Origin of the sequence: Spirosoma liriopis (genome assembly GCF_023196085.1) — a bacterium.
Taxonomy (GTDB): Bacteria; Bacteroidota; Bacteroidia; order Cytophagales; family Spirosomataceae; genus Spirosoma; species Spirosoma oryzicola.
In genome coordinates this window covers 57,672-173,014 of sequence record NZ_JALPRF010000008.1, presented here as the reverse complement: position 1 = coordinate 173,014, position 115,343 = coordinate 57,672, and the positions used below count along the sequence as shown (strand labels likewise).

The 115,343-nt window shown below is 50.2% G+C and carries 89 protein-coding genes (2 of these 89 cut by a window edge); 36 read left to right on the top strand and 53 right to left on the bottom strand.

Features of this window, described 5'->3' with window-relative positions; genetic code table 11:
* Positions 1-667, bottom strand: the 5' portion of a protein-coding gene (locus tag M0L20_RS26700; protein ID WP_248480266.1) for a BCCT family transporter. The gene continues 1,352 nt to the left of window position 1, outside the view; only the first 667 of its 2,019 coding nucleotides appear in the window; its start codon is at positions 665-667; its stop codon lies off the left edge, out of view.
* A gap of 395 nt (positions 668-1,062) precedes the next feature.
* On the opposite strand from M0L20_RS26700, the gene nhaD reads away from it, so the two are divergent.
* The 10 genes from nhaD (at position 1,063) to M0L20_RS26650 (ending at position 18,048) form a co-directional block, all read left to right on the top strand.
* Complete coding sequence (gene nhaD / locus M0L20_RS26695; RefSeq protein ID WP_232563530.1) at positions 1,063-2,358, top strand: sodium:proton antiporter NhaD; 1,296 nt, start codon at positions 1,063-1,065, stop codon at positions 2,356-2,358.
* Positions 2,359-2,659: 301 nt separating this feature from the next.
* The gene (locus M0L20_RS26690; RefSeq protein ID WP_232563529.1) at positions 2,660-3,331 is read left to right on the top strand and encodes a response regulator transcription factor; all 672 of its coding nucleotides are present in this window, start codon (positions 2,660-2,662) and stop codon (positions 3,329-3,331) included.
* 9 nt (positions 3,332-3,340) lie between these two features.
* Entirely contained in the window at positions 3,341-4,738 is a 1,398-nt protein-coding gene (locus M0L20_RS26685; RefSeq protein ID WP_232563528.1) for a HAMP domain-containing sensor histidine kinase, read from the top strand.
* A gap of 209 nt (positions 4,739-4,947) precedes the next feature.
* Positions 4,948-6,348: a TolC family protein gene (locus M0L20_RS26680; protein WP_248480265.1), complete on the top strand. Its 1,401-nt coding sequence runs from the start codon at positions 4,948-4,950 to the stop codon at positions 6,346-6,348.
* A gap of 3 nt (positions 6,349-6,351) precedes the next feature.
* Positions 6,352-9,624, top strand: a complete 3,273-nt coding sequence (locus M0L20_RS26675; RefSeq protein WP_248480264.1) for an efflux RND transporter permease subunit — start codon at positions 6,352-6,354, stop codon at positions 9,622-9,624.
* An 11-nt stretch (positions 9,625-9,635) separates the two neighbouring features.
* Complete coding sequence (locus M0L20_RS26670; protein WP_248480263.1) at positions 9,636-10,766, top strand: efflux RND transporter periplasmic adaptor subunit; 1,131 nt, start codon at positions 9,636-9,638, stop codon at positions 10,764-10,766.
* Between the two features lie 56 nt (positions 10,767-10,822).
* The gene (locus M0L20_RS26665) at positions 10,823-12,130 is read left to right on the top strand and encodes a TolC family protein (protein ID WP_248480262.1); all 1,308 of its coding nucleotides are present in this window, start codon (positions 10,823-10,825) and stop codon (positions 12,128-12,130) included.
* A 6-nt stretch (positions 12,131-12,136) separates the two neighbouring features.
* The gene (locus tag M0L20_RS26660; RefSeq protein WP_248480261.1) at positions 12,137-13,234 is read left to right on the top strand and encodes an efflux RND transporter periplasmic adaptor subunit; all 1,098 of its coding nucleotides are present in this window, start codon (positions 12,137-12,139) and stop codon (positions 13,232-13,234) included.
* Between the two features lie 108 nt (positions 13,235-13,342).
* Positions 13,343-16,486 carry an efflux RND transporter permease subunit gene (locus M0L20_RS26655; protein ID WP_248480260.1) on the top strand — a complete coding sequence of 1,048 codons (3,144 nt, stop codon included), beginning with the start codon at positions 13,343-13,345 and terminating at the stop codon, positions 16,484-16,486.
* A gap of 11 nt (positions 16,487-16,497) precedes the next feature.
* On the top strand, positions 16,498-18,048 hold the full coding sequence (locus M0L20_RS26650; protein ID WP_248480258.1) for a capsule assembly Wzi family protein: 1,551 nt from the start codon (positions 16,498-16,500) through the stop codon (positions 18,046-18,048).
* A gap of 263 nt (positions 18,049-18,311) precedes the next feature.
* Here M0L20_RS26650 and M0L20_RS26645 read toward each other — a convergent pair whose 3' ends face one another.
* Positions 18,312-19,715 (bottom strand): S8 family peptidase, encoded by a 1,404-nt coding sequence (locus tag M0L20_RS26645; RefSeq protein WP_248480256.1) that lies wholly within the window; start codon positions 19,713-19,715, stop codon positions 18,312-18,314.
* Between the two features lie 1,131 nt (positions 19,716-20,846).
* Positions 20,847-21,728, bottom strand: coding sequence for an AraC family transcriptional regulator (locus M0L20_RS26640; protein ID WP_232563501.1), 882 nt, complete (start codon positions 21,726-21,728; stop codon positions 20,847-20,849).
* Positions 21,729-21,865: 137 nt separating this feature from the next.
* Here M0L20_RS26640 and fucP point away from each other — a divergent pair, with 137 nt between their 5' ends.
* From fucP to M0L20_RS26610, 6 genes are all read left to right on the top strand, one after another.
* Positions 21,866-23,119, top strand: coding sequence for an L-fucose:H+ symporter permease (gene fucP, locus M0L20_RS26635; RefSeq protein WP_248480291.1), 1,254 nt, complete (start codon positions 21,866-21,868; stop codon positions 23,117-23,119).
* Between the two features lie 69 nt (positions 23,120-23,188).
* The gene (locus M0L20_RS26630) at positions 23,189-23,980 is read left to right on the top strand and encodes an L-fucose dehydrogenase (RefSeq protein WP_248480254.1); all 792 of its coding nucleotides are present in this window, start codon (positions 23,189-23,191) and stop codon (positions 23,978-23,980) included.
* A gap of 4 nt (positions 23,981-23,984) precedes the next feature.
* Positions 23,985-25,001 carry a zinc-binding alcohol dehydrogenase family protein gene (locus M0L20_RS26625; protein WP_248480253.1) on the top strand — a complete coding sequence of 339 codons (1,017 nt, stop codon included), beginning with the start codon at positions 23,985-23,987 and terminating at the stop codon, positions 24,999-25,001.
* Positions 25,002-25,218: 217 nt separating this feature from the next.
* Entirely contained in the window at positions 25,219-26,877 is a 1,659-nt protein-coding gene (locus M0L20_RS26620; RefSeq protein ID WP_248480251.1) for an alpha-L-fucosidase, read from the top strand.
* A gap of 51 nt (positions 26,878-26,928) precedes the next feature.
* On the top strand, positions 26,929-28,518 hold the full coding sequence (locus tag M0L20_RS26615) for a glycoside hydrolase family 43 protein (RefSeq protein ID WP_248480249.1): 1,590 nt from the start codon (positions 26,929-26,931) through the stop codon (positions 28,516-28,518).
* 413 nt (positions 28,519-28,931) lie between these two features.
* Positions 28,932-31,280, top strand: a complete 2,349-nt coding sequence (locus M0L20_RS26610; RefSeq protein WP_248480247.1) for a TonB-dependent receptor — start codon at positions 28,932-28,934, stop codon at positions 31,278-31,280.
* A gap of 435 nt (positions 31,281-31,715) precedes the next feature.
* On the opposite strand, the gene M0L20_RS26605 is transcribed toward M0L20_RS26610, so the two are convergent.
* Together M0L20_RS26605 and M0L20_RS26600 are read right to left on the bottom strand one after the other, a co-directional pair.
* Complete coding sequence (locus tag M0L20_RS26605) at positions 31,716-31,934, bottom strand: hypothetical protein (protein WP_248480246.1); 219 nt, start codon at positions 31,932-31,934, stop codon at positions 31,716-31,718.
* Between the two features lie 24 nt (positions 31,935-31,958).
* Entirely contained in the window at positions 31,959-32,270 is a 312-nt protein-coding gene (locus tag M0L20_RS26600; RefSeq protein WP_248480245.1) for a serine hydrolase, read from the bottom strand.
* A 58-nt stretch (positions 32,271-32,328) separates the two neighbouring features.
* Here M0L20_RS26600 and M0L20_RS30425 point away from each other — a divergent pair, with 58 nt between their 5' ends.
* Positions 32,329-32,478: a DUF4377 domain-containing protein gene (locus tag M0L20_RS30425; RefSeq protein WP_354004293.1), complete on the top strand. Its 150-nt coding sequence runs from the start codon at positions 32,329-32,331 to the stop codon at positions 32,476-32,478.
* Between the two features lie 537 nt (positions 32,479-33,015).
* Here the strand turns inward: M0L20_RS30425 and M0L20_RS26595 are convergent.
* From M0L20_RS26595 to M0L20_RS26575, 5 genes are all read right to left on the bottom strand, one after another.
* Entirely contained in the window at positions 33,016-34,638 is a 1,623-nt protein-coding gene (locus M0L20_RS26595) for a glycoside hydrolase family 43 protein (RefSeq protein WP_248480244.1), read from the bottom strand.
* Positions 34,639-34,756: 118 nt separating this feature from the next.
* Positions 34,757-36,280: a tagaturonate reductase gene (locus tag M0L20_RS26590; RefSeq protein WP_354004292.1), complete on the bottom strand. Its 1,524-nt coding sequence runs from the start codon at positions 36,278-36,280 to the stop codon at positions 34,757-34,759.
* Between the two features lie 135 nt (positions 36,281-36,415).
* Positions 36,416-38,890: a glycoside hydrolase family 95 protein gene (locus M0L20_RS26585; RefSeq protein WP_248480243.1), complete on the bottom strand. Its 2,475-nt coding sequence runs from the start codon at positions 38,888-38,890 to the stop codon at positions 36,416-36,418.
* A gap of 133 nt (positions 38,891-39,023) precedes the next feature.
* Positions 39,024-40,565, bottom strand: a complete 1,542-nt coding sequence (locus M0L20_RS26580) for a RagB/SusD family nutrient uptake outer membrane protein (protein ID WP_248480242.1) — start codon at positions 40,563-40,565, stop codon at positions 39,024-39,026.
* A gap of 13 nt (positions 40,566-40,578) precedes the next feature.
* Positions 40,579-43,728 carry a SusC/RagA family TonB-linked outer membrane protein gene (locus M0L20_RS26575; RefSeq protein ID WP_248480241.1) on the bottom strand — a complete coding sequence of 1,050 codons (3,150 nt, stop codon included), beginning with the start codon at positions 43,726-43,728 and terminating at the stop codon, positions 40,579-40,581.
* 1,127 nt (positions 43,729-44,855) lie between these two features.
* On the opposite strand from M0L20_RS26575, the gene M0L20_RS26570 reads away from it, so the two are divergent.
* Positions 44,856-45,335, top strand: a complete 480-nt coding sequence (locus M0L20_RS26570) for a hypothetical protein (RefSeq protein ID WP_248480240.1) — start codon at positions 44,856-44,858, stop codon at positions 45,333-45,335.
* A gap of 235 nt (positions 45,336-45,570) precedes the next feature.
* On the opposite strand, the gene M0L20_RS26565 is transcribed toward M0L20_RS26570, so the two are convergent.
* Positions 45,571-47,154, bottom strand: a complete 1,584-nt coding sequence (locus M0L20_RS26565; RefSeq protein WP_248480238.1) for a glycoside hydrolase — start codon at positions 47,152-47,154, stop codon at positions 45,571-45,573.
* Between the two features lie 885 nt (positions 47,155-48,039).
* A complete protein-coding gene (locus M0L20_RS26560; protein WP_248480236.1) occupies positions 48,040-48,252 on the bottom strand; it encodes a hypothetical protein in 213 nt (70 codons plus the stop codon).
* A gap of 570 nt (positions 48,253-48,822) precedes the next feature.
* Between M0L20_RS26560 and katG the strand changes: the two genes are divergently transcribed.
* A complete protein-coding gene (gene katG, locus M0L20_RS26555) occupies positions 48,823-51,120 on the top strand; it encodes a catalase/peroxidase HPI (protein WP_248480234.1) in 2,298 nt (765 codons plus the stop codon).
* Between the two features lie 87 nt (positions 51,121-51,207).
* On the opposite strand, the gene fbp is transcribed toward katG, so the two are convergent.
* From fbp to M0L20_RS26500, 11 genes are all read right to left on the bottom strand, one after another.
* Positions 51,208-52,218 (bottom strand): class 1 fructose-bisphosphatase, encoded by a 1,011-nt coding sequence (gene fbp / locus M0L20_RS26550; RefSeq protein WP_248480233.1) that lies wholly within the window; start codon positions 52,216-52,218, stop codon positions 51,208-51,210.
* Between the two features lie 135 nt (positions 52,219-52,353).
* Positions 52,354-53,958, bottom strand: coding sequence for a phosphoenolpyruvate carboxykinase (ATP) (gene pckA / locus M0L20_RS26545; protein ID WP_248480232.1), 1,605 nt, complete (start codon positions 53,956-53,958; stop codon positions 52,354-52,356).
* Positions 53,959-54,010: 52 nt separating this feature from the next.
* Positions 54,011-55,270, bottom strand: coding sequence for a cation:dicarboxylate symporter family transporter (locus M0L20_RS26540; RefSeq protein WP_248480231.1), 1,260 nt, complete (start codon positions 55,268-55,270; stop codon positions 54,011-54,013).
* Positions 55,271-55,482: 212 nt separating this feature from the next.
* Positions 55,483-56,445: an AEC family transporter gene (locus tag M0L20_RS26535; RefSeq protein WP_248480230.1), complete on the bottom strand. Its 963-nt coding sequence runs from the start codon at positions 56,443-56,445 to the stop codon at positions 55,483-55,485.
* A 70-nt stretch (positions 56,446-56,515) separates the two neighbouring features.
* The gene (locus M0L20_RS26530) at positions 56,516-59,488 is read right to left on the bottom strand and encodes a TonB-dependent receptor (RefSeq protein WP_248480229.1); all 2,973 of its coding nucleotides are present in this window, start codon (positions 59,486-59,488) and stop codon (positions 56,516-56,518) included.
* Positions 59,489-59,740: 252 nt separating this feature from the next.
* A complete protein-coding gene (locus tag M0L20_RS26525) occupies positions 59,741-60,769 on the bottom strand; it encodes a FecR family protein (protein ID WP_248480228.1) in 1,029 nt (342 codons plus the stop codon).
* Positions 60,770-61,000: 231 nt separating this feature from the next.
* Positions 61,001-61,594, bottom strand: a complete 594-nt coding sequence (locus M0L20_RS26520; protein WP_248480227.1) for an RNA polymerase sigma factor — start codon at positions 61,592-61,594, stop codon at positions 61,001-61,003.
* Between the two features lie 266 nt (positions 61,595-61,860).
* Complete coding sequence (locus M0L20_RS26515) at positions 61,861-62,616, bottom strand: hypothetical protein (RefSeq protein WP_248480225.1); 756 nt, start codon at positions 62,614-62,616, stop codon at positions 61,861-61,863.
* Positions 62,617-63,103: 487 nt separating this feature from the next.
* The gene (locus tag M0L20_RS26510) at positions 63,104-63,805 is read right to left on the bottom strand and encodes an SDR family NAD(P)-dependent oxidoreductase (protein ID WP_232563549.1); all 702 of its coding nucleotides are present in this window, start codon (positions 63,803-63,805) and stop codon (positions 63,104-63,106) included.
* Between the two features lie 101 nt (positions 63,806-63,906).
* Positions 63,907-64,530 (bottom strand): hypothetical protein, encoded by a 624-nt coding sequence (locus M0L20_RS26505; protein WP_248480224.1) that lies wholly within the window; start codon positions 64,528-64,530, stop codon positions 63,907-63,909.
* Positions 64,531-64,717: 187 nt separating this feature from the next.
* Positions 64,718-66,109 carry a TlpA family protein disulfide reductase gene (locus tag M0L20_RS26500; RefSeq protein ID WP_248480222.1) on the bottom strand — a complete coding sequence of 464 codons (1,392 nt, stop codon included), beginning with the start codon at positions 66,107-66,109 and terminating at the stop codon, positions 64,718-64,720.
* Positions 66,110-66,498: 389 nt separating this feature from the next.
* Here M0L20_RS26500 and M0L20_RS26495 point away from each other — a divergent pair, with 389 nt between their 5' ends.
* Both M0L20_RS26495 and M0L20_RS26490 read left to right on the top strand, forming a co-directional pair.
* Entirely contained in the window at positions 66,499-67,089 is a 591-nt protein-coding gene (locus M0L20_RS26495) for a Crp/Fnr family transcriptional regulator (RefSeq protein ID WP_248480220.1), read from the top strand.
* A 75-nt stretch (positions 67,090-67,164) separates the two neighbouring features.
* A complete protein-coding gene (locus tag M0L20_RS26490) occupies positions 67,165-67,617 on the top strand; it encodes a nuclear transport factor 2 family protein (RefSeq protein ID WP_248480218.1) in 453 nt (150 codons plus the stop codon).
* A 287-nt stretch (positions 67,618-67,904) separates the two neighbouring features.
* Here M0L20_RS26490 and M0L20_RS26485 read toward each other — a convergent pair whose 3' ends face one another.
* The 5 genes from M0L20_RS26485 to M0L20_RS26465 all read right to left on the bottom strand — a co-directional run bounded on the left by M0L20_RS26485 (position 67,905) and on the right by M0L20_RS26465 (position 73,364).
* The gene (locus tag M0L20_RS26485; RefSeq protein ID WP_248480216.1) at positions 67,905-68,615 is read right to left on the bottom strand and encodes a hypothetical protein; all 711 of its coding nucleotides are present in this window, start codon (positions 68,613-68,615) and stop codon (positions 67,905-67,907) included.
* A gap of 422 nt (positions 68,616-69,037) precedes the next feature.
* Positions 69,038-70,297 (bottom strand): arsenic transporter, encoded by a 1,260-nt coding sequence (locus M0L20_RS26480; RefSeq protein WP_232563543.1) that lies wholly within the window; start codon positions 70,295-70,297, stop codon positions 69,038-69,040.
* A gap of 20 nt (positions 70,298-70,317) precedes the next feature.
* Complete coding sequence (locus M0L20_RS26475) at positions 70,318-71,442, bottom strand: metallophosphoesterase family protein (protein WP_248480214.1); 1,125 nt, start codon at positions 71,440-71,442, stop codon at positions 70,318-70,320.
* 45 nt (positions 71,443-71,487) lie between these two features.
* Positions 71,488-71,934 carry a DMT family transporter gene (locus M0L20_RS26470; protein ID WP_232563541.1) on the bottom strand — a complete coding sequence of 149 codons (447 nt, stop codon included), beginning with the start codon at positions 71,932-71,934 and terminating at the stop codon, positions 71,488-71,490.
* A gap of 917 nt (positions 71,935-72,851) precedes the next feature.
* On the bottom strand, positions 72,852-73,364 hold the full coding sequence (locus tag M0L20_RS26465) for a DinB family protein (RefSeq protein ID WP_248480212.1): 513 nt from the start codon (positions 73,362-73,364) through the stop codon (positions 72,852-72,854).
* Between the two features lie 698 nt (positions 73,365-74,062).
* On the opposite strand from M0L20_RS26465, the gene ccsA reads away from it, so the two are divergent.
* The 4 genes from ccsA (at position 74,063) to M0L20_RS26445 (ending at position 78,782) form a co-directional block, all read left to right on the top strand.
* Positions 74,063-74,812 (top strand): cytochrome c biogenesis protein CcsA, encoded by a 750-nt coding sequence (ccsA, locus tag M0L20_RS26460; RefSeq protein ID WP_494338094.1) that lies wholly within the window; start codon positions 74,063-74,065, stop codon positions 74,810-74,812.
* Positions 74,813-74,832: 20 nt separating this feature from the next.
* A complete protein-coding gene (locus M0L20_RS30235; protein WP_262924034.1) occupies positions 74,833-74,979 on the top strand; it encodes a CcmD family protein in 147 nt (48 codons plus the stop codon).
* A 223-nt stretch (positions 74,980-75,202) separates the two neighbouring features.
* Entirely contained in the window at positions 75,203-77,596 is a 2,394-nt protein-coding gene (locus tag M0L20_RS26450; protein WP_248480208.1) for an ABC transporter permease, read from the top strand.
* 148 nt (positions 77,597-77,744) lie between these two features.
* Positions 77,745-78,782 (top strand): S66 family peptidase, encoded by a 1,038-nt coding sequence (locus M0L20_RS26445; protein WP_248480206.1) that lies wholly within the window; start codon positions 77,745-77,747, stop codon positions 78,780-78,782.
* A 127-nt stretch (positions 78,783-78,909) separates the two neighbouring features.
* On the opposite strand, the gene M0L20_RS26440 is transcribed toward M0L20_RS26445, so the two are convergent.
* The 3 genes from M0L20_RS26440 to M0L20_RS26430 are packed head-to-tail and all read right to left on the bottom strand — an operon-like array spanning position 78,910 to position 80,385.
* Positions 78,910-79,227, bottom strand: a complete 318-nt coding sequence (locus M0L20_RS26440) for a DUF3817 domain-containing protein (protein ID WP_232563629.1) — start codon at positions 79,225-79,227, stop codon at positions 78,910-78,912.
* 59 nt (positions 79,228-79,286) lie between these two features.
* Positions 79,287-79,751, bottom strand: a complete 465-nt coding sequence (locus M0L20_RS26435) for a hypothetical protein (RefSeq protein WP_248480205.1) — start codon at positions 79,749-79,751, stop codon at positions 79,287-79,289.
* Between the two features lie 46 nt (positions 79,752-79,797).
* Positions 79,798-80,385 carry a TetR family transcriptional regulator gene (locus M0L20_RS26430; protein ID WP_248480203.1) on the bottom strand — a complete coding sequence of 196 codons (588 nt, stop codon included), beginning with the start codon at positions 80,383-80,385 and terminating at the stop codon, positions 79,798-79,800.
* A gap of 224 nt (positions 80,386-80,609) precedes the next feature.
* Here M0L20_RS26430 and M0L20_RS26425 point away from each other — a divergent pair, with 224 nt between their 5' ends.
* A complete protein-coding gene (locus M0L20_RS26425; RefSeq protein ID WP_248480202.1) occupies positions 80,610-81,683 on the top strand; it encodes a flavin monoamine oxidase family protein in 1,074 nt (357 codons plus the stop codon).
* 80 nt (positions 81,684-81,763) lie between these two features.
* On the top strand, positions 81,764-82,660 hold the full coding sequence (gene bla, locus M0L20_RS26420; RefSeq protein WP_248480201.1) for a class A beta-lactamase, subclass A2: 897 nt from the start codon (positions 81,764-81,766) through the stop codon (positions 82,658-82,660).
* Between the two features lie 49 nt (positions 82,661-82,709).
* On the opposite strand, the gene M0L20_RS26415 is transcribed toward bla, so the two are convergent.
* From M0L20_RS26415 to M0L20_RS26400, 4 genes are all read right to left on the bottom strand, one after another.
* A complete protein-coding gene (locus tag M0L20_RS26415; RefSeq protein ID WP_248480200.1) occupies positions 82,710-84,020 on the bottom strand; it encodes a TlpA family protein disulfide reductase in 1,311 nt (436 codons plus the stop codon).
* 52 nt (positions 84,021-84,072) lie between these two features.
* Positions 84,073-84,990, bottom strand: coding sequence for a Gfo/Idh/MocA family protein (locus M0L20_RS26410; RefSeq protein WP_248480199.1), 918 nt, complete (start codon positions 84,988-84,990; stop codon positions 84,073-84,075).
* A gap of 107 nt (positions 84,991-85,097) precedes the next feature.
* Positions 85,098-85,865 (bottom strand): TIGR03915 family putative DNA repair protein, encoded by a 768-nt coding sequence (locus M0L20_RS26405; protein ID WP_248480198.1) that lies wholly within the window; start codon positions 85,863-85,865, stop codon positions 85,098-85,100.
* Between the two features lie 4 nt (positions 85,866-85,869).
* On the bottom strand, positions 85,870-87,129 hold the full coding sequence (locus M0L20_RS26400; protein WP_262924033.1) for a putative DNA modification/repair radical SAM protein: 1,260 nt from the start codon (positions 87,127-87,129) through the stop codon (positions 85,870-85,872).
* A 144-nt stretch (positions 87,130-87,273) separates the two neighbouring features.
* Here M0L20_RS26400 and M0L20_RS26395 point away from each other — a divergent pair, with 144 nt between their 5' ends.
* The gene (locus tag M0L20_RS26395; RefSeq protein ID WP_248480197.1) at positions 87,274-87,621 is read left to right on the top strand and encodes a nuclear transport factor 2 family protein; all 348 of its coding nucleotides are present in this window, start codon (positions 87,274-87,276) and stop codon (positions 87,619-87,621) included.
* Between the two features lie 143 nt (positions 87,622-87,764).
* Here M0L20_RS26395 and M0L20_RS26390 read toward each other — a convergent pair whose 3' ends face one another.
* Together M0L20_RS26390 and M0L20_RS26385 are read right to left on the bottom strand one after the other, a co-directional pair.
* Complete coding sequence (locus M0L20_RS26390) at positions 87,765-89,243, bottom strand: M48 family metalloprotease (protein WP_248480196.1); 1,479 nt, start codon at positions 89,241-89,243, stop codon at positions 87,765-87,767.
* Positions 89,244-89,451: 208 nt separating this feature from the next.
* Positions 89,452-89,784 carry a hypothetical protein gene (locus tag M0L20_RS26385; protein WP_232563619.1) on the bottom strand — a complete coding sequence of 111 codons (333 nt, stop codon included), beginning with the start codon at positions 89,782-89,784 and terminating at the stop codon, positions 89,452-89,454.
* Between the two features lie 271 nt (positions 89,785-90,055).
* Here M0L20_RS26385 and M0L20_RS26380 point away from each other — a divergent pair, with 271 nt between their 5' ends.
* Positions 90,056-90,487 carry an Xre family toxin-antitoxin system antitoxin gene (locus M0L20_RS26380; protein WP_232563618.1) on the top strand — a complete coding sequence of 144 codons (432 nt, stop codon included), beginning with the start codon at positions 90,056-90,058 and terminating at the stop codon, positions 90,485-90,487.
* 3 nt (positions 90,488-90,490) lie between these two features.
* The gene (locus M0L20_RS26375; protein WP_248480195.1) at positions 90,491-90,943 is read left to right on the top strand and encodes an RES family NAD+ phosphorylase; all 453 of its coding nucleotides are present in this window, start codon (positions 90,491-90,493) and stop codon (positions 90,941-90,943) included.
* Positions 90,944-90,976: 33 nt separating this feature from the next.
* On the opposite strand, the gene M0L20_RS26370 is transcribed toward M0L20_RS26375, so the two are convergent.
* On the bottom strand, positions 90,977-91,237 hold the full coding sequence (locus M0L20_RS26370) for a hypothetical protein (protein WP_248480193.1): 261 nt from the start codon (positions 91,235-91,237) through the stop codon (positions 90,977-90,979).
* 389 nt (positions 91,238-91,626) lie between these two features.
* Here M0L20_RS26370 and M0L20_RS26365 point away from each other — a divergent pair, with 389 nt between their 5' ends.
* The 3 genes from M0L20_RS26365 to M0L20_RS26355 all read left to right on the top strand — a co-directional run bounded on the left by M0L20_RS26365 (position 91,627) and on the right by M0L20_RS26355 (position 94,130).
* Positions 91,627-92,190: a Crp/Fnr family transcriptional regulator gene (locus tag M0L20_RS26365; RefSeq protein ID WP_232563615.1), complete on the top strand. Its 564-nt coding sequence runs from the start codon at positions 91,627-91,629 to the stop codon at positions 92,188-92,190.
* Between the two features lie 72 nt (positions 92,191-92,262).
* Entirely contained in the window at positions 92,263-93,198 is a 936-nt protein-coding gene (locus M0L20_RS26360; protein WP_248480191.1) for an alpha/beta fold hydrolase, read from the top strand.
* Positions 93,199-93,233: 35 nt separating this feature from the next.
* Positions 93,234-94,130 carry an NmrA family NAD(P)-binding protein gene (locus tag M0L20_RS26355; protein ID WP_248480190.1) on the top strand — a complete coding sequence of 299 codons (897 nt, stop codon included), beginning with the start codon at positions 93,234-93,236 and terminating at the stop codon, positions 94,128-94,130.
* Between the two features lie 24 nt (positions 94,131-94,154).
* Here the strand turns inward: M0L20_RS26355 and M0L20_RS26350 are convergent, their stop codons facing one another.
* A complete protein-coding gene (locus M0L20_RS26350; protein WP_248480189.1) occupies positions 94,155-94,565 on the bottom strand; it encodes a hypothetical protein in 411 nt (136 codons plus the stop codon).
* Positions 94,502-94,963, bottom strand: a complete 462-nt coding sequence (locus M0L20_RS26345; protein WP_248480188.1) for a hypothetical protein — start codon at positions 94,961-94,963, stop codon at positions 94,502-94,504. Before M0L20_RS26345 ends, M0L20_RS26350 begins: the two co-directional genes overlap by 64 nt.
* A 213-nt stretch (positions 94,964-95,176) precedes the next feature.
* Here M0L20_RS26345 and M0L20_RS26340 point away from each other — a divergent pair, with 213 nt between their 5' ends.
* A complete protein-coding gene (locus M0L20_RS26340; RefSeq protein ID WP_248480187.1) occupies positions 95,177-95,635 on the top strand; it encodes a hypothetical protein in 459 nt (152 codons plus the stop codon).
* A gap of 69 nt (positions 95,636-95,704) precedes the next feature.
* Here the strand turns inward: M0L20_RS26340 and M0L20_RS26335 are convergent, their stop codons facing one another.
* Complete coding sequence (locus M0L20_RS26335) at positions 95,705-96,277, bottom strand: class I SAM-dependent methyltransferase (RefSeq protein ID WP_248480186.1); 573 nt, start codon at positions 96,275-96,277, stop codon at positions 95,705-95,707.
* Between the two features lie 264 nt (positions 96,278-96,541).
* Positions 96,542-97,387 carry a glycosyltransferase family 2 protein gene (locus tag M0L20_RS26330; RefSeq protein WP_248480185.1) on the bottom strand — a complete coding sequence of 282 codons (846 nt, stop codon included), beginning with the start codon at positions 97,385-97,387 and terminating at the stop codon, positions 96,542-96,544.
* A 579-nt stretch (positions 97,388-97,966) separates the two neighbouring features.
* On the opposite strand from M0L20_RS26330, the gene M0L20_RS26325 reads away from it, so the two are divergent.
* The gene (locus tag M0L20_RS26325; RefSeq protein WP_248480183.1) at positions 97,967-99,037 is read left to right on the top strand and encodes a helix-turn-helix domain-containing protein; all 1,071 of its coding nucleotides are present in this window, start codon (positions 97,967-97,969) and stop codon (positions 99,035-99,037) included.
* A 26-nt stretch (positions 99,038-99,063) separates the two neighbouring features.
* A complete protein-coding gene (locus tag M0L20_RS26320; protein ID WP_248480181.1) occupies positions 99,064-100,560 on the top strand; it encodes a serine hydrolase domain-containing protein in 1,497 nt (498 codons plus the stop codon).
* 772 nt (positions 100,561-101,332) lie between these two features.
* Here the strand turns inward: M0L20_RS26320 and M0L20_RS26315 are convergent.
* The 11 genes from M0L20_RS26315 to M0L20_RS26265 all read right to left on the bottom strand — a co-directional run.
* Positions 101,333-102,394, bottom strand: coding sequence for an endo-1,4-beta-xylanase (locus M0L20_RS26315; protein WP_248480179.1), 1,062 nt, complete (start codon positions 102,392-102,394; stop codon positions 101,333-101,335).
* Positions 102,395-102,537: 143 nt separating this feature from the next.
* On the bottom strand, positions 102,538-103,608 hold the full coding sequence (locus M0L20_RS26310; RefSeq protein WP_248480177.1) for a glycoside hydrolase family 43 protein: 1,071 nt from the start codon (positions 103,606-103,608) through the stop codon (positions 102,538-102,540).
* 144 nt (positions 103,609-103,752) lie between these two features.
* Positions 103,753-104,868, bottom strand: a complete 1,116-nt coding sequence (locus M0L20_RS26305) for an endo-1,4-beta-xylanase (RefSeq protein WP_248480176.1) — start codon at positions 104,866-104,868, stop codon at positions 103,753-103,755.
* A gap of 156 nt (positions 104,869-105,024) precedes the next feature.
* Positions 105,025-106,965, bottom strand: coding sequence for an alpha/beta hydrolase-fold protein (locus M0L20_RS26300; RefSeq protein WP_435531847.1), 1,941 nt, complete (start codon positions 106,963-106,965; stop codon positions 105,025-105,027).
* A gap of 180 nt (positions 106,966-107,145) precedes the next feature.
* Positions 107,146-108,261, bottom strand: coding sequence for an alpha/beta hydrolase-fold protein (locus M0L20_RS26295; RefSeq protein ID WP_248480174.1), 1,116 nt, complete (start codon positions 108,259-108,261; stop codon positions 107,146-107,148).
* Between the two features lie 218 nt (positions 108,262-108,479).
* Positions 108,480-109,556 carry an esterase gene (locus M0L20_RS26290; protein WP_248480172.1) on the bottom strand — a complete coding sequence of 359 codons (1,077 nt, stop codon included), beginning with the start codon at positions 109,554-109,556 and terminating at the stop codon, positions 108,480-108,482.
* Positions 109,557-109,709: 153 nt separating this feature from the next.
* Positions 109,710-110,888 (bottom strand): esterase, encoded by a 1,179-nt coding sequence (locus tag M0L20_RS26285; protein WP_248480287.1) that lies wholly within the window; start codon positions 110,886-110,888, stop codon positions 109,710-109,712.
* Positions 110,889-111,052: 164 nt separating this feature from the next.
* Positions 111,053-112,621, bottom strand: coding sequence for a carboxylesterase/lipase family protein (locus M0L20_RS26280; RefSeq protein ID WP_248480171.1), 1,569 nt, complete (start codon positions 112,619-112,621; stop codon positions 111,053-111,055).
* Positions 112,622-112,645: 24 nt separating this feature from the next.
* Entirely contained in the window at positions 112,646-113,470 is an 825-nt protein-coding gene (locus tag M0L20_RS26275; RefSeq protein ID WP_248480170.1) for an alpha/beta hydrolase, read from the bottom strand.
* A 251-nt stretch (positions 113,471-113,721) separates the two neighbouring features.
* The gene (locus tag M0L20_RS26270) at positions 113,722-114,573 is read right to left on the bottom strand and encodes a sialate O-acetylesterase (RefSeq protein WP_248480169.1); all 852 of its coding nucleotides are present in this window, start codon (positions 114,571-114,573) and stop codon (positions 113,722-113,724) included.
* 30 nt (positions 114,574-114,603) lie between these two features.
* A protein-coding gene (locus M0L20_RS26265) for a glycoside hydrolase family 43 protein (RefSeq protein WP_248480168.1) crosses the window boundary here: on the bottom strand, positions 114,604-115,343 show its end. Its footprint extends 841 nt past the window's final position; the window shows 740 of its 1,581 coding nt (coding positions 842-1,581); its start codon lies off the right edge, out of view; its stop codon occupies positions 114,604-114,606.

Sequence of the window (115,343 nt, the reverse complement as noted above, 5' to 3'; positions counted from 1 at the left end):
CCACAAGCCCGGCATTAAGTTGTACAACGCCAAAACCCAACGTCGTTGTAATGCCGAAAAAAGTACTGCACAAGGCAAAACAGTCAATGATGTCGCCCGCCCTACCGTTTATTTTGTTTTTCAGAACTGGATACAAGCAACTGCGCAGCGATAGGGGTAGCTTATAGCGGTAAGTAAAGTAGGCTAACGATAAACCTACCACGCCATAGATTGCCCATGCATGAATTCCCCAATGGAAAAACGTATACAACTGAGCATCTTTGGCCCGCCGAATATCATCGAATGCCCCAAAGGTTGGGTCCGAAAAATGGGCGATAGGCTCGGCAACACTGAAGTACATCAGACCAATTCCCATTCCGGCTGCAAAAAGCATCGATATCCACGAAAAAAACGAGTACTCTGGCTCAGAATCATTGTCGCCCAGGGTAATCGAACCGTATTTACTAAAAACCAGGGCCAGAAGAAAAAATACAAATAGGGTTACTGACCAGATATATACCCAGTTTAGATTAGTAAAGATCCACTGCTGAACTTGTCCTAGGAGAGTAGCCGTCAACTCAGGGAAGAAGCTGGAAATAAATGTAACGGAGAGTATAAAAAGTAAACTAGGTACAACAATTCCTTTTTTAAATGTGGTCTGTGCCGATACTTGTTTTAGCCTGTTCATAAATCAGTTGTCGATTTCATCCATCAGCGATAACGTACACTTGCCGCTCCATGTTCTGACGTGTTTGGTCCCTTAAGCTCTCTTCTTTTAAGGTATTCCGTTAGTGGCTTTATGCAGTTGGGCTCTGTGAGAAGCAGTTCTCTTTATGACTAACACGAATCAGTTTCCTGTAGTTATAAAGGCCGCTGAGTATAATGAATGACCATTCATATATCGGCTACTTGTAGGGGCCTTTGATAAATGTTTAAAGCACACTAATGTTTTTCTAATCGTACTCCAAGCTCGCTCTAACCTTAATTGCCTAATTTGGCCGTTTAATCAAAATCCTTTGAGGAGGATAGGGTCTTTTCTCGCTCAGAAGAAAAGTACTTTACTGACGTTTTTATCTGCCTACTATGCTTACGACGCTGGTTATTCTGTTTTTGCTCGGTTATGCCCTCATCACCGTAGAACATTCGATTCGTATCAATAAAACCGCAACCGCCCTCATTACCGGCGTCCTTTGCTGGACGGTGTATAGTCTCACCCTATCTGACCCGGAACCGGCTTTGGAAGCCTTGGGCCATCATCTGGCCGAGATTGCCCAAATTCTCTTCTTTCTGCTGGGGGCCATGACCATCGTCGAGCTGATCGACATTCACGGGGGCTTTACTATCATTACCGACCGCGTCGCTACCCGCAACCCCCGCGTCTTGTTGTGGCTCATTGGCGGCTTGACGTTCATCTTATCGGCCCTGCTGGATAACCTGGCGTCGGCGCTGGTGATGGTCTCGGTAACCCGTAACCTGGTTCGGCAGGCTGAGCAACGAAAGCTAATTGCCGGTATGATCATCATTGCCGCTAATGCCGGCGGAGCCTGGTCACCCATTGGCGACGTAACGACAACGATGCTTTGGATTGGTGGACAAGTGACAACCGTCAACATCATGAGCCAACTCTTCTTGCCCAGTCTGGTTTGTCTGTTAGTACCTTTGCTGTATCTGAGCTTTACCCTGAAGTCTGAATCCCCAGACCGGGAGTCTAAAGGGCACAAGTATACCAGCCGCCCCTACATTGATCCCACTGCCCGGCGTGATCGACGCGTGATGTTTGCCGCCGGTTTGTCAGCCATCGTTATGGTGCCCATCTTTAAATCCATTACTCATCTCCCCCCCTATATGGCGATGCTCTTGGCGTTGGGCTTTGTGTGGGTGGTTTCGGAACTGATTCATGCCGATAAAGACGAGCAGGAGCGGCAGCGCTTTTCGGTAGCTCATGCGCTGAGCAAAATTGATGTGCCGAGCATTTTGTTTTTTCTGGGCATTCTGCTGGCAGTTGGCAGTCTGGAATCGGTTGGAATCTTAGAGCAGGTAGCCACTTCCCTAAATGAATCAGTGGGTAACTTAGATGTGATTGTGGGCATTATCGGTGTTGCCTCGGCAATTGTTGACAATGTGCCCATTGTGGCCGCTGCGATGGGCATGTATGATCTAGGGGCTTATCCTGCTGATCATAAATTATGGGAGTTTCTGGCCTACTGTGCAGGAACGGGGGGCAGCTTGTTGGTGATTGGCTCAGCCGCAGGCGTGGCCGTTATGGGCATGGAGCGGTTAGAGTTCGGGTGGTATCTACGGCGAATCAGTGGTCCAGCGTTACTAGGTTATTTAGGTGGTGCGCTAACTTATTTGGCTGTGTATGCGGTGAGCCACTAAAGCACAAGATGAAGGAACACTGTTGATCCAACCCATCGTTAGGCAAATCCTAGGTAAGACTTTTGATATTTTTCTCTACCCGTTTATTACAAACCTTGAGAACTATTTTCCTAACCTTAAAACAATTTAGTGAAGCTTAGCGGAAATAGTTTGAACACAGATTTATTGCAGATGTGTACTAACATGCTTGATCAACTTTAGTTGTTTGATGGGACGATCAGTCAGGCTTTACAAAGCTTGCAACAAGTCCTCACTTAATATTAAGTCGTACATTTAGTCTGTATCCAATCCATACGTTCATATGAAAGTACTGTTAGTAGAAGATGAAGAGCGGTTGGCTTTGTTTGTGCAGAAAGGATTGGAAGCTGAATCGTACCGGGTTGATGTTGCCTACGATGGCTACGTGGGTAAACAGCTCTTCACGCACAATGAATATGATGCTGTAGTACTGGACATAAACCTGCCTCAAATTAATGGTATCGAACTTTGTCGCCAATTTAAGGCCGATAACTCGTCGATGCCTATTCTGATGCTAACGGCGCTGGATAGCCTGGACGATAAAATGAACGGATTCAATGCCGGAGCCGATGATTATCTGTCTAAACCCTTCGAGTTTATTGAGCTTCTGGCCCGGCTACGTGCCATTACGAAACGATACAATATCAGCAATCAGTCGCTGCTGCGATTAGCGGATCTGGAATTAAATCTGAACACGAAAATCGTAACGCGGCACGGCCAACGAATTGATTTAACGACCAAAGAATACGCGTTGCTCGAATACCTGATGGCCCACCGGGGAAAGATCATTTCTCGCACTGAATTAGCCGAAAAAGTCTGGGACCTTTCCTTCTACACAAGTACGAATGTCATCGATGTGTACGTGAGCTACCTTCGTAAAAAAATAGATCGCGATTTCTCGCCTAAACTGTTGCATACGGTTGTCGGTATGGGCTATGTACTTCGCGAAAACTAACCGTACGCCATGCTGATTCGTAACAAACTGACGCTTGTTTTTATCCTGCTTGTTATTACGATTCAGCTGGCGTTTTCGACGTTTATCTACCTTTTTTATTCGATCTACCGCGAACGGGCCTTTTACGTGCGTCTCCAGGCAAAAGCGCAGCTATACGGCCGTATTATTCTGGAACGGAAGGCGTTGCGTAACCCACTCAATAGCTTACAAGCCATCGATTTTGCAACAATTACCGGAGAGCATACCAGCCTTTTTGATTCCACAGGCACGATTCTCTTCACGAACCAGAGCAAAGACTACCAGCAAAAGGAAACGAGTTTACTGGCTACGCTCAGCCAGAAAAAATCCGTTCAGTTCAATATCGAAAATGAGAAAGGGATTGGCATTACGTATACGTATGAGAATCAGCCTTATTCGATTTTTGTGACCGGCATTAATCGGCTCGGTGATACCAGTGACCAATACTTGCGGGTGCTGCTGCTAATCGCTAACCTGGGCGGTGGGGTGCTGATTATGGGCGCTGGCTGGTATTTTTCGGGCCGATTTTTACAGCCCATCGCACGCATGGTAGCCGATGTAAACCAGCAATCCGATTCGCAATTAACCATACGGCTTGATGAAGGAAACAAGCGGGACGAACTGGCGCAACTGGCGATGACATTCAATGAGATGCTCACCCGCTTGCAGACCAATGTTGAGAATCAGCGGAGCTTTATTTCTCATGCGTCCCACGAGCTTCGTACGCCCCTGACAAACATGCTCGGCACGCTCCAGACGTCGCTTAGCTACGATAAAGTACCGGACCAATGGCGCAGGAGTATGGAGTTAGCCGTGCTGGATAGTAAGCGCATCATCGAACTAACCAATGGGCTGCTGAGCCTATCGAAATCCGAGAATGTAGCCGTTGCCCGTCAGCCCATCCGGCTAGACGAGTGCATCGAAAAGGCGATGGCGCAAACCAAAGCCAAATACCCTGATACAGCCCTGTATTTTCAGTTTGGAACTCTGTCAGACTCCGACTATTTCGAGATCCTGGGTCATGAGCCGTTGCTAACCACCGTATTGACCAACCTCCTCGATAACGCCTGCAAATACTCGCAGCAACCCGTCTGGATTGAACTGAGTACTGAACAGGCGAAGGGACAATACGTCATTACCATTACCGACCAGGGACGAGGTATTCCGGCTGAGGACCTGCCTTATCTGTTTGAGCCACTGTATCGGGGCCGCAACGTAGGCAAAACCGAAGGATACGGCGTCGGTATGGCCGTGGCCAAGCGGCTTATTGCGTTTCACAAAGGTACCATCAACGTTCAGTCGGTACTGGATCAGGGAACGACCATCACCGTCCGGCTGCCCATCTACTCCGACACCGCTACGCCGTCGGAGCCCGCTACGATTTCATAAGATCTAATGCCGTTCTCAGACGGTTCTAATCTCGCGACAGCATCTTTGTGGAGTCAACATTACTTGTTCTCCCAATGCATGATACCCACACACGTTCTCTTTCTCAGTCCAACCCGACAAGCGGATCAGCACGTCCGTGTCTACTGATAATGAGTTTGTTGTGGTTCTGTTTCTCAAAAAACGATGCTAGGCGGAATCCACCTAAAATCATGGTAGTTAATCACGTTAAACGAATTATATATGGTATCGTAGGGCTGATCGGAACCTGCGGTCAGGTGCAGGCGCAGGAGCCGGTTGCACAACGGCTAACCTTGCCGCAGGCAATGGAACTGACGCAGCAGAACTATCCATCCATCAAAGCCAAACAGGCCCAGCAGGAAGCCGCCAACTACCAGGCCGAAGCTGTCCGTAACCAGCGGCTGCCCGAGGTGCAGTTTCAGGATCAGCACACCTTCGCCAGTTTCAACAACCTGGCCGGTGCGTACTTCCCAAATGAAGGGTCGGTGATTCCGGTTTCGGGGGCGGCCCGTCCCGCCAGCTGGCAGGGCGTTTGGGGCAGCTTTACCAGCCTGCTGGTCAACTGGCGCGTATTTAATTTCGGGCGTCTGCAAGCCAACGAAACCGTGGCCCGGCGGGGGCAGCAAGCGAGTCAGGCCGATACCGAGAATGAGATCTTTCAGCAGCAGGTCCGGGTGGCCGACGCGTACCTGAACTGGCTGGTACTGCACCGGGTTGTGGCCGTTCAGCAGGCTAATCTCGCGCGTACGCAACAGTTTGAACAGGCCGTCACCACGCGGGCAGCCGCTGGCCTGCGACCCGGTGTCGATTCATCGGTGGCACGGGCCGAATCGGCGAAAGCGCGGCTGCTGTTGCTCGAAAGTCGTCAGAATGAACAGACGCAACTGCTGCAACTTCACGAGATGATGGGCGTTCGAAGCGGTGTCTACCAACCGGATACGTCGTTCTACAGCCGTCAGCCTCAACTGGCCCTCGAATCGGCTAATGCTGGCGAAGCGCCATCGCTGCGGTTCTTACAGGCACAGGCTGAGCAGTCGGTGGCGCAGGCTGAAGCCATTCGAAAGTCCTACTGGCCATCCATTTCCGTGCTGGGTTCGTTCGGGGGACGTGGTTCGGGCATCGATAACCTAACGGGTGAGGTTAGCGGCAACTTCGGTCAGGGGATACCGTATCGAATTGGCAATTACCTGGTCGGCGTGTCAACCCGCTGGAATCTGTCGGCGCTACCCCGCATTCGCAACGAAACTCGGGCGGAGCAACTCAGGGGTGATGTGTTCCGACAGCAGTACCGACAGGAGCAGCTGCGCCTGAGTCGCCAGTCTGAAACGGCTGATCTCCGCACCGCCTATGCGCGGCAGCAACTGCTCGAAGCGCCGGTGCAAACCACGGCCGCCCGGAATGCCTACACGCAGGCGACGACACGCTACCAGACTGGACTGGGTACGTTGGTCGAAGTCGCGCAGTCATTTGTGCTCGTGAACCGGGCAGAGGTAGACGAGGCCGTCGCCAACAACAACCTGTGGCGATCGCTCCTGCTGAAAGCCGCTGCCCGGGGCGACCTGTCTGTTTTTCTGAATCAACTTACTCACTGATCTATGCATGGTTTAATCAAAGCAGCCTTACGCCATCCGATTGCCGTCGTGGTGGGGATGCTGGCTATCGTTATCTTTTCTACCTTATCGATTCGAAAGATTTCCGTCGATATTTTCCCCGAGCTGGATTTGCCCACCATTTACGTCATTCAGCCGTACGGGGGCATGGCGCCGGACCAGCTGGATGGGTTCGTCGCAGCCCAGTACCAGAACCTGTTTCAATACGTAACGGGCGTCCGCAACATTGAAATCAAAAGCACGCAGGGCCTGGCCTTGCTGAAGCTGTCTTTTTATCCGGGAACGAACATGGGGCAGGCGGCCTCGGAAGTGACGACCAACGCCAACCGGGCCAGAGCGTACATGCCCGATGGCACCGTACCGCCCCAGATCGTTCGGTTTGATGCCAGCTCGGTGCCCGTTGGTCAGCTGGTTTTCAACTCGTCGACACACTCGCTAAACGAAATTCAGGATTATGCCGCGTCGCGCATCCGGCCTATGTTCTCCACGATTCCGGGGGTTGCATCTCCGCCACCCTTCGGCGGTAACCAGCGAACGGTGGTGGTGCGGGTTGACCCCAGTCTACTGCGGAGTTATAATCTGACGCCCGATGATGTTGTCGACGCGATTTCGGACAGCAATCAGCCTTCGGCGTCTGGTAATGTGCGCATTGGCAAGCTGGCGTATATGTCCCCCGTTAATTCACTTATTCAGAACGTCAGTGATTTTCTGGACGTACCGATCCGGAAAGGAAACGGACCGAACGTGTACGTCCGCGACGTAGGTACGGTGGCCGATGGTGCCGACATTACCGTTAGCTACGCTCTGGTCAACGGGAAGCGGGCCATCTATATTCCGGTGGTTAAGAAAGCCGATGCGTCAACGCTGGACGTGGTCAAGAACGTACGAAACACGCTGCCCGCTTTACAGGCTGCCGTTCCGGAGGATGTGAAGCTGTCGTACGAATTCGACCAGTCAGTGTACGTCGTCGAAGCGGTCAAAAACCTGATCAGCGAAGGGATTCTGGGCGCGGTGCTGACGGGCCTGATGGTTTACCTGTTTCTGCGCGATCTGCGGAGTGTGCTGATCGTTGTCGTAACCATTCCGCTGGCGATTTTATCGGCGGTGCTGATGCTGGACCTGTGGGGGCAAACCATCAATACGATGACCCTGTCGGGGCTGGCCCTGGCGATTGGCGTGCTGGTTGACGAAGCTACCGTGACTATTGAAAACATCCACCAACATCTAGAAACGGGGAAGGCGAAAGGCCGCGCCATCTGGGATGCCTGTAAGGAAATTGCCTTGCCGAAGCTGCTGATCCTGCTTTGTATTCTGGCCGTTTTTGCGCCGTCGTTCCTGATGGAAGGCATTCCCAAGTCCATGTTTTTGCCGCTGTCGCTCGCCGTTGGCTTTGCGATGATTGCGTCCTTCCTGCTGTCGCAGACGCTTGTGCCGGTACTGGCAAACTGGCTGATGAAGAGCCACAAAGGTCACGCTGCCGCCGATCAAGCTCATGAGGATGAGGTCCCTGAAGTCGAAAAAATTCGTCTGGAAAACCAGCAGATTCAGTCGGACGCCATACTGGTGGATCAGTATGGACCCGATACCCAAAAGGTGGGTGGTTTTGAGAAATTTCGGGTGCGCTATACCCGGCTTGTGGAGCGGATTCAGCCGTATCGAAAAGTAACGGTGCTGGCTTATTTGGGCATCAGCCTGGGGCTGGTCGTCTTCGGTTTCAGTCGGTTAGGCACGGACATTCTACCCAAAGCCAATACGACGCAGTTTCAAATGCGCTTGCGGGAGCCCGACGGGACCCGGCTAGAGGTAACCGAACGGGCAACCCGTCAGGCACTCAAACTTATCAACGAGATTGTCGGGCCGGAGCATGTGCGAATTACGTCGGCTTACGTGGGTACGGTTCCGTCCAGCTACGGTACCAGTTCTATTTTCGTGTACACCAGCGGGTTCCACGAAGCCATTATTCAGGTGGCGCTTCACGAAGATTACCACGTCAACAATGAGCAACTAAAAGAGAAAATCCGGGCGCGGGTCGCTCGGGAGATGCCTGATACGAAAATCTCGTTTGAGCCAATCGAGCTGACCGAAAAAATCATGAGCCAGGGGGCGTCGACACCCATTGAAGTAACCGTCGGGGCTAAAAACATCGGCCAGGCGCATCAATTCGCGAAAAAGGTGGAGAAGGAGCTACAGGCCATTCCGTACCTGCGCGACGTTCAGATTGCCCAGCCGCTGGCCGTGCCCACCCTGTCGATGAAGGTCGATCGGGTGCGGGCTGCCAAGCTCAACATGACGGCGGAAGAGGTGTCTCAATCGATGGTAGCGGCTACTTCGTCGAGCCGGTTTACGGAGCGCAACTTATGGATCGACCCTAAATCCGGTCTGGGGTATCAGGTGCAGGTCACCATCCCGGAGTACCTGATGAACAGCGTCTCTGCGGTCGAGAATATTCCCATCAAGTACGAAAACGGCAACCGGCATATTCTGGCTGATGTGGCTTCGGTGAGCACACGACTCACTCCGGGCGAGATCGATCGGGAAGGTCCCAATCGACTGGTTACCGTGACCGCCAATATTGTGGGTAAAGATCTGGGAACCGCCGGAGCAGCCGTTCGGAAGGCTGTCGACAAGGCCGGCGAACCGCCCCGGGGCGTTGTGGTCAAAACCAAGGGGCAGATTCAGCTGCTGGCCGATACGCTGAGCAGTCTCCAGACCGGTTTGGCCATTGCTATCGTAGTCATATTTCTCCTGCTGGCTGCCAATTTCGAGTCGTTCAAATTGTCACTGGTGGTGTTGTCAACCGTCCCCGCCGTGCTGGCTGGCTCACTGCTGATGCTGCTTGCCTGCGGTGCAACGCTGAACCTGCAATCGTACATGGGCATGATCATGTCGGTGGGTGTGTCGGTGTCGAATGCGCTGCTGCTGGTGACGAATGCCGAACAGGTTCGCCTGGTGAACGGCAATGCCAGTTGGGCCGCCCGAATGGCGGCTAATACCCGACTTCGCCCCATTCTGATGACAGCCATTGCCATGATCGCTGGTATGATCCCCATGGCATCCGGGGTCGGCGAAGGGGGCGATCAGGTAGCTCCGCTGGGGCAGGCCGTTATTGGCGGACTCCTTTTTTCAACCGTGGCCGCGCTAATGATCCTGCCAAACACCTTTGCCTGGGTGCAGGGGAAATCGTCACTCGAATCTACGTCGCTCGACCCCGACGACGAAAACAGTCAATATTATCACCAGGAACACGCCTTGTTGTAGGCATTCGAACTATGAAACCACGCACCATCCATACTAGTCTCTTTCTGTTGCTTGTAATGAGCCTGATGGCTTGTTCACACGATGAAGAGAACCAGGAGAAAAAAGACGAATCAGCCGCACTGCCGCCAACCTATACGCTGGCTACCGTTCGGGCTGTGAACAACTCTCGCGACCTGACGCTACCCGCCGATTTGAAGCCGTATTACGCGACCCGCATCTTCCCCAAAGTGAAAAGCTTTGTGCAGAAGGTAGCTGTCGACCGGGGTTCGCGGGTGCGAAAAGGGCAGTTGCTGGCCGTTCTGGAAGCCCCCGAACTGACGGCTCAACTGGCCGAAGCGCAAACAAAAATTACGCTGGCCAACAGCTCCCTCACCAATGATAAGGCGCTTCTGAACCGCTTGTTGAAAGCCTCCCAAACGGCGGGGGTGGTGGCGGCCTCCGAGATCGATCTGGCCCGGAGCCGGGTAGCAGCCGATAGTTCATTGCTGGCTGCTGCCCAGGCAAACGTTAAAGTAGCCCGTCAGATGACAACCTATCTTCGTCTGGTCGCTCCGTTCGATGGCACGATTACCGAGCGGAACGTATCGGCGGGGGATCTGGTCGGACCCGACGGCAATACCGCCAACGCCGTGCCGCTGTTTGTGCTGGAAGACAACAGCCGGTTGCGTCTTACCCTGGCCGTACCGGAGCTATACGCCGATGCCGTACGGGATGCCGTGGGGATCACGTTTTCGGTGCCCGCGCTGCCGGGGCAGACCTTCACGGCCAAACTGGCCCGAACGTCGGAAAGCCTGCAGGAAAACGTCCGGGCGCTGATTACGGAATTTGACGTGCCAAACGCAAACCGGAAGCTCAGCGCGGGTATGTACGCCGACGTTACGTTGCCGCTACACCGCCGGGTGGCAACGCTGGTTGTGCCCGCAACGGCAGTCGTCAATTCAACCGAGCAGGTGTTTGTGGTCGCTGTCCGCGATGGGAAAGCCCACCGGGTAAGCGTGCGGAAAGGGCTGGATCTGGGCGATGAAACCGAAGTGTTCGGTTCGCTACGGGCTGGTGATCAGGTCGTGCTGGCCGCTTCCGACGAAACGCAGGATGGCGATATCATCAAGTCCGGTTCGGCGCTATCGGCCCATGTCAAGTAACGAAGCAACGGTTCAGGGTGAATCGATTCGTATAAGCTAGGTTTTTTCTTCTCGTTATGTTTTTCTCTCGTCGCTCAATCTATCTACTCTGGGTTGGCTGCTGCTCACTATTGCCTGTGTGGGGAGCCGCCCAGCCCGTTTCCGACACGCTACGGGTTAGCCTGCCTCAACTGGAAGAACGGTTTCTGAATCGTAATTTCCAGCTGCTGGCGCAGCGTTATCAGATCAGCGCGGCCGAAGCCGAGGTTATTCAGGCGGGTTTGCGCACGAATCCAAACCTGGAGGTAGCCACCAACCTGTATAATCCCAACACGGGGAAGGTGCTGCCCCTGTCGACACCGCCAGTCTCCGACATCAACAACGATGTCTACAACAGCGGTTATTACGCGGCTGAACTTCAGCAGCTTATTCGGTTGGCGGGAAAACGAACCAAACTCGTGGCGCTGGCCGAAAGTAACCGCGAGTTGGCGTCTATCACCTTCCGCGACATCCTCCGAACGCTGCGGTATCAACTCTATACGTCCTATGCGAACCTGCATTACGACCTGGAAGCGATCCGGCTGCTGCGTGGCGAAGAAGAGCGGCAGGGACGCCTGATCGAATCGTTTCGACTGGCGCTGAAAACGGGGGGCGTTTCCCGCTACGAGCTAACGCGCCTGGAAGTAGATCGGCGGGAACTGCGCACCAATATTGCCACGTATCGCAGCCAGATTGCCGAAGAGCAAACGACGTTGCGAGTGCTGTTGCGGCAAACGACCCCTGAATTCATTCTGCCCATTCAGGTTCCTGACGCAGTCCCGGCCCTGCCAACCGTCGAACTGTCGATTGATTCGGCGCTGGTCAACCGGCCGGATGCCGCCCTGGCGCGGGAGCAAATCAACAACGCCGAACGGCGACTGAATCTGGAACAGGCCAACCGCACCCCTGACCTGACGGCGGGAGTGGCCTACGAGCGGTACGGAAACACCTACGTGAACTTCACGGCCATTAAGCTGAGCATGGACCTGCCGTTTTTTAACCGGAATCAGGGCGGTATTAAAGTCGCCAAACTGGGCATAAAAAGTGCGCAGGCTGGGCTCGACAATCAGGAAAGCGTTGTCCGCAACGAAGTCATCGAAGCATATGAGAAGCTGACACTCTATTACGAGCAGAACGCTACGTTGCCCCCCGACTACCTGAGTCAGTTGCAGGACATATCCGTCGAAGCGACAAAGGCCTACAACAACCGGGTCATCAGTCTGCTCGACTATCTGGATAAGATCCGTACGCATCAGTCGGGTATCCTCAACTACATCGCCTTGCAGAACAACATTTTCCAGGCGCAGCAGCAACTCAACTTTACGACGAACACCCGTTTTTTCTAACAAGCTATGAAATCCCTAAACGCCTTACTACTTACTGTTTTCGCGGGCAGTGCGCTGCTTTCGGGCTGCCAGAAGCGGGAGCATAGTGCCCCAACGTCGGCGGCCGATTCGACCAGTAGCTATTTAATCGACACGGTCCGAAGTATGCCGCCCCAGCAGCAATTGACGCTCAACGGGTCGGTCACGTTCGACCGGGACGATGTGATTCAGGTGTTTCCGCTGGTCAGTGGGAACGTCGAAAAAATCAATGCGCCCTTGGGTGCTTACGTGCAGAAAGGGCAGGCGTTGGCGACGATTCGGTCGGGCGATATTTCAACCTACGTCAACGATTACCAGGCCGATAAGGCGGATCTTGAAGTAGCCCTGCAAAGCGAAAAGAATGTGACGGCGCAGTACAAAGCCGGGTTTGCCTCGGAAACCGATTACCTGACGGCGCGCAGTGCGGTCAAAAAAGCGGAAGAAGAACTCAGCAAGTCGGCCAATATTCTGCGGGTCTACGGCGGCAGCAGCAGCTCGGGCAACCCGTATTTCACTGTAAAAGCGCCCATCGCGGGCTACGTTGTGCAGCGGGACGTCAACGCCGGGCAGGACCTACGCTCCGACAGTCAGAATCCCTTGTTTACCATTTCCAGTCTGAAACAGGTCTGGGTGATGGCGAATGTGTACGAGCAGGATATTCCGCTCGTTCGGCAGGGACAGCCGGTAACGGTTCAATTGTTAGCCTATCCGGACAAGGTATTCAAGGGCACCATTGATAACGTGAGCAGCGTGCTGGACGAGCAGGCCCGCGTGCTGAAAGTCAGGGTTGTGCTGGCGAATCCAAACGGGCTGCTCAAACCCGACATGTTTGCCACCGTCCATGCGCAGCTGAACAGTACCCCCAACGCCCAATCGCAGCTGGCCGTACCTCAAAAAGCCATCGTCTTCGACCGGGATCAGTACTACGTGGTTGTTCAGACCGCTCCGAATCAATACGCTGTTCGGGAAGTGGCCATCAGTCAGAATACAACCCGCTACGCATTCGTTACCGGCGGTGAATTAAAAGCCGGTGATCAGGTAGTGACGGAAGGTAGCCTGCTCATTTATAACGACTTAATGGGCTAAACTAATTTTGAATGAGTGAATGAGTGAATGAGCGAATATGGCTGGCGCAAGCTACTCTGCCGGATGGTATTCGCTCATTCACTCATTCACTCAATCATTCATTAAACTATGAATAGCTTCATCCGCAGGATTATCACGTTTGCGCTAACCAACCGGTTTGCTGTTTTTTTTGGTGTTTTTCTCATTGCCGTCTGGGGGGTGATCTCGTTTCTGAATACGCCCGTCGAGACGTTTCCCGATGTGACCAACACCAACACCATTGTCATTACGCAGTGGCCGGGTCGGTCGGCCGAAGAGGTCGAACGGTTCGTTACGGTTCCGCTCGAAACCGAGCTAAATTCCATTCCCCGTAAAACGACCCTGCGTTCGGTGTCGCTGTTCGGGCTGTCGGTCGTGACGATGATCTTCGAGGATGGGGTCGATAATTTTACCGCCCAGACCAACGTCTCAAACCGGGTTGCGGGCGTGACCCTGCCCGAGGGAGCCGAAGCCGAAGTGCAGCCACCCTACGGCCCCACCGGTGAGATTTACCGGTTTACGCTGGAAAGCAAAACAAAGGACGTAACCGAACTAAAAACCATTCAGGACTGGGTCATCGACCGGCAGATCAAGAGTGTTCCGGGTATTGCCGACGTGGTGAGTTTCGGCGGAAAAGTAAAGACCATCGAGGTCAGTCTGAATCCAACCTTGCTGACGAATTACGGCTTTTCGGCGCTCGATGTTGACGAGGCTATTCAGCAAAGCAACGTCAACGTAGGCGGGGATATTATCAAAAAAGGCAATCAGGCGCTGGTCGTTCGCGGCATTGGTTTGCTGACCAAGCCGGAAGACGTCGCGGGTATTATCATCGACAACGTCAACGGGGTACCCATCAAAGTGCGGGATGTAGCGACGGTCAAGGAAGGGTTTCAGCCCCGGCTGGGCATCGTCGGGCGCGACAAACAGGACGACGTGGTGGAGTGCATCGTAGTCATGCGGAAAGGCGAAAACCCCAACGAGGTTATCCCGGCCCTGAAAGCAAAAATTGAGGATCTCAACACGCGCATTCTGCCGAAAGATGTCAAAATCAAGACGTTCTACGACCGAACGACTCTCAACAATTATACGCTCCATACGGTCGGTGAAAACGTAGTCGTGGGGATTGTCCTGGTTACGTTTATCCTGCTGATTTTCCTGGCTGACTGGCGGACTACGCTGACCGTTGCCATTGTAATTCCCCTGGCGCTGTTGTTCGCCTTTATCTGTCTCCGACTGCGGGGTATGACGGCTAACCTGCTGAGTATCGGGGCGCTGGATTTTGGGATCATCATCGACGGGGCCGTAGTGATGGTCGAGGGGCTATTTGTGATGCTGGCCCACCGGGCCGAAAAACTGGGTATGACCAAATTCAACGGGCGGGCTAAACTCAGCTGGATCGCGCATACGGCGACCGAAATGGGGAAATCCATTTTTACGTCCAAGATCATTATCATCACGGCGCTGCTGCCCATTTTCACCTTCCAGAAAGTGGAGGGTAAGTTGTTTAGTCCGCTGGCGTGGACCATGGGTTTTGCGCTGCTGGGATCGTTGGTCATTACCCTCACGCTGATTCCGCTGCTTTGCAGCCTGCTGCTCAGGAAGAACGTAAAGGAACGGCGCAACCCACTCGTCGAAGGCCTAACCAAGATTTACCGACCTGCCTTGCAATGGGCCATTCGCAAGCCACGCACCATTATTGGCATCGCATTAAGTAGCCTTGTCTTCTCGCTGTACGTATTCAGCGTGCACATAGGGTCGGAATTTTTACCCCAGCTCAACGAAGGGTCCATCTACGTACGGGCTAGTCTGCCGTATTCCGTATCGCTAGACGAGAGCTATTCGTACACCCGAAAGCTACGGGCCATCTTCAACGAGTTTCCGGAGGTGCGGGGCGTTATCTCGCAGACCGGCCGACCCAACGACGGGACCGACCCAACGGGGTTCTTCAACAATGAGTTCTTTGTGGATTTGTACCCAAGGGAGGAATGGACCCGGTCGATTACCAAGGAGGAGCTGGTCGAGCAAATGCAGCAGAAGCTGACCCGGTTCAAAGGCATTTCCTTTAACTTCTCCCAGCCCATTTCAGACAACGTGGAAGAAGCCGTTTCGGGCGTGAAGGGGTCAATGGCCATAAAAATTATTGGCGACGATCTGACCACGCTGGACAAGCAGGCTACCGAAACCTTCAACGTCATGAAGCAGATTCGGGGCGTCAGTGACCTGGGTGTCTTCCGTAACCTGGGGCAACCCGAGTTTCGCATTACGCTTGACCCGCAAAAACTGGCTTTGTACAACGTACCCACGCGGGATGCGCAATCGGTGATTGAAACAGCGGTCGGTGGAAAAACCGTAACGCAATTTTACGAGGGTGAGCGGAAGTTTGATATCAAAGTTCGCTATGATGAGCGGTTCCGATATACGCCCGAACAGATCGAGAATTTGCTGATCCCGTCGCGTTCGGGCAGTAAAATTCCGCTCAAAGAGCTAGCCTTCATCGGAACCCATACGGGGCCAGCCTTTGTGTATCGCGAGGGAAACTCCCGCTTTATCGCGATTAAGTTTTCCGTCCGTGGCCGCGATCTGGGAAGTACCATTGCCGAAGCCCAGGAGAAAGTGGCTCAGACGGTCAAGCTACCCGACGGGTACCAGATCCGTTGGGCGGGCGAATTCGAAAACCAGACGCGGGCCGAACGGCAACTGGCGATTGTTGTGCCCATCAGTATCACCATCATATTCCTGATTCTGCTGTTCACCTTCAGCAGTGCCATCGATGCGGCCGTTATCATTCTCAATGTACCCTTTGCCCTTATTGGCGGTATACTAGCCCTGTGGCTGACTGGTTTCAATTTCAGCATCTCGGCCGGGGTGGGGTTCATTGCCTTATTTGGCGTCTCCGTGCAGGATGGGGTCATTCTGGTGAATCGGTTCAAAGAAAACCTGCGGAATAAGATGCCTATGCTCGAAGCCGTGCGGGAGGGGGCGCTCTCGCGCGTCAGGCCCGTCGTCATGACCGCTCTGATGGCTTCGCTGGGTCTGCTGCCAGCCGCCCTATCCACGGGCATTGGTTCCGAAACGCAGAAGCCGCTGGCCATCGTCGTTATCGGCGGACTCATTACCTGCACCATTCTTTCGCTGCTAATCCTGCCCGTTGTCTACAACCTGATTTACAGACACATCGACAGGCAACGGATGAAAAAAGAAAAGGCCAGACTCACCTCAGACATAACGGTATAAAACACGGAAAAATGCTCAGATTCCAATTTTCGGTAACCACGTTTTGTCTGACGGCCGGGTTAGCCTGCTCTACTGGCGAATTACTGAAAGCACAACCTGTTGCTGGCAACGAAACACCTGTCAACGGCTTTATCGAAACGGGGGGCTTCGTCGTGAATGGAGCTATGCCGTTCTGGTTTCGGGCGAATCAGTCCGGCATAGTACCGCTATCCGGGTCAACAGGGCAGTTGCGAATGGGCTTGTACCGAGACAACTACCGCGTTGATCGTAGGGATAGTTTGATAAGGCCAAAAAACATTGACTGGGGGTATGGCTTTGAAGTGGTAGGCAACACTGGGCAGCAAAATCAGCTGATACTACCCGAAGGCTACCTGGGTGTACGCTGGAAACAGTTTGAAATTTACGCGGGCCGCCGACGGGGGATGGTTGGTCTGGTCGATACGTTGCTTACGTCAGGGTCGTATGCCTGGTCGGGTAACGCCTTACCCATACCCAAAATCCAGATTGGCACCATTGGCTATGTTCCTATTGGCCTCACAAAGGGTTTCGTAGCGATCAACGCCTTTTTCAATCATGGCTGGTTCTCTTCGGGATTTGTCAGAAACAGTTACCTGCACCAGAAGGCAATCTACGTCCGTCTCGGAAAGCCTACCGCTAAGGTAAACCTGTATTTCGGAGGAAACCAGGAAGTTCAATGGGGTGGATTTGCGCCAAGTTTAGTGGGAGTGCCTGGCTTGTCGGACAATATGGACGGGCGTTTTGCGTCGGATTTAGACGCTTTTTACCGAGTCATTACGGCCACATCTGGCACCGGCTACGTTCCTCCGCAGGGTGTCATCTCGATAGATCAGGGGAATCGAATCGGTAACCACCTGGGGTCATTTGACGGCGGTATTGAATTAAAAATGAAAGGATACAAGGTGTTCGCGTATCGGCAGAATCTGTACGAGACCGGGGCACTGTTTTATTTGACGAACATCACTGATGGCTTACATGGCATTCGCATTCAACGGTCGCAACCAAATCGGCGTCCATTTTCAGTTGATCGCTTCCTTCTAGAGTTCTTCAATTCAAAAAGTCAGGGCGGTCCAGAGTTTGTGATTGATGACCCGCAACGACGAGGACGAAACAACTACTTTAATCACTCACAATACCAGGACGGTTGGACGTACCAGGGCCGTACTATTGGAACGCCATTCCTAACCGCAAGGGGAGAAGCTAATCCTTCTTTGCCCCAAAATTACCCAATCACGAATAACCGGGTATCGCTGTGGCACATGGGCCTCGCGGGGAAAATAGGGCAGCAAGTAAACTGGCTAACAAAGCTGTCATACAGCCAGAACTACGGGACTTATGACTTTCCCTATCCAGCCGGTACGAATCAATTGTCGGTTCTGTTGATGCTCAACGCTTCCGTACAACTCCCTGTCTTGAAAAGCTGTCAACTTAATTCGTCGTTCGGATTGGATACGGGTAACCTGCTACCCAATTCGTACGGGTGTTACTTCGGCGTCCGAAAAGCTCTCTTCGACGACGTTAATTATCGTACAAGAAAAAAATAGCATTACAAATTGAACTAGGTTTCGCTTCGAACTTATATGCTGCTAACTGCAATTGACAGCTATCAAAAATAAGCATCTCATAAAATGCTCCCGATTGAGATGAAAGCATATTTCGGTGTGAGCAGCTTAAATGGAAGATACTATGACATTCTTACCCCAAACTTGCCGCTAACCCCTGATAACGGCTTACGGCGACCGATTAACTGATACCAAAAAGGTGCCGGTGTAAACACCGGCACCTTTTTGGCACATGCATCTCGTGGTTAGAATGAACTCACCCGCAGCCGGTCGCCGGTTACGGTCTTGCCCGACAGTGAATTGGTAGCAATTCCAGCGTTTAGAATCGCTGACTTGATCTGTGAAGCCGTAGCCGATGGATTGATTGATTTGTACAAAGCGATCGCTCCTGTTACGTGTGGCGTCGCCATCGACGTACCGCTGTAGGCACCGTAGGCTGGTGTTGTTCCGGTGTACGGCAACGTCGACTGGATATTTGATCCGGGTGCGCCAATGTCAACCGTTTGCGCGCCGTAGTTCGAGAAGCCCGACAGAGCACCCGACGACGTGATTGATGCAACGGCGATTACATTGGCATTCGTATAGTTGGATGGGTAGTTTGGCGTAGCGTCGTTATTATCGCCCACGCCATCACTACCGCCGTTACCAGCAGCAGCCACGAACAGGATACCTGCGTTGTTAGCCCGACCAATCGCGCTTTGCAGCGACTGTGAGTAGCCACCACCGCCCCACGAATTGTTACTAGCTACGATGTTTAGTCCGTGACGTGTTTTCAGGTCGGTCAGGTAGTCGATGGCTTTGATAGCCGCCGTTGTCGATCCACCACCGGAACCCAAGAACTTTAGCGAAATCATTTTTACGTTCCAGCAGACACCCGCTACACCCGCACCATTGCCGCCACGGGCACCGATCGTACCGGCAACGTGCGTACCATGGTCGTCACCCGTACCATCGTATACGCTGGCGTCGTTGGCGGCAAAGTCCCAACCATTTACGTCGTCGATGTAGCCGTTACCGTCATCATCAACACCGTTTACTGTTTCGTATGGATTTACCCAGGCGTTGGCGCTCAGATCAGCATGTGTCGTCATGTACCCTTCATCGATAATGCCGACGATAACCGAGCTCGATCCGGTTTTGTTGTTTGCCCAGGCTGTTCCGGCTGCGCTGCCAAACTGGTTGGTAGGAGATGTAGACGGACCGTACATACCCCACAGCGAGCCGTTGGTATACAAGGGGTCATTAGACGTAGCCTGGTGGGTATAAATGAAGTTGGGCTCGGCAAATTCCACGCCCGGCACGCCATTCAGCAGGGTCAGCACCTGCGCGATTTCTCTGCTTGTTTTTACCCGCAGAATGCCGTCACTGATACCAGCATCCTGCATTGTTTTAGTCAAAATCGTTTCGGCAACGGTACCACCAATCAGGTTAAGGATAGGCAGGCGGCCAACGGCGCTCAACCCGTTGGAGAACTTGATCAGCACTTCCCCCGGCACGTATTGCTCACCAGTTGCCAGACGCGCACCCGCCATTGTGTTCACCGGCGTTGGCGTTTCGATATCAAGGTCAGACTTACAATTGCTAACAAGGAAGCCTGTTGCCAGCACAGCCATTGCCATGCCCAAACGATTCATTACAGATTTCAGCATAACTATTGGTCTTAGAGTTGATTAACTGTATTTTTAATTGGTATTTAATTTTACAACAATACGTTGTTCTGCCTAGTGTAGATTCCCTACTATATATATTAATTTTTTTACATAATTACATATTTAATGTATCTCATTGATTAACAATAGACTACATCAGCTACCTCTCAGTAAATTTTTTTTAAAAATTTTGGCACTAAGGCAACGAGTACCCCTATTTGGGCACGTCAACCATATACCAAGCCACCTTTACCGCCCGGCTGGTTTGACGAGAAGATCATCGGCTGATTATTGAACTGCTGAGAAACACGCGTTAGAATTGGTGGGTACTAGTTGCTAACCGAGTTTGTTGTTAGCCATAAATTGTAGGCGCAGAGAACGATGAATCATATTGCACCGAAATCGGCTATATGACTCAGTTGACTTAGTCTCATGAAAAGCTCCTATCTGAGAAAAGATTAACAGCGGTTCGTTAGGCGCATATGCATCCGATAACTTTGATCTACCTTCTCCTCATTACTAGTAATTAGGGCTACGATTACGTCTTGGTTTACCAAACTATAAGGACATGACTGCTTTTTGGCGATTGGTATTCAGACCCTAGATGCCAGTCCCTTGCGTAGTAATGTATAGGAACGGGAAGCAGCAATAAAGGGTTGATTCCCTTTTATTAAACAAAGGGATAATTCCTTACGGAAAGTGGACCACAAAATAAGTAACTGCAATTTGGCCGCTAGCTACAGTAGTCTATCGGCTTGATCGGCCTGAACTCTCTACTGTTGAACAGTTCTGAAAATGGGCCATCGGAGCGGACGACTGTAAACAGGCTCGTGGATTTACTTCTTTTCATCAGCCGGAATGGCAGTGGCTCGCTCGGGCGATTAATGCTTATAATATGGTTCGTCCTCAAGCATCGTTAAATTACTTACCGCACCGACGGACCGGGTCCCATTAGATGAATCAACATAAGCCTAAGCTGCACTGATATCCGTACAAGAAAGGGCGGTACGGAAATGCATGATATGGAGCCGTATTTGACTAATTTTAATTTCAGCCTACCACTATCCGTAACATACGCGAGGAGAATTTATCTATCTGCAAACCTATAAATTTCCATCAACTCTTGCTTTATCAACGTTTTTCCTGATGAAATCGCTGATACAACAGAGGGCTTCGGCCGGTTACAAGTTTAAACTTCTTGTAAAAACAGGTAAAGTTGTTGAACCCGCTTTCATAGCAGATCTGCTTAATGTTCATCCTGTCCTCGATCAATAGCTTACAGGCATGCCCAACCCGGATCTCTAGCAAAAATTGTGAGTAGGATTTTCCTGTTCGCGATTTGAAATACCGGCAAAACGAATTAGGCACAAGACCGACCAGTGAAGCTATTTCTGGCAGCCGAATCTTTTCGTAGAAATGGGTAAGCGTGTAATTATAAATCGTGTTAAGTCGTTCATTTTCTGTCTCGGAGGCTTCGTACTGAAAACCCAGCGACGCCAAATAACTACTCTCGTCCGTTTCGCCAGCCGCCAACATGCATTCCATCAGCCCAATGATTCGGTAGGGATCGTCAGCCTGACAGAGTTTTTCCATTAACCCAGCCACTCGCTGACCGACGATACCTGATAAGGATAAGCCCCGACGAGCTCGGTCCAATGTGGTCTTAAGCGATTTATTCTCAGGCAGGGCTAGGAACTGGTGCCCCCAAAAATCTTCCGTAAAGTGAATAACCGTAGAGTAGGGTAGCCGACAGGCTTTTAACTGACCCGGCTCGGTTTCGTCCCGATCATAATACCAATAATGGGGTAAGTTCGCGCCTACCAACACCACATCGCCAGCTTTAAATCGGCGAATACTATCCCCGACGAACTGCGTACCGCTCCCCCGGTGAAAGTAAATCAGCTCGACTTCCTTGTGACAATGCCAACGGTTATTGATGTTCGGTATCAGCTCCTGACGAACACTAAAGGACCGGTTTGGGGCCGTGGTTACTTGTAACAGCTGCGGTTTCATAGCAATATGTTATTAGGGAATTACGCAGAATGTCTCTTTTCTGGTTAAAATAGCTTACAATATTGATAAGTTCCTAATTAATCATCAATAAGAAACATATGTTCTTTGTGGAGCCAGAAAGCACATTGCCTGTTTCCATGAACCCAGCCCAGAACCGCTTCGCCATTGTCATTATTACCGTACTTTTTTTCCTGTGGGGTTTTGCGCTCAACCTGAACCCAATCCTGATTCCCCACCTCAAAAAAGCCTGCCAACTATCGGACGCCCAATCGGCGCTGATCGACTCGGCTTCCTACATCGCGTATTTCGTAGTTGCCCTGCCAGCGGGTCTGTTTGTTCGGCGGTACAGTTATAAGGCGGGTATCACTCTGGGTTTGCTTCTGTTTGCGTTCGGTACGTTTCTGTTTTACCCCGCAGCTGAGCAGCGGCAGTATAGTTTGTTTCTGGTGGCGCTGTTTGTGATTGCCACTGGGCTTACGCTGCTGGAAACGTCGGCCAATCCGTACATGCTGGTGCTGGGACCAGCTGAATCAGCCACGCAGCGGCTCAATTTTGCGCAATCGTTCAACGGACTAGCGGCTTTCCTGGCCCCGCTGCTGGGTGGTACGTTTATTCTGTCCGGGCGTACGTTGTCCGCTAGTGAGCAGCAGGCTATGTCGCCTGAGCAACTAGACACGTATTTACAGGCCGAGGCTTCGTCGGTTCAGTTGCCCTTTCTTATTATCGGCATGATCGTGCTGGTTGTCGCTGTTCTCATCATCGCGACTCGCCTACCGGCTATTCAGGAAGACGATGCGTCGTCACAGGCAGCTACCGGTTCGCTGCTGAGCCAGAAGAATTTGTGGCTGGGCGTTACGGCGCAGTTTTTCTACGTGGGTGCCCAGGTTTGTGTCAGCAGTTTCTTTATTCGGTTTGTTAATCAGGTAGCGGGCATCGGCGAAAAAACGGCGGCTTTTCTGTTATCGGGAGCCTTGCTGGGCTTTATGATCGGCCGCTTTCTGGGTACGTTTCTAATGCGCTTCATTGCTCCCCCTCGTTTGCTGGCCCTGTACAGCGTGTTCAATGTCATACTGCTAATCGTTGCCGTACTCAGTCGGGGTATGATTCCTGTCTATGCCCTTATTGGCGTTGAGTTTTTCATGTCGATCATGTTCCCAACCATTTTTGCCCTAAGCATTCGAGATTTGGGGTCAAAAACCAAAGTAGGTTCGTCGTTTGTCATCATGGCCATCGTGGGCGGGGCTGTATTCCCAGTGATTATGGGACATGTCTCCGACCTGAGCACGATGCAAATTGCTTATTTGGTACCGACCGTTTGCTTTTTACCCATTCTTTACTTCGCCGTAAAAAACTTTTCGGTGAAGCGAGTAACGTTAATGGCTTCTCATTAATCGGTAGTCCTGAAAGCCCTGCAGGTCTCCGGCAGGGCTTTTTTTCTACTCAGATAATTCTCAAAAAATATGGACTTACAATTAGCAGACAAAGTCATTCTCGTGACGGGTGGTGCCAAAGGAATCGGTGAAGGCATTGTCAACGTGTTGGCGGCCGAAGGGGCTATCCCGGTCGTTATTGGCCGAAACGAAGCCGACAATCAGCAGGTAGTCGACGCTCTGAAAACGGCTGGCAAGCAGGCGTTTCAGGTCGTTGCTGAACTAACCAGACCGGAGGATTCCGAGAAAGCGGTCAACGCCGTTCTCGCCCAATTTGGCCGAATCGACGGGCTGGTGAACAATGCCGGAGTAAACGATGGTGTCGGTCTGGAATCAGGGGATTACAACCGGTTTATTGCCTCGCTCCACAAAAACGTGGTGCATTACTACCTGATGGCCCATTACTCCCTTCCCGCGCTCAAAGCGTCGAAAGGCGCGATTGTCAACATCACGTCGAAAACAGCCGATACAGGTCAGGGAAATACATCGGCCTATGCAGCGGCTAACGGCGGACGCAATGCGCTGACCCGCGAATGGGCCGTCGAACTGCTGAAATACGGCATTCGGGTCAACGCCGTCGTGGTGGCCGAATGCTGGACGCCGTTGTACGAACGCTGGATTCAGTCGCTACCCAATCCAACCGACAAACTAGCGTCCATCACCGCGCACATTCCGCTGAAAAACCGGATGACAACCGCCGAAGAAATTGCCAATACAACGGCCTTCTTACTATCGAACCGTTCCAGCCACACCACCGGTCAGCTGGTCTACGTCGATGGTGGATACGTTCACCTCGACCGGGCACTGGCCAATGCGGAATAAATCGATGAACAGCTTACGTTGTACAGCCCCCGGTCAGCTTGCCTACGGTGTCGAAGCGATGCCCGACCTTCGACCAAACGAAGCCATTGTCCGCATCAAACGCATCGGCATCTGCGGAACCGATCTGCACGCTTACGAAGGCACGCAACCGTACTTTTCGTATCCCCGCATCCTGGGCCACGAACTGGCCGGCGAAGTCGTCGCGATTGATGGTACGACCACCTTTACGCTAGGCGAAGCGGTGACCATCATGCCGTATTTTCACTGTGGCAGCTGTATCGCCTGCCGATCGGGCAAACCCAACTGCTGCCAGCAGATGCAGGTATGTGGCGTGCACGTCGACGGGGGGATGCGCGAGTACCTGTCCGTCCCCACGTCTTCGCTTCTGCCCGGCAACGGCCTGAGCTTTGACGAACTGGCGCTGGTTGAGCCCCTGGCGATTGGGGCGCATGGCGTGCGTCGGGCCGCCGTTCAACCCGGTGAGCACGTCCTGGTGGTTGGCGCCGGGCCCATCGGTTTGGGGGTTATGGAGTTTGCCCGCATTGCCGGTGGTATCGTTACAGCGCTGGATATCAACACCAACCGGCTGGACTTTTGCCAGCAGCAGTTGCAGGTTCCGCACGTCGTTGACGCCCGCAGCGAAAACCCGATCAAGCAGATTCGGGCCATCACCAACGGCGACATGCCCACGGTCGTCATCGACGCAACGGGGAGTCTAAAAGCCATCGAACAGGGTTTTTCGTACCTGGCCCACGGTGGCCGCTACGTGCTGGTCGGGCTTCAGAAAGGCGAGATTTCTGTTAGTCACCCCGAGTTCCACAAACGAGAAGCGACGCTGATGAGTAGCCGTAACGCGACACGGTCGGACTTTGACCACGTCATGATTGCGCTGGCAATTGGTCAGATAAACCCGCTTACATACATCACGCACCACGTTTCGTTCGAGCAGGTGGCCGATGCGTTCGCAAGCTGGCTCGATCCTACTAGTGGTGTCATCAAAGCGATGATCAGTATCGACTGATGCTATTTTTACGAGAATCCAGTTGAAAATGTCCCCCCTGAAGGGGCTCTGTTCGCAGTGAGTATAGCCCCCTTATTGAATTGTATCAAATAACTGACGAAATGAGCCTACTATCGTGGTGTCGGGTTTGAGAACCCGACACCACGACGTAAATCAATGAGGGGGCTGGGGGTAATTGACCGTTTACGTAACCTATAAACCACTAACCAACATAATCATGCTATCAAGAAGACATCTGCTGAAAGGACTGGCCAGCGCTGTACCTGCCTGGTATCTATCCAAAGTAGAAGGGCTGGCGTTCCCAAATGCTCCGCTGGTAGCCGGTGAGCCTATGGCAACCGGTAAGTTCAAGCCAACCTGGCAATCGCTGGCTCAATATCAGGTACCCAACTGGTACCGCGATGCCAAATTCGGCATCTGGGCGCACTGGGGTGCACAGTGCCAGCCCGAAGCTGGCGACTGGTATGCCCGCGAGATGTACGACGAGGGTAGCGGAAAGTACAATTTCCACCTGAAGAAATACGGTCCTCAGTCCAAATTTGGGTTTAAGGACGTCATCAACGAATGGAAGGCCGACAAGTGGAATCCGGATCAGTTGCTGGCGTTGTATCAGAAAGCGGGGGCGGAATACTTCGTCGCGATGGCGAACCACCACGATAATTTCGACAACTACGACAGCAAGTACCAATCCTGGAATTCGACCAAGCTGGGTCCGAAAAAAGATTTGATCGGCGGCTGGGCCAAAGCAGCCAAAAAACATGGCCTGCGCTTCGGCGTCAGCGTCCACGCGGCTCACGCCTGGAGCTGGTACGAAACAGCGCAGCGAGCCGACAAGAAGGGCCCCTACGCCGGTGTTCCGTACGACGGGAAGCTAACCAAAGCCGATGGCAAAGGTACCTGGTGGGAAGGTTACGACCCGCAGGAACTGTATGCCCAGAATCACGCCCTGAGTGAAGGGAGCGAGAAAACCTCGAATATCCACAAACAGTGGGACTGGGGTAACGGAGTCAGCGTACCATCCAAGGAATACTGCGAGAAATTCTACAACCGCACGGTCGATCTGATCAACAAATACAGCCCCGATCTGGTGTATTTCGACGATACGGCGTTGCCACTCTGGCCCATCAGCGATGCCGGTCTGCGGATTGCGGCCCACCTCTACAACAACAGCATGAAACGGCACGGGGGGAAGCTGGAAGCGGTGCTGAACGGAAAAGTGCTTACGCCCGAACAGCAGAAGTGTATGGTGTGGGACATCGAGCGCGGTCAGTCGAACCAGATTGAACCCTTCGTCTGGCAAACCGATACGTGTATCGGCAGCTGGCACTACAACCGGCATATTTACGAAAACAACGAGTACAAAACGCCCAAAACCGTCATCCACACGCTGGCCGACGTGGTGAGCAAAAACGGCAACCTGCTGCTGAGCGTACCCGTGCGCGGAGACGGCTCCATCGACGAAAAGGAGACCGCCATCGTGGAAGGCATTGCCAGCTGGATGGCGGTGAACCGGGAAAGCATCTTCGGTACACGGCCGTGGAGCGTGTTCGGCGAAGGACCGGCTATCGAATCGGCCGCGCCCCTGAACGCGCAGGGTTTCAACGAAGGAAAAGGCAAACCCTTTGGAGCCGAAGACATCCGCTTCACGACAAAAGGCAATGCCCTCTACGCCATTGTGATGGGGTGGCCCACGGACGGAAAAGTGCGCATCAAAACACTACGTTCCGGGAATACCGCGCTGAAGCATAGTGTCAATAAGGTGCAGTTACTCGGGCACTCGGAGAGTCTGTCGTTCACCCCTACGGGCAACGCCCTGGAAGTGACGCTCCCCAATCGTAAGCCCAGCGACTACGCCCACTGCCTGAAAATTACGTAGCGTATCAAGTCGAAATAGAAGTGCCTATCCATCATTTAGTCACCGTTCCCTATGTCGTTACGGATCATTCTCTTTCTAATATTATGGAGCGGTAGTTTGGTCGTACCGCTGACGACGTCCCAAGCCCAGGGACCGGAAAAACGGCCCGCCCCTACCGCCGACCAAAGCTACCGCAATCCCATTTTGCCTGGTGATTTTCAAAACACGGACGTTATCCGGGTAGGCACGACATACTACTACATATCGGCGACGAAAGAGTTGTCGCCGGGCATGCTGATTATGGTCTCCAAAGACCTGGTCAACTGGAAACCGATAGGCCACGCGGTCAATGACCTGACGCAGATTCATCCACGCTACAACTGCGACCGGATGGAAGGCAACAGCCGGGGTATCTGGGCGGGCTCGATCCGTCATCATAACAATCGATTCTACGTTTATTTCACCGACCCTGATTACGGGCTGTTCGTTACAACGGCCACCCGCCCCGAAGGCCCCTGGTCAAGACTGACGCCGATAAAAAAGGAAGCAGGCTGGGATGACCCCTGTCCGTTCTGGGATGACAACGGTCAGGCTTATCTGGTGATGACCAGCTTTGCCGACGCCTACAAGATTCGTCTGTTCAGAATGCGTAACGATAGTAAAGCCCTACTCGACACGGGAACGGTGCTGTACCAGGGCAAGGGCAGCGAAGCCAACAAGCTGTATAAGATTAACGGCTACTACTACCATTTTTACAGTGAAGTGACGGGCGAAGGCCGAATTCCCTTCATGGCCCGTGCCCGCACGATCCAGGGGCCGTATACAGAACGTCGCCAACTGATTCACAAAGCCGAAGGCGAACCCAATCAGGGTGGGCTGGTGCAAACCACCGGGGGGCAGTGGTATTTCGTTACGCACCACGGGAACGCCTACTGGTGTGGCCGCGAGGCTAGTTTACTACCCGTAGTCTGGCAGGATGGCTGGCCCCTGTGGGGAAAACCGGGCGCCGACGGCATCGGAAACATGGTCTGGTCCGCCGAAAAGCCACGTCAAACCGGCCCGATCGACACCTTGCAGACCAGTGATGAATTTTCGACAGCAACACTATCGCCCCAATGGGAATGGTATTTTCAGCCACGGCCCGACAAGTGGTCGTTGACGGAAAACCCCGGTTTTCTGCGCCTGTACGCCTGCAAACCGTTACAAACCGACCAGCTTACGAAGACGACCAACGTACTGACGCAACGCCCGCTACGGACCGACAAAAACGTCGTTACAGTGAAGATGGACATCTCGCATATGGTAAACGGGCAGGCAGCGGGGGTAGCCTTGTTTGGCAAGACGACAGGTCGTATTCACGTCAGGCGATCAGACGCGGGCTTTCGGTTTATATGTGACCAGCCTGCTACATCAACCGCCATTGAAGCGATCGACTCGCGGGCGCAGTACGTTTGGTTTCGGGCAAGCTGGAACAAAGCCGGCGAAGCGCACTTTTCGTACAGCACCAATGGTCAGCACTTCGAGGAGTTGGGGCAGGTCTATCAGATTACCAATTTCGGCAATTACCTGGGTGCCAAGCTTGGCCTATACACGGTAAACGACAGCGCTGACAGTGGCTTTGTCGACATCGACTGGTTTCACTATCATACCGACCGGCCGTGAGTATTGCCAGTCAATCGGCTCCCCATTTTCGGATGTGATTACCTTGGAAAGGGACGGGACCGCCCGCCCGGATCATTCACGGTTCGACTCGGAGTCAGGTACGATTTGTGGTCAGTTGCAGCTCAGCCAAATCCCGCTTAGCTCATTTTGCGGGAGGGTTTGGTGAACCAATCAGCTATGATGATGGTAACGGCGACTGCGAACCTACCCCGCTTGCCAGTTCTCTTTACCCCATTCTAAAAACCAGACCACTCAGGATCAGGACTAAAGGACGTTTGGCTAACGTTCCAAGCGCTTAACAGTGCAATGCGGCCACGTCGGCACTGGTCATTATCAGCCGCGCGCTGGCAATTGTAGCCGTATTACATAAAAATTTATACATTTGCGCTTGTTTAAAATTAGTCTAAATAAGTATGAATCGAATTTTAGTTTTTCTCCCACTGTTGATTTCACTACATGTCGTAGCCCAAACCGGCACCATCCGAGGAACCATTACGACATCGAACGGTAACCCTGCCGGGTTTGTAACTGTTCGGCTGGACAAATTCAGTACGGGAGTCGTAACAAATGCAACTGGTAGCTATACGATCGAAAACGTGCCGGGAGGTCTCCATACGGTTACCGCTAGCTTCGTTGGCTACAACACCCAAACAAAGGAGATAACTAGTACAGATGGACAAATCGTTACCGTTGACTTCGTGCTCACTGAGGCAGAAGCTAATTTGTCTGAAGTAGTCGTTTCAGCAAGCAGAACCAAGGAGTCGATTGACGGAATCCCTTCTTCGGTAGCGGTAATAGGCCTTAAAACCTTGCAGGACAATCTTGACATCACGACTAACCTTGGCAGTATACTGGAAAATCGTGTACCGGGCCTTGCGCCAAGTGCTGGATTGAGCAGCAATTTTGGGCAGACACTTCGCGGCCGTAACATGCTGGTGATGGTAGACGGCGTACCACAATCTACACCCTTACGAAACGGGGGCATGGATATCAGAGCTTTAGACCCTTCGGTAATCGAACGAGTTGAAGTAGTAAAAGGAGCCACGGCCATCTATGGAAATGGCGCTGCGGGCGGTTTGATCAACTACTTTACCCGTAATCCTAAAACCGGAAAGCTCATCAATAGCCATACTACTATTGGCACGAGCGGCTCATTGACCAATAAGGCCAACAGTATGGGTGGGCGTGTCAGCCAGCTACTATATGGTGATAAAGGGAAATTGAGTTATGTGCTGGGGGGCGTATATGAGCAAACCGGTGAGCAAAAAGACGCAGCTGGTGACGTATTACCCCCTATCTATGGCCTTGGCGAGACCGATTCATACAACGCTTTCGCAAAAATTGGGTATCAGCTGACGAACCAGCATAAGGTACAGGCTACGTATAACGTTTACAGCAGCAGACAAACGACCAACTATCTCACGGTAAACGGTGATTACAAGAATGGTATTAAGACGTCGGCAAAACTGGGCGAAAGCCAGGGTGTCCCGCAGGGAGTAAGAGGAAATCATAACCTGAACATTTTGTTTACAGGAAATACAGGCGTCGCCAATACCTCCTACGATGTATCGGCCTATTACCAGAGTGTAGACAACGTATTTTTCTATTCGACAGCATTTGTCGATGGCGGTGTGTCCAGGGTTTTGTCCAAAAAAAAGGGCGTTCGACTGGTACTCAATACACCTCTGAAACTATCGACCGCAGATGCCAGCCTAACGTATGGTCTGGACGCCCAACGCGATATTACGTCGCAACCCCTAGTAGATGGACGAATTTGGGTGCCCGAAATGAACATGCAAAACATGGCTCCCTTTGCCCAGGCAAGAGTGACATTTTTTGAAAAGCTGATCCTAAAAGGAGGGCTACGCTACGAAAAAGTACGTATTAGTGTCGATGATTATAACACGCTTCCTTCGGTAAATGTACTATCAGGTGCCGTAACGCCATCTATTAAGGTAAAAGGCGGTGATTTGGCGTATAATCCACTGGTTTTCAATCTAGGACTTCGCTATAATGTCTCTCCCTATTTCTCGCCTTATATCAGTTTCTCGCAAGGGTTTACCGTGTCCGATGTTGGATTGGCGCTTCGTGCTGCCCGAGTAGACGACGTAGCCAAGATCAACACCAAAGCTGTTATTGTTGACAGTTATGAAGCTGGATTTGTCAGTAAGATAGGTACGCTGCGTTTTGAAGCTATTGGTTATGTTAGTGAGTCCAGCCTGGGATCGAACAGCGTATTCCAAAATGGTTCATTTATCGTAGTCCGGGCTCCTGAACGCATTTATGGGCTGGAACTTACGGCCGACGCACAACTAACAAAAAACCTGCGGGCCGGTCTCAATTACAGCTACGTCGAAGGAAAACTGGATGCCAACGACGACAGGAACTACAATGGCCCGGAGGACGAATACCTGCCCGGCGCACGCATAGCCCCGCCCATGCTTACCGGAAATATCAATTATACCCTTTTGCCGAATAAACTGAACCTTTTGCTCCAATATACGGGGATTATGAAACGCAATCGTTTTGCCAAAAACAGCAACAATTCATACGATTATTCAAAAGGTCCCGTCAAGGCGTATAATCTGTTTAGTACCGCCATCAATTACCAGTTTTCCCAGAGCACCTCATTAAGCCTGGGCATAGAAAATCTATTCAATGAAGACTATTATCCAGCGCGTTCGCAATGGACAGCCTTAAATGATAACTACATAAAAGGTAGTGGCGCAGCGTATCGATTAACCCTACATATAAAAATGTAAGGGGTTTACAGCTAACAGGGGCCTGGATGTTATACCCAGAAGTTGGCCAAAATTGTGTACTGATCGAATGAAGAACGGGCTACGAAGGTAGTGGGGTGTCGAATCCCTCTTACCTACCGTAGCCCGTGCACTTGCTCAGCGAAGCCGGGTAACCTCCGTACTACGCAGTATACTTTTCGCTTCGAAAAAGTGGTACTGTCTATCACCCCAATCATTCACCCATTATGAGCAAAAGCCAATTAGCCGTTAAAAAAGCTCGTTTCAGGAAGCGTTAGTTAAACTTGCCATGCAAGCCGCCGTATAAGAATCGATTAAAACAGCAGCTACTACTTGGTATCAGTCGACTTTTTTCCAGGTAAAACGCTGGCCATTCTCCTTGGTAACGCAGCGAACTACCCGACCAGCCGTATCACGCTGGAACGTCAGTCGACTGTTCTACTTCTGCGGAAAAAAACGGTCCGCGCTACTGGCAAGCAAGGCCAATTCCGGTAGTTGATCCTTATGGTGTCCCAGCGAATACAGCTGTCCATCCCGGAGAACGATATCCATTTCGTAACCGCCTGGTTGATCCGCCACGTAGCAACCGATGTACTGCCTCAGCAGTTTTGGTGCTAAGTGTATCTCCGGCCTGGGTAGCCACAATTCATCGGGCATTTCAAAGACAATCACCGATAAGCTTTACACACCTGGAAAGACGGAATCCGCATAATTGCCGAAATTATTGACCAAAACGATCGTTAGGTGTTCCGCTGGATAGTAGACAAATTCCGACATAAAGCCGGGATAGCCACCACTGTGACGCAGGGAAGGATTCCCCCCAAATTGGCCAGTATACCAGCCATAGCCGTAGCCATTACGACGGGGTGCGAAAGCCAACTGCCAGGAACGGGCCGACAGAAGTTGCCGGTTAGCGACGGTTTTTGCCCACCGTAGCATGTCACCTGTCGTGCTGTAAAGCCCGCTCGCAGCACACAAATTTAAATATTGCACGGGTGTCGGTCCATAGAAGTGTCTGTGGGTCAACATTGGAGAGGCACCTACCTAGACGTTGCATTACTCCGGCATTGACGGGTTTGCCTACGAAGAAGGCTTCGAATATACTCTAACGGTCAACCAGAAACAGGTTGAAAATCCGCCGATGGATGGATCCAGCATTCGCCACACGTTAGTGAACGTCGTTGAAAAGACCAAACGCTGAAAGCGTTCTACTCAGTCAGCCTCTAAGTTGACCGATCCATCTGCCCACCCAGTCCAAAGAGTCCAAACGTAAATACAGTGCTATCCGTTGTGGTAGGCGTGTAAAGTAGCCATGCGTTCAACCGTGACGATCCGCCTTACCAACTGAGGTAGTACGCTGAAACAGGGGTAATCTTTTAACTAGCTATCTTGTTTCGGCTCTAACATATGGCCAGCAGCAATAATCCAGTCAGAATAAGAACCTCGCAAAAGGTAGGAGTCACCAGCACGTATTGCCGTTCCTAATGTGTATCCACCGTTTCTATGCAAACGTCAAACTAATCTGCACGTATTTATACTGCAGGTAAAGGATAGACTGTTTGGTTGGCGGGGTCGGCAAAACTAATCCGACACGAGCATCCGATCCGAGCTATTTTTTGTTATTCTGATAACAGAGGGATGGTCGCGATCAGGCACCAAAGGCCATTTACGAAGGTCCTTCCGTTGTCAGAACGGGAAGTAATGCCTCAAAACTCCTACAGTTGATCAAACAGGTATATTATTTACTCACTTCACTAGCGTAGCGATACGTGAAAGCGTCAACGTCGATCAAACCGGTATCAGCGGTCAGGTTGTAGTTGAATATGCCCAGCCGATCGCCCCGGTAACTGCCCCAGACGAGTTGCGTTTTCGTTCCTATTGGCGTGAAGTTTTTGCCGTCGGTGCTGTAGAAGTACTGGTTTATGCCGTCGAACCCCCAGGATGATTGCAGCCAGATCGTTTTCCCATTAATTGCTGGCCCCGTCGAATCGGTATCGTTAACGGTGTACACCAGGTACCGTTTACCAGCCTGTTGTTTTATGCCCAGCGCGCTATAGCTGGCCGTCGACAGATGCGTCAGGCCGGCATGTTGCCCGTTCGCCATGCCGCTCACGTCAAGTTTTACGGTGGCTACGTTCGATTTCGTCCGCATGCTGCGCTGGGTGATCGTGTTGCCAACTCGGAGCAAAACTTTTTTCGGATTCTGAGGATCGATTGGCTGAAAGGCATGCAGCCGAAGAAAGCCCCGCCGGTCGGTCAGCGACCATTTGTCGGACCGGGGTTGGTAGTTCCACTCCCATTGGGACAGTAACCTGGTGCTGGTAAACGCATCGTCGGTCTGCATGCGCAAGGGATTGCCTTTACTGGTGATCGGCTTCTTGGCCGACCACACCATTTTCCCGATGCCGTCAGCTCCTACTGCCCCCATGATAGGCCAGCCGTCAACCCAGGTTACGGGCAGTAAACTGGCTGCCCGCCCTTCCCAATCGCCGGTACCGTGATGGGTAAAGAACCACCACGCACCGTTTGGCAATTGCATCAGGCCACCCTGATTGGGTTCCTTGTCGGTTGCTGCGTTGACGTGGTTGAGTTGGCGGATTTCCCAGGGTCCGTGTAGGCTTTTGGACCGCTCCATCATCATCACCCGCCCTTCCTTGTTGACCTCACTAAAGTAGTGGTAATAAAGGCCGTTGATTTTGTAGAGCTTGTTAGCCTCACTTCCCTGCGACTGGTGAATGATGGTATCCGACTCCATGATCAGGCTCTTTCCGTCAGGGGTCATCTTGAACAGGTGGATGTTGTACTTTTTGCCGTTTTTCGGATCAAGTCCAAACTGAGTAGCGACGAAATAAAGTTGCCCGTCGTCGTCGCGGAAGGAACAGCAATCGTCCCAGCCCTGCACCTTCCAGAGCTGATGAATAGGTTCCCAGGGGCCGGCCGGATTGGTAGCACTGCTCATAAAGAAGCCATCATCCGGCGTACCGAAATACACCCAGAACTTATTGTTGTAATACCGAATCGACCCCGCCCATATACCTTTCCCGTAACTGTTCATTTTATCCCAGTTGAGGTCGGGACTTATCCGCGTGAGATCGTCGGCAACGTGACTGAGCAACTCCCAGTTGACCAGGTCTTTGGAGTGCAGGACCGCCATGCCGGGCGAATATTGCATGGTGGATGAAATGGCGTAATAGTCATTGCCGACGCGAATGGCGTCCAGATCACTGAAATCACTGGGGATGACCGGATTACGGTACGCTCCGTTCCCCTGATCGCCCCATTGTTCCGTTTGTTGCCCCCTTGCGTTCAGCCCGAAAAGCGACAGCAACACCAGCACTGAAAGTACGCTTAACCTAGTCATGTTTATTCCGTAATTGATAAAATCACTTGCCGCCTTCGGGTAATCAATTCCTTCATTGTGAATCGATCAGCGACAAAACAACCACCGCCAGTCAAGCTGGCTGACAGCCGGTCCGTATTCAGCCGATAGCAGCTTCGGCTGGTTGTTGATTCAGGTGCATCGCCAGCGTCGACGAAACCCCTTGCTCCATAAACCGGAGCAGGTACGCGCTAACAGCAGTCTCAAATCCAGGCAATTCGGCCAAGTTCTCCCCCCACAGCGCCTTATTTCGTAACACCATTGCGACGACCTGTTCAGGCGACGATTGTGCCCACAGGTTAGCAAAGTAAGTGGCTTCGCTGTCCTGAATTACGTACCGTTCCCCCGCCCGATTACCGTAGCAAACGCCATCGTCCAGCCGCTCCCCTCGCATGAACAACAGGTAAGCTGCGAACCCAAACGCCATGCTCAGGGGTGGTTTCGCCTGAGTCCGATAATACTGCATCAGCGTCGGCACGTTTCGCAGTTTCATTTTTGCCGTGTATTGCACGGTAATTGCCAGCCACCGGTGCTCGATGTACGGGTTTCGGAAACGATCCTGCGTCTGCTGACTGAATTGCGCAGCCGCTTGGCCATCCACGGCATACGGGATACCGGGCGTCAGTTCCGCCGTCATCAATCGATCGACATAAGCCGCGACATCCGGGGTTTCCATGGCTTCCCGAACGGTATTGCACTCGGCCAGGTAGGCCACGCCACAGCTTAGTGTATGTGTCCCATTCAGGAGCCGGAGCTTCAACTCCCGAAACAGATCGATATCGGGCTGAATAACGACGCCTTCGTCAGCTTGCGCAAAGGAGAGTTTGGCTTTAACCCGTTCGTCACCTTCAATCGCCCAGAGTTTGAATGACTCCGTGACAATCAGCAGCTCATCCTGGTAGCCGAGTTGGTCAGTCAACGCTTGGTGCGTCGCTTGATCGGGTTTACCCGGCACAATGCGATCGACCAGCGAATTGCAGTAGGTATTGGCGCTATCGAGCCAGTCGATAAATGACTCTTCCAGACCATTGTAAACCGCAAGCTGCCGAACGATTGCCCGTAACGTCTCCCCGTTTTTTGGAATCAATTCCGTGGGAACGATAATCAATCCTTTCTCCCGATCGCCATCGAAGGCCTGGTAACGGGCGAGCAATACGGCCAGTAATTTACCCGGAAACGAGTTTGGCGCGCCTTGCCCAATCGACTCCGCCACATACTGAATACCGACTTCCGTTGTATTGGACAGGATTAGCTGCAAATCGGGGCTCGCGGCTACCTGTAGCACTTCCGGCCAGGCGTGGTCGGCAACCAAAACCCGGCTGATGGCCGAACAGCGTACATTTTCTTCAATTGTCTGCCCGTTGGCTACCCCTCGAATGCACAGGGTGTACCGGTTGTTCTGGTTAGCAAACGAAGCGACGTCGCCACCACTGGTCGATTTAACGACGACAATCCGACCATTGAACACGCCCTGCCGGTTCGCTTTGTCGATCAGATAATCGGGCAGTCCGCGTAGCAGCACGCCCGTTCCAAATTGTAACACACGTTCAGGCAGTTGCTCTGTTTGCGGATCGTCGGGCCATAATTGGTTTGTCGGCAGGTCTGTCGGTGCTGGCATATTCATAGCTTCAGGTGGTGTAAACAGTCGATGAGTAGGTCGTACCGCCAGCGTTTGGTGAGCGGAACGAATTTTCCCGTAGCTTCAGTGAGAACCACGGTTGCTTCGTGGTTCTCACTGCTACACGACTGGGGCAGCTTCCTAATTGGCCTGTATGGTGTATACTTTCCCTTTTTCGGTTTTCAGCCGCAACACGTAGCCTTCGTCGGTTTTCACAGCGGTTTGCTTACTGCCCTGAATGCGAACGGGTACATTGGTGAGCAACGCTAGATCGCCACCGGTCAGCGATTTTAGAGTAGCGCCGGTGAGGGTTGATTTTTTCCAGTTCATACTCACTTCGAAACCACCCCTTGCTTTCAATCCAGTTACGCTGCCTTCCGACCACGAATCGGGTACGGCGGGTAGCAAATGAATCTTATCCAGGTGGCTTTGCAACAGCATCTCCGCCATGCCCGCCGTACCGGCGAAGTTGCCGTCGATCTGGAACGGTGGGTGCGCGTCGAAGAAGTTGGGATAGGTACCCCCGCCCCGACTCATCTGCGTACCCGTCGTGGTGACATAATGCATCAGCTGGCGGATGAGTGAATACGCGTGGTTTCCATCCTGCAATCGGGCCCACCAGTTTATTTTCCAGCCCTTGCTCCAGCCGGTGCCTTCGTCGCCCCGCAGTTCCAGCGTTTTCCGAGCCGCCGTAAAAAATTCCGGCGTTTGGGTGGTAATCTGCCGACCAGGGTGCAATCCGAACAGATGCGATACATGCCGGTGGTGCGGATCGACCTCGCGGAACTCCTGGTTCCATTCCAGCAATTGACCCTGCTTCCCAATCTGAAGCGGAGACAACTGATTGCGCTTGGCGATCAACTGGTCCCGGAAGGCTTTATCCTGGTTCAGCACGGTGGATGCGTCGATCAGGTTAGTGAACAAATCCCAGATAATCGACATATCCATCGTGGTACCTACCGATACGCCCTGCTGCTTACCGGCCGCGTCGAAGAATTTGTTTTCGGGCGTAGTCGAGGGGGCGGTTACCAGCTTGCCGTTCTTATCAGGCACCAGCCAGTCGAGCGAGAACAGAGCCGCCTGTTTCATGATGGGGTAAGCCCGCTCGGCCAGAAATTTCCTGTCGCCCGTAAACTTATAATGTTCCCAGAGGTGCTGACACAGCCAGTTACCACCCATTGGCCAGTTAGCCCATAGCGGATCGCCATCGCCCCGGTCGCCGACGGCGTTGCTGAGCCCCCAGATATCTGAATTGTGGTGAGCGACCCAGCCTTTGGCGTTGTAGTATTCCTGAGCCGTTACGTGTCCAGTAGTGGCCAGATTTGGAATCCAGTCGAGCAGAGCGGTGTGCATTTCCGACAAATTCGTGACCTCAGCGGGCCAGTAATTCATCTGTGTGTTGATGTTGATGGTGTAGTTCGAACTCCAGGGGGCACGTAGCTCCTTGTTCCAGATGCCCTGCAGGTTAGCGGGCGGACCATTCGGACGGGAGGAGGAGATGAGCAGATAGCGGCCATACTGAAAATACAGCGTTTCCAGGCCGGGATCATAGCGACCCGATGAATAGGCCTGTAGCCGCTCGTCGCTGGGCAACAAGGCCGTTGGGTTCGACGCCAGCGTATCCCGAACGGAAAACGTGCAGCGGTCGAAATAACGCCGGTAGTCGGCCTGATGGGCGTTCAGTAAGGCCGCGTAGGGTTGACCGGTGGCTTGAACCAGGTAGGAAGCGGCCAGTTTTTTCTCGTCTTTCCCGTCCTTGTCCGGACACTTGTCAAAGCCGTTGAAGCTGGTCGCGGCTACCACGTAGAGGATTACTTCGCTGGCTTTGTCGATGTGAATACCCGCCGTATCGGTTTTGACCGAACCGTCTTTGGCGACGGCTTTGATGCGATACTGAAAGCGCATACCGTTGCAACCGGTGGTGTCGTCGTATACGATGGGTTTTCGCCCCTTGGGATTGTAATAGTTCGGATCGACGCGGGCCGGAGCTTTCCCATTGATGACCAGTTCGTTTGTTCCCTGGGCTGTTTTCTGAATCCGCAGGAGCGAACGGGTCGCTACGTCGAACGTCAGTTGCCGGGCTTTGTCGGCACTGAGTCGGATCACCAGCGCGTTGGCCGGAGCCGAGGCCAACAGTTCTCGTTTGTAGGTAACCCCGTCAATCGTAAACCGGGTCGTAGCGACGGCATTGGCAATATTCAGATCGCGGTAATAAGCCGATGGCTTTCCGGCCGGAAAGCGCTGGTTAAGCATCAGATCGGCCAGCGGCATGTAGGATTCCGTGTAAAAACCCTGCATTTTTTTGGTCAGCTCGTCCGCTTTGGCATAATTTTCCTGGTTGAACAGGGCCTCCCGGATGGCGGGCAGGTACGTAGCAGCCTGGGGATTGACGCCTTTTTTGACGGGGCCGCCCGACCAGAGCGTTGATTCATTGAGCTGAATCAGTTCCTGCTCGACGCCGCCGAACACCATCGCGCCAATTCGGCCGTTGCCCAGCGGCAGAGCCTCAACCCACTGATCGGCGGGCTTATTATACCATAACTTCTGGGACGACTGGGCCCGCAGGCTCCCCACGCTAAGCAGCAACGAAGCACAACTAATTACCAATAATTTCATACTGACAAGAAAATAAAGTTCACTGACCCAGACAAGCCAGTTGCCGTTTTTTAAGCTATTTAACCAGTACGTAGCGCTACCAGACTCACACGTGGTACGAGGCCGGTAGCGACGATCAGGAAATGCAGTTAAGTTAATAGCCTGGGTTCTGCTTTTGACCGGGATTGCGGTCTATTTCCGTCTGCGGAATCGGCCACAGATCGAATCGTGATTCATAATACTTCTTCTTCATGGTCGTGTTACCCGGCACCACCGTAAAGCCATTCAGTTCCTGCGTGGCGATGCCCCACCGTCTGAGATCGAAATAGCGGAATCCTTCCAGGGCTAGTTCAACCCGACGTTCGTGCCGAATGCGATCGCGCATGGTCGCCTGCGTAAGGCCCGTCGGTAAGGCCGGCATACCGACCCGGGCGCGCACCTGGTTGACGGCCGCATAGGCATTCGCCGGACCGCTGGCTTCGTTCTCGGCTTCCGCGTAGTTCAGCAACACTTCGGCGTAGCGCATCAACACCAGATCCTGACTGCTTACGGTGCTGTAACCGGGGTCAGATATCGTCGGGTCAAGCATTTTTCGGATGGCGAAACCGGTTGTGTTCGAGTTGGTAAACGGCTGGAACGTTTGCTGCGTACCGTTGTATTTGTTCCACCCCTGCGACGGTCCGTCGCCCGGTACGAAAATACTCATGCGCAGCCGGGGGTCCCGGTTTTCGTACGGCGCGGCTGGGTTGTACAGTGGGGATGAGGCCGTCGGTAGCCCATCCTTGCTTTCGTACTCACTCACCAGATCGGCCGTTGGCTGGAACGACTCCCAGCTACCCAGTTGCAGGTCAATACCTATACCCGGATACGAGTTGGGTGGCAGGTTCTTGACGGAGAATAAAATTTCAGGATTGTTGCTCTGCCCCGGTTTGTAAAATACTTCACTGTAGCTGGTGGACAACTTGAATTTACCACCATCGACAACCGCCTTTGACAGGGCCGCTGAGGCTGCGTATTGCTTTTGATACAACAACACCCGCGCCTTGAAGGCCTGCGCCGTTCCTTTTACCGCGTGCCCATCCGAGTAAGCCGCATCGGGCAGGTTGGCAATGGCCACGTCCAGATCTTTGTTGACACCCGTCAGCACTTCATCCTTGGTATTGCTGGTTCGGGGCTGCTTGAAGGAGTCGGTAGCCGGTTCCGTGATGTAGACCACGTTGCCGTACAGCTGGCCCAGCTGAAAATAGAAGTAGGCGCGCAGGAAGCTGGCTTCAGCCATGTATTTCTTCCGGTTCGTTTCGTCCATAGACACCTTGCTGATATTAGCCAGCAGGATGTTGATAGACGCGATAGCCCGGTAGCTGGTCGCATACATATTGTACACGTAGCCGCCCGTTGTCGGGGTTGGTCCGTTCAGGCTGATGGACGTGATTTCGGCATCCCAGGGGTATTGCGCATACGCGTCGTCGGTCAGCGCATCCCAGCCGGTGGGCCAGTAAAGCGAGACGGGAGCTCCCCCGCTTTTCAGAAAAGAATAATTGGCGGCCAGGGCCGACTGTACGTCAGCTTCCGTTTTCCAGAAACTGGCCGACGACAGTTGTTCCAGTGGGGCGACCTCAAGGGCGTTTTCCCGGCATGCCTGTAAGCCCGTAAGCAACAGCGCAACGACGATTATGAATCTTTTTGGCGTTTTCATGTGATGGATACTCTTAGAATTGAACGGTAGCGCCCAGTGTAAAGACCTGATTTTGTGGATAAGACACGTAGTTGTCCGTCACCGCTGTACGTTCGGGGTCCAGACCTGGAAACTTACTCAGTGTGAGTAGATTATCACCAGCAAAGTAGACCCGAAGCGACTGCATTTTTGCCTTGCTAACCAACGTATTAGGCAGCGTGTAGCCAATCTGCACGTTCTTCAACCGGACAAACGAGGCATCTTTCAGGAAATAAGTAGAGGCATAGTTCTGCACGGGTGCGTAGCCATCGGCCCAGTAGATGCGGGGCATCGTTGTCGATGGGTTGCTTGGTGTCCAGCGGTTGCGCCAGTCGGTTGTTGGTACAGATCCTTGCCGGAACGGCTCTGCGCCCCAGCCTGTTACGTACAGCCGCTGACCGGCCGAGCCAAAGACCTGCACCGACAGATCGAAATTGCGCCAGGACGCATTCGCGTTCAAGTTGTACGACATCGTCGGGTAACGCCCCGGTGTATACGTCCGGTCACTGGCGTCAATTTTACCGTCGCCGTTCACGTCTTTGATTTTCAAATCACCCGGCTGTGGCGTAATGGGCTGCTTGGGCGAGCGGTTGATCTCTTCCTGACTCTGGAAGATACCATCCCACTGATAAAGGAAAAATTCGTCTAGTGGTCGCCCTTCTTCCCGGATCGTTTGCCCCCCAATTTCGCGGCTTCCGTACTGAACCAGCCTATTCTTGTAAGCCTGCACGTTACCACCGATCTGGTAGGTGAAGTCCTTGCCGATCTTATCGCGGTAAGCCAGTTCGATTTCAAAGCCGGTGTTTCTAACCCGCCCGTTGTTTACCGTCGGCGCATTCAGACCAACGTACAGCGGCACCTGGTAGCTGCGCAGAATATCATACGTTTCCTTGTTGAACCAGTCGGCAGAAACGGTAAGGCGTCCGTTCAGCGCGGCCAGATCAAAACCCAGATCGACACTCTGCGTCGTTTCCCAGGTCAGCGACTGGTCGACCAGACCGGCGGCATAGTAGCCCGTCTGAAGGCTGTTGTTGAACGGATAGTTGGCCGTCGACAGCGCGTTCTGGTAAGGATAGGTACCGATATTCTGATTACCGAGTTTACCATACGAAGCCCGCAGTTTGAGGTCGTTCAGCCAGGTTATGTTCTTCATGAACGCTTCTTCGGTCAGACGCCAGCCCACCGAACCGGCGTAGAACAAGCCCCAGCGGGTAGCGGTCGGTAGCCGGGACGTTCCATCGTAGCGGGCACTGGCTTCGACCAGGTATCGATTCTGGTAGTCGTAATTGGCCCGACCATAGAACGAGCGAATCGCCCACTGGGAAGCCCCGCCGTAGTTGGTTTGTCCTTCAACCGGCCCCGCGTTCAGCTCCCGCAGGGTATTGGTCGCAAATTCCCGGCGGAAACCGCCCAGCGACTGATCTTTGTTCTGCTCCTGCTGCGCTCCACCCAGCACTGTGAAATGGTTTTTGCCGATCTGCTTATCGTACGTCAACTGGCTATACAAAACCGTGTAAGCCGTGTTACTGCTGTTAACCGATAAGCCCAGCGTTCCAACGTCGAGCAGACCCGCCTGAGTCAGATCGGAGTAATAATAGACAGGGATACGAGGGCGGAAGTCGTTGGATTTCCAGTACCCGAAGTTAATACCACCCCGGGTTTCCCACTGCAAGCCCTCTGCTAGTTTGACGTTGATAAATCCGTTCACCTGCGCGTAGTAATCGTCGGTCGTGGTCGTCACATTGTCGGCAGAAGCGACTGGGTTTTTGTTTCCCACCTCACCATTGTAGGCTCTGTATGTGTACAGACCGCTGCCATCGGGCAAGGTAGGTCCGTACAGGGGCGACTGGGCCAGCGTAGCCAGAAACGTGTCACCGGCCCCCGACGACGGCCCTTTCCGGTTTGAGTAGCGGAGCAGGGTGTTGGTTCCGAACGTAATGAAGTCGTTGACCTTTGAGCTTAAGTTAAATTGCAGCGTGTATTTCTGAAAATTGAACCCGCGCACTACGCCCGGCTGATTCGTGTAGCCCAACCCTACGCTGTAATTCGTATTCCCTGCCCCCCCGTTGACGTTCAGGTAGTGGTTCTGCACGTTAACGGTTCTAAAAATATCGTCCAGCCAGTTATGATTCGGGTACTTGACCCGGTCGGTCGCGTTCCGATACAGATCGATGGTCGACTGCGGGTAGATGGGATTCAGCCCCGAGTTGCTCCGGGCTTCGTTGCTCAGCTCCATAAACTCCGCCGAGTTGTCAATGACAGTCGGCAGTTTTGTCGGCCGCGTAATCCCATTGTTGAACGTATAACCGACGGAAACCTTCCCGGACTTCCCTTTTTTAGTTGTAATGACGATAACGCCGTTGGCCCCTCTGGCTCCGTAGATAGCGGCCGAAGCAGCATCTTTGAGCACCGACACCGAAGCGACGTCGTTCGGGTTGAGGTTGGTCAGGCTTCCGGGCAATCCATCGACGATCACCAGCGGATCATTGCCCGCTCCACTAAACGTACCGACCCCGCGAATACGCAGACTGACCCCTTCGTTACCCGGTTCGCCGGATGACTGCTGTACCTGAAGGCCAGGCAGTTGCCCCTGCAAGAGCGTAGCGGGGTTGGTCGCGATCCGTTTGTTAAGCTGCTCGCCCGTCGCGACAACCACGGCCCCGGTCACTTCCGCTTTCTTCTGCGTACCATAACCAACGACGACCACTTCATTCAGCGCTTTATCGTCCGTTACCAGCGCAACCGAAACCGACGTTTGCGAGCCTACCTCCACTTCTTTGCTCTGGTAGCCTACAAACGAGAATATCAGCACAGTTCTCCCCTGGTCGGGTACCGTCAGCGAGTAATTTCCGTTGGCATCGGAGGTTGTCCCCCTGGTCGTGCCTTTGATCAGGACACTCACCCCGGGCAGACCGGCCCCTGTATCGTCCGTAATTCGTCCGCTAACAGACCGGTCCGCAAGCTGACCATTTCGGATCGATATAGCAGGTTTGAATTCCTTACTATTGCGTATATACGCCCGCTCGGTTGCGGGGTTACCCACCGCCAGTGAGGAAAAAAGCGTAGCCGTACTTGCCAGACAGACGGTTAATAGCCGTGTCCGAACCGGAAAGTCGCTACTAGCTGGTAGTCGTTTATTTTTCATAGAATAAAGGATAGGATTAACCGTATACTGTTGATTATCAGTTACGGTGGGTGCTTACTTGACAGTTTAGCTCTGTTTTAATCGAACATTACCAATAGACACGATTTTTCTATTTTTTGAACTATACAAAGGAAAAATATTTTTAAATCAATACGATGCAGATATTATCCAGTTACTAAGCAATTCTAACATGTTGGAAAATGGTATTGCGTTTTTTGATGGCTATTTCTAATCAGTTGTTAAAGCGTCGGCTTTCATAGTATCGAAAAGTGTAAGCCAGCAGTTGCCGGTAAAGGCGAAGATTTGCAATGTGTGCTTATTCGAAGAGTGCTGAAATAGTCTTCCCTAATTAGAAATACACTATAGATCTAGTTTGACAGACACTGAGATGTAGGAGCAGGTAACACAACAATAATAGTGCAGTCGCCGGCCAACCTAGAATATGTAATTCGCTACTGGCAACAGACCAGTGAGAAGCGACTTCACTTTAGTAAACCATACTAACCTAAAGTTGGTGAAACGGGCATTTACTGAAATGTTAAGTTAACTGAAGCAATTAGTTACTTATCCCACATCCAAGTAGACGCTCTTTTTCTGAGACGAACGAAGTTCCCCTCTTTAGGCTTCATGATTGGGAATTTTAGGAGAGAAACCCCACATTGTATACGCTCTATCTTCGGTGAGTAGAGTTTTCATCACGTCCTACTCGATTGGCGACATATGCTTTTTAAAAGCAATAATCTTTTGTTTTTGTGCAGAATGAAAATTTCATAATTGATAATATTATATATGGTTTTTTTGAATAAAGTACAAATAATTAACAGTGAGCTTTCAACGCTTTCAATCAAGTGTATACTCTGGAAAGTTTATATTAGAAGAGAAAATACAAGTTCAAACAGTGATTTTAGGGGCCGTTAGAAAGTAATTAGATTGTATAGCAGGCTCTTTTATGCTGTGCTCAATCGCTTTCGATAGCTGGTTTTGGAGCTTGCTAAAATAGTATTTCGCTTAGTAATTCCGAATACATGAAACTAGTATAAATCACATTTGCCCTAGGCTTATCAGCCATCTGTTTGGCCACCACTTGCCAAGCTGACCTCGATCGTAACGTGATCCGGTCGACTCGTTTGGCTCTGAATGTTACCGGGGCCAACCACTGCCGGCCAACTAAGGCAATTTCGCACAAGTCAGCCAACCATTGTTTTGTTAAAAATAATGTCAAGGAACCCCTTCTAAATCCTAAAATAGAAAGTCAGAAAACGTTTGACGAGGTGTTTGTGGAGGTTACAGTTATGGGTAACGATGTTGCTTCCACACCAATTGATTTTACGGTGCAGTACGTGATTGCAGTTGTGGTGCCGGCGAGTGATCGAGTTGTCCGGCTGAGGCCTGTAAGTTTGCAAAAGGATGCTAAGGGCAACTTTGTTTTCACGGAGGATTTTGGTGTTAAGCAGACTTACAAGTCGTCGACAGATTTGATCATCCTTGTTGATAAAAAGGTAACTGTGAAGGTACTCTTACAGGAGACGAAAAAGAGCCAGGTGCTTCTCAAAGGCCAATTCCCAACCTTGTTTTCAAGTTGGGAATTGGCCCTTTCTGGTGCTTGAAGATTGATTCAAAGCTTAGCGATAAATTAACTCATTCCTACAACTACTTTGACTAAAGTCACCCTGGTGATTAGGGGCTGATTATTTGGTTAAATAGAATCGAGTCTGCGACCGTTTACCACTTTAGTTTCAGCCCCAAAACGCTGGGGGTAAGTGCTTAATTCGTTCCAATTGGTGATCGGTAATTTCGTAACGATGTATGAACAAATTTGCAAACTGGGTCAACACGTCTTGATTAATTGTAAGAACCGACGAAAGTTATTACTGATTTTGGGCTAAGTTGAAGCGTGTTACTAGCCACGGTAGCCTTTGTCAAATTCCTGTCTCGGTCTGTTGTGTACGAAATGAATTGGTTGGCTTTAACAGAAATACCGGATAGAGGCAGTGTGATCGGTGTTTCGGTCATATTGATTGACACAATGACAATTTTTTTTGCGGCTTCGTCTTTATAAGCCGATAGCATATAACTTCCAGCCTGTTCGATAGGGCTGACATTGGTATCAAGTTTGATGTCAATTCGCTTCATACTCGGGCGCACAAAGCGGGAAAAATTGCCGAATGCCCATAGTTGCTTGGAATCGACTACCAGACCTGATTGCCGGGCATTGTTTGGATCATTGAATTGACCGTCGGGACCATTGACATACACTAGCCCATCGCTGTAATTGTAGGGATTGATGGCTAGCCACCACTGCCAGGAGGCCACATTAGATACGGTTAGATCGTTATGAATCACTTTCGCCACATACAAACCATAGTCGATTCCGGTATTACGCGGATAGCCGTTGTACTTACCGCAAATGTCACCCAGAATCCCGAATTCACTTTGCCATAGGGTTGGTTTACCAATCTGCCCGGCGGTAACGAACGCTTTCTGACGGGTTGTAACCAAATTGGCATCGTCGCAGGTGGTAAAGTAGCTGTGATATGACATGACCGGGGCTACATTAGGTAAACTGCTCAGCGCAACGCCAGCACCAAACAGTTGTGTTAATTGACTTCCCCTCCCTGATTCAGCTTTTTCATATAGGTAATCGAGTTGGGCCGTCTCGCCCGTTATAACCATCGTTTTGCTTTGCTTAGCGGATAATCTGTCGGATAAAGCTTTTGTCAAACGAATAATATCACTGTTTTGGGCGGGCGTACCTTCCTGACTAGCTTTGCCATTATTACCTGCCTTCCAGTCCCACTGGGGCTCATTGATTGGGCTCAGGTATGTAAAGCCGAAATGTTCAGAAACGTCAGCCATGAAGCTGGCGTAGTCGTTGAGCCGGTCAGGTTTGATATTTAGCGAGTTGCCGCCCGGCGAAAATGCTTTACCATTTTGAGTCATGTGAACCGGGGGTGATATGGAGAAGCCGAGCGTGTAGGGGACGCCCCGCTTCTGGGCGGCAGCTAAGAACCATTGACTACCCGCCTGTTTACTCCAATCATACTGGCCGCTAGCGTTCTGAAAACACTCCTCTCTTCGCCATTCGTCACTGATGTTACTAGCTTCTCCCTGCTCATAACTACCCGCCCCGATGTTCATCCGCCACAGCGACAGTCCAATGCCTTTGGGCTGACCGTTGGTCAGTGTATCGGTGCTGAAGAGTAAGTCTGCGATCTGATTTTTTTTCGCTTCATCGGCCCATTTACCAATAAACTTAGCTGACCAGCAATCCGACGCACCAAAGCTATGAATCGTCTGGTATTCGGAAGCTAATGAAACAATGGCTTCGACATTAGGTTTGGGTTGCGCCTGTGGGATAGGGAAGGGGCCAATCTGACTCGAACAGGACAGCAGATACACCACTCCGTAAAGGAAAAGTTTATTCATTAGGTAAATGAGAATAAAAAGTTAAGTAACAGCATGGTCCAAATCGAATATGTAGAATTTTGACCATGCTGACTAAAATCAATAACCGGGATTCTGTATGATGACTCCGTTAGGGGCATTTACTTCCTGCTCCGGAATGGGTAGTAATTAATTAACCTTGTCTCGAAAGAGCGACCCTTTGAGAAGGCTCCGTATTAGAAGCTTTCTCAAAGGGATCCTTACTGATCGCATTGTATTGAATAACGCTGCCGTGTTGCCCTAAAATAGCGTCAATCAACGGTTTACCATTTTCTATACACTGTGTGTATCGTAATCCTGGCCACCACCGTACATATAAGCAACTGACCCGTATAATTGTACAACTGTCGTTTTGACGTGTCTAAAAATCAGATTGGTACTATAGCAAAAATCACCTTTTGGGTCATCATAACCAATGGTCGCTTCCAAGGCCTGATTGCGAAGCGCGCCCGCATTGAACCATTGTTTGTTATCTCAACCATGTTGAGTACCGAAGCTCAACTGAATTGGTGTGTTGAATTGGAGTTAAATACGTTGTTGTTGAAGTACTCTAAGTTTATCCGAAGTTAACTGTTTAACGTAGTCGCATCGAGACCTAGACTTAAATAGTCATCAACTTTCCATTATAACGTGGAATTGCCCGACAACTAGGGACCTATGCCGTAGGTCGTACTCCCCGAAAAGGGTTAGGGCCAGCCAAAATAAGTACTATTGTAAGTGGAATGGCATTACTGTTTCCCCGCTGCACCCAATGAGCTTTCAAAAACAGAGCATTTACGAACCTTTCATTCTACAAAAGCTCTCCGGACTGATCTGCCAGCCTAGGTAATCTGATGGAAGACGGCCGTATGCGCGGCTGACACCTAACTAAGCCCGTTTCATTTGTAAGAATAATTCGGGTACGCGTACAAATAGCTCCAGCCACTCCATCCTAGTTCGTACACTGACCAATTTGGCTGGTCTGGGCATCTGTATATCGTAGATTACCCCCTGGCTCTGCTCCAGCGTGTTCAGGAAGCAGGCGTAATCGTAGCCATTCAGTAGGTCAATTTTGTGGGCGATGGTCTGGGCGGAATACAAACCTTCGTAATCAACCTAGCTTTGACCTCCTTCCCACATTTGGTCTTGATCAGGATAACGCCGTTTGCGCCCCGTGCTCCGTAGGTCGCCGTTGCATCTTTCAGAATTTAAGTAAAGCCATTGTGATTTAGATGATGGTATTTAATCTTAACTACTCTTCGTTGTAGACCTGCTAATTGTTGACTAAGAACACTTCCAAATTAAGACAGCGTATGAATTCCTAAAAACATTCATACAAACACCTTGTTAGTGAGAAATACTCAGAAAACAATGAAGGTGTTAATTGCCGTTATGTTGGCCTGCCAAGTGTTAAGAAGTAGTGTTTGCCCTGGCTTCGGCGTCGATCAGTTTCCCCATTCAGTTGATCCTACTCAGCATTACCAGCTACAGATCGGACAAACAAGCCTGGCCGTTCCGCATACACACAGATTGAAGGCGCATTTTTCTTAGGCGTTGATTCTCTACTGTTTTCGCTCGTTTGTGCTATCCAAAGCATGCTTCACCTTCGTGCTTCACGCCAACCCATTCAGGAACATATACCGTTTTAATTTTATACCTAATTCACTCACGATGAAATCCATTAACAATCCAGAGGGCCTCGACCAATGCCCATTCAGGGGAACGCGTATTGGTGGTGCAATTGGCACTACTCCGCAGAATGACGACTGGTGGCCAAACCGGTTACAGGTAGAATTGCTACACCAGGAACAGCCGGTGTCCAATCCTCTGAGCGACGAGAACTACAAGGAGTTATTCAACAAAATTGATTTTCAGCAGCTAAAGCAGGATGTTAAGGAGTTGCTTGTTGACTCTAAAGACTGGTGGCCAGCGGATTATGCCAACTACGGTCCGCAGATGATTCGAATGGCGTGGCACTCGGCGGGTACATACCGAATTGCTGATGGGCGAGGAGGGGCTGGGCAGGCTATGCAGCGGTTTGCGCCGATCAACTCGTGGTGGGACAACGGCAATACCGACAAATCGCGCCGGTTGCTGTGGCCTATCAAGAAAAAATACGGAGCGGCTTTGTCGTGGGCAGACTTGATCGTGCTGGCCGGTAACTGTGCACTGGAAATCATGAATTTTCCCACTTTCGGTTATGGTGGTGGCCGTCGGGACGCCTGGGAGCCTGATCGGAGCACGTATTGGGGACCTGAATTCTGGGGTGGTAAACCCGTCGATCAGGTACCTGCGTTGACTCAGCACAAAGGGCATCCCGACGAGATGGTGAACAACAATCTCCGCTGGCACGGTAACCCAAAAGATGCTTACTTCGATCTGGAGAATCCGTTGGCGGCTACTCACCAAGCGTTAATTTACGTGAATCCGGAAGGGCCGGCTAACAATGGTGATCCGCACGATTCGGCTCGCGAAATCCGCGAATCGTTTGCCCGGATGGCAATGGGCGACGAAGAAACGGTGGCGCTGATTGCTGGTGGACATGCATTTGGCAAGAGCCACGGTATGGTGGCACCGGACAAAATTGGTGCCGCTCCGGAAGCCGCACCTATCCACGCGCAGGGCTTCGGCTGGCACAACCCGGTAGGATCCGGCAACGGGGCCAATACTATGACAAACGGTATCGAAGGGTCGTGGACGCAGAATCCCACCCAATGGGACAATTCGTACCTCGAAAACCTGTTCGGCTTTGAGTGGAAAAAAGTCGAGAGCCCAGCCGGGGCGACCCAGTGGACACCCATTGACCCAAACGCGCCCAAAACACCGGATGCCCACATCGCCGGTCAGATGAATAATCTGATGATGATGACATCGGATATCGCGCTTAAAGTAGATCCGGAATACCGGAAGATCTGTGAGAAGTTTCTGAACGACTTCGACTACTTTACGGATGCATTCTCAAGAGCCTGGTACAAGCTGACGCACCGGGATATGGGGCCGAAAGAACGATATCTGGGTCCCGAAGTGCCGGCTGATGACATGATCTGGCAAGACCCACGTCCCACCCGGGATTATGACCTGATTGATGAAAGCGACGTTGACCAACTGAAGCAGCGCCTGCTGGACAGTGGCCTTACCGTGTCGGCAATGGTATCGGCAGCCTGGTCGGCGGCTTCGGTGTATCGCCATTCGGACAAGCGGGGGGGAGCCAACGGGGCCCGGATCAGTCTGGAACCGCAGAACAACTGGGAACTTAATCGGCCAGAAGAGCTAAATCAAGTGCTCCAAACGCTTCGGAACATTCAGAGCGAGTTCAACAGCCAGCAGGTGGGCAACAAGCAGGTATCGCTGGCCGATCTGATCGTGCTGGGTGGTTGTGTTGCTGTCGAAAAGGCGGCTCGCGATGCAGGCGTATCGGTTACCGTTCCGTTCACGCCGGGCCGCGTCGATACCACGCTGGAACTGACCGATGTAGAAAGCTTTAACTGGCTCAAACCGGTATCCGATGGGTTCAAAAACTATCACAACGATAAAGTAGGTTATCGGGTACCCCCCGAACGAATCTTCCTCGACCGGGCTCAACTGCTGACGCTGAGCGCTCCTGAGTGGACGGTACTCGTTGGGGGCCTGCGCGTCCTGGAGCAAAATTACGATTACTCGAAGCATGGGGTATTTACAGAGCGTCCGGGTCAGTTAACCAATGACTTCTTCCAGGTGCTGACTAATATGGATTACGAGTGGGTTCCTCAGGATCAGCGGGAGATGTTTTTCGATGTTCGGGATCGTGCGAGTGGTGCTACTAAATACACCGCGACCCGTTGTGATCTGATCTTTGGTTCCAACGCTCAGCTACGTAATATTGCTGAAGTGTACGCTGCGGATGATGCGCAGCAGCGCTTCGTTCACGATTTCGTAGCCGCCTGGAACAAGGTGATGATGCTTGATCGGTACGACGTCAAAGACGAATAAAACGCTCTCGTTAAAAATAAAATACGACTGCCCGGCATCAATGCGAATAGTGTCGGGCAGTCGTATTTAGCGTACTGATTATCAGCGCTAGAGGAGTAACTTATTTTGCTGAGTTACCAAATCGACCAGTTGAGTTGAGCCAATAATTAACGGCGTACGCTGGTGTAGTGTACTGATTGGCTTGGTCAGCAGGCGTTGCTGACCGTCAGTGGCGCTCCCTCCAGCTTGCTCGATCAGAAACGCCATAGGAAAGCCCTCGTAGAGCAATCGTAATTTACCGGCGGGAGCTGCCTGGGTAGCCGGATATAAGTAAATGCCGCCTTTGAGCAGGTTACGATGGACATCGGCGATGAGTGCTCCAATGTAACGGGCTGTAAAGCGAGCTTGCTGACAGGCTGTGATGAACTGCTGAATAGCCAAAGGATAGTCTACTATGTTGCCTTCGTTACACGAATAAATCCGACCATCGACCGGCGTTGTCAGGGTTGGATGCGATAGGAAAAATTCGCCCAGCGAGCTATTGTAGGTAAACCCATTCACGCCCTGACCCGTGGTATAAACCAGTAGGGTAGATGTACCATACAGCACATAACCCGCTGCAACCTGCTGGAGACCACCCTGTAAAAAATCGGCTTCAACGGCGGGCGTACCGGGCTGCGATTGGCGTCGGTAGATGGAAAAGATGGTTCCAATGGATACGTTCACGTCGATGTTGGAAGAGCCGTCGAGTGGGTCGATAGCCACGACGTATTTACTGCCAGGATTTCCCGTGTGGATCACCTGATCCTCCTCTTCTGAGACCACAGCGGCCACTTCTCCGCCATTCCGTAAGGCCCGCAAAAACCGGATGTGTGCAATAACATCCAGTTTTTGCTGCGCTTCACCATGCTGATTTTCAGTGCCAAAACTGCCCGTTACGGCCAGAAGTCCTGCCCGGCTAATTTCCCGCTGGACGATCTTGGCCGCCAGTGCGATGTCGCGCAGTAGTTGCGAGAGTTCACCCGTGGCTGCCGGAGAAGCCTGCTGCTGTCGTTTGATAAACCGATCCAGCGTCGTACCAACCGGCACGGCGACAACATCCTCTGAGTAAGCGTTCATGAGTTGGTGAATGATGAGTGTTTTAACGGCTGTTTTTTTGTCATGGCTCCGGCCACCCAGCCCGACGCCATGACAAAATATTTCACAATTCGCTATTAACGAGATACTTAACATCAATTAAAGCTCGTTGTCAGTTTAACTAAACAGCGACTCCGACGTACTACCTCCAGCCGGATTTTCATACGTCTCGTAGTTTTGCCGGAATGCCCGCTCCAAACGGCTGGCAGTTGCATCGTAGTCGATCGGGCGCGCCCAGGTTTGGCGAGGATCGAGCAGTTCAGTGGGAATTCCGGGGCAGGTCTTCGGGATTTGCAGGCCAAATGGTTGCAGGATTTGGTAGTCCACTGTATCCAGAGCGCCCGTTAGTGCCGCCCGGATGACGGCGCGGGTATACGCCAATTTGATCCGTTGTCCCGTACCGAACGACCCACCCGTCCAGCCCGTGTTGACCAGCCAGACCGGAACCTCTGCATCCTCCAGGTGATGGCCCAGCAGATCGGCATAGGCGAATGGGTGGAGTGGTAAGAAGGCCGCACCAAAACAAGCTGAAAAAGTAGGGACAGGCTCTTTAATTCCGACTTCGGTGCCTGCTAATTTTGCTGTATAACCTGATAAAAAGTAATACATTGCTTGCTTAACCGTCAGCCGAGCAATGGGTGGCAGCACGCCAAACGCATCCGCCGTTAGAAAGAACAGGTTGCGGGGAGCGGGTCCTACGGACGGATTAGCCCGGTTGGCAATGTAATCAAGCGGGTAAGCGGTCCGGGTATTTTCCGTGACGGATTGATCAGCGAAATCGACAATCCGGGTATCGGGCGAAAATCGCGTATTTTCCAGAACAGCCCCCGGTCGGATTGCACCGTAAATTTCCGGTTCGTGTTCGGCGCTCAGATTGATCACTTTGGCGTAACAGCCTCCTTCGAAATTGAAAACTTGATCGCTCCAGCCGTGTTCGTCGTCCCCAATGAGTTGCCGGTCCGGATCAGTTGATAAGGTCGTTTTGCCGGTGCCAGACAACCCGAAAAATAAGGCTGTGTCACCTGCTTTACCAACGTTGGCCGAGCAATGCATCGACAGGACACCTTGCCGGGGTAACGTAAAGTTGAGTACCGAGAAAATACCTTTTTTCATTTCTCCCGCGTAGCCCGTACCACCAATCAGGATGACCCGTTTGCTGAAGTTGATAATGGTAAAATTCCCCTGTCGAGTGCCATCGATCGTTGAATCGGCCTGGAAACTGGGGAGATTCAAAATCGTCCAGTCCGGAGTGAAGTTAGCTCGTTCATCGGCTGACGTTTCAATGAACAGGTTGTGACAGAAGAGATTATGCCAGGCCAGCTCATTTACTACGGCGATGTTGATGGTGTAGCGTGGGTCGGCCCCGGCCTTGACGTAACGCACAAATACCGATTGGTCGGCCAGTGACGCCAGCATCCGCTGGTGCAGTTGTTCGAACTGCTTAGCCTCGATAGGTTGGTTGATGGCTCCCCACCAAATTGCTTTTTCGGTAAGTGCATCGCGAACGATAAACTTGTCTTTAGGCGAACGACCCGTAAACGTACCCGTGTCGCACATGAGCACCTCCGCTTCGGTGAGCACTCCCTCGCCACGTTTCAGGGCTAATTCGGTTAATTGAGACACCGTCAGATTCAGCGCTACCGTCGTTGTGTCGGGTAAGCCCAGCGATTGCAATACGTTCGTATCTACGTCAGAAAGTATTGAAAATAGGTTGATATTCATACAGCAAACAGGTTGTTGATTAGCGATTTAATGACCAAGAAAAAGCAATGAATTACCGGCTGAGTGCGGGCTCCGGTGTAGGCAGATCGGGTACGGTGGGGGGAGGGGTATTTTCGTCGAAGGCCTGCCGCATCATGTTCCGGTCGAAGGCTTTCTCGTTGTTCGCGAGGAAAATCGTGGCGACGGCATTACCGATAAAGTTGGTGATACTCCGCGCTTCCGACATAAACCGGTCGACGCCCAGCAGGAGCGCCAGCCCTTCCACCGGAATCACCCGGATGGCGGTCAGCGTACTCGCCAACACCACAAACCCGCTACCGGTAACGCCCGCAGCTCCCTTCGAAGTGACCATTAGAATCCCGATAATGGTCAGAATCTGCGAGCCGGTTAGTTCGACACCGAAGACCTGCGCCAGAAAGAGCGTTGCCAGCGACAGGTAGATCGTTGTGCCGTCGAGGTTGAACGAGTAACCTGCCGGAACCACTAGACCCACAACTGGTTTGGCACAACCCATACGTTCGAGCTTTTCCATCAGGGCGGGTAGCGCGGCCTCCGACGACGACGTTCCCAGAACAATTAACAGCTCCTGCCGGATGTATTTCAGAAATGACCACAGGCTGATCTGGTAGTAGCGCAGAATGGCGTTGAGCACGACGAACACGAACAGAAACATAGTCGCGTAAACAGTCGTCATCAGTTTGGCGAGGGGGAGCAGCGTACCGATGCCATACTTTCCGATGGTGTAGGCCATCCCTCCAAATGCACCAATCGGGGCAAACCGCATCACCAGATGCAAGCCTTTAAACACCCATTTCGACGCAACAGATAGCCCGTTCAGGATTCGTTCGCGGCCCGAATAGCGACTCAACACCATACCGGCCACAATCGATATTAGCAGCACCTGGAGTGTGAGATTATCGGCCAGAAATTTTAGCCACGAAAACGACTCGGCTCGCTCAGAATATTGGCTGACTGCCGCGCCATTCAGATTGCCTGTGGCTACCCCATCCCCCGGTCGGATCAGGTTCGCAACGCCGATGCCGATGAGCAGGGCCAGTGTCGTTACGATTTCAAAATAAAGCAGAGCTTTACCACCCACGCGTCCTACTTTTTTAAGATCACCCATGCTGCTGATCCCCAGCGTGATGGTCAGAAAAATAATCGGATTGATAAACAGCTTAACGACACTAATAAACCACTTGCCCAGAAACTCCATGTGGACGGCGGTAGCGGGGGCGAAATGGCCCAGCAGGGCACCCGAAATGATGGCTGTAAGGACCCAGAACGTTAGGTTACTCAATAGCTTTTTCATATAACTCAGCAGGTTGTTACAAAGAAGTCTGAACTCGGATTTTTATGATTTATAGGATTGGCGTTCCTCTTGTACAAAATTGAAATTAGTAAGAAGTGGCGGAGTCGTAGTGGTGTCGGGTTCTCAAACCCGACACGGTTGCTGGCGCGAGATGTCGGGTTTGAGAACCCGACACCACTACATCATTGACTAGTCAAACTGGTATTATGAGATCATAAAAATCCACACCCCATCAGGTAATAAATCAGAAAGAGAATGGGAAATGAAAGTGGAATACCGATACCCACCATCTGCGATGCCAGCGGGGCATTGAGCCCATACCGACTCGCCAGAATGGCCGCTGTATTCATCGGGCCAATCGCGGAACCTAGTATGCACAAATCAGTCACGTAATCCTGCCGACCCAGCCAGAACCGGCATAGCAAAAAAACCAGCAGCGGAGCCAGCAATAGTTTGTACGACAAGCCCAACAGCAAATGAGAACGCTCCTCGGGCCGTACGCGCCACTGTAACTGCATGCCCACCGATATCAAGGCCAGCACCGTAAACGGGGCACTGATTTTGTCGAGCAGATCACGGACCAGCGCCGAGTGCTGGTAGCCAGCCCCATTAGCCGCCAGCGCCAGCATAAACACCGGGAAGGGCGGAAACCGAAGCATATTGCCCAACATTTTCCGAACGGATGGTTGCCCCACCGGATGGTGCCCCACCGGATGGTGTTGGGCCGTATGCCAACTTGCCAGCGCTACGCCTAGTGTCATCGCCACGCCGAACGTACCGGCCTGACTCATCACAATCCCGACGGCCAGCCCCCGCTCTCCGTAGAGTAGTTCGAACAGAGGGAAGCCTACGAACGATACGCTGCTGATGCCGCCAGTTAGTTGAAGCGAACCGAGTGTTAGCCCATCAAGCGCCTGTGGGGTGCCTCGCAGCGACCGTCCCGCTAACCCGAAAAACAGCAACCCCATCAGGAACACGAGCCACGGAACCAGCACTGGCAACCAAAACTGCGGGCTGAGGTGCATGTCGGGAATGTGCCGTAGCGTCAGGGCCGGGATGAACACCGTCACCAGAAACTGATTCAAGGTCAGGTGAGCATCGGTAGGTAGTAACCGACTCGTTCGCAAAAGCCCTCCCGCCAGCAGACAAATCAGTAACAGTGCGATGTTCACCATAATCAGATTGATTCTCCTTTTCTGCTATACCAACCATAGGGCCGGGATGACAGAAAATGCTGTTAGATTTCTAAAAATTGACCATCAGGTTGGCGTAGTAATACGTTCCGTTGAATCCGAACTGGTTGGCGTTTCGGGTGTAGGGTACCTGACCGTTGCTGTAGGATGCATAGTTGCTAAAGACACGGTCGGGGTATACGTTGGTGATGTTGTTCCCTCCAAGTGTCAGTGAGAGCTGTTTGCTGAAGGCATATACTGCCGATACGTCGAACAGGTTTTTGCCGCCGAAGGTCTGTACGCGGTGAGGCAATCCGCTTGGTTTTTCCCAGGCCGTTACTGAGCCGAAATACGTCGAGCGTAGATTCACTGTCAGCTTACCTACCTGATAACCTAGCGATACCAGCACTTTGGTGCGGGGCTGGCTCGTTTCGATCAGGGCGCGGCTTACGGTATCAATCAGCAGAATTGGAGCGGTCGTACCGGCCTGCAACTGGGCAGGTGTTCCTTTCGTTCCAACAATTTCTGTCTTATTCACCGTCAGGGCAACGCTTGCCGTAAAGACATTGCTACGACGGAGCGTCTGCCGGAACGAGGTGACAAAGTCGATACCCCGCGTTTGTGTGTTGACCTGGTTGGTAAAGAACGTAATTTCCTGGAGGCCGGGGAACAAGGGTTTCAAAGCCGCAATGTTGGCCACCCGCAGATTCTCCGTGATGATGATTCGGTCACGAATGTCGATCTGGTAAGCATCCAGCGTAAACAGAAGCTTATTGCGGGCGGCTTTGGCCGTCAGACCCAGGTTGTAGTTCCATGACGTTTCGGCTTTCGGACTTTCGATACCGATCTGGTTCAGGCGTGGGTCGCTGTTTGGTATCTCCTTGGTTGATGTTACGACGCCGTTCTGTACCGTCGAGGTTGTCACGGCATTAGCGACCTGTTGCAGCAGCGGTGCCCGGAAGCCCCGGTTGATGGAACCGCGAATGGAAAAATTGTCATTCAGCTTGTAACGCGTTGCCAGTTTACCCGACAGGTTACCGCCAAAATCGCTGTAGTTTTCGTATCGCAACGCGCCGGTCAGCAAGAGTCGCTCGGTCAAATCGCTTTCCACATCGACGTACATACCGACGTTCGAGCGGGTTCGGTTGGTTTCATCATCCAGCCCAATGCCAACGCGTCCCTGCGATCCCGGAATCTTGTTATTAGTAGCGGCCAACGGCCCAACCTGGTAGCTGGCCGGATCACCCGCTTTGAGCTGAAACTGGTCGATACGGTACTGGGCTCCTAATGCAAGGCTCAGCGTTTTGGTGCCCATCACCCCGTACATGGTTTTGTTGAGGTTGATTTCGCTCACGCTCTGGCCGAAAGCAATCCGTCCCACGTAGAAGTCTTTGGGCGAATTGGCGCCCAGTGACGCGTTGGTTGAATTAGTTACATTCTGATCGAGGTAGTTAGACCCGTAGCCCGTGCTGAAATCCATGTTCCAGCCTTCGAGCACCTTCTTGTGAACCCCCAGTACCACGGAATAATCCTGCACCGTACCGGGTAACTGTGGCGTAAATCCGTCAGGGTAAATGGATGGGTTGGTCGTACCGGTGGCCGGGTTGGCGGTCCGGAAAAAGCCCAGTGCGTTCACCCGTTTACGCGAAAAGCCACCAAACGAGTAGAGCGTCCAGTTTTTGCTCAGTGGCAAACCCGCGTTGTAAAACAGTTGCCCTGATTTCATGGCGTTGCTACCGTATTGCGTTACCCGAAACGTACCGTATTGGCCGTAAACACCCCGCGATTCGCGAGTCGACTCATCGGTCGTTTTGTTGTTGGTGTATATCCCGGTATACGCTCCGCCAGCCACCGGTTGTGGATTGTACGGGTCCGAGCGGTCGGTACCAGCTGCGTCCTGATAACTCCCAGTTACGTTCAGATACCCCGTTTTTCCCAGGCGAAAACCATAGTTTACGCCAGCCGTATAGCCGCCCCCATCGCCCCGACTCGTCACGCCGTATTGCAACATCGCGCTGCCCATCCCGACCGATTTTTTTAGGTTCAGGTTGACAATACCCGCAATGGCATCGGACCCGTACTGAGCCGCAGCCCCATCGCGCAAGATTTCCAGCCGCTCGACAGCCAGCGTCGGTACGGCGTTCATATCGGTCACAACGGTACCTTTACCAACCGTTACGTTCAGGTTCACCGCAGCAAACTGATGCCGCCGTTTCCCATCCACCAATACCAGCATTTGATCGGGCGACAGGCCCTTGAGCGAGGCTGGGTCGGCGTAACTGGCTACGCCATTGATTCCATTCTTGGCTGAATTGAACGAAGGCGACGTAAACTGCACCTGCTGGCTCAGCTCGACCTGGCCCGTCGATTGCAGTTCTTTGGATGTCAGTACGTCGACCGGTACTGCGCGTTCAACATCAGTCCGGGCCACGCTCGACCGCGATCCTACAACCGCTACTTCCTGCAACGTGGCTGAACTCTCTTCCAGTATTACATCTACGGTTGTCTGACCCGTCAGCACCACGTCCTGGTTTTTATACCCAATAAACGAGAACGTCAACGTCTGGCCCGATTCGGCTTCCAGCTTGTACTGTCCCTGCGCATCGGTTGACGCTCCGCGCGTAGTTCCTTTTACCGTTACGTTGACACCGGGTAGCACGTCGCCATTTTTAGCCGTTACTTTACCCGTAATCAGGGGCGCTACTGGTACGGCCTGAGGCTCTTCATTCGTTACATTAAGCACAATCTGCTGACCCACCACTCGATAGGTAATGTGAAGCGGTTCCAGAAGTTGAGTCAATACGTTATCAAGCCGCTGTTCCTGCACAGAAACCGAAACAAGCCGGTCGGCTTTGATGACTTCGGTACTGTACATAAACCGGGTATCGGTCAGTTGCTCCAGCCGGTTTAGAATGGTTCGGGCGGGCTTGTCGATGGCCGTCAGCGTAACCCGACGGCTAAGCACTTCCTGCGCCCGACCTTCGTGGGCTATCGAAATACTAACGAATAAAATAGCGAACAGAAATTGGCAGACAGTAATTTTCATAATTGCCCACAACAATGCTGGTAAAGTTGGCTGGCGATGCATACTTTTAAGGTGTTTTGAAAGGGTTCATAGGAAATCTGGACAAAAACAATCCCTGCGCCCGGTAATCGGGCGTTTTGTAAACTCATGTTTCGCGACAGAGAAAAATCAGGGAATTTCAAGCCGGTGATGGTGGTGCATTACCGGCTTTTTCGTGACTAAAGGGCTAACGTAAGGAGTCTTTGGTGATTCATAAGCGTTGGTCTAATCGGTTTAAGGCGTTGTCGGTTTATGGGCGGGCGTACACCCACGGCTGTCGATAACCACTTGCCCATCAATTACTTCGTGACGGGCGTGGGTTACTTCGCTGATGAGCGCTAGTTTTTCGTAAAGCGATTCGTTACTCAGCCGGGCCGTGAGCGTACAGCGGGCCAGCGCATCGGCATCGTACACAAAATCAACGCCGTACGCTTTTTCCAGCCGGTCGAAAACCACCGGTAGCGGTGTGTCTACAAAGTTGAAATCAGGCTGCTGGTTGTCGGGTGTCAGCAACACCGGATTTTCAGCCAGCGTTTTCACTAATCGCGCGTCGGCTGGGTAAAACACCGCCCGCTGATTCGGTACCAGCACCACCGCATTATCCAGTTCCTTCGCCGACGTACTGGTCGTTGGTCGACTAAATACCGACACTTTCCCGGTCCGAACCGTCACCGATACGTTGGCTTTCCCGCCGAATGCTTTTACCCGAAAACTCGTACCCAATACCCTGGTCACTACGCGGTCGGTTATAACCAGGAACGGTCGTTGTGGCTGGCGGGTCACACTGAAAAAAGCCTCTCCCGTCAGAAATACTTCACGTTTGGTGGCCGAAAAATGACTGGGATAGCGGAGAAAGCTTCCGGGTTCGAGCGTTACGCTGCTCCCATCGTCGAGCCGGATGCGCATGGGTTTTTGGGTGTTGTTCATCTGCACACTCAGCAACTCGACTGGCTCTTTTCGTCCGTCCGACCATTGCCAGAGTCCATAGCCGAACAAACCTAGTAGCAATAGCACGGAGGCTGCCACCCGAAACCAGCTCTGCCGATAGACCGGCAAGGACCGAACGACTGTTTGCGAATCCGTCTCTGTCTGAATGTACGCCCACATCCGTTGCTGAACGGCTTTGTCCTCCACGGAGTCAACGGGTTGTTTTGACTTAGTTCCCATCGATTCATACCAGGCTTCTACTCGCCGGGTTTCTTCGGCCGTTGCTTGCCCGGATCGGTATCGACGCAGGAGCTGACGAAAGTCAAATGGAGTCATAGAGTTGGTAAACAGCTAAGGCTGCTGTTCATAGTGTAAGTCAGGAAACGGCCCCGTTAACCCTAAAAGAAAATGTAAATTCTATGAAAGTTTATGTTTATATGATTAGTAAGCCTATAATTTCTTTGTATTGTTCTATCGCTAACAACAGGCCATTTATATTCTGTTATCTGTCATCCCGAAGAATAAGGGATGACAAAACAACACTAAATCACTAGTTGACCGAAGCAATTACTGGATAAGGAAAAACAGTGCCAGGGCTCCCAGGTCGCGCAGGTTTTCGCGAACCACTTTCAGGGTGCGGGTCAAATGGTATTCAACCGCTTTCTCCGAAAGGTCGAGACGCTGCGCTATTTCGGGAATCGTTAAATACTCAAACCGGCTCATTCGGAATACCTGCTGCGACTTTTCGGGCAGCGTCTGCAAGCTTCGTTCAACGGCGTCGGTTAGGTCCTGCAAGGCCAGTTCGTCGGTTGGCTCGGTATCCGTCTGATTTAGAAAAGATTCGTAATAAGTCACAAAGCGTTCGTGGACCCGTAGCGATTCGATATGATTGATGATTGAAAACCGAAGCGCGGTCAGCAGGTAGGGCCGTAATTCCCGAATGGTTGTCTGGTCGCGTTTGGTCCAGATACTCACAAACAAGTCCTGAACCAACTCCTCCGCCGTTTCACGAGCGCGTAACTTCTGGTAAGACAGCCGATAAAGCAAACTCCAGTAACGATTGTAGATTTCTGCAAAAGCGTCCCGATCCCCTCCTTTCAGAGCGGAAACGAGTTGCGCATCAGCGTATTGATGGTATGCCGTTGAAAGTGATGACGACATGAACGAGGTAGGAGTTCAAGAAACGGCGAAAGATAGGTAGAAAACCGGATATATGATTATTTGGCGATTAATTAGGTAAATATACTGAGGTGATACCATGTGTTGTCTAGGTCTATATCAAAGTTTATTGACCTACGATCCGCGGGAAGGGTTTGTGAGGTTGGTCACGAAAAAAGCCCAGTTAATCAACTCCGACAAGTCATTATTCTATGGTCTAACTACTTCTATTGACCGTTAGCACACCGATTCTACTTGGGCAGGAATACTCAGAACTTTAGATTGGGATAGCGCTTGCCAGTGGTTATAGTGATAGCGCCGGATCGATTGGGGCCTCCGCCACGAAACCAACGCGCATCGTACGTCCCTGCTGGAATGAACCAGGACAACGACTTAACTTGATCAGTGGCATCCTCAGCGTATAGCCAAAACCGTTGGAGTGCTTGCCCCTTCGATAAGTGGACAAATGCTTGCTCGTCGATACCAGTCTCCGCGCCAAAAGTGACTTCAATCTTGCCGTAAGATGTGAAGTAACCCGCCATCAGGGGGGCAGTTGTATCATGTTGATTGTAAACTAGTAGTCCATCGCTGCCAGCAACGGCTTGGAATTTGTAAAACGTACCTTCCTGATCGTACTCAGCTATGTACCAACCGGCCACTATCGTTCGACGCATGTAAGCCTTTCCGGTATTTTCTCGGCTGATGATTAGATCCGGCAGGTCGTATTTAGTATCGCCCAGAGCATTGATAGTGGCTCGCTCTGGATAAGTGGGTTCGGTACTGCCAAAATACCAGAGCCGGGTGGAGAATCGGGCAGGTCGGAACAGGTCGGTTTCGTTGTTCAAATACTGGATCGTCAGTCGAGCTTTAGGACCAGTTATAGGTAGCGCTGAACTAGCTGCTTCGTTTTGCCAGTCGAGCGAATCCAAATTATCCGTTTTGTACTCCACAAAAACCGAGTCGGAAGGCTGGGTCTGTAACGCTTGCTTTTGGCAGGATGACAGGAATCCGGAAAAAGCAGCCATATTAAGCAAGCCTACGGACAGCACTAGGGCGACGAACCTATTTTTTATACACATGGTCTATACACGTACACTTACCGTGTAAACATAGACTATGTAACGAGAAATAAAAAATAAGATACTTAATTTAGGAGTTAGCAATTCTGGTGGTGCTGCTGTATTATGAGAGGGTATATGTGGGCCGGGCAATCAGATAGGCATTCGGACTAGGTACCGAAGCTTTGGAATCGTTGCAGTCGCCCAGCGCCATGTTGTCGTCGCGAGTAGAGGTGGTGTTCCCTAGTGTCGGGGCTGTTGGCACTGATTGAGGCTGACCAGAAAGAATACTCCCAGACAGGTACGTATCAACGTGCGCATGTATTCAGCAGCGGATTATTTCTAAAAAAATAATCCGCTGCTGAATACGAATTTTTAGCTACGATTTCGTCAGAAACGACTCTACCCATCAGCAAACGTATGTTGCCCCGACAGGTAGGGAAGGTTTTACTCGTTATTTCAAACTCCCCATACCGCCATCGACGCCAATCACTTGACCCGTAATCCAGCTGGCCTGGTCCGAGAGTAGGTAGGCGGCCATACTGGCGATATCATCGGGAGTTCCAAACCGGCCCAGGGGGTGCCGCTTGTTGGCAGCCTCCCGCTTCTCGTCGTTGCCCAGCAGACCTTGCGCTAGTGGCGTATCAGTCAGGGAGGGGGCCACTGCGTTGACCCTGATCTGGATGTTGGCGAACTCAGCGGCCAGCGATTTTGTCATGCCTTCTACCGCCGATTTGGCGATGGCTACCGACGAATGGAGTCCCATTCCTAGCCTGACCGCTACCGTACTAAACAGTACCACGCTGCTACCTTTGGCCTGTTTGAGAGCCAGGTAGGCTGCATGAACGGCATCCACTGCTCCTAGCACGTTAATTTCCAGATCACGTCGGTAGTCGTCGATGGTGAGTCGCTGGAAAGGTTTCAGGTTGATCGTACCCGGACAGTATACGAGTCCGTGTAATTCGCTGGGGAGTTGCGTGAGGGCGTCGGCTGCGGACGACTGTGTCACATCCCAGGTCATATGGGTCGAGGTTATGCCTTCGGGAGCCTGGCGTCCCGCTGTAAACAATGTCGCGCCCTGGGCTTGTAATTGGTTGGCAAGCGCATGACCGATACCCGAACCGGCTCCGACAATCAAGATGTTTTTTCCATTCATAAAACTGGTACATTAGCGTCATGGGTTGACTGCTTGTTGGACCAGAAAGTTTGAATCGCCCTCCGAAACCGAGTCAGATTGAGGATAATACCTTGCTCTACTTATCCTCCGAATAAACCCACGATCACGCCAAGGGCACCAACCAGCGAGAGAATCAATCCAATAAAGGCAACCGTCCCCGTACCCAGAATAAGCAGCAACAAACCACCAACTAGCAATACAGCTCCCCCGATTAGCTGACCCATGCTGTTAATCATGGTTTTATAAAGCTGATTTGGAGCGAGTTGATGGGCGATTCGTTTGTTTAGTTTACGAATGATCAGCCGGTCTACTACATTCAGTTTGTGGGACTTCTTAACCGGCGCAGCTACCTCTTGCTCCTGCGACGCGACCAACAGTTGCCTGGCACGGCTTAGGTGCCCGTCAATTGCCTTGTTCTCGACCAGATTCTGATCATTTCGGACGTAGGCTTCACCTTCGGAAATTGGCTGAACTGGGAGCGCGGCCGTCTGATCCGGTATTGCTGTGGGTACGGTCTGGGTGTTTGCCCGCGTAGGAGCCACTACTGAACCCTTTTGAAAATAAGCGACTGGGCGGCTACAGGATGAAAGCACCGCGATTCCGAACAGAGCCGCGTAAAAATGATTGGTAATTGAAGTCGTCATGTGTTGAGAACCCGAAGCAAATGCATATCCCGCCCCGGTTGCCTGCAAAGAAACGGGCATTTTGCCAGGCCGGAATTAAATCGGCGTTAACTCACCTCATGAACTTATTTAAACGTTTTTGTACGTCTATACTAGCTTTTGGAACCTCTGCGTTCCTGATGACGCGTATACTGTGTCTAGCGGTTAGTTTTACAAGAGCGCAAAGTGACCGCCAAAGACAACCAAAATTGATTGTCGTTGCGTTAAATCAACGGGCTAGTCGTTGCAGCTCTGCCAGAAGCAGCTTATCACTCGGTCGTTTGGCATCCGCTGAAATTAGCTTGCCCTGCTTGTCAAAAAGTAGGTAACGAGGAATGGATGTGAGTTGATAGCGTTTAGCCAGGGCCGATTGAAACGAATTGACCAGCAAGTAACTATCAGCCGTCGATAGACCTACGGCCTTTGCCGCATTACGCCAGGCATTGGCGTCTTCGTCCATTGAGACGTAAATAAAATCGATTTTATTACTGGCCAGATTTTCTCTTAAACGGTGAGAAGCCGGTAGCTCAGCCCGGCAGGGGGCGCACCAACTCGCCCAAAAGTCTACATAAACTACCTTGCCCCGGTAGGCCGCCAACAGTTCCGTCCAGGTTGAGGAGCGGTTGGAAACATTCGAAAGTAGAACATCAGTTGCCCCCGCATTACCGCCCATTTTTAGAAACTGCATGGATTGATCGATGTAGGTAATGTAATCAACCGTTTGGCAATCCGTCTTAAAATGGGGCAGTAGTTGTTGAGCCAACACCGGATCAAATTCGGGATTAGCTTGTCGTTCCTGCTTGCGCCGGGACAATGTTTTCATGACATGAAACAGCAAATAGTCACGCGTGCCAGCGGAAAAAAGGCGATTGGCTTGCTGATACAACTGGGCAAAATCGAGCTTTCCGTTCGACTGCTGACCCATCAGTCGTAGCAACGTACTCGCAGTTTCGCGGTATATCGGCATTGGCAGACAACGCTCATGCTGAAAATAAGTAATATAGCGGGCGATTGAATCGGGTGGAATCTGGCTGGGCTTATGGTAGAGCAACCCGCGAACATACTGGTAGAAAAAGAAGTCTTTCCAGGCGATTAATTGATCGGGGTCCAGATGGTGTTGCCGGGCATAGTGCTTAAGGAAATTCAGGCGGCTCTGGTAGCGTTGGTTCAGTGTATGGGCGCGTTGGGTAAAGGTTAGCTTTGCATAAGCAGGACCTGCCAGATACTCGGTAGTAAACTCCCAGATTTCTTCTTTTGCGGGTTTGTTCGTCAGCTTATAGGCCTGGTGCAGATTCACCGTGGCAGACAAAGAATCCGAAGTTGTTTTTAAAGCTACATGCTGACCTACGCCGGACGTGATGGTGTATGAAGTGTTGGGCGTGAGCAGGTAAGACGCCTGATTATGGGCGTTTCGCACGAACAGGGGCTGTCCATCGGTTTGCCAGCTCGCCTGTTCAACAGAATTGGATAAAATAGAAAGCTGTTGATTATCGAAGCGGTCCATCACCTCCAGATAAACGGGTCCTTTCGTTTGGTTAATCAGCACTACCGACCCCGGCGATTGCCCGCAACAAAGTTGAGCCAGCAGAAAAAGTCCTGCCACTATGCTTACCGCATTCATAGTCAATAGTGATTTATATTACCTCGCTAAATAACTGGTTGAAGCATGAAATAAAAACCGTACTTAGCCACAATAGCTATGTATTTATCGTTCGTGATTTTTTATTTTTCTGAACGTGCTCATGGATTTGGTACAACCGTATAAGAGCTACTGCTTAAACCATTCGTAACATCCGTTGCGACTTCATAATCGGTAGTAAGTTGTTCGACTCAAACTCATCTCGGAATGACGAGCGTGTAGTCAGGTAGTTTCTTTTGCGCAGGGTAGGTAAGGAGCCATTACGATATGGTTTTTATTAACTTAGCTGGTGTGTTACTCCTCTAAATGAAGGATAAAATTTGCCGTAAGGTCAAGCACCATCAATAGCCCCAGAGCTGAATCGATTTTATATGTCCGCCAATTTCGACGCTTTTCATCAAGCCATCTTACAGCTCAATCCCAGGGTTACTCAGCTCGAATGGGATTACTTCCAGCAGGGCTTGACCGAACATACCTTAGCTCCGAAAACCTTTTTCATTGAGGCTGATAAGCCGAATCAGTTGCTCGGCTTTGTCACCCGTGGACTTATTCGCGGTTATTACACTACCGAAGCTGGCGAAGAAATGACCACTATCTTTGTCAGCGAAAATAACTGGGTTACTGATTATCCATCCTTGCTGATGAACAAGCCTAGTCGCTATAATTTTCAATGTTTAGAGCCGACTACGCTGATCACTGTTTCCTACGGGCACATCCAGCAAGGCTACGAACGATTTGTTGGTTTTGAACGAAATGGTCGCCTAATCGCCGAAGCCATTCTCCAGCAGCAACAGCAACGCATCGAAAGCTTCCAGTTTGATTCCGCCGAGCAACGTTACCTAGACTTTATCGGCCAGAACCCGGACTTATTTAACCGCATCTCCCTGACGCACCTGTCTTCTTTCCTGGGCATTGAGCGGCCTTCGCTGAGTCGTATCCGTCGAAAAATTGTAGGTCTGTAACGCTTTGTAACTTAAGTTACAGGTAGAGGTCTGCGGTCCAGGATACCTTTGTCTATCACGTAAACGCAGGAACTCATGTACCACTATTTTGTCAAACAACAAGTAAAAAAATCATTCGAGCTGGTCAACCAACGCCGTTTCAGTGAACTGATCAACGATATGGTTCTGAACGTCCGTCACAGCTTTGCAGGGGACCATGCCTTAGGCGGGGTACGAAACGATCAGGCTGCGGTTAAAGCCTGGCTGGAACGCTTAGCCCGCGTTACGCCCAATCTAAACATTACCATTCATCACATCAATGTCGAGGGCTGGCCTCACAACACATTAGCCATTGTTCGCTGGACGGCAACTGCTACCCTGGAAAACGGAGATCCTTATGTAAACAAGGGGGTCCATTTCATAACCCTGAAGTGGGGAAAAGTAGTCGAGCTGGATGTGCACGAAGATACCTTGACTGTCTATAATGGACTGGAAAAACAGTACCAAGCTGGCATTCAGGAAGCCAAAGCCCCACAGATCATTAGCTAATGTAATTCGTCAATGATAAATAGAAAACGATTCGATTGATTACATCTGTCAAGATGGGCGAGATGTAGATATAGTTCAAGAAGTTATCGTCCTGTATGACCGTCGATTCTCAGCCAAAGTAAGTCAGAGCCCTCATCTCCGACATACGAAGCAGGAAAAGAGATTTAGTTTAACTTGGCCTTTAGTGTTGTTAACAAATACACGTATAGTTCGTCAGATCCACTTGTTGAAACAACGTGGATCTGATGAACTATACTGCTAAGGAGAAAGAATCTAAAACCTTACTATTAGCGGACTAGAAACGATTTCCCGTTGACGGTGATCTGAGTAGCTTCTACGACAGTCTGTTTTGAGAGTCTGACTTGTCCTTCGCCAACTGGATGCACATAGCCTTCTACGGAAATGGTGCTTTCTTTTGGTGCGATCGACACGAGTTGACCAGCTACGTGAGGAGGTACCCGTACCAGCGTCTGGTCACTCAAGCGTAGGCCGTTTACCTGTCCCTGTCGGTCAACCTGATACTCGACTACTTTCCCTTTCACGCTAATAGGTGTTGGGGTAGGAAGGACAGCCGGAGCGGCCGGGGGCGTGTCGGTCACAACCGTATTACCGTTCGTCAGGCTCACCAGTCGAAACATCGTTGTTCCTTCAGGAGTCGTGTCGGATACACCGCTCACCGTTACTTTACTACCCGTTTTGCCAGCGGCCTGGATGGCCTGTCCTAAGTGAGGAGGAAACTCGACCGCCACTGTTTGCGAACCGGTGTTCAGCGTAAACCCATTCAGAACAGATTCGTCGTTGGCAGTGAACTGTTGAACCGTTCCTGAAAGGCTTGTCAGAGCAACGATGCTTGACGTTTGAGGTGGGCGAGGACCTGCGAGTGCGATTGGTCCGGGTTTACCGGGGCCAGGGGCTACAGGAGGTTGTGCCTGCGCGGTAAACGTACCCGCTAGTCCAACTACTAAAAGCAGAAATGAGATCTGATGCTTGCGTTTCATAACTTTAAATGATTGATTACGAAGGCAAACCTACCATGCTTGTCTGGGGACGATCTGAAAAAAATATTAATTAATCTTAAGTTTAAACTTAAGGGAGCGGAGTAGCGCGATACTCTAGAACAGGGCCTTATTTAGTTGCTTATCGTTGATCATCACGTTGAGTGTCTGTTTGTAATCAAGCATTATTGGGGACAAATAAATCGTTGATGATCCAGCCGAAGCGTCGTTCGGTTGAATAAATCTCTGACGTAGTATCCCTCCTGTTTTTGCCATTCGGTAACTGACAATCCGGTACACAAACGTGATTGCTTTATAACGTGATTGCTTTATAGGGTACGAAAAAAGACCGGTCGTTCCTTTGAAACGACCGGTCTCCTAATGCGAGCGGGACTACAATCAGCAGTACAAATGATAATTGCTTATTAGAAATAATGGTAATACAGCCAGATTGTGCCCAGCGTGCAGAGTAATGGAATGGTCATTACCAACGCGCCTAGCTTAAGGAATTCCCACGCACTGACCACCTGCCCTTCCCGACGTAGGGCTACGAGCCAAAGGATCGTAGCCAGCGATCCTGTCACCGATAAATTAGGTCCTAGATCGATGCCAATCAGGATCGCACTTTTAATTGCTTCGGGAACTTGACCAGCCTGAACTACCGTACCCGCAATCAGACCAGCAGGCAGATTATTGACCAGATTACAGGCAATTGCCACACCAATGCCACTAAGCCAGGTTGTGGTCGATACCGAATGAGCGGTACTGGTCTGTAGTATTGTGGTCAATTCCTGAATAACGCCCGTCTTGGCTAGGGCCTCTACCAGTACAAAAAGGCCAGCCACTAGGGGCAGCACCGCCCAGGACACGTCTTTGATGACAACCCAGGGATTTTTTCTTGCCCGAATCAATACCAGTGCTGAGGTAAGAATGCCGGTGATGGCCGTTGGCAGACCCAGAGGTTTATCCAATGCCGATGCTCCTAATAGAATAAGCGCGGTGGCGGTAATACCGATAATAGCCAGCCGCCCCCCTGGCGATAGAGTCGGAATCGTAATATCCTGAGCGACAGACTCGCGCAAGGCTTGCTGTTGCGTAAAGTGCAGAATTACGTAGGTAGTAACAATCGCTACAACGGAGGGCAGGGCATAGTGCGCTAACCAGACCGTCAGAGGGGGCATGTGTGTGCCATAAATGACCAGATTAGCAGGGTTGGAGATGGGTAATACAAACGAAGCGGCATTAGCGATGAAGGCGCAGATAAACAGATAAGGCAATGGATTTTTAACCTTCGCAGTTTTTACGGCAGCTGCTACAGCTGGTGTAAGCACAACGGCCGTAGCGTCATTCGACAAAAAGGTAGTGACTACGACACCTACCAGGTAAATCAGGGCAAAAAGCCGGCTGGCCGATCCGTTGGCCCGCTGCGTTGCGTGGGCGGCCAGCCAGTTGAAAAGCCCCTCTTCCCGAGCGGTTTCGGCTAATAGCATCATGCCCGTCAGAAACAGGTATACATCCATTCCTTTGGCAATACCTGACAGGCTTTCGGTAGGGGTGATCAGGCCAAAGATGAGCAACAAGACGGCTCCCCCCACAGCCCAAATAAATTCCGGAGTTTTAAAAGGTCGGAAGATGACCCCGGCAATTGATAAAATAGTGATCGTCCAGATCGAAAAAGAAGTCATATGTAGTGGGTTGATCGTACTTAGGAAGTTGGCTTGCCATTTCGGTTAGGGCCTAGCTGAGTCCCGAAAATTCCGTTCTCAGGCCAGGCTCCTATTGAATCGGCATCGCTTCCGTTTTTTACGCGTTTAACTTGGTTTGTGTGTGGTGGTGCAACTTGTATAGTATGTCGCCCCGGACGGCCGCTTATGTCGATTGCTTCAACTGTCAGTTCCATCCGCTGACTAGATGGAACGCTAATCGTGGCCAACCAACTGCGTTGATCGCTCGATAAGGTCATTGGCGTCCAGTCATCTTCATTAAACCGGCAGGCCACGGATTGAATCGTATTGGCACCTAGAATACTGGCTCGTACCTCCACGGTGTTAGAGGGCGCGGGGGTTTCGTCACGGCGAAGCCGGTAATCAGCGGGATTTGTAATCATGACGAACGGAAAGGCGTCGTGAAGTGCTTTAAAACGCCAACTGACAGTCTCGTTGTCAACGGAAACCAACGAATAGCCAACAGGACCTTCCTCAATCTGGCCCGTAGACCGGGTTGCCGAGAAAACCACATGCCCATCGTTGGCCAACTCGTTATAGTGCGTATGACCCATATCGACCAAAACCACATCATGCCCGGCGATCAGACTATTCAATAAATAGGTTTCCTGTGGATCGACTAGATCAGCCGGATATGTGTGCATGAACATAATAATCCGCTCACCATTGACATGAGCTGTTGCTACCTCGCGGCTTAACCATTGCTGCTGCGTATTGCCCAACCGGAAATCAGGTCCCCCACTGCCGCTACCACTCATATCCAAAAAAAGGCAACGAACGCCCCGTATAACACTCGATATTGGCAGGAGTTCTGCTTGCAATTGTCCATAAAATGCTGCCAGACTTTTCTGCTCCATGTCATGATCACCGGGGATACAGTAGACCGGAACGCTTAGCATCTTCAGGGCCGTAGCCACCCATTTGTACTGGATCGGTAAGCCGTTATCCGCATTATCACCCGGTAAAACGACAAAATCAAGCGCCCAGCCGCATTCAGTTTCAAGCTGGGCTACGATTGATAAAAAGTCTACGTAGTTCTGCTGTTTGGGCTGGGTAATGTGTAAATCGCCTAAATGGGCGAAGAGTAATGGTCCTGTTGGATTCATAAACGCTGGCATGCGTATTGTCTCAAAAAAGTTGGGTAAGTGCCATCAATACTTTGAAACCAGATAGATGCCTACTACCAACAACGTGGCCCCGGCAATCCGACCTAGGCTAAGCGGATGCTGCTCCATACCAAACCAGCCGTATTTGTCGATTAACAAAGACATCAGTATGTTAGCGGTGATTGTCAGACCCGCCAATGTCCCAGCCCCGACCTTGTTGACAAACATTAGCCCGACCACGACGGCACCAGCCCCTACTAGGCCACCCAACGGTGCCCACCAAGGCATTTCGGAAATACCCTCTCCGGTTGGCATAGGTTTGGGTAGACACAAAAATACGCAGCTCAACAGGGCCACGACAGGCAGAAACGAGATAACACTGGCCAGCCAAGGGTTGCCAATTGATTTTAGTAGAGCCCCGTTCATGGGAGGCCCCCAGGCTTGCAGCGCACCAGCCGCAATGATAAGTGGATAAAGCCAGGCTTGGTTCATCGGTAGTATAGTTTGAGTTGATTGTTTAATGGATAAAAACGGGATGACAGCGATTTGTGCACTTGATTGAACAGGCAGTCGCTAGTGGAGTAGTGATGTATAGGCTGATTTCGGCCATAAAAAAAAGCGCCTTATGAGGCCAGTGAACGTCGTACTTATTTAGGTTTTTAGATGCAGATTGAGCCATATATCGAATTTTGTTGAGTAATAAATTAACTACTGCTAGAGCAGGAGTCTTCCAGCGCATAGACGCCAACTACGAGCCGTGGTAAAGCAATTCTGCTTCAATGAAGTTTCGCTTAGATTACTATTAATTTATCTTCAGTTATCGAAAAGAACGACTCTTCACTTCGATAAAATGACGCGAAACGTTACGGCCAGTGCTTACTTCATTCGAAAAACTATGCCACAACTACTCGACTTCATCCAATCACTTGTCTGATAGTGCGTTAGTGATCGAAACGCGAAAAAACCTTGAATTATAGTGGAGTATTTTTACTCAATGATGTAGAAGTCTAGCTACGTAAGACGCTGTTATAGAGTATATTATATTAAAATTTAATTAAAAATTACTGTAATAATACCTATCGATAAAAATGATATATTCTGTTAATTATTTCTACAGTTATCTCGATGTAAATAATTACTTGTTTAAGTACGTAAGATTCAATTACTCTGCTATACCAAACGAATGCATACGTTCGTCGGTTGATTCATCATTAGGTTTTTCTTACTCATTCTACCGGATTCGGTCAGTCTGATAGGTTAGTAAAATCGCAAGAAGAAGGAAACTGGTTTTGTCCCAAATTTTATAGGCATAAAGTAAGAAAGCGAATGGCGGGTCAAAAGCTATTACAATACGAAAAGTCTTTGCCAATCTCTATATTGGCAAAGACTTTTCGTATTGTAATAGCTGATTATAGTTGAGGACGATCCCAGAAAGCGGGCGGTTCTACACCTAGGGTGCGTAGGTATACGTAAGCCTGCCCCCGATGGTGAATTTCATTATCAATCAGATAGAGAAGAAACCAGTAGATTGGTCCTTCATACAGACCAAAAGCCTTGTCGACCTCCTGGAAACGAGAATGTGGAATCTGCGACCAGTAAGCATTAATCTTCTCTGTCACCCGATCCCATTGCGCCAGGACCTGTTCTTTTGTCGTGGCTTGGGGTTCTTCTCCCTCGCTGAATGAAGGCCAATCACCCGAAACAACGCCCTGCATACTCTGGTCGGCCATCTGTAGAACTTCATCGATCAGTGCCGAACAAGGTCGCATACCGCCCAGGGTGTACGAAAAAAAGTGTTCGTCGGGGTAGACCTCGATCAACCCGCGGGTGAGTCCTCTGTGACCCTGCCAATGAGCAAGAAGTTGCTGGGGTGAGATGAGGATTTGATCTTTCATTTGGCTAAACGGTGCTGTGGTTTCCATGGCCTGCTGTTGGTTTGCGTTATTGATTGACATCACAAAGGAAAGCCAGAGCAGTGACACCGGTATGTCAGTAGTGAATCCAATCGACTATAAATAATTAGTCCAAGCACAACAGTTGCGGCATTAGCTTATCGAAACGGAAGCTGTTGAAGATTATAAGCGTTTGGCGAAGAATTTATTGGCTGAATAAAGCATTCTCGTCTAGAGAGGTATCTTCAACTAAAGTTCGTCACCACTATTGCGAGTAGGCTCCTTATCTGGCCGTCAATATGAACGCCACTATTGAGATTTTCCATAAAATCAACAATTGTCGTAAATTATTATTTATGACGTGTTGATAAATTTTTTTGCTCTATCATTTATACAGCTGCTCGAGCGTACTCAAAACTGTACGATATCATTTACAAGTGAAAAAAGTTATTTGCCGAATACGCTATGAGGTAACTAGCCATCTTCGGTGGCTGACACGTCGATTCATGCTTGATTACCAATGTGAAATACTTTAGGCATTGTTGACGTGTTTCTGTAGCCGAGCTTTCATATAATGTATCGCGGGCAAACGATAGTTATTATTTCATCAACGATAGTTATGTACCACTCGGATTGACGGCTTATTGGGTAATGTCTGTGCACTTTAATTTGACTCATTACTAGTAGAATAAGCTACTTCCTTGATTTTAAGTCTATAAGGAGCTCCGTTGAGCCTATCTTTCTCTGATAAAATATGCTGTATGGCTATTCTCAAACATTGGTGGTGGAAGATCTTGACCGTTCTGATTTTGATGTATGTGTTTATCGCTGGATTGATGAGTCCGGTGCCTAAGCTACCCATTTTACACGAAGCCATCCGCAACACATTTTTCCATCCGCCCCTATGGATCGCTATGATGAGTATGCTATTGGGGTCGGCTATTTTTTCAATTCGCTACTTACGAAAAGGCAGGCTTGACGATGATCTGATTGCGGTAGAGCTGGCTAACACAGCCCTACTGTTTGGCGTGTTGGGCTGTATAACCGGGTCTGTGTGGGCCTACTTTGCTTGGGGTGATTTGTGGCCTAATGACCCAAAAACGAACGGGGTCGCCGTGGGAATGCTTTTGTACCTGGCTTATTTTGTGCTACGCGGATCTTTCGAAGACGACCTGCGTCGGGGACGGATTTCTGCCGTTTACAACATCTTCGCCTTCGCCGTCTTTATCCCGTTGATCCTGATTTTACCTCGCTTAACCGATTCATTGCATCCTGGGAATGGAGGTAACCCAGGCTTCAATCAGTACGATGCCGACAGTTCCATCAAACGGATTATCCGCCCGGCTTTTGTGGGGTTTACGTTGCTGGGTTTCTGGATCACACAGCTTCGAGTGCGTTTACGCCGGTTGGAATCCGAGCTAGACGAGCAGAATGAGGTAAAAAAACCAATTAGCCAGTCTACGGAATTACCGAATTAAATCATTTTTAGCCTATTTCGATGAATCAGTTAACCGAATTGTTGCGCTCAGACGGGAAGATCTGGGTTGTTGTCGCTGTGATGGGCATAGTTTTGATAGGATGGTTGTCCTATCTGCTACAGATTGGTCACCGGAAAGATAAAGTTAGACGAAGAATCAAGGGCTAATGAGTACGATTACACATACATAACTATACGATTGGGCTATCGTGTTGAAGCGCTTAAACCATTCGTTTCTTTTGACTCAACGGCGTGTTCGGTAGTGGACAATCAATGTCCGCCTACGGACAGGGCTTGTAGGGAAAATTCCCTTTCCAGCCTCCTGGCTCCTTATTGTAACCTTGGCATAGTAGTTGACCCTCCCTAGCCAACGCTGTACACGACGCCGATTATGTTCCTAAACTACCTCAAGATCGCCTGGCGAAATTTGATTCGCCATAAGACCTATAGCGCCCTTACTTTACTGGGATTGGCTAGTGGTATGACCTGTGCGCTGCTGCTGGGACTTTATGTCTATGACGAGCTAACGATCGATCAGTACCATGCTAACGCGGCCAACATCTACCGGTTAAATGTGAACGTTAAATGGGATGGTAATGACATGAACATGGCTATCGGCTCAGCACCGATGGGGCCGGCCCTCCGTCAGGAATACCCCGAGATCAAGAGTGTACTGCGGGTCAAACTCGATAACGGATTGCTTTTTCGTGTGGGAACGAAAGCTTTGTATGCAGATGGTGTTATTTACGCCGATTCGACTCTGTTCTCCTTTTTTGATTATTCCTTCCTCGAGGGCAGTGCACATACTACGGCGTTGACACCCAATTCTGTTGTACTGACCCGTAAACTGGCCATGTCCCTTTTCGGGCGAGCTACGGGGTTACTGGGCAAAACCGTTCGTGTAAAAGACGAGCAATTTCTGACGGTAGCGGGTGTAATCGACGATGCACCGGCTAATCATCACTTACATTTCGAGGCTGTTCTTCCCTACAGCAATACGCAACTCAACAAGATCAACCTGAATAAGTGGGATAACTTTAATTCAGCAACCTACGTCCTGCTTCATTCGGGTAGTGATGCGCGCCAGTTGGAACGGAAGATGCCTGCTTTTTATCGAAAGTACATAGCTCAAGCAATTGGTGACGAGACAGGCAAAGGGGTTACTTTTCTGATGACTTTTCAGCCATTGGCTAAGATACATTTGTACTCGTCTCACTTGCTGGGGGTAGGTAACGGGGGTAATGTAGCGTACGTGTACACCTTCTCCATTATCGGTCTGTTTATTCTACTAATCGCCATTGTCAACTATGTCAATCTGGCAACAGCCCGGTCAGCGGTCCGTGCCCGAGAAATCGGGGTTCGAAAAGCGGTTGGTTCGTTACGTCGCCAGTTGATCAGCCAGTTTCTAGCCGAATCGACTCTACTGACGATGCTGGCTCTTTTGCTTAGTCTGCTATTGTTGCATGCCATTTTGCCGCTCTTTAACGCATTGGCGGCCAAGTCATTGTCTATTGATTTGTGGCAGCCCAAAATCATCGCTCTCATAGCCGGGGGTGGCTTGCTGATTGGTTTGTTAAGCGGTCTTTACCCGGCGGTTGTTCTGGCTAGGTTTAATCCGGTAACGGTGCTCAAAGGCGCTTTTTCGACGAGCGGTAACGGGCTTTTATTACGAAAAGCATTGGTTATTTTTCAGTTTACGGTGTCGATTAGTATGATCGTTGGTACGCTTGTCGTCTATCAGCAGTTGCAGTACATGCGGCACACGCAGCTGGGGTTTAACCAGGAACAGGTGATTGTCCTGCCGCTTAAATCACCAGCTGTTCAACGGTCAGCAGAGGTACTGAAAGAAACGTTACGTCGAAATGCCGCTGTCGAGCAGGTCAGTCTAACCAGTGGATCGGTTGGTGGCGACATGAACGATAAAACCACATTTGATTTCTACCATGCTAATGGTAAGGAGCAACCCGTTAGTACGGAGTACTTCTCCGTGGATCACGATTTTCTGGACGTGTTACAAATTGGTCTAAAAGAAGGGCGCAACTTTTCTGCCAATTTAGGGAGTGATTCAACGGGGGCGGTATTGGTCAATGAAGCCATGCTCAAACGGCTGGGCTGGAAAGACAGGACCGCCGGTTTAGTAGAGTTCAACGAAAAGCGCATTCCTATTGCGGGAGTGATCCGCGATTTTCATCTACGCTCGCTCCGGAGCCAAATCGAGCCTTTGGTTTTAGTGCTTCACAAGGACCGGGGCGATAAGCTATTGATTCGAATAAAGCCGCAGAATATAGCAGCCGCCTTAGCTTACGTCGAGGACACCTATAAAACGATCAATCCAAACCAGCCCTTCGAGTACACGTTTCTGGACCAGACTTTTGCCGATCAGTACCGCGCCGACGAGCGAAAAGGCAATCTGTTTCTTTCCTTTTCGGGAATGGCCATCTTTATTGCCTGTTTGGGTCTTTTTGGGCTGGTAACCTTCACGGCGGAGCAGCGCACCAAGGAGATTGGCGTGCGCAAAGTACTTGGTGCGTCGGTTTCTAGTATCGTGACGCTGCTGGTACAGGATTTTTTGAAGCTAGTGGTCATTGCTCTTCTCATTGCTTCTTCGCTGGCCTGGTGGGCCATGAATCGCTGGCTTGAGGACTTTGCTTACCGGATCAGTATTTCGGGATGGGTCTTTGGTCTAGCCGGTTTAGTGGCGGTTGGTGTTGCGCTGCTAACAGTAAGTTTTCAAAGTGTCCGTGCTGCGCTGGTCAATCCGATTAAGTCTTTACGATCTGAGTGAGCAGTGCTCAACAAACAAGAAGGAAGACCACCTCGGACTAAGCTCAAGGCTGAATCCCTGCTGAAAAAGCCACAGTTGACGGTAATCTGGTACGTAGAGTGCTCCGGTACACTATTTTTATGCCTGTCATTATTTGTCAGTATTCGCCATGAACTTAGTTAAGCCCAAAGCGCTTAAACCCGGTGACACGGTAGCAACTATTTCTCTATCTTGGGGTGGTGCGGGGGAATTACCCGAGCGTTATGAACAAGGAAAACGGCAGTTGCAAGAAACGTTCGGGTTGAACGTTGTCGAAACGAAGCATGCACTAAAATCGGCTCAGTGGCTTTACGAAAATCCGCAAGCGCGTGCTCAAGATTTGATGGAAGCCTTTGCCGATCCTTCGATAAAAGGCATTATTTCCACAATTGGTGGAGACGACAGTTGCCGGATCTTACGCTATGTCGATGTGGAAATAATCAGCCAGAATCCTAAACTATTTTTGGGCTTCTCCGATAGCACCATCACTCATCTCCTTTGTTTAAAAGCGGGCTTATCCACGTTTTACGGCACAGCGTTGCTGGTTGGCTTTGCCGAAAACGGTGGCATGTATCCGTATCAGGTAGCGGACATCAAGCGAACGCTTTTCTCAACGGAAGTGATTGGTCAGCTGAAACCGAATGAGGCTGGCTGGACCTCGGAACTGCTGGACTGGTCGGACGTTTCCCTGCAAAACAAGAAACGAAAAGTAGAGGCCAATCCTGGCTGGAATTTTTTGCAGGGTGAAACAATCGCACAGGGCAGGCTGATTGGTGGCTGTATGGAAGCACTTGAATCGTTGAAAGGAACAACTTGGTGGCCTGATAATGAGTGTTGGGCTGATTCGATCTTGTTTTTTGAAACGTCAGAATTGAAGCCGGAACCTGATTCTTTTCGGTGGTGGCTGCGCAATTACGCGGAACAGGGTATCTTGAAAAAGGCGAATGGGATCATCCTGGGCAGACCTTATGATAACGTCTATGTCAACGCGTACAATGATGAATTGCTAAAAGTGCTGCACGAGGAAGGTCTGACCAAAATGCCCGTTATTACGGAAATGGACTTTGGTCACACATGTCCCGTCTTTACCATTCCTTACGGGGCAATGGCCCAAATTGATTGTTTAACCAAGACATTTAGCCTGCTTGAAAGCGGTGTTGACGAGTAAATACCGCTGTACCGAAACACATTGTGTTCTGTTTGATTTACCGATAAACCAAACAGAACACAATCGTACTCCATCAACTTATAGTCGAATCCAATGTCAAAAAATAGCAAATGACCCTCTAATGCCCTTACTCTTGTTTGGCAAAAGCGTCCTTTAGAATATACCGGTCGATGTAGAAAGTACCAAAAGGAATTATGCAGGCAATGAGCACTTTCCAGGTAGTTTGTTGAAATTTCCATCGTTGCTCAACACCCACGCTTAGGGTGTTGAAAACAAACCAAAGGAAAAGCAAACCATGTACAGGGCCCAACGCTTTGACCAGCGCAGGGTTACCATTCCAGTATTTTAACGGAACTGCAACAAAAAGCAGCATAATAAGGGAAATACCTTCCAGATAGCCCAGTACACGCAGTCGGCCAACCGGAGTTTTAAGTAATGTAATCATAGAAATACTGTTTGAGAGCTAATTGGGACTTTAATACGAATTCGGTTTAACGGCAGGGATTAAATACTCCGGATGTAAGGTCTGCTGGCCAGTGGTGAAAATGGCCAAGGTATTGCCATGAGAAGAATGACCAGCCCCCAGCTAAACCACGTCAGCATTGTCCTATACTTTTCTGCGTCGTCTTTTGCTCGCTTAGCCTTGGCCGATCCGATAGTGATCAAAACCACGGCTACCAGCATCATTGCCAGATGGACGTAACGGAAAAACAGTTGTTCATTGATCCACTTGTCAGGATTATCTCCCATGGACAGCTTAACAACTGGGCTTTGAACGTACAGCGCCATCCCTAAAAGCAGCTGTGTATGGGCAATCGTTGCGGTCCAGTGACGAAGGCTGTTGATAGCAGTTGTGAATACCTGCCTTCGATAGAAGCCCGTGTAAGCACTGTAAATAGCGTAAACAAGGCTGATTAGAACAAGCCAGCGCCAGCATGAGTGAAGAAAGAGGAGAACTGAATACATCATTTAGAAGGATAAACATACTAATCAGTATGTTTTTGGGTAAAAAAAATTAATCAAGCTGTAAAAGAAATTTTTGGTATTCGCTCAGAAAAGCCGTGTAGGCCGTTTGTCCCATCACTTTACCGGTATTTCGTATGCCAGAATAGTTCGAGATGATATAAGTTGCCAGGTAGGCGGGATTGTGCTTGCTATTAAGCTGGTTCTCATCCTGGGCATGAACGATAGCAGCCTCGATAGCAGAGTGCCATTGCTGCATAATCCGTAATAATGCCTGTTTAAACTGCGGATTGACAGGCGCCATCTCTTCAATCAGGTTAACAGCCGGACAACCGTAATCTACATTGAAAAAAGGGTTTGTAAGCAACAAATTTTCCATCATAGAATATAGGTTTAACCGTATGTCTGTGGTTCTAGACAATGTGTCCTTCATGTAAGGAAGCAGGTTGGGAGCCAAGATTTCATTGATAATGGCAAGTCCCATCTCTTCCTTGTTCTTAAAATGATAAAAGAGCGCTCCTTTGGTAAGCTGCGTCGTGGCAATAATGTCATCAATACTGGTTGCCTGATACCCGTTCCGGTAGATGAGTTCCAATGCCTTCTGTAGAATCGTAAACCGGGTCAGGGCTGCTTTTGACATAAAATACTAACTAGTATGTTTTGCAAACATAATTGAAATAGTTGATTGTCTGTTCAACGGTAAGCTAAATTTTCTTCGCCTGGAATACCAAGCACTTCCGGCTTAATGGTTTGGGAATGGTGTCGGTTTTGTGAACCGGGCGGGCGTTTCCGCCGACACCATCATCTTGCCTTGATTTTTTGATAAGAGTTCGTAAAGCTTACAGGGGCGAGTAATTTTGTCGAATGCAATCTAATGACAGTATCATCATCATCGGTGGAGGATTAAGCGGACTAAGTTTAGCTTATTATCTACGCGACCAACCAGTTAACGTCACTATTCTGGAAGCCAGTCCCCGATTAGGTGGACGAATTCATACGGTAGCGGGTGTTTTGGCTACCCCACTGGAGCTGGGCGCTACCTGGTTCTCCACTAAGCATCCTAATCTGCTGGCGCTTATTGAGGAATTGGGACTGACTATCTTTCCTCAGTTTTCGGAAGGTATTTCTTTGTTTCAGTCCAAATCCTTCGAGCCTTCTCAACAGTTTTTTATTCCTGCTTCTCAGTCGCCGTCCTATCGGTTGGCAGGAGGAACCGGACAGCTGATTGAGACACTGGCAAAACAACTTGATACCTCGTCCATTCATGTAAATACCGAAGTGACCGGAATTTGGGAAGTTCCGGAAGGAGTCATTGTCGAAACGGCGACCGGTCAAAAATACCATGCTAATCGAGTTGTGAGTTGTATACCTCTTCCTGTAGTATCCTCAAAAGTGAAAATAACACCTGAACTGTCCCTCGCAGTTGGTGAACTGTTACCGACGGTTCAAACCTGGATGGGTGGCTCTATCAAATTTGCGGTTGAATACGCTACTCCTTTTTGGCGCACGAATGGGTATTCGGGAATGCTCTACAGTCAGGCGGATATTGTCGTTGAGATGTACGACCATACCAGTGCTGACGGCCAGCGGTATGGGTTCACCGGATTCTTAAATGGAGGATCTGCGTCTTTTACGCAGGAAGTCCGCAAGGAGTTAGTATTACGTCAGTTAGGCGAGCTATTTGGCTCTGAAGCGCTACAACCTACGACTTATTTCGATAAACTATGGAACGACGAATTTCTCGTAGCTGGCAATCCAGTGATTCATCGGCCCCATCAAAACAACGGCCACCCGTTGTTGCACCAGGCGTATCTGAACGAGAAATTATACTTCGGTGGTACGGAAACTTCCAATGAATCACCCGGCTATATGGAAGGGGCTGTCGTAGCGGCTAAAAGACTGGCGGCTCAGCTTACATCAGCCGTATCATTTTCGTGAATAGTTTATCCGCAATCAGTAAGGATGGTTTTGCACATTCTATCTTTGCGGCTAAAACACACATTCCATTCGCTATAATCGTGAGAATCATTTTACTCTTTATCGGACTCCTTTGTCTGGTTTCACCAGTATCTGCCCAAATCGACCGGTTGCAGACAAAAATCGAACAAGTCGTCAACAGTAAGAAAGCAACAGTGGGTGTAGGCATTTATGACGTTGGTAGTCAACAGACGTTGACCATTAACGGCAACAAGCACATGCCCATGCAAAGTGTGTACAAGTTTCACGTGGCCCTAGCGGTATTGCGGGAAGTTGATAAGGGACGATTTCGAATCACGCAAAAGATGCGCGTGAAAAAGAGCGATCTTGTACCTGGTCTGCACAGTCCGATGGGGGAAGCCTATCCGAACGGGGAAGTCGATTTACCCTTAGCCGATATAATCCGGTATATGGTCGCTGATAGCGATGGTAGCGCCTGCGATTACCTCTTCCGGCTATTGGGTGGTCCCAAGCAGGTGGACGCTTTTATTCATCAGCTTGGTATTCAGGATGTAGCCATACGCCATACCGAGGAAATGATGCAGGCTAAAGGCAATTGGGACGTTCAGTACACGAATTGGACAACACCAAAGGCGATGCTGGATTTGCTAAAGCTGGTTTACCAGCGCAAGGTTCTGTCCGCTAGCAGTCACGATTTTCTGTGGAAGGTGATGGTTGGGACAACAACCGGACAAGATCGACTCAAGAAATTGCTGCCCGCCGGTACAGTAGTGGCCCACAAGACCGGAACGTCAGGAACTAACAAAGAAGGCCTGACGGGTGCTGTCAACGATGCGGGCTATATCGTGTTGCCAAACGGCAAGGCTATAGCCATCAGCGTCTTCGTCATGAACTCAACCGAAAGTATGGAGACAAATGAGCAGATCATCGCCGATATCGCTAAACTAGCTTACGATCACTTCGCTAAGTCAAACTGAACTTTACTGTCGGTGTACAAATTTTTTTACCTGGGAGAGTTAGTATGATTTACTCTTCCAGTTTGTTCAATTCGTTTAGTTTGGCTTCTAACTTTTCCATGCTTAGGTCAGCAGCTACTATTTTGCCATTTGGGTTAAGCAGTACACTCGTTGGATAGGCAGTAACATGGTACTGATCAACCAAACCGTCCGGGCCATTGGACAATAGTTGAGGCCACCTTACGTCATGCTTCTTTAGAAAATCTCGTAAATGTTCTGGACTGTCCCTGCTTACAATACCGATAAATTCGAAACGGTTTTTATTAAGTCGTTGGTAAAGCCGCTTCAACGTTGGTAGAGTCGATACACAGGGTGAACACCAAGTACCCCAAAAATCGACAAAGACATATTTACCTTTCAAGCTACTCAGTGAGATTGAATTTCCGGTGGTGAACTCGCGAGCGATAAAAGGTCGAAACGAGCGACCAGTCCTCAAGGAATAATCGATCGTGTTAGTGGCTAGGGGTTCCAACTGTAAGGTATTGGTGAATGTATTAACCCCTTTATTTTTGTATTTACGACCACCAAGGGTGATTACATCGCCTATTTCAGTCAGGTCTTTCTGGCTAACTGTCTTTTGCCAAAACCAGCGAGGTGTCTGTGCAATTGACGTAGAACCAATGTAATCTAATCCTGCAAATCCGTTTGTGATAACCAAAGCGACTCGTTCGTCTGCGTGTCGGAAAGTAGCTTTGGCGTATTGAGGAAAATTGAAAAACAAGTCATTGCCCATCCGTTTGACAACCAACGGTATACGAGACGTAATAATCTTTCCTTTTTGATAGGATTGGTACATGACTAAACGGGCATCGGCAACATTGTCCGGTATGGAACCCGGCTTGATCTCTTCCGCTTCAAAAGGAGTTTCGTCGCTAAAATCAAGGTTGTTATTGGTATCCACCAGCACCAACCATTTGCTTTTGCTCTGGTCGAACCCCTTCACTAGATAAACGTAACACTTAATCGGTTGCTTAGAGAAAAGGGCGTCGTCCAGGTTAATTTTACTACTTTGTTGGTAACCCTTGTACCAGGATCTCGGTACGGTACCGCTTATTACATTCTGATAGATGAGTTGCCAAGTATTAACTCTGGCCATTGCCTTTTCTACGTTTGTCCAGTTCTTAGGTACTCCTTTGATGGATAACTGCATTTTGCTCCAGTATGATCCATCGTTCACATCCGGTGTGAAGCGAGAAAAACCGACACTAAAAGGCCCGTATCCATTTGCTGTAGTCAGGGGTAGTTCAACCCGAGTTGCCACCTGTTGGCCTTTCGTTGAACTATAGAATAGGAGGACGAAAAGTAGTGTTTGAATCTTCATAAGGAGGTCCTCAATCAAGCATTGAATAAGCAGAGTAGCTGCTATACAAAGTTTAATACGATTCTTTCATCACCCTCTCTATAATTTGCTCACACAGTTGGTGGCTCATAAGCGCGTCGTCCAGATCAATATACGGTGAACACTCCCCGGCTACAGCCCGCAGAAAATCGTCGACCATCAAGGCGAAACCGCGTTTGTGTAAGGTCGGCTCCCAGTCGTTCTGGCGCACGTAGTCACTGCCCAATGTACTTTCCCGGATTAATTGGGAAATGTTGACGGCTACTAATTTTTGACTTGCTGACATAATTTCCAGCCGCTCTTCGGTCATCGCTGTGTTGCGGTTCATAATCCCGATTGCTGTCTCTCCGTGTGGAGCTTTTAGTTGTAGCGTCAACTGTTTGAGCTGATCGTCCTCGCGCATATACGTGATTTGCCAATCGGCAATCGGCAACGGAAAAAGCCACCGTAGTGTGTCCACCACATGAATAAAATCGTCCAGCACAAACGACCGGATTTCGCCCGGCAAGACGGGCCGGTTCTTCTGCATCAGGATCATTGTCGGCTTGTCAACCGCTTTTAACTGGCGATAAATTGGGGCATACCGGCGGTTGAAACCGATCATTAGCAGCGTGTTCGTTTGCTTAGCCAGCTTAACTAGTTGTTCGCCTTGGGCGAAGTGAAGCGTCAGCGGCTTATCGACAAAAACCGCGACCCTGGCCTCTAATAGCGTCTCGACAATCGCGTGATGTGCTACCGTAGCCGCATGCACAAAAACGGCCTGTAAACCGGCCATAATCAGTGAGCTGATGTCCGGGTGTACGTGACTAATCCGGTATTGCCCGGCTATTCGCTGCATTTTCTCCGTCGTAGTCGAGCAGAGATGAATTTCTATATCCGCCCGCGCTGCAAGGAGGGGCAGGTAAGCCTTGGTCGCAATATCGCCGAGTCCAATGATACCAATTTTGAGCATAGATGCGCAGGTAATTAACGGATAGGTAATAGCACTAGGTGAGGACTGTTGATCGTAACCATATTTCCGCCGGGACCTGGTCGATTCGTATAAACTGCCACGCCATCCTAAGGCATTTTTTCGGTTAAATACTTCCAATATCGTTTGGGCATATGCTGAAGTTGAAGGCGCTTATTCTTGCGAGCATCGATGGTTACGCTCTTGAAATAGCGACGCCAGAGTTCCTGGTAAAATGCCTCGCCTTCATCACTGATCTCAGCCACAAGCCCAGATCGATTAGTCCGGCCATCCTGAACGCCGAGCGTTACGGTCGTTGCTTTCTCTAAATCATAATAAATGCCATACCGACGCTTGGCATCGTAGATGAGCCAGCGTTGATCGGCATACCGGCTTTCAAAGTGAGGGCAGATCAAACCCAGTACATCGCAATCCGGTTCAATGAGCGCGTAATACAACTGGTCGGAGGTGAGCTTGAAACGAACAAACGCTTCCATTCGATGCGCTTCCCGTTGCACCCGCTTGGCTGCCTGCTTAACGGCCCAAACCGCCGGGTGAGCGTAGTCCTCTTCCACATTCTGGGCACTCGCAAAGACATGACTGACAAAGCTCCACATCACATCGTCGGGTCGGTCGAGGTCAGAAAGAAACGTTTTGTAAAGTCGGGTCATGCCTTCTTCCGACAAACGCTTTCGTAAGCCTATCAATACCCGCTCTGCTTTCACTTCGTCGGTGGTCACCGAATGAGTCCTGCCAAATAACGAGCCTGTAGACGCTTCCGAACGGGAAAACGCAACATCCGTTAGTTTGTGGTCGTAAATGGCAAAGATAGCCGTGAGCCAACCCTCATACGTTCCATCGTACACTATACTGGTCATCCGATCAAAATAAACTTAACTGATTCGAAAAAGTAGACTGGTATTTGCTTTTTTGCACCGCCAGAATCAGTCGTTTGAGTTGCGAAGGGGTATAATCGGGTTGGGGAGCAAACGGCTGACTGAATGCCAGAAAATAGCGGGCTCGATTGTAAGCGATGCCCATCTTCTGTAGGTGCTCGGCCTTGAGCCGTCTGAACTGACGCGCAGCCACAATTTTCTGGGCACTTTGAAAGCCAATGCCGGGGATGCGTTTGATTAGCTCGATATCAGCCGTATTGACATCGACCGGAAATTGATCCAAGTTTCGTAAGGCCCAGCCCAGTTTGGGGTCTACATCCAGGTCCAGGTTTGGCTGAGTAGCGCCAACCAGTTCGGTAAAGCCGAAGCCATAATAGCGCAGTAGCCAGTCGGCCTGATAAAGCCGATTTTCCCGGATGATGGGAACGGGTGTACCGATCAATGGCAGCCGATTGTCTTCACTGATAGGTACATAGCCTGAATAGTACACCCGCTTCAGGCTCAGTTGATTGTAGAAGTGATTGGTCATACCCAGAATATCCAGATCGGTTTCTTTTGTGGCACCAATCACCATTTGCGTGCTTTGACCAGCGGGAGCAAAACTAGGTGCTTTGGGATTATTTTTGCGTTCTTCTTTGTGGCCCGCAATCTCGGTCTTTAGGTACGTCATGGGCCGGATTACATCCTGATGGTTTTTTTCCGGTGCGAGCAGTTTCAAGCTTTGTTCAGTAGGCATTTCCACATTGACGCTCAAGCGGTCAGCATACAAACCCGCTTCTTTGATCAGCTCTTCACTGGCTCCCGGAATGGCTTTCAGGTGGATATAACCATTAAACCGATGCTCCGTGCGTAGCTTTTTGGCAATTCGCACTAAGCGTTCCATCGTGTAGTCCGGACTATCGAAGATTCCTGAACTCAGAAAAAGCCCTTCAATGTAGTTTCGACGGTAGAAATTAATCGTCAGATCAACGACCTCATCGACCGTAAAGGCAGCCCGTTTGACATCATTGCTCTTCCGACTCACGCAATACGCGCAATCGAAAATACAATGATTGGTCAGTAGAATTTTCAGCAGGGACACGCAGCGACCATCTTCGGTAAAGGAATGACAAATGCCATAGCCTTTGGTATCTCCTAACCCCTTGTCCTTGTTGGCTCGTTTGCTCTGACTGGACGAGCAGGATACATCATATTTTGCCGCATCGGATAGAATTTCCAGTTTCTCTATCACTCGATCATTCACCATCTGGAACTCTAGTTTGTCAACAATAAAAATACCATAACTTGCCCTCCTATCAAAGGCAAACATGACAATAACAACAGTATTATTGTGTCATTTTAGCGTTCACAGCGGTAAGCAACCGCTACTTCTTACTAGCCATTCAACTTTATGAGCGAAACGAACAAAGCAGTCTTAGAAAAGGCAAACGCGGCTGTCACTAAGGGCGATAATGAGGGTTTTCTAGCTTATTGTACGGAAGATACCCAATGGGTATTTGTGGGTGAGCAAACCCTACAAGGCAAAGAAGCGGTTCGCCAGTGGATGGCAACGGCATACGCAGAACCTCCGGTATTTATGGTCGAGCAGTTGATTGCCGAGGGCGATTTTGTTACCGCCATTGGCCGGATCAATCTCAAAGAGGAAACAGGGGAAATCATTCCTTATTCGTACTGTGATGTATGGCGCTTTAGTGAAGGCAAAATGGCTGAACTAAAGGCATTTGTCATTAAAGCGTAGTCGTAAGAAACTGGCCTTTTTTTTGACCGTTATCAAAGCATAGCATTTTCGTATCTCTCCGGCAGGAAAGTCACGGAAACGCTATGCTTAAATTATACAAGATGACAAAGAGCCCTAGAGCCAGGAACGTGGTTTTAAACGATTTACCGACTAATGACCTTAACCAACGTGCCTCTCGTTACGCGGTCATCGGCTTGAAGGCCATTTAATATACCGGCCTCTTCTACCCGATTGGCAGGCAGTCCCAAGGCGGTGACCACTTCCCGAAATGAACCGTCACGGGGCGATGTTTTTACAAATACCCGTTCAGCCTTGCGGTTGAGTTTATCCGGATCGGAGAGTGAGCGGAAATTCTCGGCTACCTGCTTAAAAGTACCAAAGCTAGCGTTGAAGTCAGCGTTTGTCGCTAATCCGTGCAGCGCGTAGATAGCATTGTTGTATTGTATCAGCCAGGTACCAATCTGAAGCGCCGTTCTAGGATCTTGTTGTTGTTGCTGCTGTCCCTGCTGCTGTTGCTGTTGTTGCCGCGAAATAAGCACGTAGGCCGGATTACCATTGATGGTGGTTTTTCCGTTTTCCAGTACATTCAGACTTAATTCTTTCACCAAATTCTGGGCCGCTTCGTCCAATGAAGAACCTTTCGCCAGCGTAAGAATCATTGCGGATTTACCGTCTTTAGCCGCCATTTGAAACTGACTTGGCGAATTTTGAGACTGCCAGCTAGTTGGTACAGGAAACTGAAAACGCAGTTCAGGATGATAAAAATACCCGTTTTCGACGAAACCCTGCCGGGGATCTTCTCCGTACATAATGCCGTCAATCAGGCGCATATACTGATCACGATTTACCTGATACGAAGCGGGATTCTTGGCCTGGTAGTCTTTCGCCAGCTGATGCACGCGCGTGAAGCGGTTACCCGGATCAGGGTGCGTAGACATAAACTGGGGTATAGCCTGCCCTGATTTTTCGGAAAGGCGTTTAAGCGTCCCGAAAAAATCGCCCATCTCGCGGGCATCGTAACCAATCTTACTAGAATATTCAACGCCTAAGTTATCGGACTCCGATTCGTGATCACGGCTGTATTTCAGGGACAAAAGACCTAATCCCTGTTGAAGGGCTTCGATATTCTGACCGACCACCTGCGGGGCCAGCACGGCTCCGCCAATAAGCGCAATAGAACTAAGCAATTGGCTTTTTTGCGAGCGGGCTGCGTGTTTGGCCGTGATGTGGCCGATTTCGTGGCCAAGTACGCCAGCAAATTCCGCTTCATTGTTGAAGTGGGCCAAAATACCGCGTGTAAAATAAACGTAGCCTCCCGGTACGGCAAAGGCATTAACGATGGGCGAATCGACAATAAAGAACTGGTAAGGGAGGTCGGGCCGATGCGAAACTTTGGCCATCGCTTTGCCTTTCTCGTTCATAAAAGCCTGAAGTTTCTTATCATCGTATAGCCCCATTGTGGCAATAACCGATGGATGAGATTCTTGGCCTATGGCAATTTCCTGTTCAGTCGACATCAGGTTTATTTCACGCTTTCCGGTAACCGGATTACGGGCGCACGCAAAAACAAGTAGAGACGTTATGCTGACAGTGAGAAATTTGTGGTAGGAGAGTTTGTGCATGGTAGACAAATCAGATAGTGTAACTTATTGATTGGCTCGAAAAAGGCAACGAATCGTGCTTATGTTTAATCCGATGGAGCATTATACTACGCTCATTTGTCGTCGGTTTAAACTCGGCGAAGCTCAGCGATTGTACGCTGTAGCCCAAGGGTAAAAAAGGCGGTAGCTACGGTAGCTATCGCCTTTTTATTTATTCATTATGGACCGACTAGTTGTCTACTTTCTTTGCTTCGCCACTAATAGCCCGACCAGTCGCTTTGGTCGCCTTGGTAACGGCCCGGCCGGTTGCTTTTGCCCCATTGGCTACAGCCTCGCCAGTTGCTTTACCTGCTTTACCAACGGCTTTTCCGGTCGCACGACCAGCCGTGCCAACCGCATGTGCTCCATCAGCAACACCATTTTCGACTTTGTTGCCAACGCGCTTGACGTCTTCTCTTGTTTTTTCCTTCCGGGCCTCCTTAGTAGCCTGATCATCCTGTGCCAGTGCGCCGGTGGTTAATGTCGCGCAAAGCGCAATTGCTAAAAGCATGTTCGTTTTCATCGTGTTATTAAGTAGTGGTATGGCAGCTCTGCTCCTACTGGGTTGGCTGCATTGGCGAAATAACTGTTCACGCTGGCTGTTTGTTTTTGAGCGACGGGCTGGAAACGTGTCGTTATGGCTTTTTGTAAAAGCACAAGCGATGTAGTCGATACATGCACGTTGGCATCAAGAATATCGATAGTGTTTCGTTTTAGAACTTCAAAGAGAAAATATTCCCTTCATAAAGAGCAAAAGTTCCTAAATTTGTGTTAAGGGTCAAAAGCCAACTACCATGAAACGAGCAGCGTCGGCAGAAAGCCATATTCTGAGGGATGTGCCTGGGCACATCAACGACAGTGAAATTCTTTCCTTTCTATACACAAAGGATATTAACTGGCAGCATGTCAATGCCATCAAAACGTTGACGGACTTCAACGATGACATTATTTCGGACTGGCTCAATGTGAGCGTCAAAACATTCCGAGAATACAAAAAGCCTCAGAATACCTTCAAGGAAAACGTCAAAGAGCAGGTATTGCTTTTGTTAGCCCTGATTAAACATGGCATTGAGGTATTTGGGTCAGTGAAGGAATTTGACCAGTGGTTGAATCGCAAGAACTTTTTTTTCGATAATAAAAGTCCTAATTCTTATTTGAATACGGTGACAGGGGTAAAATTTGTAGATGATCGATTGACCGCCATGGAGTACGGAGATAATGTGTAAGTGATGGAAGTATTCCGAATCAGCAAAGAGATCCACGCCAATTCACTAAGCTCATCGGGCAGCGCCAATCGCTGGAACCTGAAAGGGCAGCAGGTTATTTACACCGGTTCATCCCGTTCCTTGTCATCTTTGGAGCTTGTAGTTCACCGGGGGGCTATTCAACCGGCCACAAAATACAAAGTGATGGTCATCTCCATCGCCGACGAGGATTACCTCATCAAGCAGATTCAGCAAAAAGATCTTCCCGCAAACTGGCGAAGCTTAGCGGGTTATACCGCTTTGCAGACGATTGGTTCCACCTGGTACAACAGCCAGGAGAATTTAGTGCTCAAAGTTCCCTCCGCCATTATTGTCTACGAATACAATTACATCATCAACACAGAGCATCCAGATTTCAACCGAAACGTTCAGCTTGTACGGACGGAGGATTATTTTTGGGATTCCCGGCTTTTGTGAAAATAGTGTTTGGCCCCCGATACCTAAGCCGTGTCAATCCTGTTGAATCGTTTCCCGGCGGCTTATTTCTGCTTGAACATTCTTCAGGTTTTTCGAATAGCTGGAACCGATCAGAAGAGAAACAACCAGCAAAATCATAGTCAGAAAAGGACTTTTATGGGTAGCGGTCCAAATGGCAATGCCTACGAAAAAACCGATTAGCAAGGCAGTCATTATCTTTTGAGACTTCATCTTTTTCTCTTCTGACACTAATTCGTCAAGCGTCATTATAGAATAGTCTTTACTTGGAAACATACGAACGTTTAGGTTAAGAAAGTCTAGGAACTTTGGATTCTTTCAATGCGCACGATTAATTCTTCGCTGTGGACGTTGGCATCAGTTAAAAAACCGATCTAGCTATAATCAAGAATGCAGACAATTTTTTAGGCATTCGAATCAACTAAATTCTTGACAGGCAAGCGACAATCGTTCTCTTTGCAACAACTCGCTAGGCAAAGTCAAGTCTGACAAAGAAATCTCTTTTGGCATAGAAACACAAATCATTCAATTATTTCCTTGATCCATCGCTTACCTTGTAGAAGCTTATTAGTTGCCCGTCTCAGTTAACAAGTGTGTGAAGGAAAGAAACGGTACTTCTACGTTTTACGAATCGTCACATTAGAAGAAGGACTTGAAGAACCCCAATGGAAGAATTTATAAAATTCATCAAAGGAATCGTCTGGATCGACGATCTGGATTTACAACTTGTGCTTTCCCGATGCAGCGAAAGACAAATTCCCAAAGGCAAGCTCATTTTAAGGAAGGGGCAAATTGCTCATCAATACTTTTTCATTGTATCCGGCGGTGTTCGCTTTTTTTACGAGCTTCATGACCAGGAGAATACGACCTGGGTTATGTTTGAAAATGAATTCTTTACAGAAATCTCAAGCCTTCATCCTCAGAAACCTTCCCGGTTTAATATCGACGCCATCGACGAAACCCGACTAATCGTGATTGATAAAAAAGACATGGATTTTCTGTACAGCCAGGTGCCTGCCTGGGAGGAGTTCGGCCGGAAAATCTGGGAGGCTACGACCATCCGAATGATCGACCAGATCATGAATTTTCAAACCTTATCTGCCGAAGAACGCTATCTGGCCTTCCTGACAAATTCTCAACTTATTCAGAAAGCACCGGTCAAGCAGGTAGCCGCCGTACTGGGCATCACCCCAAATGCCCTAAGCCGGATCAGGAAAAAAATCCGGTAAGAGTCATTCTCTACCATTTGGTAGTTTTGCCCCTTCATCGCCAGCCTACTTTTGAGTCATAAAAAAACAACGATGACTCAACTTAGCAAGAACCCGACAGAACCTCGAAATCTGTATTCAGACGAGGCATTGATAGCCCATTTTCCAGGCTTCACCAATCAGTACGCAACAGTCAACGGAGTGCGGTTGCATTACGTGGAAGGCGGTACGGGTGAGCCTCTGGTTTGTCTACCCGGCTGGCCGCAAACCTGGTTTTCCTACCAGCCCGTTGCCGTAGAACTCGCCAAACGGTACCGCGTGATTGTCGTTGATATCAGAGGTATGGGTAGCTCGGAAAAACCTCATTCCGGCTACGACAAGAAAACCATGGCTGCCGATATTTTGGCCTTGCTCCAACAAATAGGCTTAACAAAAGTCAACATGATGGGGCACGACATTGGTGGAATGGTCGCTATGAGCTTCGCGTTTAACTACCCCCAATTTACTCAAAAGCTGGTTGTCCTGGACGGCTCGCATCCCAGTGAGGGAATACTACAGATGAGTCTGATCCCACCTGCCGGTACATTTACGGAGAAGATGGATGCAAATCGGCCCTACGCCTGGTGGATGGGATTTAATCAGGTAAAAGGATTACCGGAACAGCTATTGGCAGGACGCTTCCAGTATTTGCTGGACTGGCTTTTCAACTACGTCATGATTGACGATCGTAAAATGACAACCTTAGAGAGAAGCATTTATGCCGCTTCTTACAACGATGCTGAAAGCATCCGAGCGGCTAATGCCTGGTATCAAACGTTTCTACAGGACATCGAAGATGCCAAAGTATATGAACCGCTTGCAATGCCGGTGCTAGGTATTGGTAGTTACATAAGTTTTCAGTACATGAAAATGGGACTGCCCTACGTAGCTAAAGACGTGCAACTGGTTGGCATTCTGGATAGTGGCCATTATTTGTTCGAAGAACAGCCTACCCAGGTGCTTGATGCGGTATTGAGCTTCCTGGCCTAATCAGTCGATAAATTGTTTTAAATAGAAAAATAGCAATGCAAAAGAAAATCGTAGTGTTCGGGGCAACCGGCAATTTGGGGAACAGAATTACGCGTGAACTCATACAACGGGGTGCAGCAGTACAGGCGGTCGTTCGAACATCGACTGATCCCGAAAAAGTGAAAGCGCTGGAACAAATGGGGGCTACTGTTCAGGAGGTAGATCTGGACAGCGTCGACGCCATCGCCAAAGCGAGTACAGAGGCTCATTGCGTGGTGTCTGCCCTGGCCGGCTTAGGCGATGTAATTATTGAATCGCAGAAGAGAATCCTGGATGGCGCTGTACAAGCCGGTGTTAAACGGTTTATCCCCTCTGACTTTTGTACCGATTACACGGATCTGGTACCGGGCGAAAACAGGAATTTTGATTTACGGCGGGAGTTCAGACAGTATCTCGACCGTATGCCCATACAAGCTTCTTCTATTTTCAACGGTGCTTTTGCCGACATACTCCAATACAACACGCCGGTTTTGAACCTGAAAGAAAAGAGCATCGGTTACTGGGGCGACAAAGCAGACTGGAAACTGGATTTCACAACGATGGATGACACAGCCGCCTTCACGGCAGAAGTAGCTTTGGATGAAGAAACTCCTAGAAACTTACAGATTGCCAGTTTTCAGGTAAGCCCCACGTTGCTGTGGCATGAGGTAAAGCAGTTAACCAATCAGGAGTTCAGGATTCAGCAGCTGTCGAGTCTTGACGATTTTGCGCAATTTATAAAAAAGCAACGAGCTCAATACCCGGCCGGTGAAAACGAGCTGTATGCCAAATGGCAGCAGGGGCAGTACATGTATTCGATGTTTACTACGCATCATACACAGCTGGCAAACGAACGGTATTCAAACCTTCGCTGGACGACTAGCCTTGATTTTCTGAGGGCCTTTGTTCGATAAAGCTACCTGTTGGCTGTATACGAGCTAAGGCTTTTGTGCTTGGCTTCCCAGTTTAACTTGAGCGTTTATGCTGTAAGTCAGCGTCTTTCCTGGATCAAAGCCGACCCCCTGTAGAGTCGCTACGTAGTTGACTGGTAGCTGCAACTGGTGCTTGACCTGCACCACGTCACCCGGCCCGGGCACCCGGTTGCAAGACCACGCCGTGGCATCGGTCCACCAGCCGTCCTTGAGCGAGTAAAGCGGAGCCGAGCAGGCAGCAAGTGAGAGGATCTGGCTCAGACTACCGGTGGCGGAGTTGGAGGGGCGGATGCGATACCAGTAGTGAGTGCCGGTGGCGAGCTGGTTGTCGGTGAAGGAGGTGACGTTGGGGGCTACTCCGCCAACGAGGGTGAATCCGGTGGTGGGGTTGGTAGCTCGTTCGATGAAGTAGCCCATCTCGAGGTATCGTTGTTAATGTAATGGGGCGAGGTTCCTGCAAAAAAGAACTGTATGCCGTAGCAATTGAGCAGGAAGTGCCGGTTGGTTTGTGCCAATGCCTGATTCATACTAGCCATGCTAAACCCACCTGTTCCATCTGTCCGGTTAATGATATGTGGGCGAACAGGAATATAGGTGATGGCCGTAATCCCTGATGGATTGGTCAACTGCTTACGTTGCAGGGCCAGATTTGCCTGTTGCACGAATGACTTAGCCTGCTGTGGAGTTAACTCGATTACTCCGCAGCCCACTGAGTCGGGGAGTATTTGTGCCCGTAAGGGACCACAACTAACAAGCCACAGCAACAAGATAACACCAGTAGCTATCAACTCGTTGGACACAAATCTGTACCTCATACGATGGTAAAGTCAACAGGGTAAATTATCGATAAGATACCAGCTATCGCTAGAATAATTACTCAAGACGAGCAAGATACGCCTGCTTATAAATTGGGGTTCCAAAACAGATAGCAGTCCGAAACCTAATAATAAACATTTGATCGAGTGTGTCTGTAAAAATCGTACTTTTTACAGACGCACTTAATTTCTCACAAAAATGAATCGTCTGTCATGAACAAACTGATTATCCTGTTTCTAGTCGTGCTGGGCAGTTGCAATGCTCTTGCTCAGATTGATACAACCAGCTATCCAAAAGAAAGGCAGGAAATCAGAGAACTCATGCGTCATCGAAAACCAGACGTGCCTATTGACTGCAATGATTTCGTCGCTGTTGGCCCTAAAGGCGACATATCCTTTTCTCACCAACAGTGGCAAGGGGTGCAAGCCAAAGAAAAATTGGTTTTCAAATCCGTGCGGCCTGTACCGGGCCACGAATACATCCGCATATACGAGGGTAAGATGGCCGTGGTTAATTTTTTGGCCGATGTGCAATTAGTGGTAGATGGCCAAGATGTGAATTTGAAGGTAAGACGTTTAGAGGTTTATCACAAAATGTCCAGTGGTTGGTGTCGAGTAGCTGGCCAAGGCACAGAAGTAGATGAAAAGCTTTTTCCTGTAAAAACGAACTGAACAGTAAAAAGGACCTGTCATTTTCAATGGGCTTGATTCGTATTTCTTCTGACGTTGGTGGACAGCTTTTTAAATTTTTATGGCGCTAAAGTAATGGTTGCCTCCCTCATCATCGAACTCCTCAAGGAGCCGTAACCCCGAAGCGCTTAATAACGCTTTGTATTTTTGGGCACCTAGCGATGTAGAATTGCAGGCCGTCAGGGCATCTTTCCAACTAACGGCTTGTGAGGGCGATGTGAACAAGAACTTACCACCCGATGGTAAGGCTTTCGCTACTTTTCGTATTACAATCTGTTGACTATCAACCGTAAGAACAAATAGTAACCCCCAGGCGATGATCGCATCAAACTGGCGATCGAAGAACAAAGACTCTTCGACAGCTTCACAAGCAACAGGCGAATGGGGAAAATTCAGGTGAAAGGCTTGAGCCAGCGTCGGCGATGCATCAATTCCATACACTTCCAGCCCTTCGTTCATCAACACTTCGGAAACAGGTAGACCCGTTCCGCAGCCTAGGTCCAGTACTGTAGCTTTTGGTGGCAGCGTTCTAGCCCAGAGCTGTACTGACGATGTACCAATGGTTTTTGTGCGACTCTGGATAAAACGAGCCGCTATGTCTTCGTATCCATTTGATTTATCCATGCGGAATAGAAAGCACAAGGGTATAAACTCGGTGTGCTAAACATGATGCGTCGAGTTTGACTGTTAAGTAAGCCACAAAATTGATTCGATCATGTCATACTATGAATGATAATCAGTTCAACGTAGGCTCTGTTACACTGGAGAACAGCTTTATAACAAAACAATCAGCCCGATACGGTGTACTTCTTGACTCTACATTGAAGTTAATGATACTTGAGTAGTACAAAGCCTGCACCGCTATAAGGGCACAGGCTTTTGGCTGACCTAATGCGTTAAGAAGTTTTGCGCGTCTGAATAGTCTGTATGCTGCGACAGACCCTGTTCACAAGCGAATCTTTTTTCCTGAATGATCTGTAAGGCGCGCATTCTATTGGTATCCTCCTGAGCGCGCGACGACTTGGGATGATCGAGATGGTACTGAATCGCACCGAATCGAAGGAAGCGCAGTGTGCAGCCTAACTGCATCAACCGCAATGCCAGATCGATGTCTTCCCAACCCCAGCCGCTAAACTGTTCGTCGTATCCATTCACGCGGAATAAATCCTGTCGCCAGAAAGACATGTTGCTACCTAGCACGTATTCATAATGGGTTTTCCAGTGATAGAAGTACAGCATCGGCTTTTGCAGGGGTAAACAGCGCAATCGACGCCAGTTCCATTTAGCCAACTTAAGAGAAGTATGAACAGAAGCGGACGAATTTGTAAGCATCAATTGCGTTACATCATGCGGAATGTGGTATTGATTGCCGGAGAAAAAGAATCCCTTTTTTGCATGTCGCAAATGATCGACCAGGTAATGGCGATGTAGAATTACATCGCCATCCAACTGAACAATATATTCGGAAGTTGCTGTTTTTAGACCTAAGTTCCGAACCCGGGCCAGCCGAAACCCCAGGTCAGCTTGCCACACATGCAGTAGCGGAACAGGACTGCGTTTCTGGAGCTGTTGGATAAGCTGCTGGGTTGCTTCTCCCGAACCGTCATCGCAAACAATAATCTCCGTTGGTAAATGGCTTTGCTGGAATAGACTTTCCACACAAAGGACAAGCGATTCTGGACGGTTGTACGTCGTTACTAATACACTACAGGTAGGAAGAAGCATATTTTTCATTTTTTTGGTAGGAAAGGTATTTTTACATGCTGACATGCCTTAAACACATAAATCAGAACCACTTTTGGGATGAATTGTAGGCTAGACCATCTCCCAAAATACAGCTTAGGCTAGTCCTGTATTCGTCAATGAAGCAAAGCCTGTAGACTTGCTGTGTACTGAAATTGCCAGATAGTATAAGTGTACGAGTATTCATAAGATAAAAAGTTATAAACGTGCTCATTATCAGCACATTCGTTGGTGTGAAACTTGAGCAATCTACTCAAAAATAGCTATCAAAATGGGGCCGTAATCTATAGCAGCTATAATAGCCGAGCGCTTGTAACTACTTATAGCTTTACACTATTATTTACTTATAAGGTAAATAATAGTGTAAAGCATCTCGTTTCTTTCAAAACCTTATTCGAATGCCGAGAATGAATTATACATCCCAGAGCCCTAGTATGAGCAGGCCCTAAGGAAAAGTGAAGTATCAGGAAATAATTTAGTTCTGGTCTAAACATACTTGTGCAATCTATCGGTACTTGCTACTTTAGGTAAACCGCGATCCAATTTTTGCGGTAAATAGTATTGCTCGCTATGAATCTGTTTGTGGATTGGATCGTTCTTTTCCAAGTTTTTTGTGTTGTTCAAGGCTGTACTACTGGTTTGTGGCTATTGACTTTCCGGCCAAGGCAACCCGCTTTCCTTTGGCTTGGCGGGCTCGTACTAGGATTAACCTTGCAGGTCATCGATTATGGAATGGCCCGTACCGGAATCTACGCACAACACAATAGCTGGTACTTTGCCCCTTTGTTTTTCTCCTGGGGCTTTGGTCCCTTACTGTATTTAGCAATTCGATCTTGGCTCAAAAAACCACTGCGCTACTGGAGTTGGCATTTAGTACCCATGCTAATACAAGTAGCTTTCTTTGTGTTCGTCAGCTTCCATTCGCTCGAATACAAGACCTGGTTCTGGAAGACGATACACAAGCCCTATACTCGCTATATTGACTATTACGGCATGTGTTTGTCCATGTTCGTTTACATTGGGTTAAGCTTGAGTCTTTTACCAATCAAGCAAGATCAATTCCGCTGGTATCGTCGGCTCCTGTTTGGCTTGACCAGCTTCTATGTTGTGGCTGTCGTTGATCCTCTTGTCAATCAATGGTATTTGCCCGCACGGCATCCTAAGTTTTATCTAACCGAATTTGTCTTGCCTGTTATTACTTATTGGATTGCTTTACTTGCTTTGGTGCGCGGTCGGTCAAAACCGGCTAGCAAAGTAAAGCCGGCTATTCCGGTTTCAGAAAGCTACCTGGAGCGTATCGTTAAAGCCCTGGAGGAGGACAAGCTTTATCGGGACCCTGACTTGACTTTGGATCGGCTTGCCCATCAGGTAGGTCTACCTGCCAACACAGTTTCCTTAACCATCAATGCCGGACTGGGAAAATCGTTATCGGACTACTTGAATGAACTGCGTGTTAAAGATATTAAGCGCCGTTTGCACCGGGGCGAAGCAGAACAATTTAGTCTGCTGGGCATCGCTTTAGAAGCCGGGTTCGGTTCGAAGACAACTTTCAACCGGGTCTTCAGGGAACAGACGGGACGATCTCCAAGTGCTTATTTAAAGGAGTACCAAACTACCCGATGGGACGATCCAAACCAATAATGTAATCATGTTTGGGGAAAAAATCTATGAAAGCATGGTTTTGGCTTGCGCTGCTGGCAAGCACTTATTGTTTTGGGCAAAAGCTTGATCCCCGGCAAAAGGCCGTCGAAGAAGGACTCACCACTTACATTCCAGTTGTCGGCCAAACGAAGTGGACGATTCGCGAGCGCATGTCTGCTTACAAAATTCCGGGTGTTAGTATCGCTGTCGTTCATCAAGGTAAGCTAGCCTGGGCTAAGGGGTATGGATGGGCCGACACGCTTCGTCGGATTCCGGTAACTCCGGAAACCCTTTTTTCAGCGGGGTCGATCAGTAAACCAGTTGCTGCCCTGGCAGCTTTACAATTAGTTGAGCAAGGCAAGCTAGCTTTGGACACACCCATCAATCGCTACTTAACCTCTTGGCAAATAGCGGAAAATGAGTTTACCCGGCAACGGCCTGTGACACTTCGCCACCTATTGAGCCATACCGCTGGGGCCACGCAGCACGGTTTTTGGGGAATTCAACCTGAAGACCCTTTTCCAACTGTAGTTCAAATTGTCAATGGCGATTCGATTGCGCAGTCCCGGCGCGTTGACATCAACTTTCTGCCCGGAAGTCAGTGGCGCTATTCGGGAGGGGGTGTGATGATTGCCCAATTGGCCGTTATGGATCAGACCAAAAAACCTTACGCCGACTTTGTGCGTCAAACCGTATTTATTCGGTTAGGGATGACGCATAGCACGTTTGAACAACCATTACCGGCTCGCTATAAAGATCAGGCTGCCTGGGCTTATTGCCGGCAAAATTGGTTCAAAGGAAAACCATACGTCTACCCACAACAAGCCGCTGCGGGTTTATACACTACCCCAACGGACCTGGCCAAACTCCTGATTGAGCTTCAGCGTGCTTATCAGGGAAAATCAACGATTCTTTCTCAATCGATAGCCCGAGCCATGCTGCAACCCCAATCCTACAATATTTTTGGCCATTCGGGGTACAGTGTAGATCGGATGGCATTGGACAGCACGGATATGGGATTAGGCTTCTTTCTAACTCAACGTACCGATGGACAATCTGATCAATACTTTTTTCACTCAGGTCAGAACGCTGGTTACGTGAGTATGTTTATCGGCAGTGTGCATGAAGGGAACGGCGTTGTTGTTATGGTCAATGAGAACGATGGTACAGGCATCATCAACGAAATAGTTCGCAGCATAGCCCAAGTTTATCAATGGCCAAATGTGTTACTTAAAGCAATAGAACCGCTACCCGTTGAGTCAAATCAATTAGCAGAATATGAAGGTGTCTATAAGCGGAACGATGAACTTATCCATCTGACACAGCAAGGCAACCATCTGGTACAGAAAGGCTCTACCTGGACAATGGGCATTGATGCATATCCAGTCGGCTCTGATACCATTCGCTTTACGGATTACGTGACGACAGGAGTTTTTCTACGGGACACGCACGGAAAGATCAAGGCTTGTCAAGGTGTATTGAATGGTCAAGTAATCTGGGAGATGGTAAAAGTAACTCCATAATAATCAGGTGTCCGCTCAGTGTACATAGACAAGACCCGCGACACTATCGAACATTCCGAATCCTGTAAACCGTTATTTCATCAATGCTGTAAGTTTCGCCATAGGGTGTTGATGAAATAATGACTCTTACAACTCGGTAGCAGCATCCGTAGAGAAAAAGCAAGAGTCGGTTAGTAACAAATCGGGAGATCACAGACAAACAAACCTATTGTATGGCTGAACTTGAGTTCAGCTGGCTGACAACAGATATTTCACCAGCTTATAAGACTATTTTGTTAACGTCCCTTGCTACTGCTCCTTACTAATTGCTCCAATTTTTCTACCTCTCTTTGGGTATTAACATCCAAGTGGTAAGCTTCCCTAACTCGCCGAATGTATTGGAGGAAAAGTTGCTGAAATCGATTATGTCGACCGTCCGAAAAATACGGTTCGTTTTCTTGCAAATCATCCATAGGTAATAAGTATTTATGCTTACCCCCTGCAACCAGTAGGTTATTGATAATGTTTATTAGAACCGCATTAATTTTAGCTAGTTGAAACTTGTCATATGTAGACTTACTGTTAGAAAATCCAGTTAACTCGCGTTAATTAGAAGCATTGGCAACCCATAAGCAATGAATACAAAGGGGTTAGCATAATTGTATCGGTTTTCAAGAAACTGATGCAATTATGCTAACCCCCCTACAGATAACTGAGTAAAAATTACTTAGTGGTATTAGTCATTTTGACTACACCATCCTGACTGTCGCCAATGCAGTCACGATTTTGTTCGTTAAAATTTCACGACGCTTTCGTAGGCTTTCTTCGGCTTGCCATTCTGATCGAACAGCAATGGATAGTCCTTGCGACCCGGCACCGGGAAATTGTCCAGCCAGGAGTATTTGTCGGTCAGGTTCCAGAACGTAACACCGGTGATTTTGTCGCGGTGCTTGCGGAATACCTCGAACAGCATCTTGTAATGAGCCGCCTGCTTATCGACCATTTCTGGCGTGTACTCGCTTTTATCCGTATCGCGACGTTCCCGGCGCTCGTGCTCTTTGGGATAGACCGAAACATCGACCTCCGTAAACTGAATTTTCAGCCCTAGGCTCGCAAACTTGTTGATAGATTCTTCCAGTTCCTGCTTCGTCGGTTCGTAAATGGACCAGTGGGCCTGTAAACCCACCCCGTTGACAGGTACACCCTTAGCCTTCAGCTTCTTGAGCAACTGGTAAATCTTCTCCCGCTTAGTCGCATTTTCGGTGTTGTAGTCGTTGTAAAACAACTGCGCCGACGGGTCCGCTTCGTGGGCATACTGAAACGCTTTTTCGATGTAATCTTCCCCAATGATTTCGTAAAATTTCGATTTCCGGTAAATGCTCGTTCCGGTGTCGGGAACCGCTTCGTTAACTACATCCCAAGCGTAAAGCTTGCCTTTGTAGTGTCCCATGACGTCGGAAATGTGTTTTTTCAGACGCGCCAGCAACACATCCCGGCTCACGGTTTTGCCCTCGGCATCGGTGAAAAGCCAGCGGGGCGTCTGGTTATGCCAACAAAGCGTATGCCCCCGCAGTTTGATGTTGTTCTGCTGGGCGAACTCGGCAATGGCGTCGGCATCTTTCCAGTTGTAGCGGTCCTCCTCCGGGTGAATCGGCCCCATTTTCATGGCGTTTTCGGGCGTCATGCTGTTGAATTGGGCTTTGATCAACTCTGCGTCCGGTCCCGGCTGGATCATGCGCGGGTTGACGGCCACGCCAATCGGAAAGTAATTCTTGTAATAATCTTTCAGCCCTTTCTCCGGCGCAACGAACGCGACCGATAAGGCTATCAGGGAATACGGGATTAGCTTTTTCATGAGATTGAGTTTCTTTTTGACAGGATTAACAGGATGTATTCAATTGAAGGAGCAACGCTGTAAACTTGTCCGTCAACTTTGCAGAATTAATGTGATTTGTCGAAGCAAAAAATCATGTTAATCATATTAATCCTGTCAAACAATTATTTATACGCGTCAATCGTTGCAATCGTCCCATTCGCATTGTGCGTCAGTTCCGTCACTTTCACATTCCGGAGGTGCGTTTTGCCGGAGAGCTGCACATCGTGGTAGAATAAATACCATTTAGGTCCTACCTGAACAATAGAATGGTGATTCGTCCAGCCCAGAACAGGCTTCAGCACGATGCCTTTATACGTAAAAGGCCCGTATGGATTGTCCCCAATAGCATAACAGAGGTTGTGTGTGTCGCCGGTCGAATACGAGAAGTAGTATTTGCCGTTGTACTTGTGAATCCAGGCCGCTTCGAAAAAGCGTTTGTCATTGTCTTTTTCCAGAAACGGTTTGCCAGCCTCATCCAGCAGTTGGATCTCCCGAACGGGTTCCGCAAACGACTTCATATCATCGCTCAGCCGGGCCACGCGGGGTAAGTAGGCAACCTCATCTTTCTTTTTCAAAGCCCCACTCGCGTTGTACTGGTTGCCATCCCATCGCTGCAACTGACCGCCCCAGATACCCCCGAAATACAGATAGGCTTTGCCGTCGGTATCCTGAAACACGGTCGGGTCGATGCTGTAGCTACCCTTGATTGGTTCGGGTTCAGCTTTGAACGGTCCGGTCGGGTTTTTGCTGGTTGCTACGCCAATACGGAAAATATCCTGCTTGTCCTTAGCTGGGAAGAATAGGTAGTACGTGCCGTTTTTATAAGCCGCGTCGGGAGCCCACAACTGACGCCCCGCCCAGGGAACATCCTTAAGATCGAGCGCAACACCGTTGTCTTTGACCGGACCGCCAATTTTATCCATCGACAAAACATGATAATCGCGCATGGCAAAGTGCCCACCCTCATCATCTTCCTTTACGTCCTTCGCATCGATGTCGTGCGACGGATAAATGTATATTTTGCCGTTGAAGACGTGGGCCGACGGGTCAGCCGTGTAAATGTGCGATACCAGAGGTTGAGAAATCGGGTTTTTACCGCCATTGGTTTGGGCCAGAGCGGTCAGTGATCCACCGACTAAAGCAGCTAGCGTGAAGGTTTTATAGGAACGTTGTAGAAGAGATTGGTATGTCATTTTATTGTTTAGTTTACTCATCAATCCTTTTTCACTATTCGCTTTTTGTGGAACAAGCGAGCATTTTTGTCATGCTGACATAGGAAGCATCTTCGGTAGCATGTATTATCACAATTACCGAAGATGCTGCTTGTTGAGCTAAGCTTACTTTGCCAGCGCTACTACCTTATAGAAAGCTGGTTTGGGCTTGTCATTCCGATCAAACAGTAATGGATAGCTGGTTCGGCCCCGGATTGGCCAGTTGTTCAGCCAGCTATCACCATCGTTTACACCCCAGAATGTTACGCGCGAAACGTTGTTTTTGTGTTTAAGAAACAACTTAAAAAGAGCTTCATAATCAGCGGCTAGTTGGTGCTGTACGCTATCGGGCAAGGCGTTGGGGTACGGGTTGGATGTGGCGTTGGCTGTCATGCGCTGGCCGACATCGGCTCCCTGAAAATTTCGGGGCAATACTTCGAGATCCAACTCCGTAAACATCACTTTCAAACCCAGAGCTGCGTACTGATTGATGCTTTCCTCAATGTCTTTCAGCGGTACTCGTCCGACGTGCCAGTGTCCCTGAATGCCTACGCCATCGATGCGTACACCGGCGTCTTTGATCTTCTTGATAATAGCGATACAACCGGCCCGTTTGGCGGGCTGCTCGTTGTTGTAGTCGTTATAATACAGTTCCGTTCCGGGCGAGGCCTCCTGAGCGAGCCGGAACGCATCGGTAATGTAGTTTTCGCCCAGATGTTGCAGAAACACCGACTTCCGCAGCGTCCCATCTTCATTGAGCGCTTCGTTGACGACATCCCACGAGAATACTTTACCGCGATAATGACCGGCTACCGTTTTGATATGATCGGTAAAGAACGTTCGAATTGAATCCTGACTGTGAATCCCGCGAACAAAAGCCGGTAACTGGCTGTGCCAAATCAGGGTATGCCCATTTATTTTGATGTTGTGCTTCTTTCCGAAATCAGTTAGTTTGTCTCCCATCTCAAAAGTATAGGTATCCCATTTCGGGTGAAGGAGCGCCGACTTCATGACGTTCTCGGGGGTTGCCATGTTGAACTGTTGGGCAATAAATTTCGTCGTCTTCGGGTCCCGCTCTTCGATCTGGGCAACGTTTAGCGCCGTTCCGATACCGAAGTCTTTCCTGAACGTATCTTTTAACGATGGAATTGCTGGCTCCAAACTCGTACCTGGCTCGGTTGTAAAGCTGGCTAGCGTAAACACAGCTGCGCCGAGCGTCAGGATGGTTTTTTGGGTTATCATGATGAATCGTTTTTATCGGTTGAGTATGAGGCAGAGGATTCTTTCCTTTCTTTGTCATCCTGACGATAGGAAGGATCTTCGGGTGATAACAACAATTACTAGCTACCGAAGATCCCTCCTACGTCGGGATGACAAAAATGAACAGGCGCGTCAGTCTTATTTGAACAGCAAAGGCGTGAACATATACAGGTCGTGTCGCCAGACCGGCCAGGTGTGCCCACCGGGATACTCGCTGTAGGTATACTTGATGCCCATGTCGTCAAACTTCTTCATCATGATCTGGCAGTTTTGATGGGCAATGTCTTCCTTGCCGCCCTGCGAAATCCAGAAGTTTTTGAGGTTACTGTTGATCGTGCTGGCGTTGTCTTTCATGAAGGCGTATTGCGGGTCCGACAGCTTGGGGTTATTGGCCCACCAGCCCGAACTGAACACGCCTAACGAAGAAAACTGATTGGTGTTTTTGATACCGGCGTACAACGTCTGCAAGCCTCCCATCGACAAGCCCGCCAACGCCCGATTTTTCGCATCAGCTTGCACGTGGAAGTTACCTTCGACAAACGGAATCGCCCCTTGTTTCAATTCATTTTCGAACGCACGAAGGGCATTTTCATTGAATCCGGCTAGCCCACCCGTATTGCCCATGTTCCCATCCAGCATAACAATCAGCATAGGCTTCGCTTTTTTCTCGGCGATTAGGTTGTCCAAAATAAGGTCCGTTTTGCCCTGCGTAGCCCAACCCCGCTGGTCTTCCCCGCCCCCGTGCAGGAGGTATAGCACCGGATATTTTTCCGACGGATTAGCATCGTAACCGGGTGGCGTGTAGACGTACATTTCCCGCCAGGCATTCGAGGCTTTCGACAGATAACGCTTGATCCGAATATCGCCGTGCGGTACGTCTTTCATGGCGTAATAACCCCCTTCCCGATCCGGAATTTCGATGCCGCTGGCCATCCGACTCATGCCGTAAAACGTTTCGCTGGACGGATCGGCTACTGCTACATCGTCGATCAAAAGAGAGTAGTAATGAATTCCCCGGCTGATTGAATCGGTCGTTGCGTTCCAGAAACCGGCGGTGTCTTTCACCATATCGTACTTCTTCCCTAGATCAATCTGCACTTTCTGGGCATTGGGCGCTTTCACCCGAAACACAACCCGGTTATCGGGCAGAATCTGCGGGTATTTGGCGTTCCGCACGTTCGTGGCGGCTGGCGTTCCCAGAATCGTATACTGGGTGAGTTTGGTCGTATCAACGGGTTTGAACAGGAACTGCGAGAACATGTACAGCCCGTTTTTCCAGACTTTGAAGTCGTGAACACCGGGTTCGACGTAGTAGACGTGCGGAACGTTTTTCTCGTACAGATAATCGTGCGTCCGTTTGCTGAACGTGATCAGTCCGTCGTTGTCGCCACACGAAATCCACAGCAGTTTCAGCTTCTTTTTAGCCTCTTCCGGGTCGGGAACCAGCTCTTCCGGTCGTTTGGTATTTGGGGCCGACGAAAATCCGCCCACCCACGCAAACTTGTCCAGATTGCCCAGTCCAAAATTCAGGGATTGCCCCCCGCCCATCGACAGCCCGGCAATGGCCCGGTGGTTGCGGTCTGTCAACGTCGCGTACTTTTTCTCGATAAACGGAATAAGGTCGTTCAGCAAGTCTTTCTCGAACGTCACGAAAGCTTCCACTTTGTCTTTGTCGAAGATGTTGCCAATGGCACGGTCGTCTTTCATGGCCCGCCCGTTCGGCATCACCACGATCATCGGTTCCAGCTTTTTGTCGGCGTACAGGTTGTCCAGAATGATCTGCGGATTCCCGCCCCGGAGCCATTCTTTGTCATCGCCCCCGATACCGTGCAGGAGGTACAGCACCGGATATTTTTTCTTTTTGGAATAACCCGGTGGTGTATAAATCAGGACTTTGCGGGTTGAGCCTACGGTTTTCGAAGCATACTGAACCGAGTCGAGTTTCCCGGTAGGAATCCCCGCGCGTACCTGGTCGAAGCCTTTCGGCATTTCTTTGTCACTCGGCTGAGCATAGATTGCCGTGCTCAGCACCACAGTCAGCGCGGCACACGACCATTTCAGTAATATACTTTTCTTCATATTGTGGAAGTTTTTTGACAGGATTTACAGGATTGACATGATTTTTTCTTCGCAAAACGTTTTATATCAATCATTTACTCTTTTGTATGTCAACTTTGACGCCGGAGAGCGGAAACACGCGACAAAAAAGTAGAGCAGTAAAAAAATCATGTCAATCTTGTAAATCCTGTCGAATAAAAGCTAGTTAAACAGCAGCGGAGCCAGTTCGTGCAGACTTCGGCGCCAGGTTAGGAACTCGTGGGCGGTTTTGTCGGAAACGTACGACACGGCGTTGTAGCCAGCGGCTTTCAGATCAGTAGCCGCTTTCTTGACACCGTCGGGCCGTTCTTTGCTGCCACAGCTAATGAAAACGAGCTTCGGTTTAGCTTTGTCTTTCAGGTCTTCGGGTGCATAGACACCACCGCTGAGCAGGCCATAATACCCGAACGTCTCAGGCTTGTTGAGTGTAATCATTTTGGTTTCCATGCCACCCATCGACAACCCCGCCATCGCCCGGTTGTCGCGGTTGGTGAGCGTGCGAAAGTTGGCATCCACGTACGGAATCAGCTCATCGACCAAAACCGTCTGAAACGGATCAATCTTAAATTCCCGGATCTTCCCGAATTTCACCTCGTTAGTCATGCCGTAGGTCATCACGATAATGAACGGCTTCGTTTTCCCTTCGGCGATCAGGTTGTCCATGATCAGGTTCGCGTGGCCCTGGTTGCTCCAGGCGGTTTCGTCCTCGCCCCAGCCGTGTTGCAGATACAGCACCGGATACTGTTTCGACTTGTCTTTCTCGTAACCCGGTGGCGTGTAGACGAAAGCCCGGCGCGATGTGTTGGTGCTTTTCGACGGAAACAGAATCTGCTGAACATTACCGTGCGGTACCGCTTTCAGCGCGTAAAAGTCCTGATCGTGTGCCGGAATCTCGATGCCACTCTCCCACCGAATGGAACCGTAATAATTCAGCGCACCGGGGTCGTTGAACTTCCCACCGTCGATAGTTACGTTGTAATAATGAAATCCTTCGTCCATCGGGCCAGCCGTCGTCCCGGTCCAGAAACCGTCGTCGCCTTTGGTGAGGATCGTTCCCCCGCGTCCGCCCAGGCCCAAGCTCACACGCACGCTGTCGGCTTTGGGTGCCTTGATGCGGAAGCGGGCGTACCCCTGGGAGTTTACCTGTGGGTACTCCTGCCCCGGCTGGTTAAGCGTGGAGGGTTTGAAGTCCTCCGCTACCGTCTGGTTGGTCTGCGCAAAACTGGTTGCGCTGGTTAGAGCAGCTACGACTAATGCGGCTATTGTTTTCGTTGTCATTTTGATAAGGGTTTTGGTTTGATCAGTAAGGAATCAGCACATTGAATATCAAATGTTTACACTATCATGAATCGGTTTTTTTGTCATCCTGACGAAAGGAAGGATCTTCGCACGGCATACGAAATTCTCCTCACCCGAAGATCCCTCCTGCGTCGGGCCGGGTGGCCGGTGCCATGACAAAAAATCCTGATAAAAAGACGGCAACAGGAGCGTTCCATTTATTTGAAAAGCTGCGGTAAGGTCGTGGCTAAGTACAGCTTACAGTTCATCCAGGTGTGGCCACCGGGTACGATTTGGGGGTCGGGTTTGAGGCCTTTCTCCTTGAACATGGCGATGTTTTGCTTAACCGGCTCATATAGAAAATCCTCGGTTCCGACGCTGATTGTGAACAGTTTTAGCTGTTTATTCATCTGGTCGGCGTTGGGCGACCAGTCGGTGAAGTTCTTTTTGAACTCGTCGGTAGCCGTGTAGGGCGCGTAGGAACACACGTAGGCGAAGGTGGAAGGATTGGTCAGGCCGATGTTCAACGTCTGGCCACCGCCCACCGAGAAACCCGCCACGGCCCGGCTTTTGCTGTCTTTCACCACCGGGTAGTTAGCCTCCACGAACGGCACAATGTCCTTCACCATATCCTGGGTAAAATCAGCCATCGGGCTTGGACGCACGTTGCCGTAGGGCATCACAATCAGCATGGGTTTGGCTTTTCCCTGAGCGATGAGATTGTCCGCAATCAGGTTGGCACGACCTACTTTGGTCCAGGTTTCTTCGGTATCGGAACCACCGTGAATCAGGTAAAGCACAGGGTATTTGGTTTTACCATTCGGACTGAAACCGGGTGGCGTATAGATTAGTAGATTACGAGGCCGCCCCAGCGTCGAGGATTGGTAGGTCCGGTAACTGATTTTGCCGTGCGGTACGTTCTGAAGCGAATGAATTAGCGGCTGATCGCCGGGGATATCGACAATGCTCCGTTTGAAGCGTTCGTTGGCGAAGATGTAGGTGTTGTTGGGATCGGCCGTTTCCACGCTATCTACCCGAAAGCTATACGGATAAATATCTGGTTTAATGGGCGGTACCGTAACGCTCCAGATGCCCGACGTATCTTTCGTCAGCGCGACCGGGGCTTTCAGAAATTCGCCGTTCAGAGTCACCTTCTGGGCATTGCGCGAGAAATACCGGAACGTAACGCTATGGTCGGGATGCACATCGGGCGAGCTGATAGCGGGCGGACGCTGGGCTAAAACCGTACTGGCTGAAAAAAGCAACGTGTATAAGAGGTAGTTGATAGGTTTCATGGCAAGGGCTTAGTTTTTCGAATGACATATCTTGGCAATCCATTCGGTTAAGCTTTATTTTTGTCATCCCGAGGAACGAGGGATCTTCTATAGCTGGCAGATATTGTTTTCACCCGAAGATCCTTCGTTACTCAGGATGACAAAAAAGTCATATTATTGAAAGAGTAAAGGGGTGGTTTCGGCAACGTACTTCTTGACATTCATCCAAGTGTGACCGCCGTCGGTGATCAAGCTTTTGTAGCTCACCTTCCTCGCTTTCAGGTAATCCATAAATTCAACGGTACCTTTGTACAGAAAATCGTCGCTGCCGACGCTCACCCACAGCAGTTTCAGTTGCTTGTTCGTGTTGTCGGCATTGCTGCCAATCTGAGGAAAGCTTTTGTCCATTTCGGTGGGTGACAGATACGAACTGTAGCTGCACACCCAGGCGAACTTGTCCATATTGCCAAAGGCCGTACGTAGTGTCTGACCGCCCCCGCGCGAGAAGCCACCAATGGCCCGATTGTCTCGGTTGTTCAGCGTGCGGTATGATTTCTCGACGTACGGTATGACGTGACTCACCAGATCCGTCGCGAAATCGTTGGCCCGTTTTACGGCATCGGCTCCGTCACGCACGGTCGGATCAGCGGGTTTGGTGCCTCCCTTTTGCTCGACGACGCGAGCGGCAATGTTTCCGTAGGGCATGATGATGATCATGGGTTTGGTTTTGCCTTCTGCAATCAGATTGTCCAGAATCAGGTTGGTTCTGCCCACTTTAAAGAAGGTTTCTTCCGTGTCGGTCGTGCCACTGATGAGGTAGAAAACCGGATATTTTTTGGTTGGATTCTGGTCGTAGCCCGGTGGCGTGTACACCAACAGCGAGCCGGTTGTGCCTTCCAGCGCCGGGTAATATTCGTAGTTGACCGACCCGTGCGGCACATTTCGCATAGCGTGAACCAGGGGCGTATCGCCCGGCACATCAACCAGACTGGCCTTAAACCGCTCGTTTGGAAAAAACGCGACGTTAGCGGGGTCCATGACCGTTACACCATCGACCTGAAAACTGTACGGATATATATCGGGCTTCACGGGCCCAACCGTAACGCTCCAGATGCCCTGATCGCCTTTGGTCATCGGCACGGGGGCTTTTTCAAACTGCGCACTCAGTCTCACCTCCTTGGCAGCCGGGGCCAGATAACGAAACGTAACGGTTTTGTCGGCATTCACCTGGGGCGACACCACCAGCGGCCCGCGCGGTGGCTGGGCCAGCACGATACCAGACAGGCAAACCAGGCCCCACAAGAGGAGCCGGAAGCGGTTTAGGACGTAGCTGATTATGTGTTTGTAATGCATCATAAAGTAAAAGGTTTAGGTATGAATTATGCTTGATGCTTTATCAGTTCTTTCCTATTTTTTGTCATCCCGACCAAAGGAGGGATCTTCGGGTAGGGAGATTTTCGTATACCGCTCGAAGATTCCTCCTGCGTCATAATGACAAAAATATCACTGTCTATCAGCTACTTAGCCCAGGTTTCGCCTTCGGGGGTGCGTCGCCACTCGAAATACCGGTTCAGCACCTCCAGAGATGCGGCATCGGGAACCGGGCCGGTGTGCGGTGTCTGACTAAAGTACATCACCGTAGGACTAGCCTGGCTAAAGACCGGCCACTTTGGAACGCCCTTGCCATTGGGGTCGCCGTATTTGGCAAAATTGGTCCAGTAGGTACCCATCGCATCCGAAATCGCCAGATCGGTTTTGGTCGTTTGCGGATTCGACGGGTTGAGATGTTCGAATACGTACGAAACCTCCAGACCATGTCCTGAGCCGGACCCCGCTTTGGGTGAATCGGCGGGGTAGTCGGGATGCTGGTCGAAATAGTAGTAGAACACCTTCGCCTTGCTGGTTTTGGCCTGAAGCCTCGCCCAGTTCCAGGTCTGCCAGCCAAAGGCCGCGTCGCGCATCAGATCCCGGGCGGTTTTCGGTACGTTGCTTTCCCCAACCGGATACGCTTTCAGCAGATCATCAGCAAATTTTCCGTACCGCTTTTTAGTACTCTCGATGTATTCCTGCGAGGTTTTCGGCGGGCTAAAGCTGGCTCCTTCGTCAGAATTATAGCCGACTAGTACCGGTACGTGGTTGTATTTTCCGGCTTCGTAAAGCTTGGACTGATCGTCCGGGATGACGTAGCCATCGACAATGGGCCAGGCCGAGCCAACGCCCCAGCCGCCCGGCAATTTATCGGCAGCTATTTTGCGCAACTCCGCCAGCGACGACGCGCCAGCTTTCTGGGCATAGGCTTCACCTTCCTTTTCGGCCTGACGAAGACGCTTCATGTTCTCGCCCGGATACGTCGTCGGTCGGGATGGGCCGAACGAACCTCCGCTCTGCGAAATCGCTCCGTGAAATAGCCCTTTCGCCAGCGGAGAAGCACAAAGCATACTAACGGCAATGCCCCCCGCCGACTCGCCGAAAATGGTCACTTTGCCCGGATCGCCCCCAAACGCGGCAATGTTTTTCTGAACCCATTGAAGACCGGCGATCATGTCAAGCAGGCCGTAATTCCCAGAGACATGCTGCGCAGTTTCGTTGCTTAATTCCGGGTGCGCCAGAAAGCCAAGCGGACCAACCCGGTAAGCAATGCTGACCAGCACAACGCCTTTTTTCGCTAGGTTCTCCCCGCTGTAATTGGGGTCAGAGGTAGCGCCGAAGCTGAACCCACCCCCGTAAATCCAGACCAGCACCGGCAAACGTTCACCAGCCGATTTCGCCGGACTCCACACATTCAGGTACAGGCAATCTTCACTTTTTCCTGATGGCGGACTACCCCCCTGTATGGGCGCGGGGGCAAATTTTTTCGTTTCGCGCAGCCCCTCCCACCTGGCGACGGGCTGCGGAGCCTTCCAGCGTAATTCCCCGACGGGCGGGGCCGCAAACGGGATGCCCCGGAAAACGGTCAGGCCATCTTCAGACGTTCCCTGCACCAGACCACCTTCTACTTTTGCCGGGGTTGGTTGCGTATAAGCTGCGCTAAAAACGCAAAGCAGGGCGCCAACCGTGAACAAGCACCTGAAAAAGGGATGATTCATCGTCATTTAGGTTTAGGCTGTGGGTTACTCGTTCATCCATTTATTCTGTTTCATCCAGGCAAACAGGGGCTCCATCCAACCGGGATGACGGAAAATAAATCCGTGATCACCTTTGGGATAGATATGCATTTCAACTGGCACCTTCAGATGTCTCAGTTTTTCGAAATAAACAATGCTGTTGTCAACATCGACCAGTTTGTCGTCGGCCGCGTGGGTCAGGTAGGTGGGTGGCGTATTGGCCCGAACCTGCAACTCGTTCGAAAATAGCTCGACGTCCTGCCGCGACGGATTTTTACCCAGCAAGTTGTCGTGCGAGCCCCCGTGCGTCAGGCTGTCCTGCATACTGATAACCGGATACACCAGAATTTGAAAATCAGGACGAAGACTGGTATTCTGGCCGTTTTCGATGTATGATTTTTCAAAATGCGTAGCTGCCGTAGATGCCAGATGCCCCCCCGCCGAAAATCCGATGACGCCAATTCTAGATTTATCGACATTCCATTTTTCGGCATTTTCGCGTACCACTTTTATGGCCTGCTGCGCATCCTGCAAGGGTCCAATTTTCTTGTCGGGCATGACGGCATCGCTGGGCAGACGGTACTTCAGGATGAACGCGGCCACCCCTTTCTCGGCAAAAGCCTTAGCGATGCTTACACCCTCACCCTGATACACCACAACCCCATACCCTCCGCCGGGAATGATGACGACCGCCGTGCCAGATGCTTTAGCTGGATCAGGTTTGTAATACTCAAGCGTAGGTTTTGTGACGTTTTTGTACATCCCCGACGTGTAGGTTTCCTGCATGCTTGTCGCCTTTTCGTTCGGAATAGCACCCGGATACAAAGGCATGATTTCCTGCGATTTTACGACTAGCGGACAAGCAATTAACAAGCTTAGAAAAGCAGTCCTGGCGTTTTTTAATGGTGCTTTAGATCGAAGTAGATTACTCATTTTCAGGAGACGTCTATTTTACCTTTAAACGGCGATTTCTAACTCGTTTTCTGTCATCCCGACGGCAGGAGGGATCTTCGCATATAGCCAATAAAATACCCATTTACAGAAGATCCCTCCTGCGTCGGGATGAAAGAAAATGTTGGAATTCACTGGGCCATTTTATGGCCCAACAAATTCAGCATAGTTGCGGCATAGCGTTTTCCTAATTCCCTATAGCCAGCGGCATTGAAGTGCAGGTTATCAGCGGAATCCGTGCAACCCGCCGACGAGATGACGTGCGCGTTTTTGATGGCTTGGGGCAGCGTGGCAATAATTTTGTTCATGCTGGCGCATTTCCCTTCCTGATCCGCGTTGACCGTTTCGCCAGCCAGCAGCGGTACTTTTTTGGGTTTCAGGTTTAGGTCGTGCATCAGGTTGTCATAAACGACTTTCACCTTTTTCGTCCATAGCGTATCACCCGTATTCGACTCGCCCTGGTGCAGCAAAATACCTTTGATCACGCCGTCTTTCTGCGCCAGTTTCGCCATCTCAACCAGTCGGCCGTAGGGGTTCCCGTCGTACTCCTTGATCATGTTCTTCATCCACCCCGGCACGTCGACCGTGTAAGCCTCGTAGTGATCCTTGTCGAACAGCTCGATTTTGCAGCCGCCTACCGCGACGTTGATGACACCCACCCGGACTTTTTCGGGAAGGTTCGCCACCAATTCGCGGCCAAAATAATCGGCGGGTGTGAGACCGGTTCGGCAGCGGCAAAGTGGCGGAACAGCCGTATACCAATTCCCTTTCGTCCGATTGATCGCAGGACAATCGACTGCTTCCATTACCTGAAACCGGCTATTTACATTGATCGTATCCTGCGGTTCAATTTTGGCGTTCCCCTCCATGTTGGACTGCCCGAAACAGAGGAAAATGTAAAAGTTTTTGTCCTGGGCTGATCCGGTCAGGCTCAGCAACAGGAAGGTCAGGAGCAACGTAGCGGTTGTGAAAATCTTTCCCATAAGGCGCAGAAAGCAGGGTTTGGGGTAGCGTTAGTTTTGTGCGGTCCGTGAAATCGTGTTGCTGATGCGGAAGTAATCGAAGTCGGCGTAGCCACCGGCTTGCTGGGTGGCGTAGGTAAAGAGTCCAAACCGGTAGCCCATGAAATGCGGCAGCGTGTAAGGCATCTTCAGCGGTTCACCGATGCGGGTCCAGGTTTTGTTATCGAGGCTGTAGTAGAACAGAGCGGTATCTTTCCGGTCCTTGAAATCGCATTCGGCCTTGAGATACACCGTTTTCTGACTAAGCGGCACACGCTGAACCTCTACCGGTTTTCCCGAACTGGCGCTTACCATCACGACAGCGTTTTGCCCGTTCTCCCGCTTCACGCCCACCAGTCCGTAGTTTTTCTGCAACAGGCTTAGTCCGGCAAAGTCACCGTCTTTCAAATTGGTTACGTCGAGGGCGGTCGCTCCGGTCGATTCGGGGCCGATGGTCCGTTGAGTGAGGGTATTTCGAGCCTGCACAAATGACGTATCAATCCGTCCCGTTTTGAGTCGCATATACCCTTTCCGGTCGTTGACGGACCAGAGTTTATTATCAGGGTTATGGTTCCACTGCCAGACCAGCGGGAGCGCGGCCTCCCCTTTTTTGCGGGTAAACTCGTCGGAATCCACAATACCTGGAATCAGGCTTTTATTGGCGGGCAGATCAAGCGTTTCTGGTACTTTCCCGTTCACACCCAGCACCGGCCAGCCGTCTTCCCACGTAACCGGAACCAGGTACGGAATCC

Bases quoted from the DNA above. Each gene is read 5' to 3' on its own strand.
- nhaD (WP_232563530.1), top strand. From the start codon at position 1,063: ATGCTTACGACGCTGGTTATTCTGTTTTTGCTCGGTTATGCCCTCATC.
- M0L20_RS26690 (WP_232563529.1), top strand. From the start codon at position 2,660: ATGAAAGTACTGTTAGTAGAAGATGAAGAGCGGTTGGCTTTGTTTGTG.
- M0L20_RS26685 (WP_232563528.1), top strand. From the start codon at position 3,341: ATGCTGATTCGTAACAAACTGACGCTTGTTTTTATCCTGCTTGTTATT.
- M0L20_RS26680 (WP_248480265.1), top strand. From the start codon at position 4,948: ATGGTAGTTAATCACGTTAAACGAATTATATATGGTATCGTAGGGCTG.
- M0L20_RS26675 (WP_248480264.1), top strand. From the start codon at position 6,352: ATGCATGGTTTAATCAAAGCAGCCTTACGCCATCCGATTGCCGTCGTG.
- M0L20_RS26670 (WP_248480263.1), top strand. From the start codon at position 9,636: ATGAAACCACGCACCATCCATACTAGTCTCTTTCTGTTGCTTGTAATG.
- M0L20_RS26665 (WP_248480262.1), top strand. From the start codon at position 10,823: ATGTTTTTCTCTCGTCGCTCAATCTATCTACTCTGGGTTGGCTGCTGC.
- M0L20_RS26660 (WP_248480261.1), top strand. From the start codon at position 12,137: ATGAAATCCCTAAACGCCTTACTACTTACTGTTTTCGCGGGCAGTGCG.
- M0L20_RS26655 (WP_248480260.1), top strand. From the start codon at position 13,343: ATGAATAGCTTCATCCGCAGGATTATCACGTTTGCGCTAACCAACCGG.
- M0L20_RS26650 (WP_248480258.1), top strand. From the start codon at position 16,498: ATGCTCAGATTCCAATTTTCGGTAACCACGTTTTGTCTGACGGCCGGG.
- M0L20_RS26645 (WP_248480256.1), bottom strand. From the start codon at position 19,715: ATGCTGAAATCTGTAATGAATCGTTTGGGCATGGCAATGGCTGTGCTG.
- M0L20_RS26640 (WP_232563501.1), bottom strand. From the start codon at position 21,728: ATGAAACCGCAGCTGTTACAAGTAACCACGGCCCCAAACCGGTCCTTT.
- fucP (WP_248480291.1), top strand. From the start codon at position 21,866: ATGAACCCAGCCCAGAACCGCTTCGCCATTGTCATTATTACCGTACTT.
- M0L20_RS26630 (WP_248480254.1), top strand. From the start codon at position 23,189: ATGGACTTACAATTAGCAGACAAAGTCATTCTCGTGACGGGTGGTGCC.
- M0L20_RS26625 (WP_248480253.1), top strand. From the start codon at position 23,985: ATGAACAGCTTACGTTGTACAGCCCCCGGTCAGCTTGCCTACGGTGTC.
- M0L20_RS26620 (WP_248480251.1), top strand. From the start codon at position 25,219: ATGCTATCAAGAAGACATCTGCTGAAAGGACTGGCCAGCGCTGTACCT.
- M0L20_RS26615 (WP_248480249.1), top strand. From the start codon at position 26,929: ATGTCGTTACGGATCATTCTCTTTCTAATATTATGGAGCGGTAGTTTG.
- M0L20_RS26610 (WP_248480247.1), top strand. From the start codon at position 28,932: ATGAATCGAATTTTAGTTTTTCTCCCACTGTTGATTTCACTACATGTC.
- M0L20_RS26605 (WP_248480246.1), bottom strand. From the start codon at position 31,934: ATGCCCGATGAATTGTGGCTACCCAGGCCGGAGATACACTTAGCACCA.
- M0L20_RS26595 (WP_248480244.1), bottom strand. From the start codon at position 34,638: ATGACTAGGTTAAGCGTACTTTCAGTGCTGGTGTTGCTGTCGCTTTTC.
- M0L20_RS26590 (WP_354004292.1), bottom strand. From the start codon at position 36,280: ATGAATATGCCAGCACCGACAGACCTGCCGACAAACCAATTATGGCCC.
- M0L20_RS26585 (WP_248480243.1), bottom strand. From the start codon at position 38,890: ATGAAATTATTGGTAATTAGTTGTGCTTCGTTGCTGCTTAGCGTGGGG.
- M0L20_RS26580 (WP_248480242.1), bottom strand. From the start codon at position 40,565: ATGAAAACGCCAAAAAGATTCATAATCGTCGTTGCGCTGTTGCTTACG.
- M0L20_RS26575 (WP_248480241.1), bottom strand. From the start codon at position 43,728: ATGAAAAATAAACGACTACCAGCTAGTAGCGACTTTCCGGTTCGGACA.
- M0L20_RS26565 (WP_248480238.1), bottom strand. From the start codon at position 47,154: ATGAATAAACTTTTCCTTTACGGAGTGGTGTATCTGCTGTCCTGTTCG.
- katG (WP_248480234.1), top strand. From the start codon at position 48,823: ATGAAATCCATTAACAATCCAGAGGGCCTCGACCAATGCCCATTCAGG.
- fbp (WP_248480233.1), bottom strand. From the start codon at position 52,218: ATGAACGCTTACTCAGAGGATGTTGTCGCCGTGCCGGTTGGTACGACG.
- pckA (WP_248480232.1), bottom strand. From the start codon at position 53,958: ATGAATATCAACCTATTTTCAATACTTTCTGACGTAGATACGAACGTA.
- M0L20_RS26540 (WP_248480231.1), bottom strand. From the start codon at position 55,270: ATGAAAAAGCTATTGAGTAACCTAACGTTCTGGGTCCTTACAGCCATC.
- M0L20_RS26535 (WP_248480230.1), bottom strand. From the start codon at position 56,445: ATGGTGAACATCGCACTGTTACTGATTTGTCTGCTGGCGGGAGGGCTT.
- M0L20_RS26530 (WP_248480229.1), bottom strand. From the start codon at position 59,488: ATGAAAATTACTGTCTGCCAATTTCTGTTCGCTATTTTATTCGTTAGT.
- M0L20_RS26525 (WP_248480228.1), bottom strand. From the start codon at position 60,769: ATGACTCCATTTGACTTTCGTCAGCTCCTGCGTCGATACCGATCCGGG.
- M0L20_RS26520 (WP_248480227.1), bottom strand. From the start codon at position 61,594: ATGTCGTCATCACTTTCAACGGCATACCATCAATACGCTGATGCGCAA.
- M0L20_RS26515 (WP_248480225.1), bottom strand. From the start codon at position 62,616: ATGGCTGCTTTTTCCGGATTCCTGTCATCCTGCCAAAAGCAAGCGTTA.
- M0L20_RS26510 (WP_232563549.1), bottom strand. From the start codon at position 63,805: ATGAATGGAAAAAACATCTTGATTGTCGGAGCCGGTTCGGGTATCGGT.
- M0L20_RS26505 (WP_248480224.1), bottom strand. From the start codon at position 64,530: ATGCCCGTTTCTTTGCAGGCAACCGGGGCGGGATATGCATTTGCTTCG.
- M0L20_RS26500 (WP_248480222.1), bottom strand. From the start codon at position 66,109: ATGAATGCGGTAAGCATAGTGGCAGGACTTTTTCTGCTGGCTCAACTT.
- M0L20_RS26495 (WP_248480220.1), top strand. From the start codon at position 66,499: ATGTCCGCCAATTTCGACGCTTTTCATCAAGCCATCTTACAGCTCAAT.
- M0L20_RS26490 (WP_248480218.1), top strand. From the start codon at position 67,165: ATGTACCACTATTTTGTCAAACAACAAGTAAAAAAATCATTCGAGCTG.
- M0L20_RS26485 (WP_248480216.1), bottom strand. From the start codon at position 68,615: ATGAAACGCAAGCATCAGATCTCATTTCTGCTTTTAGTAGTTGGACTA.
- M0L20_RS26480 (WP_232563543.1), bottom strand. From the start codon at position 70,297: ATGACTTCTTTTTCGATCTGGACGATCACTATTTTATCAATTGCCGGG.
- M0L20_RS26475 (WP_248480214.1), bottom strand. From the start codon at position 71,442: ATGAATCCAACAGGACCATTACTCTTCGCCCATTTAGGCGATTTACAC.
- M0L20_RS26470 (WP_232563541.1), bottom strand. From the start codon at position 71,934: ATGAACCAAGCCTGGCTTTATCCACTTATCATTGCGGCTGGTGCGCTG.
- M0L20_RS26465 (WP_248480212.1), bottom strand. From the start codon at position 73,364: ATGGAAACCACAGCACCGTTTAGCCAAATGAAAGATCAAATCCTCATC.
- M0L20_RS30235 (WP_262924034.1), top strand. From the start codon at position 74,833: ATGAATCAGTTAACCGAATTGTTGCGCTCAGACGGGAAGATCTGGGTT.
- M0L20_RS26450 (WP_248480208.1), top strand. From the start codon at position 75,203: ATGTTCCTAAACTACCTCAAGATCGCCTGGCGAAATTTGATTCGCCAT.
- M0L20_RS26445 (WP_248480206.1), top strand. From the start codon at position 77,745: ATGAACTTAGTTAAGCCCAAAGCGCTTAAACCCGGTGACACGGTAGCA.
- M0L20_RS26440 (WP_232563629.1), bottom strand. From the start codon at position 79,227: ATGATTACATTACTTAAAACTCCGGTTGGCCGACTGCGTGTACTGGGC.
- M0L20_RS26435 (WP_248480205.1), bottom strand. From the start codon at position 79,751: ATGATGTATTCAGTTCTCCTCTTTCTTCACTCATGCTGGCGCTGGCTT.
- M0L20_RS26430 (WP_248480203.1), bottom strand. From the start codon at position 80,385: ATGTCAAAAGCAGCCCTGACCCGGTTTACGATTCTACAGAAGGCATTG.
- M0L20_RS26425 (WP_248480202.1), top strand. From the start codon at position 80,610: ATGCAATCTAATGACAGTATCATCATCATCGGTGGAGGATTAAGCGGA.
- M0L20_RS26415 (WP_248480200.1), bottom strand. From the start codon at position 84,020: ATGAAGATTCAAACACTACTTTTCGTCCTCCTATTCTATAGTTCAACG.
- M0L20_RS26410 (WP_248480199.1), bottom strand. From the start codon at position 84,990: ATGCTCAAAATTGGTATCATTGGACTCGGCGATATTGCGACCAAGGCT.
- M0L20_RS26405 (WP_248480198.1), bottom strand. From the start codon at position 85,865: ATGACCAGTATAGTGTACGATGGAACGTATGAGGGTTGGCTCACGGCT.
- M0L20_RS26400 (WP_262924033.1), bottom strand. From the start codon at position 87,129: ATGGTGAATGATCGAGTGATAGAGAAACTGGAAATTCTATCCGATGCG.
- M0L20_RS26395 (WP_248480197.1), top strand. From the start codon at position 87,274: ATGAGCGAAACGAACAAAGCAGTCTTAGAAAAGGCAAACGCGGCTGTC.
- M0L20_RS26390 (WP_248480196.1), bottom strand. From the start codon at position 89,243: ATGCACAAACTCTCCTACCACAAATTTCTCACTGTCAGCATAACGTCT.
- M0L20_RS26385 (WP_232563619.1), bottom strand. From the start codon at position 89,784: ATGAAAACGAACATGCTTTTAGCAATTGCGCTTTGCGCGACATTAACC.
- M0L20_RS26380 (WP_232563618.1), top strand. From the start codon at position 90,056: ATGAAACGAGCAGCGTCGGCAGAAAGCCATATTCTGAGGGATGTGCCT.
- M0L20_RS26375 (WP_248480195.1), top strand. From the start codon at position 90,491: ATGGAAGTATTCCGAATCAGCAAAGAGATCCACGCCAATTCACTAAGC.
- M0L20_RS26370 (WP_248480193.1), bottom strand. From the start codon at position 91,237: ATGTTTCCAAGTAAAGACTATTCTATAATGACGCTTGACGAATTAGTG.
- M0L20_RS26365 (WP_232563615.1), top strand. From the start codon at position 91,627: ATGGAAGAATTTATAAAATTCATCAAAGGAATCGTCTGGATCGACGAT.
- M0L20_RS26360 (WP_248480191.1), top strand. From the start codon at position 92,263: ATGACTCAACTTAGCAAGAACCCGACAGAACCTCGAAATCTGTATTCA.
- M0L20_RS26355 (WP_248480190.1), top strand. From the start codon at position 93,234: ATGCAAAAGAAAATCGTAGTGTTCGGGGCAACCGGCAATTTGGGGAAC.
- M0L20_RS26350 (WP_248480189.1), bottom strand. From the start codon at position 94,565: ATGGGCTACTTCATCGAACGAGCTACCAACCCCACCACCGGATTCACC.
- M0L20_RS26345 (WP_248480188.1), bottom strand. From the start codon at position 94,963: ATGAGGTACAGATTTGTGTCCAACGAGTTGATAGCTACTGGTGTTATC.
- M0L20_RS26340 (WP_248480187.1), top strand. From the start codon at position 95,177: ATGAACAAACTGATTATCCTGTTTCTAGTCGTGCTGGGCAGTTGCAAT.
- M0L20_RS26335 (WP_248480186.1), bottom strand. From the start codon at position 96,277: ATGGATAAATCAAATGGATACGAAGACATAGCGGCTCGTTTTATCCAG.
- M0L20_RS26330 (WP_248480185.1), bottom strand. From the start codon at position 97,387: ATGAAAAATATGCTTCTTCCTACCTGTAGTGTATTAGTAACGACGTAC.
- M0L20_RS26325 (WP_248480183.1), top strand. From the start codon at position 97,967: ATGAATCTGTTTGTGGATTGGATCGTTCTTTTCCAAGTTTTTTGTGTT.
- M0L20_RS26320 (WP_248480181.1), top strand. From the start codon at position 99,064: ATGAAAGCATGGTTTTGGCTTGCGCTGCTGGCAAGCACTTATTGTTTT.
- M0L20_RS26315 (WP_248480179.1), bottom strand. From the start codon at position 102,394: ATGAAAAAGCTAATCCCGTATTCCCTGATAGCCTTATCGGTCGCGTTC.
- M0L20_RS26310 (WP_248480177.1), bottom strand. From the start codon at position 103,608: ATGACATACCAATCTCTTCTACAACGTTCCTATAAAACCTTCACGCTA.
- M0L20_RS26305 (WP_248480176.1), bottom strand. From the start codon at position 104,868: ATGATAACCCAAAAAACCATCCTGACGCTCGGCGCAGCTGTGTTTACG.
- M0L20_RS26300 (WP_435531847.1), bottom strand. From the start codon at position 106,965: ATGAAGAAAAGTATATTACTGAAATGGTCGTGTGCCGCGCTGACTGTG.
- M0L20_RS26295 (WP_248480174.1), bottom strand. From the start codon at position 108,261: ATGACAACGAAAACAATAGCCGCATTAGTCGTAGCTGCTCTAACCAGC.
- M0L20_RS26290 (WP_248480172.1), bottom strand. From the start codon at position 109,556: ATGAAACCTATCAACTACCTCTTATACACGTTGCTTTTTTCAGCCAGT.
- M0L20_RS26285 (WP_248480287.1), bottom strand. From the start codon at position 110,888: ATGCATTACAAACACATAATCAGCTACGTCCTAAACCGCTTCCGGCTC.
- M0L20_RS26280 (WP_248480171.1), bottom strand. From the start codon at position 112,621: ATGAATCATCCCTTTTTCAGGTGCTTGTTCACGGTTGGCGCCCTGCTT.
- M0L20_RS26275 (WP_248480170.1), bottom strand. From the start codon at position 113,470: ATGCCTTTGTATCCGGGTGCTATTCCGAACGAAAAGGCGACAAGCATG.
- M0L20_RS26270 (WP_248480169.1), bottom strand. From the start codon at position 114,573: ATGGGAAAGATTTTCACAACCGCTACGTTGCTCCTGACCTTCCTGTTG.